This is a genomic window from Pseudomonas sp. m6p (assembly GCF_055760375.1).
On sequence record NZ_CM147084.1, the window covers coordinates 6,080,172 to 6,195,514 of the forward strand.

General features: G+C 61.2%; 99 protein-coding genes, 1 tRNA gene and 1 pseudogene (2 of these 101 cut by a window edge). 65 read left to right on the forward strand and 36 right to left on the reverse strand.

Annotation, left to right across the window (positions count from 1 at the left end; translation table 11 throughout):
- Positions 1-119, reverse strand: the beginning of a protein-coding gene (locus ACYZUM_RS27775) for a phage tail protein (protein WP_041070954.1). 469 nt of this gene lie to the left of the window's left edge; the window shows 119 of its 588 coding nt (coding positions 1-119); its start codon is at positions 117-119; the stop codon falls past the left edge of the window.
- A 242-nt stretch (positions 120-361) separates the two neighbouring features.
- Here ACYZUM_RS27775 and ACYZUM_RS27780 point away from each other — a divergent pair, with 242 nt between their 5' ends.
- The 7 genes and pseudogenes from ACYZUM_RS27780 to ACYZUM_RS27810 all read left to right on the forward strand — a co-directional run bounded on the left by ACYZUM_RS27780 (position 362) and on the right by ACYZUM_RS27810 (position 13,668).
- Positions 362-1,957, forward strand: coding sequence for a glycosyltransferase family 39 protein (locus ACYZUM_RS27780; RefSeq protein WP_108181310.1), 1,596 nt, complete (start codon positions 362-364; stop codon positions 1,955-1,957).
- Positions 1,958-2,095: 138 nt separating this feature from the next.
- A complete protein-coding gene (locus ACYZUM_RS27785) occupies positions 2,096-2,941 on the forward strand; it encodes a sulfotransferase family protein (protein ID WP_108181311.1) in 846 nt (281 codons plus the stop codon).
- A gap of 53 nt (positions 2,942-2,994) precedes the next feature.
- Positions 2,995-10,305 (forward strand): Ig-like domain-containing protein, encoded by a 7,311-nt coding sequence (locus ACYZUM_RS27790; RefSeq protein WP_108181312.1) that lies wholly within the window; start codon positions 2,995-2,997, stop codon positions 10,303-10,305.
- Positions 10,306-10,354: 49 nt separating this feature from the next.
- A complete protein-coding gene (locus ACYZUM_RS27795; RefSeq protein WP_041070966.1) occupies positions 10,355-11,872 on the forward strand; it encodes a TolC family protein in 1,518 nt (505 codons plus the stop codon).
- Positions 11,856-11,936 (forward strand): annotated as a pseudogene (locus tag ACYZUM_RS27800) (adenylyl-sulfate kinase); the annotation flags it as partial. The gene ACYZUM_RS27795 and the pseudogene ACYZUM_RS27800, both read left to right, overlap by 17 nt.
- Before the next feature lie 14 nt (positions 11,937-11,950).
- On the forward strand, positions 11,951-12,736 hold the full coding sequence (locus ACYZUM_RS27805) for an aspartyl/asparaginyl beta-hydroxylase domain-containing protein (protein WP_108181313.1): 786 nt from the start codon (positions 11,951-11,953) through the stop codon (positions 12,734-12,736).
- Positions 12,724-13,668: a sulfotransferase family protein gene (locus tag ACYZUM_RS27810; protein ID WP_108181314.1), complete on the forward strand. Its 945-nt coding sequence runs from the start codon at positions 12,724-12,726 to the stop codon at positions 13,666-13,668. Before ACYZUM_RS27805 ends, ACYZUM_RS27810 begins: the two co-directional genes overlap by 13 nt.
- Before the next feature lie 80 nt (positions 13,669-13,748).
- On the opposite strand, the gene ACYZUM_RS27815 is transcribed toward ACYZUM_RS27810, so the two are convergent.
- On the reverse strand, positions 13,749-14,507 hold the full coding sequence (locus ACYZUM_RS27815) for a slipin family protein (RefSeq protein WP_041070974.1): 759 nt from the start codon (positions 14,505-14,507) through the stop codon (positions 13,749-13,751).
- 2 nt (positions 14,508-14,509) lie between these two features.
- A complete protein-coding gene (locus ACYZUM_RS27820) occupies positions 14,510-15,061 on the reverse strand; it encodes an NfeD family protein (protein ID WP_065118211.1) in 552 nt (183 codons plus the stop codon).
- A gap of 154 nt (positions 15,062-15,215) precedes the next feature.
- Here ACYZUM_RS27820 and ACYZUM_RS27825 point away from each other — a divergent pair, with 154 nt between their 5' ends.
- The 14 genes from ACYZUM_RS27825 (at position 15,216) to pgaD (ending at position 30,699) form a co-directional block, all read left to right on the forward strand.
- Positions 15,216-15,677, forward strand: a complete 462-nt coding sequence (locus ACYZUM_RS27825) for an aminoacyl-tRNA deacylase (protein WP_108181315.1) — start codon at positions 15,216-15,218, stop codon at positions 15,675-15,677.
- 127 nt (positions 15,678-15,804) lie between these two features.
- Positions 15,805-16,050, forward strand: coding sequence for a DUF2789 domain-containing protein (locus tag ACYZUM_RS27830; protein ID WP_108181316.1), 246 nt, complete (start codon positions 15,805-15,807; stop codon positions 16,048-16,050).
- A gap of 86 nt (positions 16,051-16,136) precedes the next feature.
- Positions 16,137-16,382 (forward strand): hypothetical protein, encoded by a 246-nt coding sequence (locus ACYZUM_RS27835; protein ID WP_108181317.1) that lies wholly within the window; start codon positions 16,137-16,139, stop codon positions 16,380-16,382.
- Between the two features lie 122 nt (positions 16,383-16,504).
- A complete protein-coding gene (locus ACYZUM_RS27840) occupies positions 16,505-16,933 on the forward strand; it encodes a MarR family winged helix-turn-helix transcriptional regulator (protein ID WP_047290742.1) in 429 nt (142 codons plus the stop codon).
- Positions 16,930-18,993 carry an FUSC family protein gene (locus tag ACYZUM_RS27845; RefSeq protein ID WP_108181318.1) on the forward strand — a complete coding sequence of 688 codons (2,064 nt, stop codon included), beginning with the start codon at positions 16,930-16,932 and terminating at the stop codon, positions 18,991-18,993. Before ACYZUM_RS27840 ends, ACYZUM_RS27845 begins: the two co-directional genes overlap by 4 nt.
- Positions 18,990-19,199, forward strand: coding sequence for a DUF1656 domain-containing protein (locus ACYZUM_RS27850; RefSeq protein WP_007957657.1), 210 nt, complete (start codon positions 18,990-18,992; stop codon positions 19,197-19,199). Before ACYZUM_RS27845 ends, ACYZUM_RS27850 begins: the two co-directional genes overlap by 4 nt.
- Positions 19,196-20,083, forward strand: a complete 888-nt coding sequence (locus ACYZUM_RS27855) for an efflux RND transporter periplasmic adaptor subunit (protein ID WP_108181319.1) — start codon at positions 19,196-19,198, stop codon at positions 20,081-20,083. Before ACYZUM_RS27850 ends, ACYZUM_RS27855 begins: the two co-directional genes overlap by 4 nt.
- A complete protein-coding gene (locus ACYZUM_RS27860) occupies positions 20,080-21,522 on the forward strand; it encodes an efflux transporter outer membrane subunit (protein ID WP_108181320.1) in 1,443 nt (480 codons plus the stop codon). Before ACYZUM_RS27855 ends, ACYZUM_RS27860 begins: the two co-directional genes overlap by 4 nt.
- Positions 21,523-21,615: 93 nt before the next feature.
- Positions 21,616-22,251 (forward strand): hypothetical protein, encoded by a 636-nt coding sequence (locus ACYZUM_RS27865; RefSeq protein ID WP_047290746.1) that lies wholly within the window; start codon positions 21,616-21,618, stop codon positions 22,249-22,251.
- 316 nt (positions 22,252-22,567) lie between these two features.
- Complete coding sequence (locus ACYZUM_RS27870; RefSeq protein WP_108181321.1) at positions 22,568-24,073, forward strand: YdgA family protein; 1,506 nt, start codon at positions 22,568-22,570, stop codon at positions 24,071-24,073.
- A gap of 248 nt (positions 24,074-24,321) precedes the next feature.
- Complete coding sequence (gene pgaA, locus ACYZUM_RS27875; RefSeq protein ID WP_142580076.1) at positions 24,322-26,802, forward strand: poly-beta-1,6 N-acetyl-D-glucosamine export porin PgaA; 2,481 nt, start codon at positions 24,322-24,324, stop codon at positions 26,800-26,802.
- Between the two features lie 12 nt (positions 26,803-26,814).
- On the forward strand, positions 26,815-28,812 hold the full coding sequence (gene pgaB / locus ACYZUM_RS27880; protein WP_108181322.1) for a poly-beta-1,6-N-acetyl-D-glucosamine N-deacetylase PgaB: 1,998 nt from the start codon (positions 26,815-26,817) through the stop codon (positions 28,810-28,812).
- Position 28,813: 1 nt separating this feature from the next.
- Positions 28,814-30,169, forward strand: coding sequence for a poly-beta-1,6-N-acetyl-D-glucosamine synthase (pgaC, locus tag ACYZUM_RS27885; protein ID WP_083367373.1), 1,356 nt, complete (start codon positions 28,814-28,816; stop codon positions 30,167-30,169).
- Positions 30,166-30,699 carry a poly-beta-1,6-N-acetyl-D-glucosamine biosynthesis protein PgaD gene (pgaD, locus tag ACYZUM_RS27890; RefSeq protein ID WP_047290751.1) on the forward strand — a complete coding sequence of 178 codons (534 nt, stop codon included), beginning with the start codon at positions 30,166-30,168 and terminating at the stop codon, positions 30,697-30,699. The genes pgaC and pgaD overlap by 4 nt, the downstream gene beginning before the upstream one ends.
- Positions 30,700-30,857: 158 nt before the next feature.
- Here the strand turns inward: pgaD and ACYZUM_RS27895 are convergent, their stop codons facing one another.
- On the reverse strand, positions 30,858-32,381 hold the full coding sequence (locus tag ACYZUM_RS27895) for an FAD-dependent oxidoreductase (protein ID WP_108181323.1): 1,524 nt from the start codon (positions 32,379-32,381) through the stop codon (positions 30,858-30,860).
- 139 nt (positions 32,382-32,520) lie between these two features.
- On the opposite strand from ACYZUM_RS27895, the gene ACYZUM_RS27900 reads away from it, so the two are divergent.
- The 5 genes from ACYZUM_RS27900 to ACYZUM_RS27920 all read left to right on the forward strand — a co-directional run bounded on the left by ACYZUM_RS27900 (position 32,521) and on the right by ACYZUM_RS27920 (position 36,350).
- Positions 32,521-33,081: a YbhB/YbcL family Raf kinase inhibitor-like protein gene (locus tag ACYZUM_RS27900; RefSeq protein ID WP_041071019.1), complete on the forward strand. Its 561-nt coding sequence runs from the start codon at positions 32,521-32,523 to the stop codon at positions 33,079-33,081.
- An 89-nt stretch (positions 33,082-33,170) separates the two neighbouring features.
- Positions 33,171-34,856, forward strand: a complete 1,686-nt coding sequence (locus ACYZUM_RS27905) for a vWA domain-containing protein (protein WP_108181324.1) — start codon at positions 33,171-33,173, stop codon at positions 34,854-34,856.
- A 29-nt stretch (positions 34,857-34,885) separates the two neighbouring features.
- Positions 34,886-35,467 carry an RNA polymerase sigma factor gene (locus tag ACYZUM_RS27910; protein WP_262947783.1) on the forward strand — a complete coding sequence of 194 codons (582 nt, stop codon included), beginning with the start codon at positions 34,886-34,888 and terminating at the stop codon, positions 35,465-35,467.
- Positions 35,464-36,063 carry a hypothetical protein gene (locus ACYZUM_RS27915; protein WP_108181326.1) on the forward strand — a complete coding sequence of 200 codons (600 nt, stop codon included), beginning with the start codon at positions 35,464-35,466 and terminating at the stop codon, positions 36,061-36,063. Before ACYZUM_RS27910 ends, ACYZUM_RS27915 begins: the two co-directional genes overlap by 4 nt.
- A 56-nt stretch (positions 36,064-36,119) precedes the next feature.
- A complete protein-coding gene (locus ACYZUM_RS27920; protein ID WP_174377072.1) occupies positions 36,120-36,350 on the forward strand; it encodes a hypothetical protein in 231 nt (76 codons plus the stop codon).
- Positions 36,351-36,425: 75 nt separating this feature from the next.
- Here ACYZUM_RS27920 and ACYZUM_RS27925 read toward each other — a convergent pair.
- Positions 36,426-36,502: transfer RNA gene (locus ACYZUM_RS27925), tRNA-Arg, on the reverse strand.
- A 442-nt stretch (positions 36,503-36,944) separates the two neighbouring features.
- Here ACYZUM_RS27925 and gabD point away from each other — a divergent pair.
- From gabD to ACYZUM_RS27940, 3 genes are all read left to right on the forward strand, one after another.
- On the forward strand, positions 36,945-38,387 hold the full coding sequence (gabD, locus tag ACYZUM_RS27930) for an NADP-dependent succinate-semialdehyde dehydrogenase (RefSeq protein ID WP_007963502.1): 1,443 nt from the start codon (positions 36,945-36,947) through the stop codon (positions 38,385-38,387).
- 185 nt (positions 38,388-38,572) lie between these two features.
- Positions 38,573-39,853 (forward strand): 4-aminobutyrate--2-oxoglutarate transaminase, encoded by a 1,281-nt coding sequence (gene gabT / locus ACYZUM_RS27935; protein WP_108181327.1) that lies wholly within the window; start codon positions 38,573-38,575, stop codon positions 39,851-39,853.
- Positions 39,854-39,984: 131 nt separating this feature from the next.
- Positions 39,985-41,196 carry a response regulator gene (locus ACYZUM_RS27940; protein WP_086794828.1) on the forward strand — a complete coding sequence of 404 codons (1,212 nt, stop codon included), beginning with the start codon at positions 39,985-39,987 and terminating at the stop codon, positions 41,194-41,196.
- 132 nt (positions 41,197-41,328) lie between these two features.
- On the opposite strand, the gene ACYZUM_RS27945 is transcribed toward ACYZUM_RS27940, so the two are convergent.
- Both ACYZUM_RS27945 and desA read right to left on the reverse strand, forming a co-directional pair.
- Positions 41,329-42,318 (reverse strand): GGDEF domain-containing protein, encoded by a 990-nt coding sequence (locus ACYZUM_RS27945; RefSeq protein WP_108181328.1) that lies wholly within the window; start codon positions 42,316-42,318, stop codon positions 41,329-41,331.
- Positions 42,319-42,565: 247 nt separating this feature from the next.
- Positions 42,566-43,750 carry a delta-9 fatty acid desaturase DesA gene (gene desA, locus ACYZUM_RS27950; protein ID WP_108181329.1) on the reverse strand — a complete coding sequence of 395 codons (1,185 nt, stop codon included), beginning with the start codon at positions 43,748-43,750 and terminating at the stop codon, positions 42,566-42,568.
- Between the two features lie 147 nt (positions 43,751-43,897).
- On the opposite strand from desA, the gene dibA reads away from it, so the two are divergent.
- The 6 genes from dibA (at position 43,898) to ACYZUM_RS27980 (ending at position 50,397) form a co-directional block, all read left to right on the forward strand.
- Positions 43,898-45,817, forward strand: coding sequence for a phosphodiesterase DibA (gene dibA, locus ACYZUM_RS27955; protein WP_108181330.1), 1,920 nt, complete (start codon positions 43,898-43,900; stop codon positions 45,815-45,817).
- A 308-nt stretch (positions 45,818-46,125) separates the two neighbouring features.
- A complete protein-coding gene (gene oscA / locus ACYZUM_RS27960; RefSeq protein ID WP_039772974.1) occupies positions 46,126-46,308 on the forward strand; it encodes a sulfur starvation response protein OscA in 183 nt (60 codons plus the stop codon).
- 148 nt (positions 46,309-46,456) lie between these two features.
- Positions 46,457-47,470, forward strand: a complete 1,014-nt coding sequence (locus tag ACYZUM_RS27965) for a sulfate ABC transporter substrate-binding protein (protein ID WP_108181331.1) — start codon at positions 46,457-46,459, stop codon at positions 47,468-47,470.
- Between the two features lie 229 nt (positions 47,471-47,699).
- Complete coding sequence (cysT, locus tag ACYZUM_RS27970; RefSeq protein ID WP_007952818.1) at positions 47,700-48,518, forward strand: sulfate ABC transporter permease subunit CysT; 819 nt, start codon at positions 47,700-47,702, stop codon at positions 48,516-48,518.
- Between the two features lie 13 nt (positions 48,519-48,531).
- The gene (cysW, locus tag ACYZUM_RS27975) at positions 48,532-49,404 is read left to right on the forward strand and encodes a sulfate ABC transporter permease subunit CysW (protein WP_007952817.1); all 873 of its coding nucleotides are present in this window, start codon (positions 48,532-48,534) and stop codon (positions 49,402-49,404) included.
- Positions 49,405-49,407: 3 nt separating this feature from the next.
- The gene (locus ACYZUM_RS27980; RefSeq protein WP_047290764.1) at positions 49,408-50,397 is read left to right on the forward strand and encodes a sulfate/molybdate ABC transporter ATP-binding protein; all 990 of its coding nucleotides are present in this window, start codon (positions 49,408-49,410) and stop codon (positions 50,395-50,397) included.
- Between the two features lie 87 nt (positions 50,398-50,484).
- Here the strand turns inward: ACYZUM_RS27980 and ACYZUM_RS27985 are convergent, their stop codons facing one another.
- Positions 50,485-51,012, reverse strand: a complete 528-nt coding sequence (locus tag ACYZUM_RS27985; RefSeq protein ID WP_108181332.1) for an Mpo1 family 2-hydroxy fatty acid dioxygenase — start codon at positions 51,010-51,012, stop codon at positions 50,485-50,487.
- Positions 51,013-51,094: 82 nt separating this feature from the next.
- Between ACYZUM_RS27985 and ACYZUM_RS27990 the strand changes: the two genes are divergently transcribed.
- Positions 51,095-51,772 carry a Crp/Fnr family transcriptional regulator gene (locus ACYZUM_RS27990; protein ID WP_108181333.1) on the forward strand — a complete coding sequence of 226 codons (678 nt, stop codon included), beginning with the start codon at positions 51,095-51,097 and terminating at the stop codon, positions 51,770-51,772.
- Positions 51,773-51,937: 165 nt separating this feature from the next.
- Here ACYZUM_RS27990 and uraH read toward each other — a convergent pair whose 3' ends face one another.
- Positions 51,938-52,348, reverse strand: a complete 411-nt coding sequence (gene uraH / locus ACYZUM_RS27995) for a hydroxyisourate hydrolase (RefSeq protein ID WP_097086822.1) — start codon at positions 52,346-52,348, stop codon at positions 51,938-51,940.
- A gap of 11 nt (positions 52,349-52,359) precedes the next feature.
- Positions 52,360-52,845, reverse strand: coding sequence for a GlcG/HbpS family heme-binding protein (locus tag ACYZUM_RS28000; protein WP_108181334.1), 486 nt, complete (start codon positions 52,843-52,845; stop codon positions 52,360-52,362).
- 136 nt (positions 52,846-52,981) lie between these two features.
- On the opposite strand from ACYZUM_RS28000, the gene ACYZUM_RS28005 reads away from it, so the two are divergent.
- From ACYZUM_RS28005 to ACYZUM_RS28020, 4 genes are all read left to right on the forward strand, one after another.
- Positions 52,982-53,662 carry a heavy metal response regulator transcription factor gene (locus ACYZUM_RS28005; protein ID WP_047290769.1) on the forward strand — a complete coding sequence of 227 codons (681 nt, stop codon included), beginning with the start codon at positions 52,982-52,984 and terminating at the stop codon, positions 53,660-53,662.
- Positions 53,652-55,040 (forward strand): heavy metal sensor histidine kinase, encoded by a 1,389-nt coding sequence (locus ACYZUM_RS28010; protein WP_108181335.1) that lies wholly within the window; start codon positions 53,652-53,654, stop codon positions 55,038-55,040. Before ACYZUM_RS28005 ends, ACYZUM_RS28010 begins: the two co-directional genes overlap by 11 nt.
- A 113-nt stretch (positions 55,041-55,153) precedes the next feature.
- The gene (locus tag ACYZUM_RS28015) at positions 55,154-55,402 is read left to right on the forward strand and encodes a helix-turn-helix domain-containing protein (protein WP_108181336.1); all 249 of its coding nucleotides are present in this window, start codon (positions 55,154-55,156) and stop codon (positions 55,400-55,402) included.
- Positions 55,395-56,618 carry a type II toxin-antitoxin system HipA family toxin gene (locus ACYZUM_RS28020; RefSeq protein WP_108181337.1) on the forward strand — a complete coding sequence of 408 codons (1,224 nt, stop codon included), beginning with the start codon at positions 55,395-55,397 and terminating at the stop codon, positions 56,616-56,618. The genes ACYZUM_RS28015 and ACYZUM_RS28020 overlap by 8 nt, the downstream gene beginning before the upstream one ends.
- Before the next feature lie 3 nt (positions 56,619-56,621).
- On the opposite strand, the gene ACYZUM_RS28025 is transcribed toward ACYZUM_RS28020, so the two are convergent.
- Complete coding sequence (locus tag ACYZUM_RS28025; RefSeq protein ID WP_041071077.1) at positions 56,622-57,626, reverse strand: AraC family transcriptional regulator; 1,005 nt, start codon at positions 57,624-57,626, stop codon at positions 56,622-56,624.
- 100 nt (positions 57,627-57,726) lie between these two features.
- Between ACYZUM_RS28025 and ACYZUM_RS28030 the strand changes: the two genes are divergently transcribed.
- Positions 57,727-58,800 (forward strand): fatty acid desaturase, encoded by a 1,074-nt coding sequence (locus tag ACYZUM_RS28030; protein ID WP_108181338.1) that lies wholly within the window; start codon positions 57,727-57,729, stop codon positions 58,798-58,800.
- Positions 58,801-58,912: 112 nt separating this feature from the next.
- Here ACYZUM_RS28030 and ACYZUM_RS28035 read toward each other — a convergent pair whose 3' ends face one another.
- From ACYZUM_RS28035 to ACYZUM_RS28045, 3 genes are read right to left on the reverse strand one after another with little or no spacing between them, the layout of a single operon-like run.
- On the reverse strand, positions 58,913-60,523 hold the full coding sequence (locus tag ACYZUM_RS28035; RefSeq protein ID WP_108181339.1) for an arylsulfatase: 1,611 nt from the start codon (positions 60,521-60,523) through the stop codon (positions 58,913-58,915).
- A gap of 14 nt (positions 60,524-60,537) precedes the next feature.
- Positions 60,538-61,353 carry an ABC transporter ATP-binding protein gene (locus ACYZUM_RS28040; RefSeq protein WP_108181340.1) on the reverse strand — a complete coding sequence of 272 codons (816 nt, stop codon included), beginning with the start codon at positions 61,351-61,353 and terminating at the stop codon, positions 60,538-60,540.
- The gene (locus tag ACYZUM_RS28045) at positions 61,350-62,948 is read right to left on the reverse strand and encodes an ABC transporter permease (RefSeq protein WP_108181341.1); all 1,599 of its coding nucleotides are present in this window, start codon (positions 62,946-62,948) and stop codon (positions 61,350-61,352) included. The genes ACYZUM_RS28040 and ACYZUM_RS28045 overlap by 4 nt, the downstream gene beginning before the upstream one ends.
- Before the next feature lie 397 nt (positions 62,949-63,345).
- Between ACYZUM_RS28045 and ACYZUM_RS28050 the strand changes: the two genes are divergently transcribed.
- Positions 63,346-64,359, forward strand: coding sequence for an ABC transporter substrate-binding protein (locus ACYZUM_RS28050; protein ID WP_108181342.1), 1,014 nt, complete (start codon positions 63,346-63,348; stop codon positions 64,357-64,359).
- A gap of 77 nt (positions 64,360-64,436) precedes the next feature.
- On the opposite strand, the gene ACYZUM_RS28055 is transcribed toward ACYZUM_RS28050, so the two are convergent.
- Positions 64,437-65,357, reverse strand: a complete 921-nt coding sequence (locus ACYZUM_RS28055; protein WP_041071095.1) for a LysR family transcriptional regulator — start codon at positions 65,355-65,357, stop codon at positions 64,437-64,439.
- 181 nt (positions 65,358-65,538) lie between these two features.
- Between ACYZUM_RS28055 and ACYZUM_RS28060 the strand changes: the two genes are divergently transcribed.
- Positions 65,539-66,459 carry a TauD/TfdA dioxygenase family protein gene (locus ACYZUM_RS28060; protein ID WP_108181343.1) on the forward strand — a complete coding sequence of 307 codons (921 nt, stop codon included), beginning with the start codon at positions 65,539-65,541 and terminating at the stop codon, positions 66,457-66,459.
- A gap of 107 nt (positions 66,460-66,566) precedes the next feature.
- Here the strand turns inward: ACYZUM_RS28060 and ACYZUM_RS28065 are convergent, their stop codons facing one another.
- Both ACYZUM_RS28065 and ACYZUM_RS28070 read right to left on the reverse strand, forming a co-directional pair.
- A complete protein-coding gene (locus ACYZUM_RS28065; protein WP_108181344.1) occupies positions 66,567-68,183 on the reverse strand; it encodes an alkaline phosphatase family protein in 1,617 nt (538 codons plus the stop codon).
- A 213-nt stretch (positions 68,184-68,396) separates the two neighbouring features.
- Positions 68,397-69,341 carry a LysR family transcriptional regulator gene (locus ACYZUM_RS28070; RefSeq protein ID WP_108181345.1) on the reverse strand — a complete coding sequence of 315 codons (945 nt, stop codon included), beginning with the start codon at positions 69,339-69,341 and terminating at the stop codon, positions 68,397-68,399.
- A gap of 165 nt (positions 69,342-69,506) precedes the next feature.
- On the opposite strand from ACYZUM_RS28070, the gene ACYZUM_RS28075 reads away from it, so the two are divergent.
- From ACYZUM_RS28075 to ACYZUM_RS28135, 13 genes are all read left to right on the forward strand, one after another.
- Complete coding sequence (locus tag ACYZUM_RS28075; RefSeq protein ID WP_142580123.1) at positions 69,507-71,867, forward strand: TonB-dependent receptor; 2,361 nt, start codon at positions 69,507-69,509, stop codon at positions 71,865-71,867.
- Between the two features lie 23 nt (positions 71,868-71,890).
- A complete protein-coding gene (locus ACYZUM_RS28080) occupies positions 71,891-73,234 on the forward strand; it encodes an aryl-sulfate sulfotransferase (RefSeq protein WP_108181347.1) in 1,344 nt (447 codons plus the stop codon).
- A 181-nt stretch (positions 73,235-73,415) separates the two neighbouring features.
- Positions 73,416-73,742, forward strand: a complete 327-nt coding sequence (locus ACYZUM_RS28085; RefSeq protein WP_003220553.1) for a hypothetical protein — start codon at positions 73,416-73,418, stop codon at positions 73,740-73,742.
- Between the two features lie 377 nt (positions 73,743-74,119).
- Positions 74,120-74,935: an energy transducer TonB gene (locus ACYZUM_RS28090; protein ID WP_108181348.1), complete on the forward strand. Its 816-nt coding sequence runs from the start codon at positions 74,120-74,122 to the stop codon at positions 74,933-74,935.
- Between the two features lie 44 nt (positions 74,936-74,979).
- Positions 74,980-75,705 (forward strand): MotA/TolQ/ExbB proton channel family protein, encoded by a 726-nt coding sequence (locus tag ACYZUM_RS28095; RefSeq protein ID WP_041071117.1) that lies wholly within the window; start codon positions 74,980-74,982, stop codon positions 75,703-75,705.
- Position 75,706: 1 nt separating this feature from the next.
- The gene (locus ACYZUM_RS28100; RefSeq protein ID WP_003220570.1) at positions 75,707-76,108 is read left to right on the forward strand and encodes an ExbD/TolR family protein; all 402 of its coding nucleotides are present in this window, start codon (positions 75,707-75,709) and stop codon (positions 76,106-76,108) included.
- 271 nt (positions 76,109-76,379) lie between these two features.
- Positions 76,380-76,961, forward strand: a complete 582-nt coding sequence (locus ACYZUM_RS28105; RefSeq protein ID WP_108181349.1) for an alpha/beta hydrolase — start codon at positions 76,380-76,382, stop codon at positions 76,959-76,961.
- A 59-nt stretch (positions 76,962-77,020) separates the two neighbouring features.
- Positions 77,021-77,941 (forward strand): sigma 54-interacting transcriptional regulator, encoded by a 921-nt coding sequence (locus ACYZUM_RS28110; RefSeq protein WP_108181350.1) that lies wholly within the window; start codon positions 77,021-77,023, stop codon positions 77,939-77,941.
- 260 nt (positions 77,942-78,201) lie between these two features.
- On the forward strand, positions 78,202-78,999 hold the full coding sequence (locus ACYZUM_RS28115) for a MetQ/NlpA family ABC transporter substrate-binding protein (RefSeq protein ID WP_027611172.1): 798 nt from the start codon (positions 78,202-78,204) through the stop codon (positions 78,997-78,999).
- A 555-nt stretch (positions 79,000-79,554) separates the two neighbouring features.
- On the forward strand, positions 79,555-80,220 hold the full coding sequence (locus ACYZUM_RS28120) for an amino acid ABC transporter permease (protein ID WP_003220579.1): 666 nt from the start codon (positions 79,555-79,557) through the stop codon (positions 80,218-80,220).
- Entirely contained in the window at positions 80,201-80,860 is a 660-nt protein-coding gene (locus tag ACYZUM_RS28125) for an amino acid ABC transporter permease (RefSeq protein ID WP_108181351.1), read from the forward strand. Before ACYZUM_RS28120 ends, ACYZUM_RS28125 begins: the two co-directional genes overlap by 20 nt.
- Positions 80,857-81,639: an amino acid ABC transporter ATP-binding protein gene (locus tag ACYZUM_RS28130; protein ID WP_108181352.1), complete on the forward strand. Its 783-nt coding sequence runs from the start codon at positions 80,857-80,859 to the stop codon at positions 81,637-81,639. The genes ACYZUM_RS28125 and ACYZUM_RS28130 overlap by 4 nt, the downstream gene beginning before the upstream one ends.
- The gene (locus ACYZUM_RS28135; protein ID WP_108181353.1) at positions 81,636-82,508 is read left to right on the forward strand and encodes a transporter substrate-binding domain-containing protein; all 873 of its coding nucleotides are present in this window, start codon (positions 81,636-81,638) and stop codon (positions 82,506-82,508) included. The genes ACYZUM_RS28130 and ACYZUM_RS28135 overlap by 4 nt, the downstream gene beginning before the upstream one ends.
- Positions 82,509-82,627: 119 nt before the next feature.
- On the opposite strand, the gene ACYZUM_RS28140 is transcribed toward ACYZUM_RS28135, so the two are convergent.
- Positions 82,628-83,824, reverse strand: a complete 1,197-nt coding sequence (locus ACYZUM_RS28140; RefSeq protein WP_108181354.1) for an AAA family ATPase — start codon at positions 83,822-83,824, stop codon at positions 82,628-82,630.
- A gap of 202 nt (positions 83,825-84,026) precedes the next feature.
- Between ACYZUM_RS28140 and ACYZUM_RS28145 the strand changes: the two genes are divergently transcribed.
- The 3 genes from ACYZUM_RS28145 to ACYZUM_RS28155 are packed head-to-tail and all read left to right on the forward strand — an operon-like array spanning position 84,027 to position 89,241.
- Positions 84,027-85,130, forward strand: coding sequence for an efflux RND transporter periplasmic adaptor subunit (locus tag ACYZUM_RS28145; RefSeq protein WP_108181355.1), 1,104 nt, complete (start codon positions 84,027-84,029; stop codon positions 85,128-85,130).
- Positions 85,127-86,191 (forward strand): efflux RND transporter periplasmic adaptor subunit, encoded by a 1,065-nt coding sequence (locus ACYZUM_RS28150; RefSeq protein WP_108181356.1) that lies wholly within the window; start codon positions 85,127-85,129, stop codon positions 86,189-86,191. The genes ACYZUM_RS28145 and ACYZUM_RS28150 overlap by 4 nt, the downstream gene beginning before the upstream one ends.
- The gene (locus ACYZUM_RS28155; protein ID WP_041071156.1) at positions 86,188-89,241 is read left to right on the forward strand and encodes an efflux RND transporter permease subunit; all 3,054 of its coding nucleotides are present in this window, start codon (positions 86,188-86,190) and stop codon (positions 89,239-89,241) included. The genes ACYZUM_RS28150 and ACYZUM_RS28155 overlap by 4 nt, the downstream gene beginning before the upstream one ends.
- 84 nt (positions 89,242-89,325) lie before the next feature.
- Here the strand turns inward: ACYZUM_RS28155 and ACYZUM_RS28160 are convergent, their stop codons facing one another.
- The 12 genes from ACYZUM_RS28160 to ACYZUM_RS28215 form a co-directional block, all read right to left on the reverse strand.
- Positions 89,326-89,955, reverse strand: a complete 630-nt coding sequence (locus ACYZUM_RS28160) for a class I SAM-dependent methyltransferase (protein ID WP_086794015.1) — start codon at positions 89,953-89,955, stop codon at positions 89,326-89,328.
- 136 nt (positions 89,956-90,091) lie between these two features.
- Positions 90,092-90,736: a methionine ABC transporter permease gene (locus ACYZUM_RS28165; protein WP_027611182.1), complete on the reverse strand. Its 645-nt coding sequence runs from the start codon at positions 90,734-90,736 to the stop codon at positions 90,092-90,094.
- Positions 90,726-91,847, reverse strand: a complete 1,122-nt coding sequence (locus ACYZUM_RS28170; protein ID WP_108181357.1) for a methionine ABC transporter ATP-binding protein — start codon at positions 91,845-91,847, stop codon at positions 90,726-90,728. Before ACYZUM_RS28170 ends, ACYZUM_RS28165 begins: the two co-directional genes overlap by 11 nt.
- 2 nt (positions 91,848-91,849) lie before the next feature.
- Positions 91,850-92,659 carry a MetQ/NlpA family ABC transporter substrate-binding protein gene (locus tag ACYZUM_RS28175; protein ID WP_108181358.1) on the reverse strand — a complete coding sequence of 270 codons (810 nt, stop codon included), beginning with the start codon at positions 92,657-92,659 and terminating at the stop codon, positions 91,850-91,852.
- A gap of 126 nt (positions 92,660-92,785) precedes the next feature.
- Entirely contained in the window at positions 92,786-94,144 is a 1,359-nt protein-coding gene (locus tag ACYZUM_RS28180; RefSeq protein WP_108181359.1) for an LLM class flavin-dependent oxidoreductase, read from the reverse strand.
- Entirely contained in the window at positions 94,144-95,337 is a 1,194-nt protein-coding gene (locus ACYZUM_RS28185) for an SfnB family sulfur acquisition oxidoreductase (RefSeq protein WP_108181360.1), read from the reverse strand. Before ACYZUM_RS28185 ends, ACYZUM_RS28180 begins: the two co-directional genes overlap by 1 nt.
- A 36-nt stretch (positions 95,338-95,373) precedes the next feature.
- A complete protein-coding gene (locus ACYZUM_RS28190; RefSeq protein WP_108181361.1) occupies positions 95,374-96,615 on the reverse strand; it encodes an SfnB family sulfur acquisition oxidoreductase in 1,242 nt (413 codons plus the stop codon).
- A 393-nt stretch (positions 96,616-97,008) separates the two neighbouring features.
- The gene (locus tag ACYZUM_RS28195; protein ID WP_041071176.1) at positions 97,009-97,773 is read right to left on the reverse strand and encodes a hypothetical protein; all 765 of its coding nucleotides are present in this window, start codon (positions 97,771-97,773) and stop codon (positions 97,009-97,011) included.
- A gap of 469 nt (positions 97,774-98,242) precedes the next feature.
- Positions 98,243-98,992 carry an L-cystine ABC transporter ATP-binding protein TcyN gene (gene tcyN, locus ACYZUM_RS28200; RefSeq protein ID WP_108181362.1) on the reverse strand — a complete coding sequence of 250 codons (750 nt, stop codon included), beginning with the start codon at positions 98,990-98,992 and terminating at the stop codon, positions 98,243-98,245.
- Between the two features lie 3 nt (positions 98,993-98,995).
- A complete protein-coding gene (gene tcyL, locus ACYZUM_RS28205; RefSeq protein WP_003220607.1) occupies positions 98,996-99,661 on the reverse strand; it encodes a cystine ABC transporter permease in 666 nt (221 codons plus the stop codon).
- Entirely contained in the window at positions 99,661-100,461 is an 801-nt protein-coding gene (gene tcyJ / locus ACYZUM_RS28210) for a cystine ABC transporter substrate-binding protein (RefSeq protein WP_041071182.1), read from the reverse strand. The genes tcyL and tcyJ overlap by 1 nt, the downstream gene beginning before the upstream one ends.
- A gap of 332 nt (positions 100,462-100,793) precedes the next feature.
- Entirely contained in the window at positions 100,794-101,792 is a 999-nt protein-coding gene (locus ACYZUM_RS28215) for a D-cysteine desulfhydrase (RefSeq protein ID WP_108181363.1), read from the reverse strand.
- Between the two features lie 186 nt (positions 101,793-101,978).
- On the opposite strand from ACYZUM_RS28215, the gene epsC reads away from it, so the two are divergent.
- Entirely contained in the window at positions 101,979-102,905 is a 927-nt protein-coding gene (epsC, locus tag ACYZUM_RS28220; protein ID WP_041071188.1) for a serine O-acetyltransferase EpsC, read from the forward strand.
- Between the two features lie 402 nt (positions 102,906-103,307).
- Entirely contained in the window at positions 103,308-105,269 is a 1,962-nt protein-coding gene (gene betT / locus ACYZUM_RS28225) for a choline transporter BetT (RefSeq protein ID WP_222019461.1), read from the forward strand.
- A 24-nt stretch (positions 105,270-105,293) separates the two neighbouring features.
- On the opposite strand, the gene ACYZUM_RS28230 is transcribed toward betT, so the two are convergent.
- Positions 105,294-105,554, reverse strand: coding sequence for a hypothetical protein (locus ACYZUM_RS28230; protein WP_108181365.1), 261 nt, complete (start codon positions 105,552-105,554; stop codon positions 105,294-105,296).
- A 500-nt stretch (positions 105,555-106,054) separates the two neighbouring features.
- Here ACYZUM_RS28230 and ACYZUM_RS28235 point away from each other — a divergent pair, with 500 nt between their 5' ends.
- Positions 106,055-106,456, forward strand: coding sequence for a type II toxin-antitoxin system HicB family antitoxin (locus ACYZUM_RS28235; RefSeq protein ID WP_047291023.1), 402 nt, complete (start codon positions 106,055-106,057; stop codon positions 106,454-106,456).
- Positions 106,457-106,549: 93 nt separating this feature from the next.
- On the opposite strand, the gene ACYZUM_RS28240 is transcribed toward ACYZUM_RS28235, so the two are convergent.
- Positions 106,550-107,587 (reverse strand): LacI family DNA-binding transcriptional regulator, encoded by a 1,038-nt coding sequence (locus ACYZUM_RS28240; protein ID WP_108181366.1) that lies wholly within the window; start codon positions 107,585-107,587, stop codon positions 106,550-106,552.
- A gap of 205 nt (positions 107,588-107,792) precedes the next feature.
- On the opposite strand from ACYZUM_RS28240, the gene ACYZUM_RS28245 reads away from it, so the two are divergent.
- The 3 genes from ACYZUM_RS28245 to mgrA all read left to right on the forward strand — a co-directional run bounded on the left by ACYZUM_RS28245 (position 107,793) and on the right by mgrA (position 112,551).
- A complete protein-coding gene (locus ACYZUM_RS28245; RefSeq protein WP_108181367.1) occupies positions 107,793-110,018 on the forward strand; it encodes a TonB-dependent receptor in 2,226 nt (741 codons plus the stop codon).
- Between the two features lies 1 nt (position 110,019).
- Positions 110,020-111,339 carry an LLM class flavin-dependent oxidoreductase gene (locus ACYZUM_RS28250; protein WP_108181368.1) on the forward strand — a complete coding sequence of 440 codons (1,320 nt, stop codon included), beginning with the start codon at positions 110,020-110,022 and terminating at the stop codon, positions 111,337-111,339.
- A 174-nt stretch (positions 111,340-111,513) separates the two neighbouring features.
- Positions 111,514-112,551 (forward strand): L-glyceraldehyde 3-phosphate reductase, encoded by a 1,038-nt coding sequence (gene mgrA / locus ACYZUM_RS28255; RefSeq protein WP_108181369.1) that lies wholly within the window; start codon positions 111,514-111,516, stop codon positions 112,549-112,551.
- A gap of 92 nt (positions 112,552-112,643) precedes the next feature.
- Here the strand turns inward: mgrA and tauD are convergent, their stop codons facing one another.
- From tauD to tauA, 4 genes are all read right to left on the reverse strand, one after another.
- Complete coding sequence (gene tauD, locus ACYZUM_RS28260; RefSeq protein WP_108181370.1) at positions 112,644-113,483, reverse strand: taurine dioxygenase; 840 nt, start codon at positions 113,481-113,483, stop codon at positions 112,644-112,646.
- A gap of 137 nt (positions 113,484-113,620) precedes the next feature.
- Positions 113,621-114,454 (reverse strand): taurine ABC transporter permease TauC, encoded by an 834-nt coding sequence (gene tauC, locus ACYZUM_RS28265; RefSeq protein ID WP_108181371.1) that lies wholly within the window; start codon positions 114,452-114,454, stop codon positions 113,621-113,623.
- Complete coding sequence (gene tauB, locus ACYZUM_RS28270; protein WP_108181372.1) at positions 114,451-115,245, reverse strand: taurine ABC transporter ATP-binding subunit; 795 nt, start codon at positions 115,243-115,245, stop codon at positions 114,451-114,453. Before tauB ends, tauC begins: the two co-directional genes overlap by 4 nt.
- A gap of 16 nt (positions 115,246-115,261) precedes the next feature.
- On the reverse strand, positions 115,262-115,343 hold the end of the coding sequence (tauA, locus tag ACYZUM_RS28275) for a taurine ABC transporter substrate-binding protein (protein ID WP_108181373.1). Its footprint extends 896 nt past the window's final position; the window shows 82 of its 978 coding nt (coding positions 897-978); the start codon falls outside the window, past its right edge; the stop codon is at positions 115,262-115,264.

A 115,343-nucleotide genomic window follows, 5' to 3' on the forward strand; every position in this document is an offset into this window, starting at 1 on the left:
AGCAAGGCGAACAATGCCTGGTATTGCGAGATGCTCAGGATTTGTCCGTTGCACAAGGCCCAGCCACTGGGGGCGAAGTTGAAGGCGAACGGTTGAATCGTACCCATAAAGACTTCCATGGTTCCTCATCCTTCTGTTATGTGGTCGGCGCGCCGCGCGGTAGCCTTGGTTGCAGGGCAGGCGCAAATGCTGTGCTGATGCCGTCTGTTGGCGCGGGCAGGTGACGCCAAGCCGTAGCGTAGACCCGGATCAGCGGACTTGCCGGACGTCGTCATGGCCGCGCGTCGACTTCGCCTCTGGCCTACAGTGTGCGCAATGAGTGATGCTGGTTGTGACTCGGTAAATCTGTAAGGGAAGGTTGATGGAAGCGCGTCGCGAGACTCCGCTGGGGGATACCCAGGACCCGTTTGCCGCACCGAATGCCGGTGTCCGGCGTCTATGGCGCTGGGCTCGCCAGCAGTGGCTGATACCGATTCTGTTGTTGGCGACGGTGGTGCGTTTTTATGACCTGACCGCTGCCGCGATCTGGGGCGACGAAGGCTCAAGCCTGCTGCTGGCGCGCTATTCGCTGACCGGCATTTGGGAGCACGCGGCGTTCGACGTGCATCCGCCGTTGTATTTCATGCTGCTGCATGGCTGGATCGGGTTGTTCGGTGAAGGCATCCTGTCGATTCGCAGCCTCAGCGCCGTGGCTGGCATCGCCACGGTCGGGCTGGGTGTCTGCCTGGTCGATCGCCTGGCCACCCGCCGCGCCGCGATCATTGCCGGGGTGCTGTTGGCGTTGCTGCCGACGGCGGTGCGCTACAGCCAGGAAGTGCGCATGTACTCGCTGCTCGGCTTGCTCTTGATCGGTTCCACACTGGCGCTGATCTGCTGGGTCAGGCGCTCGCAGCGCCGGCGGTATCTGCTGATCTATGCATTGCTGATGAGCGCGGCGTTGTACACCCACTACTTTGCAGTGCTGGCCGCGCTGAGCCATTGGCTGTATCTGGGGCTTATTCGCCTGCTGCCGGGTTATCGCCTGCGGCATATCCAGCGCAAGGACTGGTGGCTCGCCAATCTGGCCATCGTCGTGCTCTACCTGCCGTGGTTGCCGAACCTGCTTGATCTGACGCAACACATGGAAGAACTCAAGGTCGGTGGCGATGTGGGCTGGGAAGATCCGGTGACCCTGTCCTCACTGCCGTCGATGATCTGGCTCTGGTTGATCCAGGACGACGGCGAGCATCTGCCGATGTTGCTGTTCTGCGGGGTACCGCTGGCCTTGCTGGCGCTGGCGGGCGTGGCTGTGGCCCGCGACCGCAGCGTGAACCATGGCAGCGTCTTGCTGGCGCTTTACACCGGTATGCCGTTGTTGCTGGTGTTCGCGGTGTCCTTCATCAGCCCGGTGTTCATCGAGCGTTACCTGACAGCCTATGCGCTGGGGTTGCCGATGCTGGCGGCGCTGGCCATTGACCGGTTGTACCGCCGCGCTCGTGTGCTGGCGGTGGCGATCCTGGTGTCATGGGTCGGGGTTGAGTTGGTGGGGGTGAACACCAACGCCACGGTCGACCCGCACGATCAGTTCAACGTCATGGTCGATTACATCAACCGGCATTTCGTCAGCGGTGACCGGATCGTCACCAGCGACATGCTCTGGTACCTCAGTTACGTCTACTACAACCGCACTGACGCTCAGGTGCGTCTGTATACCCCACCCGCCGCCGATGGTCGTTCGACGCGCCCGAATCACTACGGTTTTGGCACCCTGGTGTCCGAGGAAGTCTATCTGGATCGACTCGGTGACCTGCCCAAGGGCAGTGCTCGCGTCTGGTTGATCGGCGATCTGGACGTGGACGTGCCTGATCCATTCCGACCCTTGCCGACGACCTGGCAGCTGCGTGATCAGACCCATGCCGGTGGCGCAAATGCGCGACTTTTTTCGTTGACCACTGATAACGGAACGACGGAGAAATGACTTAAACGCTTCACCATTTTTTTCGCGATTAAAACGGCCTTTAATAGTCCGTTTTGCTCTATTTTGATATCAAAACACTACTAGTCGAAAGGGTATTGTTGGACTACGCTCGTCGGACAAAAGGACTTACAAAGTAGGGTGAAGGGATTGCAGCAGTTCCACTTTATCTCCGGCTTGCCGCGCTCAGGTTCCACCCTGCTTTCTGCGATTCTTCTGCAGAACCCGCGCTTTCATGCCGGCATGACCAGCCCGGTCGGCGCGCTGTTCTCCGGTGTCCTTGAACAATGCAGCGCCGGCAGCGAATTCGGCGCGGTGATCGACACCGAAATGCGCCGCCGCCTGCTGCGCGGACTGTTCGATGCCTACTACGCCGACAAGGCTGACAAACCGGTGGTGTTCGACACCAACCGGCAGTGGAGTTCGCGCCTGCCGGCGATCAGCGATCTGTTCCCCAAAGCCAAAGTCATTGCCTGCGTGCGCAACGTCGCCTGGGTGATGGACAGCCTGGAACGGTTGTACCGCGCCAATCCTTATGAAAACACCAAGCTGTTCGGCGATGCTGTCGAGCGCAACACCGTCTACAGCCGCTGCGAAACCCTGGCCCAGCGCAATCGTCTGGTCGGTTTTGCCTGGGCGGCACTCAAGGAAGCCTATTACGGCGAGCACGCCGATTCGCTGCTGATCGTCGATTACGACTTGTTGACCCAGGCCCCGGAGCGGGTGCTGCGGCTGGTCTATGACTTCATTGGCGAGCCCTGGTTCGAGCACGATTTCGAACACCTGGCCTATGACGCACCGGCGTTCGACCAGGCGCTGGGTGTGGCCGGCCTGCACAAGGTCAAACCCAAGGTTGCCCTGCAGTCCCGGCGCACGATTCTGCCGCCGGACCTGTTCAAGCAATACGCCGATCTGTCCTTTTGGCTCGATGGCTCAGCCAGCGCTGCCAATGTGATTCGTATGAAGTCCGACGCCGCGATCAGTTGATCGCGGCGTTTTTCATTGATGCGTTTACAACTGTTCGAGTCCGGGTGAGCAACATGTGGTGGAGCAAGCAAAAGTCGCGGGTAACCGAAGGCCAACGGACGCTGGCTGCGCCGCTGATCATGTCGCTGGAACCGCGCATGCTGTTCGACGGTGCCGTCGCAGCCACGGTCGCTGACACCGCCGCCCAGGCCGACAGTCATCCCGCCGCCGACGCGGCCAAGGCACCGACGGCCGATCATCCGGTGGCCAGCAAAGACACCCACGGCCAGGCCGATGCCACGCCGGCTGCCAGTCCTGTCGCGGTACCTGGCCAGAGCGTGGTGTTCGTCGATGCCCGGGTCAAGGATGCCGACAGCCTGCTCAAAGGCGTCGCCCCCGGCGCGCAAGTGGTCAAGCTCGATGCAAGCAAGGACGGCTTGCAGCAGATCGCCGATTATCTCGACCAGCATTCGGGCGTCAGCTCGGTGCAGATCATCGCTCACGGCAACGCCGGTGACCTGTGGCTCGGCAACAGCTATCTGTCGGCCGACAACGTCGCGCAACGCAGTGCGCTGCTGGCGGACATCGGCAAGGACATGAACGTTGGCGGCGACATCCTCATTTACGGCTGCTACACCGCCGAGGGCGACCGAGGCCTGAGCTTCGTTGACTCGCTGGCACAATTGACCGGCCGCGATGTAGCCGCCTCGAACAACCGCACCGGTGTGGGCGGCGACTGGGATCTGGAAATCGCCACGGGCAAGATCGAGAGCGCCAACGTGCTGTCGACCCTGTCGATGAGCGAGTATCAGTGGGGCCTCGCCACGTGGACCGCCACCAACAACGCGAACACCGGGGTCGGCTCGCTGCGCGCAGCGCTGGCGTCGGCGCAGAACGGCGACATCGTGACCTTCGGCACCAGCATGACGGTACAGCTCACCTCTGAGCTGCTGATCAACAAGAACATCACCGTCGATGGCGACCTGAACAACGACGGCGTCGCGGACGTCACCCTCGATGGCCAGTACAAGACCCGAGTGGTAGAAATCACCTCCGGCAACACCGTGACCCTCGATGGTCTGGTGATTACCCGGGGTCTGGTCTCTGGCAACGGCGGCAATGGCGGCTACGGGGCAACCGGCGCCATGGGCGGCGGGATTTTCAACGCCGGTATTCTCACGCTGAACAACGTTTCGGTAACGGGTAACGCGGCGGCCGGCGGTGGTGGTGGCGGCGGTGTCACGGGTGCCAACTACGGCGGCGGTGGTGGCGGTGGCGGCGGCCTTGGTGGTCAGGGCGGCGGCCATGGCGGTACGGCCGGGCCGGGCACCGGAACGTTGGGCGGCCAGGCCGGCAGCGGTGGCGTGGGTGGCTATGGCGGAGGCTACGATGCAACGCACATGGGCGGGCGCGGCGGCTCCACCGTCGGCGGTGCCGGTGGCGTGGGTGTGTCCTATTACAGCAACGGCGGCAATGGCGGCACAGCCAACAACGGCACGATTTCCATCGGCGGCGGCGGTGGCGGCTCCGGTTGGGACAAGGTTGGCGGCGTCGGTGGCAACGCGGCCGGCGGGATTTACAACGCCTCGACCGGTACGTTGAAAATCGTCGGCACCTCGGTCATCAGCAACAACATCGGCGCGGGCGGCGGTGGCGGCGGCGGTAGCGGCCAGGGCAGCAACAACCTGAACGGTGGCGACGGCGGACGGGGTGTCGGTGCGATCTGGAACCAGGGCGGCACGGTCCTGATCACCGCCGCCAACTTCAGCGCAATCAGCGGTAACGCGGCTGGCAGCGGCTCCGGTGGTACAGAGCTGGGCGGCGGCGTGACAGGCTCTGTACCGTTGGCTTTCGCGGCGATCTACAACAATGGCGGCACACTTAATACCGCTTATGTGGAACCGCCGACCGCAACCATCGTGATGGCGGACACGGCGTTGAAAATCGGCGAAACCTCGCTGGTGACCATCACCTTCAGCCGGGCAGTCACCGGTTTCACCAACGCCGACCTTACCATTGCCAACGGTACGCTGACAGCGGTCAGCAGCAGCGACGGCGGCCTGACCTGGACCGCGACTTTCACGCCGACCAACAACATTACCGACAGCACCAACCTGATCACCCTCGACAACACCGGGGTGACCGCGATCAGCGACGGCGTGGCGGGCGTCGGCACGACCAGTTCCGTCAACTATGCGATCGACACCGCGCGGCCGACCGTGACCATCGTGATGGCCGACACGGCGTTGAAGATCGGCGACACGTCGCTGGTGACCTTTACCTTCAGCGAAGCGGTCACCGGTTTCACCAACGCCGATCTGACCATCGCCAACGGCACATTGTCGGCAGTCAGCAGCAGCGACGGTGGCATCACCTGGACCGGAACGTTCACCCCGACGGCCAGCATTACCGACACCACCAACCTGATCACTCTGGACAACACCGGTATCGCCGACCTGGCCGGCAACGCCGGCAGCGGCACGACTGATTCGGCCAACTACGTGATCGATACCGTGCGGCCAACCGCGACCATTGTCGTGGCCGACAGCAATCTGGCAGCGGGTGAAACCTCGCTGGTGACCATCACCTTCAGCGAAGCGGTCAGCGGCTTCACCACCGCCGACCTGACGGTGGCCAACGGCACCCTGAGCGGCCTGAGCAGCAGTGACGGCGGCATCACCTGGACCGCCACGCTCACGCCGACCAACAGCATCACCGACACCACCAACCTGATCACCCTGGATAACACCGGGGTCGTCGATCTGGCTGGCAATGCCGGCACTGGTACCACCAATTCCAACAACTACGCCATCGACACCGCGCGTCCCACCGCGACCATCGTGGTGGCCGACAACAACCTGCGGATCGGTGAAACCTCGCTGGTGACCATCACCTTCAGCGAAGCCGTGACCGGCTTCACCAACGCCGACCTGAGCATTGCCAACGGCACCTTGACGGCGGTCAGCAGCAGCGACGGCGGCATTACCTGGACGGCGACCTTCACGCCGACCGCCAGCATCACCGACGCGACCAACCTGATCACCCTGAACAACACCGGCATCGCGGATCTGAACGGCAACGCCGGCAGCGGGACCACCGACTCCAACAACTACGCCATCGATACCGTGCGCCCGACCGCGACCATCGTGGTGGCCGACAACAACCTGCGGATCGGTGAAACCTCGCTGGTGACCATCACGTTCAGCGAAGCGGTGACCGGTTTCACCAACGCCGACCTGACCATCGCCAACGGTACGCTGAGTGCGGTGAGCAGCAGCGACGGCGGCATCACCTGGACCGCGACGTTCACGCCGAGTGCCAGCGTCACCGACACCACCAACCTGATTACCCTGGACAACACCGGTATCGCCGACCTGGCGGGCAATGCCGGCAGCGGCACCACCGACTCCAACAACTACGCCATCGACACCCAGCGCCCGACCGCCACCATCGTGGTTGCCGACAGCACCCTCACGGCCGGCGAAACGACGCTGGTGACTTTCACCTTCAGTGAAGCGGTGACCGGTTTCAGCAACGCCGACATTGTGATTGCCAACGGCACCCTGACGGCGGTGAGCAGCAGCGATGGCGGCATCACCTGGACGGCGACGTTCACGCCGAACGTGGGCGTCAACGACGCGACCAACCTGATCATGCTGGCCAACACCGGCATCGCGGACCTCGCGGGTAACGCCGGTAGCGGCACCACCAACTCCAACAATTACACCATCGACACCGTGGTGCCGACCGCGACCATCATCGTGTCCGACCCCAGCCTGAAAATCGGCGAGTCCTCGCTGGTGACCATCACTTTCAGCGAAGCGGTGACCGGTTTCACCAATGCCGACCTGACCATCGCCAACGGCACGTTGAGCGCGGTCAGCAGCAGCGACGGCGGCATCACCTGGACGGCCACGTTCACGCCGACTACCAACATCACCGACGCCACCAACCTGATCACCCTGGATAACAGCGGTGTGCAGAACCTGTCGGGCAATGCCGGCAGCGGCACCACCGATTCCAACAATTACTCGATCGACACCCAGCGTCCGACGGCCACCATTGTGGTCGCCGACACAGCCCTGGGCGTCGGTCAGACTACGTTGGTGACCATCACCTTCAGCGAAGCGGTGAGCGGTTTCACCAACGCCGACCTGACCATCGCCAACGGCACGTTGTCGGCAGTCAGCAGCAGCGACGGCGGCATCACCTGGACAGCGACCTTCACCCCGGCGGCAGGGATTACCGACACCAGCAATGTGATCACCCTGGACAACACCGGGATCGCCGACCTCGCCGGCAACACCGGCAGCGGCACCACCGATTCCAACAACTATGCGGTCGACAGTCAGCGTCCGACGGCGACCATTGTCATGGCCGACAGCGACCTGCGTCCCGGTGAAACCGCGTTGGTGACCATCACCTTCAGCGAGGCGGTGACCGGATTCGACAATGCCGACCTGAGCGTCGCCAACGGCACCTTGAGCAATGTCGCGTCGAGCGACGGCGGCATCACCTGGACGGCGACGTTCACGCCGAACGTGGGCGTCAACGATGCGACCAACCTGATTGTCCTGAACAACACCGGCATCGCCGACCTGGCCGGCAACAGCGGGACCGGTACCACCAGCTCGCCGAACTACACCATCGACACCGTGCTGCCGACTGCGACCATCATCATTGCCGACAACGCGCTGAAAATCGGTGATACCTCGCTGGTGACTATCACCTTCAGCGAAGCGGTGAGCGGTTTCACCAACGCCGACCTGACGATTGCCAACGGCACGTTGTCAGCAGTCAGCAGCAGCGATGGCGGCATCACCTGGACGGCCACGTTCACGCCGACTACCAACATCACCGACGCCACCAACCTGATCACCCTGGATAACAGCGGTGTGCAGAACCTGTCGGGCAATGCCGGCAGCGGCACCACCGATTCCAACAATTACTCGATCGACACCCAGCGTCCGACGGCCACCATTGTGGTCGCCGACACAGCCCTGGGCGTCGGTCAGACTACGTTGGTGACCATCACCTTCAGCGAAGCGGTGAGCGGTTTCACCAACGCCGACCTGACCATCGCCAACGGCACGTTGTCGGCAGTCAGCAGCAGCGACGGCGGCATCACCTGGACAGCGACCTTCACCCCGGCGGCAGGGATTACCGACACCAGCAATGTGATCACCCTGGACAACACCGGGATCGCCGACCTCGCCGGCAACACCGGCAGCGGCACCACCGATTCCAACAACTATGCGGTCGACAGTCAGCGTCCGACGGCGACCATTGTCATGGCCGACAGCGACCTGCGTCCCGGTGAAACCGCGTTGGTGACCATCACCTTCAGCGAGGCGGTGACCGGATTCGACAATGCCGACCTGAGCGTCGCCAACGGCACCCTGAGCAATGTCGCGTCGAGCGACGGCGGCATCACCTGGACGGCCACGTTCACGCCGAACATTGGTGTCACCGATCTCACCAACCTGATTGTCCTGAACAACACCGGTATTACCGACCTGGCCGGCAACACCGGCACCGGCACCACCAACTCGGCCAACTATCAGGTGCAGACTCAGGTGCCGACCGCCACCATCGTGGTTGCCGACACTTCGCTCAAGGCCGGGGAAACCTCGCTGGTGACCATCACCTTCAGCGAAGCGGTGAGCGGTTTCGACAACAGCGACCTGACCATCGCCAATGGCACGTTGAGCAATGTCAGCAGCAGCGACGGCGGTGTCACCTGGACGGCGACCTTCACCCCGACCGCCAATGTCACTGACGCGACCAACCTGATCAGCCTGAACAATGCCGGAGTGACCAACGTCTCAGGCAACAGCGGTATCGGCATTACCGATTCCAACAACTTCGCCATCGACACCGCGCTGCCGACCGCCACCATCGTGGTCGCCGACAACCGCCTGGGCATCGGCGAAACCACCACCGTGACCATCACCTTCAGCGAGGCGGTGAGCGGTTTCGATCTGTCGGACATCAGCGTCGCCAATGGTGCGCTGTCGAACCTGGCCAGCAGCGACGGCGGCATCACCTGGACGGCGACTTTCACCCCGACAGCCGGCGTCAACGACGCGACCAACCTGATCCTGATCGACACCGCCGGCGTCCAGGATCTGGCCGGCAATGCTGGGGCGAGCATCGCCATCTCCAACAACTACATCCTCGATGCGACCCGGCCGACGGTGAACATCGTGGTTGCCAATCCGCATCTGGGCATCGGCCAGACCACCACGGTGACCTTCACCTTCAGCGAGGTGGTGAACAATTTCGACCTGTCCGACCTGAGCGTGACCAACGGCGACCTGAGCAACCTGAGCAGCAGCGATGGCGGCAAGACCTGGACCGCGACTTTCACGCCGACCGCGAACGTGACCGACCCGAGCAACTTCATCGCGCTGGACACCAGCAACGTCACCGACCTGGCGGGCAACGCCGGCAGCACCGTGGCGGTGTCGAACAACTACGCCCTCGACAGTGAGCGCCCGACCGCCACGGTCGTGGTTGCCAACCCGAATCTGGGTGTCGGCCAGACTTCGCAGGTGATCATCACCTTCAACGAAGCGGTCAGCGGTTTCGAGCTGGCGGACCTCAGCGTGGCCAATGGCACCTTGTCCAACCTGAGCAGCAGCGACGGTGGCAAGACCTGGACCGCGACCCTGACGCCGACCGCCAACGTCAACAGCGCCAGCAATGCAATCAGCATCAACACGGCCGGGGTCAGTGACCTGTCGGGCAACAGCGGCAGCGGGATCAGTCAGTCCGGGAACTACGTGATCAATACGGTGTCGGTGGTCGTACCGCCGGTGACACCGACCTCGCCGTTGGTGGTGGTGCCGCCGGATCCGGAGTTCCGCAGCAGCGACCCCGTCGTGCCACCACCGGCGCCGAACGTCCCGCTGCAACCGCTCATCTTCACACCGCCCACCGGCGACCTCGGCTCACCGCTGACCTTCGCGCCGTTGTTCGAACAACGGGTGATCGGCAACGGCATCCGTCCGCTGGGTGACATTTTCATCAACCACGGCGCCCTGAGCCCGAGCTTCATCGCCCAGGTTTTCACCAGCAGCGACAGCGGCGGCGACGGTTCCGGCCATGGCTTCCTCGGGTTTGGCGGCGGCGATGGCGGGGTGTTCGGCAGCAGCACGCTGTCGAGCCTGTTCCATCAGGACAGCGCCGCAGAGCGCGATTCGCTGAATGCCTTCGACCGTCATTCGATCACGGGCGGCGATATTGCCCAGGGCCTGCGCGGTGTGTTCGGCGCGCCGACCCTGGGCCAGCAACTGCAACAGATCAAGGACAGCGAGCAGCACCGGGTCGACAACCTGGCGGCGGCTCTGCAACAGGTCGGTATCAGCGAAATGCAGGCCTGATAACACACACAACAACTCAATATGCGCAGCACCCAGGGGCGATGCAGGGATGAAGAAAAGTCAAAAATTGTTCGGCGCCAGCCTGCTGGCGCTGGCAATCAGCGGATGTGCAGTCACCAGTGAACCGATCGAACGCAGTGTCAGCGAACAACGGGCCAAAGCCGACCTGCAAAGCATGTACAAGGGTCAGGAACCGCTGAGCGGTCCGCTGACCCTGCACCAGGCCATGGCCCGCGCGGTGAAATACAACCTCGAAGGCCGCTTGAAAATCATGGAGGAAGCGCTGGCCAAGCGGCAGCTCGACCTCGCCAGCTTCGACATGCTGCCACGCATGGCGCTGGATGCCGGTTACGTCGGACGCAACAATGTCAGCGCCTCCAGCAGCCAGAGCGTACGCACCGGCACCCAGTCCCTGGAACCGTCGACCTCCCAGGACCGCGACCGCAACGTCGCCGACCTGACCATGGTCTGGAACGTCCTCGATTTCGGCGTCAGCTACATCAACGCCAAGCAACAGGGCGACCAGCGCCTGATCGTTCAGGAACGCCGGCGCAAAGTGATCAACACCATCGTTCAGGACGTGCGCTCGGCTTATTGGCGGGCGATGGCGGCCGAACGTCTGCTCAAACAGATCGACAGCCTGATGGCCCGGGTCGACACCGCCCGGCGCAACAGCGAAAGCATGAGCGAGCAGCGCATCGGTGATCCGGTGCAGTCCCTCGGTTACCAGCGTTCGTTGATCGAAGCGACCCGGCAACTGGAAGAGCAACGCCGGGCGTTGTCGCTGGCGAAAACCGAACTGGCGACCCTGATCAATCTGCCGCTGGGCACCAACCTGACGCTGGCCACTGACGACGGTTATCAGATCCCGGAACTCAAGGTCGATATTTCCAGACTGGAGCAGGAAGCCCTGACCAGCCGTCCGGAACTGCGCGAGCAGGACTACCAGACCCGGATCAGTGCTGCTGAAACCCGCAAGGCGATGTTGCGCATGTTGCCGGGCCTGGAGTTTTCCGCCGGCGGACACTACGACAGCAACTCGTTTCTGGTGAACGATCGCTGGGCCGACTATGGGGTGAAAGTCACCTGGAACCTGTTCAATGTGATCTCCGCCCCGGCAGCCATCGATGTGGCCAAGGCTGGCGAAGAAGTCGCCACCGCACGCCGTCAGGCGATGTCGATCGCGGTGCTGGCGCAGCTGTATGTGGCCAATGCCAACTATCAAGAGGCGCTGCGTCAGTTCAAGACCAACCAGCAACTGTCGGACATCGACGGGCAGATCGTCGGTCAGTTGCGCAATCGGCACCAGGCCGCCGGCATCGGCGAGCTGGAATTGATTCAGGGTGAATTGAACAACCTGCAAGCGGATCTGCGCCGTGACCTGTCGTATGCCGATCTGCGCAATGCCTATGGGCAGATCTTCGCCAGCGCCGGCCTCGATCCGCTTCCGGATCAAGTGCAATCCACCGCGGTGCAGTCGATCGCCACGGCCCTGGCCAACCGCGAATCGGCCTGGGCGTCGGGGGATATCTCGGTGCCGGTGGTGGCCCATGCCGGCGCCAAATAATCTGCAGGCGCCCGTCGCCAGCATTAGCCGCAGGCAACGCGAGGCCCGCAACGGCCATCGCGGTGCTTTACCCAAGGCATGAGCCGCCCGGTCTGTTCGCGTCTACCGGTGGCGGTGGACCTGCCGCTGCTGTTGCAGGCGCTGCAGGCGATTGCCGAAGAGGCATGGCGCGGCCACTTCAACACGGACTACTTCACGGGCGACTGGAGCGGCGTGGCGCTGATTTCGGCTGCCGATGCACTGAGTGAGTTAGCCCCAGGACGCGGTTTGCCGCTGCAGCGCACGCCGTGGTTGCGTGATGAACGCTGGCAGCGGGGGCTGCGCGAGCTGGCGCTGGATATCGTCAGCGCACGCTTGCTGCGACTGGGGCCCGGCGGGCGAATTCATGAGCACCGTGATTACGATCTGGAGGGTCCGGAAGCCGATCTGCGCCTGCACATTCCGTTGCTCAGCCCGCCCGCCGCAGACTTCTGGCTCGAGGGGCAGCGTGTGCCGATGACGGCGGGGGAGTGCTGGTTTCTCGATCTTGCTCGTGCGCATCGGGTGGATAACTTCGATACGTCGGCACGGATTCATCTGGTGCTCGATTGCCGCCCCGGCGCCTGGCTTGCGCAGAAAATCGTCGAAGGTGTGAACGACACCCCCGCAACGCAACGGCCAGACTCGGCGTTGCAGCAATTCCAGCGATGGGTGGCGGGCGATGCCACGTTGGCGGCGACGTTGCAGGACATGACGGACCCCGAATTATTCATCGAGCGTACTCTTGAGCTGGCCGCCGAACACGGCTTGCCGTTCTCCCGGGAAGAGTTGCGTGCGGCGATGCGCCAAGGACGTCGGCAATGGAACGCGCAATGGAGCGGCTGAATTTCGACGGCTGGCTGCCGATCCGGGTATGGCCGGTTGCGGGGCTTTGGCAGGTCGATTGGTGCTGGTTCGGGGATAGACCTTTGCAGCAGCCGTTTTTTCGCGATGCGGTCGAGGACGCGTTGCGTTTGCCGTTCAATCAGGTCTTTCGGCGCCAGACGCCGCTGTCGGCGCTGACGCAGTGGCACAGGCAAAGCCCGGGGCTGGCCCCGAGTGCCTTTATCCTGCACGCCTCGCGTTGCGGTTCGACATTGATCAGCCAGATGCTCGCGTGGCTCGATGACCACATCGTAGTCTCGGAGCCACCGCCGCTTGATGCGCTTTTGCGAGGTGAGCTACCCGAAACCGAGCGGCGGGCAGCGATCAGTGGACTGCTCTCGGCCTACGGTCAACGTCGACGCGGTATCGAGCAGCGACTGGTGATCAAGCTCGATGCCTGGAACATCGGCGAATGGCCGTTGTTGCAGGCATGCTTTCCCGACACGCCGTGGCTGTTCGTGTATCGCGATCCGCTGGAAATCGCCGTATCGCACGTGCGTCGTCCGGGGATGCACATGGTGCCGGGGATGCTTGGTGATTGTGTGCTCGACGATGGTTTGCCATTTACCGGCAGTGAAGACTTCATTGCACGACGACTTGGACACTTGCTGGCGTCGGCGTATCTGCACTGCCGCGAGGGTGACGGACTGCTGGTGAACTACAGCGAGTTGCCCGAGGCCATGGCCGGACGATTGGCGAAGTTTTTTCGTTTGAATGTCGAGCAGCGGCAGCAGGTGTTGGCGGCGACGATGCAGCATGCCAAGCAGCCGTCCCAGCGCTTTGTTGCCGATGGCGAAGACAAGCGTCGCGAGGCTTCGCCGTGGTTGCGCGAACGGGTTCGGCAATGTGCCCAGGATGCCTTTCTGAATCTTGAATTGCTACGCAACGCATGAAAGATCGCAGCCTTCGGCAGCTCCTGCAGGGTGTACGCATAACCGATGCAGGAGCTGCCGCAGGCTGCGATCTTTTGCTGTCAGGTTTTTCCCGACAGATCCGCCATCCCCTTGAGCAGCTCGATGGGTAGGGGAAAGACAATCGTCGAACTCTTGTCACCCGCAATCGAACTCAAGGTCTGCATGTAGCGTAACTGCATGGCGCCGGGTTGGCGGCCGAGCATTTCGGCGGCCTGCATGAGTTTTTCCGAGGCTTGCAGTTCGCCTTCGGCGTGGATCACCTTGGCCCGGCGTTCACGTTCGGCTTCGGCCTGTTTGGCGATGGCACGGACCATCGATTCGTTGAGGTCGACGTGCTTGATCTCGACGTTGGCGACCTTGATGCCCCAGGCGTCGGTCTGGGCGTCGAGCACTTGCTGGATATCGATATTCAGTTGCTCGCGTTCGGCCAGCAGTTCATCCAGCTCATGTTTGCCGAGCACCGCGCGCAGGGTGGTCTGCGCCAGTTGGCTGGTGGCCGAAAGAAAGTCTTCGACCTGAATGATCGCCTTCTGCGGGTCAAGCACGCGGAAGTACAGCACCGCATTGACCTTCACCGAGACGTTGTCGCGGGTGATCACATCCTGGGGCGGCACGTCGAGCACCACGGTGCGCAGATCGACCCGGACCATTTGTTGCACCACCGGTATCAACAGGATCAGCCCCGGCCCTTTGACCTGCCAGAAGCGCCCGAGCTGGAACACCACGCCGCGCTCGTACTCACGCAGGATGCGGAAGGTCGACCCGGCGAGGGCGATCACCAACAGCAGCAGTGCAACAAAACCGATTTGCAGACCCATGATCACTCTCCGTGTCGCACCGCGTCAGTCGCGGCGACTTTCAGCAATAAGCCCTTGCGCCCTACCACGCGCACCGATTGCCCGGTGTGCAAGGGTGTGGCGCTGTGCACTTGCCAGTGTTCACCCTGCAAATGCACCCAGCCGTTGTGGGCGTTTTCCGCTTGCACGGTGGTCACCGCCGTCACGCTGCCGACCAGCCCGGCATCGCCGCTGACGGCGTGGCGCGGGCGGGTTTTCAAGGCGCGGATGATCAACGCGATCAGCAGCAGAGCGCTGAGCAGGCCGAGGCCGATGATCATCGGTACCGGCACCTCGGCGTTGCTCAGGATCAGCGCGCCGATGACGAACATGATGATCCCGCCAAGGCCGATGACCCCGTAGTTGGGCAGCGCGGCTTCGGCGATCAGAAAGGCAATGCCAAGAGAGATCAGCCACAGGCCGACCGGATTGACCGCCGTCAGCGGGACGTCAGCCGCGAGGGCCGGGCCGCTGGTCAGCAGTATCAGAAAAAACAGACAACATCGGCTGTTCACGTGACCCTCCGGGAGAGTCATGGGGGTGTTTCCTTAAGTCTAGTTGAGCCTGGCGCTGAATGAATTCTGCTCAATGAGCAGATGTGTCCAGTGAGCGGATTTCCCTTCGCCTGAGCCTCGCCGAACTAGACTCAGCAGAACAGGCACAACGTTCCGCGTGACACCGAGGTGCAGCATGCGTATGGCAAAAAAAGTGCAAAGCAGCCTGAACCGGGCGCATTGCGAATATGACATCGTGGCCCACCGCCACTCCGCCAGCAGTCTGGAAACCGCACGGGTTTCCGGGGTGCCCGCCGAGCGCGTGGCCAAGTCGGTGATTCTCGACGACCACCAGGGGCATTACCTGATGGCCGTGCTGCCGGCCAGCCGGCACCTGGATTTGAGCAAAGTGCGCAGCCGCGGCGAATGGCAGATCACCCGGGAAAGCAACCTGGCGCACATCTTCGATGACTGCGAACGCGGTGCGGTGCCGCCGCTGGGTGATTCCTACGGCCTGGACATGGTCATCGACCCGCTGCTGACCCGGCAGAAAGACATCTACCTGGAAGCCGGCAACCACAACTACCTGCTGCACATGAGCATGCCCGAGTTTCTGAAAATGGTGCCGCATGCCGAGGTGCGGGAGTTGAGTCAGTAGGTTCTGTAGCGCTTTCGCGGACGCCTTCGCGAGCAAGCTCGCTCCCACAGGTTGAACGCGTTCTCCTGTGGGAGCGAGCCTGCTCGCGAATAATCTCTCACCCACCGCATTCTTGAAGGAGCTCCCCATGGAGCAGCCCACCCACAGCCTGCCGTCCCTGTTCAAGCAACTGGGCCTGGACAGCGACCCGACCAGCATTGACCAATTCATCGCCACCCATTCACCGCTCAAACCCGAGCTGCACCTGGCGGATGCGTTTTTCTGGAGCAAAAGTCAGGCGGATTTCTTGCGAAGCGAGATTCTTGATGATGCGGATTGGGCGGAGGTGGTGGATCAGTTGGATGTGTTGTTGCGCAAGGGGCGGGTTTTGTAGGACTGAGTAAAACCTTATTACAGAATGTCCACAGGATCCCTATCGATGTTGGAGTAGCTTGCCAATTCAACAACCCGGAGCCGTCAATGCAATCATTTTTGCCAGTCAGAACTATTGATGTTGACGCGCTTGGAGACTGTATTGAGGCAGTGATCGAAAGCATCTCCAACGGGCCTGTCGAGCTTCGGGAGCACGACACAACAGTGGCTGTGCTGGTCTCGTCAGAAATTTATGAAGCGATCCTGGATACGCTGGATGATTTCGATTTGGTGTCAATCACACATTCGCGCAGGAACGAAGCAGGGGTAGCCATCGAGTTGGATGAACTATAGAAATTCTCTGCAGAGAAGATTTGTTTCAAAACTTGACTGAAATTCCCCGCCAATGCGATATTGATAGTTAGCAAACTAACAGTGTGCATTTTCCCGTGCCGAATTCCCTCGACGCTCTCCAGATGAACATCAGCAGTGCCATGGTGGTGGCCGCCAGGCATTGGCGGAAGATCTGCCAGACCACGCTGGTCAACTATGGAATCTCCGAAGCCTGCGCCGTGCCGTTGTTGATGATCGGGCGGTTGGGCGAGGGCGTGCGTCAGGTGCAAGTGGCGCAGGCGGCCGGGATGGAAAGTCCGTCGCTGGTACGCCTGCTCGACCAGTTGTGCCACGCCGGCTATGTCTGCCGCACCGAAGATGCGCAGGATCGCCGGGCCAAGTGCCTGAGCCTGACCGACACCGGCCGTGAACTGGTGCAAGCGGTGGAAAGTGAACTGGTACGTCTGCGTCATGAAGTGCTCGAAGGCATCGACCAGAGTGATCTGGAGGCTACGCTTCGAGTACTGCGAGCTTTTGAGGCGGCGAATCCGCCTGTGGTGATCAATTCTTGAACGGTTTTTTCTCCGGCATTCCTCCGGCCCGCGACTGGTTCTACGGGGTCCGCACCTTTGCAGCGTCGATGATCGCGCTGTACATCGCCTTGCTCATGCAAATGCCGCGTCCGTATTGGGCGATGGCCACGGTGTACATCGTCTCCAGCCCGTTTCTCGGCCCGACCAGTTCCAAGGCGCTGTACCGCGCCATCGGCACCTTTCTCGGGGCGGCGGCGGCGGTGCTGTTCGTGCCGATGTTCGTGCAGAGTCCATATGTGCTGGTGGTGGTGATTGCCTTGTGGACGGGGATTTTGCTGTTCCTGTCGCTGCATCTGCGCACCGCCAATAACTACGCGCTGATGCTGGCCGGTTACACATTGCCGCTGATTGCCTTGCCGACCGTGGATAATCCGCTGGCGGTGTGGGACGTGGCGGAAGCGCGCACCGAAGAGATTTTTCTCGGCATCGCCGTGGCGGCGGTGGTCGGCGCGATGTTCTGGCCGCGGCGTCTGGCGCCGGTGTTCAACGACGCGGTGGGTAAATGGTTCGCCGACGCCACCACCTACAGCCTGAAGTTTCTCAGTCGCGACGTGCAGCCTGAACAGATCGCCACGCTGCGCATGGCCATGGTCGCCAATTTCAACAGCCTCGAATTGATGATCGGCCAGTTGCCCCACGAAGGCGCTCGACCGCAAACCGTGCGCAACACCAAGGAACTGCGCGGGCGGATGATCCACCTGCTGCCGGTGATCGACGCGCTGGAAGATTCGCTCTACGCGCTTGAACGGCGCACACCGGAACTGGTGGAAAAGTTTGCCCCGCTGTTGACCGCGACCCAGCAATGGCTCGGCCATAACGACGCTGATCTGGCGCGTTGGCAGGCGCTCAAGGATCAACTCCAGGCCCTGCAGCCAAACTGCGAGGCCTTGGAAGATCGCAAGCAATTGCTGTTCTCCAACGCGATTTATCGCCTCGGCGAATTCATCGATCTGTGGCAGGACTGCCGCAGTTTGCAGGACGCGATTCTCTGCGAGCGCCAGGATAGCTGGCGTGCGGTTTACCGGCACTGGCGCCTCGGGCGGCTGACGCCGTTTCTCGACCGCGGGATGATGCTGTATTCGGTGGCCTCGACCATTCTGGCGATCATCGTCGCCTCGGTGCTGTGGATCCTGCTGGGTTGGCCGGACGGCGGCAGTGCGGTGATTCTGGCAGCGGTGGCGTGCAGTTTCTTCGCCTCGATGGACGACCCGGCGCCGCAGATCTACCGGTTCTTTTTCTGGACCGGGATGTCGGTACTGTTCGCCAGTCTCTATCTGTTCCTGATTCTGCCGAACCTGCACGATTTCCCGATGCTGGTACTGGCGTTTGCGGTTCCGTTCATTTGCGTCGGCACCCTGACGGTGCAGCCGCGTTTCTACCTCGGCATGCTCCTGACGCTGGTCAACACCTCGTCGTTCATCAGCATTCAGGGCGCGTATGACGCGGACTTTTTCGCCTTTGTGAACTCCAACCTGGCCGGCCCGATGGGTTTGCTGTTCGCGTTCATCTGGACCCTGATCGCCCGCCCGTTTGGCGTCGAGCTGGCCGCCAAACGTCTGACCCGTTTCAGCTGGAAGGACATCGTGCACATGACCGAGCCGGCCAACCTTGCCGAACATCGGCAGTTGGGCGTGCAGTTGCTCGACCGTCTGATGCAGCACTTGCCGCGTCTGGCCATGACCGGCCAGGACACCGGGATTGCCATGCGTGAAGTGCGCGTCGGCCTCAACCTGCTCGATCTGCTGGCCTACACCCCGCGGGTGGAAGGCGCGCCGAATGCCCTGCTGCAACAAGTGGTGGCCGAGGTCGGTGAGTATTTTCGCGCTTGCCTCAAGGCCGGCGAACGCTTGCCGGCACCGAGTCCCTTATTGATGACCATGGATCGCGCCCGCCGCGCCCTCAAAGGCCACGGCGACGAAGAAACCCGGCTAAACCTGTTGCATGCCCTGAGCGGTTTGCGTCTGGCGCTGTTGCCCGGCGTGGAATTTGTCAGCACCGGCGATGCCGAAGAACCGCTGCCCGATGGAGCGCCCCTATGATTGGTGATCTGGATATCAGCGGCATTTTCCTGCCGACCCTGCTGGTGTTGATGGGCATCACCTATGTGTTGTTTGTGCTGGTGCATGGCGTGCTCACGCGCCTGCACTTTTACCGTCTGGTCTGGCACCGGGCATTGTTCAACGTGGCCCTCTACGCCGTGATGCTGTACGGCGTGGACTCACTCAGTCGATACCTGATGACATGAAAAAACCGTTTCTGACTATCGGTCGCGTGGTCCTGACCCTGCTGATCGTGACTTTCGCCGTCGTCCTCGTCTGGCGCATGGTGATGTATTACATGTTTGCGCCGTGGACCCGTGACGGCCACATTCGCGCTGACATTATTCAGATCGCCCCGGACGTGTCCGGGCTGATCCAGCAGGTCGAGGTCAAGGACAACCAGTTGATCAAACGCGGCCAGGTGCTGTTCAGCATCGACCAGGACCGCTTCAAACTGGCCCTGCGTCAGGCTAGAGCGGCGGTCGCCGATCGCGAAGAAACCCTGGCCCAGGCGCAGCGTGAAGCCAAGCGTAACCGTGGTCTGGGTAATCTGGTGCCGGCCGAACAGCTGGAAGAAAGCCAGTCGAAAGTTGCCCGCGCGCAATCGGCGCTGGCCGAAGCGCTGGTGACGGTGGACAGCGCGCAGCTCAATCTGGATCGCTCGGTGATCCGCAGCCCGGTGGACGGTTACGTCAACGACCGTGCGCCGCGTGTGCAGGAATTCGTCACAGCCGGGCGTCCGGTGTTGTCGGTGGTCGACAGCAACTCTTTCCATATCGACGGCTACTTCGAAGAAACCAAACTCGATGGCATTCATGTCGGGCAGTCGGTGGATATCCGTGTGATCGGCGACAAGGCCAGGCTGCGCGGGCATGTCGAAAGCATCGTCGCCGGTATCGAAGACCGCGACCGCACCAGCGGCAACAACCTGCTGCCGAACGTCAACCCGGCGTTCAGCTGGGTGCGCCTGGCACAACGGATTCCAGTGCGCATCGCCTTTGACGAGGTGCCGGAAGACTTCCGCATGATCGCCGGGCGGACCGCGACCGTGTCGATCATCGACGACAAAACGCAGGAGCCCGCGCAATGAACAGGGCCCTGTTGATCGCCGGGTTGGGCCTGATGCTCTCGGCCTGTCAGATGGTCGGGCCGGACTATCACCTGCCCGCTGACGCGGCGGTGCAGCGCAAGGATTTTCAGGGCGAACTGGCGGTGGACGGCAAACCAGTGGTGTCGGCGCCGGTGCCGGCGGACTGGTGGCGGCTGTATCAAGACCCGCGTCTGGATCAACTGGTACAGCAAGCCATGGCTTCCAATACGGATTTGCGCGTGGCGGCGGCCAACCTGTCGCGGGCGCGGGCTCAGGTCGATGAAGCGGAAGCGGCCGGCGGCTGGAGCGGCGGCGTGAAGATGGGCGCGCAGCGCTTGCAGGAATCCGGACAAGCATTCCTGCTGCCGGAAAAAGTCCCGGTGGCCAACGTCGCTGACATCGGTATCAGCGCGTCTTACCAGTTCGATCTGTGGGGCACGCTGCAACGCGGCATCGAAGCGGCGAAAGCCAACGCCGATGCCACGCAAGCGGCGGCCGACACCGCGCGCATCACCCTGGTGGCGGACGTGGTCCGTGCCTACACCCAAGTGTGCGCCGCCAACGAAGAACGGGAAATCGCTCAGCATTCCCTCGACCTGCAATCGCAGAGCACCACGCTGATCCAGCGCTTGCGCGATGCCGGGCGTGGTGACGAGACCCAGGTCACTCGTTCGCAAACCCAATTCAAATCCTTGCGGGCTGACCTGCCGCGCTACGAAGCGGCGCGTCAGGCCGGATTGTTCCGCCTGTCGATGCTGCTGGCCAAACCGCTCGACCAGTTGCCTGCCGGCACCGCGACCTGTGCCGAACTGCCGAAAATCGCCCAACAGTTGCCGGTGGGCGACGGTGCGGCGCTGCTCAAGCGTCGTCCCGATGTGCGGCAAGCCGAGCGTCGTCTGGCCGCCGCGACCGCCGGCATCGGCATTGCAACCGGTGAGCTGTACCCGGACATCAGCATCGGCGCGACCATCGGCACCGTCGGCATCGTTTCCGATCTTGGCGATCCATCGACCAACCGCTGGGGCTTTGGCCCGTCGCTGAGCTGGAAGGTGCCGACCAACGGCGCCCGCGCACGGATCCGTGAGGCCGAAGCCAACACTCAGGGCGCACTGGCGCATTTTGACGGCGTGGTACTCAACGCCATCCGCGAAACCCAGACCGGTCTGGCCCAGTACAGCGCACTGCTGCAGCGTCGCGATGCCTTGGCCGATGCCGAGCAGTCGGCGAAACTGGCGGCGGACCAGACCCACCGCTTCTTCCAGGCCGGGCGCGAGTCGTTCCTCGCCGACCTGCAGGCGACCCGCACTTACACCGACGTCACTGCGCAACTGGCCGCCGCCAACACCCAGGTTGCCATGAGCCAGATCGATTTGTTCCTCGCCCTCGGTGGTGGTTGGGAAAGCGGACGAACGCAAGCCTCAAGCACCAGCAAACCCTGAAGCCGTTGCTATGCTTTGAAGTGTTGAAAGGGTGCCCCGTGCAACGCACCCTTTCAGCGCACATTGCTAGCGCTGGTCTAGGGGAAACCAATAATGAAAAACCCTTACGCTCTCGGCTTCTGGTGCGCCCTGGTAGCGCTGGTGCTGCTATCGGCCACCTATTTCTACGGCATCATGCTGGCCCATCAGATCGACAAGGCCATGGTCTTCCTCGACAGCGCCACGGCGTTGATCGCGGTGATGGCCATCGTCGTCGTGGCGTGGGCCTCGGTCCAGGTGCAGCGGGTCAAGAAACGCCAGTTGGAACAGGGCAAGACCCTGGTGCTGATCTGGGACACCAAAGTCGCCCTGCGCCGGGTCGAAACCGTGTTTGATCGCTACTTCTGGGGCAGCTACTGGCAACCGGGACGCACCTTCGCCGAAGTCATGGGCGAACTGACCGGCACCCCGCTGGAAAAAAGCCTCGAAGCCCTGAAAAAACAGTGCCTGGAACTCGACAAGCAGATTGCCGATGAAGGCTGGCACTGGCTCAACAATGCCCGCGAACTGTCGGATGTCGCCACGGCCATGGCCCGGGAGCGCTATCAGCTGGATTTCTGCGATCCCCGGGCCGATGGGCCGGGCGGGGCGGTGATTGATCGCGACTTTGAAGTGCTGGTGTATACCTGGACGGCGCGGTTGAAGAGCTTTGATCATCAGCTCGATGAGATCGAGGTTCAGTATTCCTGATCTTCTGGGAGTCCTCTGGCCCCATCGCTGGCAAGCCAGCTCCCACAGTTTTTGTGGTGTTCTCGGATTTTGTGAACACAACCAGTCCTGTGGGAGCTGGCTTGCCAGCGATAGCGTCCTCAACAACACTGCAACTCTCCCCGCCTGTCAGCTGTCCACACTCCCCATAGACACTCTTTAACCTTTAAACATTGGGCCGCCTCGCGCTGCCAGTGCTAATCTCCACCGCTAATTTCAGCGGAGTCGAGCCGCGACCCGGTCACGGGTTCAGGGAAGACGACCACACTTTCAGCCACGGACATTGATCAGGTCATTCATGAATAAATCAGCAGGCGTGCTTCTCGGGATTGTTGTTGCCATCGGTGCGATCAGCGCCGGCGGGGCCTGGTATACCGGGACCAAGATTGAAGGCGTACTGAACAACGCCGTCAGCAACGCCAACAAAGAGCTGCAGACCGCGATGGCCGGCTCCAATGGCAGCGCGTCGCTGGAGCTGGTGTCGCTGGAGCGCCACACCTTCACCAGCACCGCGCACTACCGCCTCAAGGGCGAAGGCGAGATGTTCGGTGACCAGCCGGTCGAGCTGCTGTTCGTCGATCACATCGAACACGGCCCGCTGCCGTTCTCGCGCCTGGTGTCGCTGAAGTGGCTGCCGGTCATGGCCACCAGCAATTACGAGCTGGAAAAGAGCCCGGCCACCGAAAAATGGTTTGCCGCCACCAAGGGCGCCGCGCCGCTCAAAGGTGTGACCAACCTCGGCTACGACGAATCCACCACCAGCAGCCTCGAGTTGCTACCGCTGGAAACCGCGCTGGACGAGCAGTCGAGCCTGAAATTCTCCGGCCTGACCATGAACATCTCCGCCAGTGCCCAGGCGCAGAAGGTCAAGGCTGACGGCTACATGGACAGCCTGAAACTGGTCACCGTGTCGCAGGATCAGGCACCGGTGCAGGTCGAACTCAACGGTCTGACCCTGGCCAGCAACCTTACCAAGAGCAGCTACGGCTACTACACCGGGGAAAACACCCTGGAGCTGACCAACAGCAAAACCACTTTCGGTCCCAAGCAGTCGGTACTCGGCGTGAAGAACTTCGAAATGAAGAACCTCACCGAAGAGAGCGGCAGCAATGCCTCGGGCCGCGCTGACTACAAGGTGGGTGAAGTCACCCTCAACGACAAGAAAATCGGTTCGGCCAACATGGCCATGAGCCTGAAGAACCTCGACATCCCGTCGACCATGTCGCTGATGCAGATCTACCAGACCAAATTGCAGCCGTACGAGAAGGAAGCGGCGGCCGCTGCCGAAGCCGGCCTGCCGGCACCGGAGCTGAACCTGACCGAAGCCGAGTCGGCACAGGTCAAGGCTGACCTGCAGAAACTGCTGGCCGCCAGTCCACAGATCGCGCTGGAAAACCTGTCGCTGAAAACCGCCAACGGTGAAAGTCGCGCCAGTCTGGTGATTGATCTGACCAAACCGCAATCGATGGATCTGCCGCCGGATCAACTGGGCAAGCAATTGATCGCGCTGCTGGACCTGAATATTCAGGTGTCCAAGCCGATGCTGATCGACCTGCTCAGCGTGCAGGCGCAGCTCGACGGTCAGACTGACGCCAAAGCCATCGTCGATCAGGCCAGCGCCGGTGCCGACATGTTCTCCGGCATGGCAGTCGGTTCGCAATTGGCGACCGTCGACGGCACCAATGTCGTGACCAAGCTGCATTACGCCGCCAACCAGGTGGAATTCAACGGCCAGAAAATGACCGTCGAGCAGTTCGTCGGCTTCCTGATGAGCAAGTTCGCTGGCGTCACGCAAGTGCAGTAATCCTGCGCTCTAAATAGCAACGCCCGGCCTCTGGATTCGCGGACGCCGGGCGTTTTGCTGTCTGGCGTTCGGGTTTTGCACTGAACCGGCGGCACGATTCTGAACAATTATTGTGTTCTGAATATTCGACTACGCTTGCATGCAAGACTGCCTGACTAAGCTTGGCTGGGTCTTTATTGGCTCAGCCTCCGTTACGAATGGGCAAGGGGGGCATTGCGACCCGGCTGGCCATGTAAGGATGCTGACGAATGCCGCGTATTGATGTGCCTGTTCTACATCGTGGTTTACGCCCGTTGTTTCGTGTTGCGCTGTGCAGCCAGTTGCTCTGGCCGGCACTGGCGTTTGCCGATACGCCCTATGATCAGATGGTGCGTGATGCCCGTGCCGGGCAGACCACGCCTGCGCTGAACGTGCTGCGCCAGGTGCCACCGGGGCAGTCGACCACTGGCCAGATCAGCGATCACCTGCAGATCGCCAGTTGGGCCGGCCTCGATGCCGAAGTGGTGCAGGTCTATGAAACCCAGGGCCGTGACCGGGTGCTGCCGGTGCAGGCACTGACCGCCACCGCACGGGCCTATCGCAACCTCAAGCGTTGGGATCAGGCGACTCAGGTCTACAACAAGGCGCTGGCGCTGGAGCCGGACAACGCTGACCTGCAATTGGGGCTGGCCCTGACTCAGGCTGACGCGGGCAAACCCGACGAAGCCGTGACCCGCGCCAAGGCGCTGGTCGCCGCCAAACCCGACGATCCTTCGCGCCGCCTCGCACTGGGCTATGCCCTGACCCGCGCCGGCAAGCAGTACGACGCGTTGTTTGAATACGATCAAGCGTTTATCCGTGCCGGCAGCAAGCCGGAAGTCGCCCGCGAATACGTGGTCGCCCTGCAAAAGGCGCGGCTGCCGGAACCGGCGCTGCGTCTGGCCAATCAACGTCCGGGGCTGATCGACCCGGTCACCTTGCGTCGACTCGAAGGTGATCTGGCCGCCGAACGCGTGCGTCTGGCCGAACTCGCCACCCGCAGTGAAAAAGAACGCTACGTGATCGCCGACCGCGCGCTGGCCGATTACGACAAACTGCTCGCCACCTGGACCCCGGATGCCAGCGCCCATGATGACGTGATTCGCTGGCGCATCGACCGCATGGGCGCACTCAAGGCCCGGGCGCGCACCGCAGACGTGATCAATGAATACCAGAAGCTGCAAAGCGAAGGCGTGAAGATTCCGACCTACGCCTTGCGCTGGGTGGCGGCGTCGTATCTGGATCAGCGCCAGCCAGAAGTCTCTACCGACCTGTATCGCCAGGTGCTGTCGGCCCCGGACGCCGATGTCGGTGATCGCCTCGAAGACACCACCGCGTTGTACTACTCGTTGCTGGAAAGCGACCGCGCCGATGAAGCGCGCAAAGTCGCCGAGGATCTGGCCAAGGCCCAGAAACCGCGCGTCGAACTCAAGGGCTTGCCGATCGGCAACCCCAATGATGAGTGGATGGACGCCCAGCAACTCGCGGCGCAGGCCGGCACCTACGGCTCCGACCTGCCGCACGGCGAAGAGCGCCTGCAGACACTGGTCGATCAGGCCCCGGGCAACATCGGCCTGCGCCTGGCGCAGGCCGATCTGTACCTGGCTCGGCAATGGCCACGCCGCGCGGAAAATCAGCTCAAGGAAACCGAGAGCATGGTCCCGCGCGACATGGGCCTGGAACTGGCTCAGGCGCGCACCGCGATGACCCTGCAGGAATGGCGGCAAATGGATGCGCTGACCGATGACGTGGTCGCGCGTTTTCCCGACAACCGTCAGGTGCAACGAGCGGCCCGCGAGCGCGAAGTGCACGACATGTCCGAACTGCGCGTCGAAGCCTATGGCGGCAAGGCCAACGGAGGCGGCGGCAGTGGTGCGGGCGCGGTCAGTGGCAGCCGCGATTTCGGCATCCAGAGCACTCTGTACAGCCCGCCGATCGATGAAGACTGGCGGGTGTTCGTCGGCGCCGGTTATGCCACCGGCGACTTCGCCGAAGGCACGGGCACCGACCGCTTCCAGCGTGTCGGTCTGGAGCGCCGTACCCGCGACATGAGCCTGGAAGCCGAGGTCTCCAACCACGATTACGGTTACGGCGCCAAGCAGGGCGCGCGCATCGCGATTGCCCGCGACATCAACGATCACTGGCAGTACGGCGGCAGCTTCGCCTATCTGTCGGCCGAGACGCCGTTGCGGGCGCTCAACAGCGACATCAAGGCCAACGGCGGCAACGCGTTCATTCGCTGGCGCGCCAACGAAAGTCGCGAGTGGCGGCTGTCGGTCAGCCCGTCGCACTTCAGCGACGGCAACAACCGCGTCGAAGCCTTGCTCACCGGGCGCGAGGGCGTCTACAGCGCGCCGAACGTGCAGGTCGATGCCGGTCTGGAAGTCGGTACCAGTCACAACTCCAAGTCCGAGGATGTGCCGTACTTCAACCCGAAGGCGGACTTCAGCGTGATGCCGACGGTCAACGTCAACCATGTGCTCTACCACCGTTACGAAACCTCGTGGAGCCAGCAGTTTCAGGCCGGGGCGGGCACCTACAGCCAGCGTGACCACGGCACCGGCGGCATGGCGATGCTCGGCTACGGCCAGCGTTATGCCTGGAACGACGTGTTCGAGGTGGGCGGTTTGTTCAGTGTGATCAACCGGCCCTACGACGGTGATCGGGAGACCGATCTGCGTCTGCTCGTCGACCTCACTTTCCGCTTCTAGAAGAGTTTGAAGATGCCTTTGATGACGCGTTTCATCCTTCTGCTGGGAGTGCTGCTGATCAGCGCCTGCGCCCAGCAAGCCCCGGCCTTCGCGCCACCGTCGCAACGTCCGGTGGCGGCCAATGAAAAACCCTGGCCGAAAAACCATGTGCTGGGCATTGCCTATCACGATATCGAAGACCGCGACCCCGATCAGGCGGTGGTGGCGGTGCGCACCGAGCGCATGATCGAGCAGCTCGCGTGGCTGCGGGAGAACGGCTACCAACCGGTCACCGTCGATCAGATCATGGCGGCGCGCAAGGGCGGCCCGGAACTGCCGGCCAAAGCGATCCTGCTCAGCTTCGACGATGGTTATTCAAGCTTCTACACCCGCGTGCTGCCGGTGCTGCGCGCCTACAACTGGCACGCTCTGCTGGCGCCGGTCGGCGTGTGGATCGACACGCCGCTCAATCAACCGGTGGATTTTGCCGGCGCCCCCCGCGCACGTTCGGACTTTCTGACCTGGGATCAGGTGCGGGAAATCTCGCAGTCAGGGCTGGTGGAAATCGCCGCGCACACCGACGCCAGCCACAAAGGCATCCTCGCCAACCCGCAAGGCAACATGCAGCCGGCGGCGGCCACCCGACGCTACGATCCGCTCACCAAGCGCTATGAGTCCGAAGAGCAGTTCCGCGCTCGAATCAGCAATGACGTGGCGACCATCTCGGAAAAAATCCGCAAAGTCACCGGCAAGAAACCGCGCATCTGGGTATGGCCGTACGGCACGGCGGACGGCACTTCGCTAACAGTGGTCGGCGAGCAGGGCTACGAAATGGCCCTGACCCTGGACGACGGTCTCGACGCCCTCGACAACCTGATGAGCAGTCCGCGCTTCCTGGTGGCCTCGGATCCTGACGGCGAGCATTTCGCCAACAGCATCGTCGGCGTGCAATCGGATTTCGCCATGCGTGTGGTGCACGTTGATCTGGACAACGTTTACGACCCAGACCCGGGGCAACAGGAAATCAACCTCGGCAAGCTGATCCAGCGCATGGCCGACATGGGTGCCAACACCGTGTTCCTGCAGGCTTTCGCCGATCCGAAGGGCGACGGACTGGTGCACTCGCTGTACTTCCCCAACCGTCACCTGCCGGTGCGCGCCGACATCTTCGATCGCGTTGCCTGGCAACTGCGCACTCGGGCGCACGTGAAAGTCTTCGCGTGGATGCCGGTGCTGAGTTTCGGCCTCGATGCGAAGCTGCCGCGTGTTACGCGCTGGGATCCGAAGACCGGCAGCACCTCGGTCGATCCGGGCCAGTATCAGCGCCTGTCGCCGTTCGATCCGCAAGTACGGCGGATCATCGGTGAAATCTACGAAGACGTGGCGCGCCTGACGTCGGTGGATGGCATTCTGTACCACGACGACGCGGTGCTCTCGGACTTCGAAGACGCCAGCCCCGAGGCCCTGAAGGCGTATGCCGCGCACGGCTTGCCGGGGTCCATTGCGGCGCTTCGCGATGATCCGGCTGCGATGCAGCGCTGGACGCGGTTCAAGAGCAAATACCTGATCGACTTCACCAATGAGCTGACCGCTAAGGTCCGCGCGATCCGTGGCCCGCAGGTGCTGACCGCACGCAACATCTTCGCCGAGCCGGTACTCAATCCTGAGAGCGAAGCCTGGTTTGCGCAGAACCTCGACGACTTCCTCGTGACCTACGACTGGACGGCGCCGATGGCCATGCCGCTGATGGAAAAACAGACCCAGGCGCAATCCGGCCCGTGGCTTGAAGAGCTGGTGGCGAAGATCAAACAGCGCCCCGGTGCACTGGATCGCACGGTGTTCGAGCTGCAGGCCCGCGACTGGACGAAAAAGGATCAGGCCGACATCGACGGTGCGCAACTGGCGGACTGGATGGGCCGGCTCAAGCGTCAGGGGGCGACCAGTTTCGGTTACTACCCGGACAACTTCCTCGACAACCTGCCGGACCTGAAAACCGTAAGGCCTGCGCTCTCCAACAAATGGAACCCATGACATGCTGGATAGACTGTTAGCCCTGCTTGTTCTGGCGCTCGTCCTCGGCGTGCCGCTGGGGTTGATCTTCCTGGTCACCGGGCAGTTCCTGATGGACTTCGTGTTCTTCTACCCGTTGTTCATGTCCGGCCTGTGGATCGCCGGTGGCCTGTATTTCTGGCTGCACTGGGAGCGTCACTGGCCATGGCAGGACGACACGCTGCCGCCGCCACTGGAAGGCGAGCCACTGATCTCGATCCTGATCCCTTGCTACAACGAAGGCGAAAACGCCGCCGATACCATTCACGCGGCGCTGGCCCAGCATTACCCGAACATCGAAGTCATCGCGATCAACGACGGTTCCAAGGACAACACCGCCGAAGTGCTCGACCGGCTCGCCCAGGAAGACCCACGCCTGCGGGTGCTGCATCTGGCGGAAAACCAGGGCAAGGCCGTGGCCCTGCGCATGGGCGCCATTGCCGCGCGCAGCGAATATCTGGTGTGCATCGACGGTGACGCGCTGCTGGCACCGAACACGGCGGCCTATCTGGTGGCGCCGATGCTCGACAACGCGCGCCTCGGCGCAGTGACCGGCAACCCGCGTATCCGTACACGTTCGACATTGGTCGGGCGGGTGCAGGTCGGCGAGTTCTCGTCGATCATCGGTCTGATCAAGCGCACGCAACGGGTGTTCGGGCGGATCTTCACCGTGTCCGGGGTGATCGTCGCGTTCCGCCGTACCGCGTTGAACCGGGTCGGCTACTGGAGCCCGGACATGATCACCGAAGACATCGACATCAGCTGGAAGCTGCAACTCGATCACTGGAGCATCTTTTACGAGCCGCGCGCGCTGTGCTGGATCCTGATGCCGGAAACCCTGCGTGGTCTGTGGAAGCAGCGCCTGCGCTGGGCCCAGGGCGGTGCCGAGGTGCTGTTCAAGAACATTCGCGGCATCTGGCAGTACCGCCATCGTTACCTGTGGCCGCTGCTGTTCGAGTATTGCCTTTCGACTGGTTGGGCCTTCACCTTTCTGCTGTCGGTAATTTTCTGGGCCGTTGGCAAGTTCGTCGTCATGCCGGAGTCGATTGCCGTGCATCACCTGATGCCCCCGGCGTTCACTGGATTGCTGCTGGCCTTCGTCTGTCTGGTGCAGTTCGCCGTCAGCATCATTATCGACCGGCGCTATGAGCCGGGTCTGGGCCGAACCATGTTCTGGGTGGTCTGGTATCCGATCGCTTTCTGGCTGGTCAGTCTGCTCACCACCTTGGTCAGCTTCCCCAAGGTCTTGTTTGGCCAACATCAGAAGCGTGCGCGCTGGGTCAGTCCTGATCGGGGCATCAAACCGGTCGGCGACGACGAAGAGGAGGTCATCAAATGAAAATCATCCGGACCCGCCAGCGACCGTTCCTGGTCGTGATCGACGTGATTCTCACCGTGCTGGCCTGGGTCGGCCTGCTGTTCCTGCTGATACGCGGGCTGTGGCCGCTGATCGAAACCCACGCCGGTGGGCCACGCATCGACAACTCGGCATTCGAGGCCCTGGGTACGTTGCAGATCTACCTGTGGGTGGCGCTGGTCAACGCGGTGATCCTGATTGGTTGGGCGCGTTATCAACAGCGCAAAAGCCGAAGCTTCGCCCAGCGTCGATTACCGGCGCCGGTGGTCGATGATGAAGGGCTGAGCAAGAGCTTCCGCCTGTGCGATGAGCGCTTGCAGAAACTGCGCACGCCGGGGGTGATGACCATCCACAACGATCAGGAAGGTGACATCAGCCATGTGGTGCTGAACTTTCGGCCGCTGGAACCGGCGGAATTGCCGCCACCGCTGGCGCCGCTGGAGCATCCGCGGGTGATCTTTCTGCACGCCGAGGATGACGATAATCGCGACCCGGTAAATCGCCCCACCTGAAAGATGCCCCCCTGTAGGAGCTGCCGAAGGCTGCGATCTTTTGATCTTTAAAATCAAGATCAAAAGATCGCAGCCTTCGGCAGCTCCAACATTGTTCAGCATTCAGCATTCAGCATTCAGCATTCAGCATTCAGCATTCAGCATTCAGCATTCAGCATTCAGTAGCGAATCAGCTCCCAAGCTTCCTCCATCGCCAGTGGTTGTTTCATCCGCTCCGCGAGCATCGCCATGGCCCGCTCCTCCTCGCAGGCAACCGCGGCGACCACCACGCCGTTGTGGCCGAACAGGCCGATGAACGGCGGATGCTCGGGTTCGCCCTTGAACTCGATTTCATCCCACTGACTGGCGTGGCCCAGGTAGTCGTAGTTCCTGCCGAAGTGCCAGGTCCAGAAAAACGGCACATCCAGATAATGCTCATCGGCGCCCAACATGTTGGCGGCAGCGATGCGTGCGTGCTGCTGGGCCAGGCGCCAGTGCTCGATGCGTTGCGGCTGGCCGCTCAGGGGGAACGTGGCGATATCGCCAATTGCCCACAGCCCGTCGCAAACACGCAGGCCGGCGTCGACTCGCAGTGACTGGTCTTTCTCCCTCGGCAGCGACGCAAAAGCCTCGGTGGCCGGATGCACGCCGACCCCCGCCAGCACCAGATCCGCCGAGACGCGCAAACCGTTGTCCAGCAGCACCGCTTCGACTTTGCCGTCGCCAATGATTTCCCGGACTTCGTGATCGGTGATGAATTTCACCCCGTGTTGTTCATGCAGCGCACGGATCGCTTTACCCACGGTTGTGCCGAATTGCGCGGCAAACGGAATGGCGTGGCGGGCGCTGACCGTTACGTCGAGCCCGAGCTGGCGCAGGGCCGAGGCGCATTCCAGGGCGATAAAGCTGTCGCCGATGATCAGCGCCCGCTGTTCGGGTTTGGCCGTGCGCATGATCTGTTCAGCCTGGGCTTTCGAACGCAGGACGAACACCTGCGGCAGATCAGCGCCGGGCAGTTGCAGCGGATTGGGCTCGCCGCCGGTGGCGAGTACCGCGGCGTCGTAACCATGGGTCTGGCCATCCTTCAAATGCAGGGTTTTCGTTGTTGCGTCGAGGGCCGAAATTTCGCCTTGCCGGCGTTCGATGCGCTGCTCCTTATAAAAGCTTTCATCGCGCAGCGGCGGGGTTTCCTGCGCCGACATTTCGCCGGCGAGGACAAATTTGCTCAGCACCGTGCGGTCGTAACCGGCTTCCGCTTCGCGGTCGAGCATGATGATCCGGCCACCGAAACCTTTCTCCCGCAGTGCCGCCGCACATGCCGTGCCCGCTGCACCTGCGCCGACAATCACGAAGGTGCGCGAATCATCGGCCGGCGGCGTGTGCCCATCCGGTAGCGGTTGATCATCGACCCAGACCTCATCGCCACGTAACTCCAGCGGATAACGCTTGAGGCTGTCGAGGGCCGGCGGCTCGCACAGCGCACCGTCTTCGACACGAAACGCGGCTTTGTGCCACGGGCAGATCAGGCGTCCGTTGCACAACGCGCCGTCAGCCAATGGCGCGCCGGCGTGTGGGCATTCGCCCTGAAACGCGCGCAGTTGGCCGTTAGCGCGCAACAGGACAATCTTGCGCTCGCCGATTTCGACTTGCAGGCCACGGTCTTCGGGGACATCGGCGACACGGGCGACACGGTGCAGGCTCATTGTCGTGCTCCTGACAGGCATTTCTCTTACGAGTTTGCGCCGCAGTGCGAGGTTCAGCCAATTGCCACTGCCACGGCACGAACGGTACGGCTATAGTTTGCAGGCCGACGAAGGCCCAACTGCACAAGGTACTCCCGGAATGACCCGATTGACCTCTCTCAACCCTTGGCTGGCGGCCGTTGCCGTCGCCCTTTGCGTGCAGTTTCCGGCGCAGGCGGCCGAGCGCTTTACCCTCGATATCCCCGGTGTCTCGGACAATCGCCTGTTCACCTCGGCCGCCGCGAGCGATGCGGCCGGTTGCGGTGGCAAGAACCAGTCCCCGGCACTGGCCTGGAACGCCGGGCCTGCCGGCACCCAGAGCTACGCGATCGTCATGCACGACCCGGACGGCCAGAAAGGGGCTGGCGTCGATCACTGGATTCATTACGGCATCAAAGCCACCACCCGGCAGATCCCGGCCGGTGTCGGCGCCAAATCCAGTCTCGAAGGCGTAGGCGGCACCAACAGCAAAGGCACCACCCATTACATCGGGCCATGCCCACCGGTTGGCGACAGCGCACACCACTACATCATTCAGATCTACGCCCTGGATCTGGCTCCGGATGCCTTGCCCGCCGGCCTGACCCGCGCCGAGCTGATGGACAAGATCAAAGGCCACGTACTGCGTAACAGCAGCGTGGTGCGGCGTTATCACCGCTAAAAAATTTTTTTGGCGGGGTTTAACCCGATCTGAAGGGGCTGCCCGTCTCAGTGGATGAATGGATCACTTTCATCCCGAGGTCAGCCCCCATGTCCCGCTCCCTGCCTTTTCTGCGACCCGTTGCTGTCGGTATATTGTTGACCGTCGCCGGTTGCGGCGTGTCTTCCAATCCCGAATCGGCTGTTGTCCCGGCGCCGGCCCAGCCACAGGCGTCGATTCAGCATGAAGCGCTCAGCGTCGATGGCGCCATGGCCAAGCGCAGTGCGCGACCGGCGCCAATGGCGAGTTTCGCGGCGATGCCGGCCCCGGAAAGTTATCCACAAGGCTATCGCGACGAGCAGCGCGAGCAATATCAGGCGCTGGCCGATAATCCGATCCATAGCGTGGCCGAATCTCCGGTCTCGACCTTCAGCGCCGACGTCGATACCGGTGCCTACGCTAACGTCCGGCGTCTGCTCAATCAGGGACGCCTGCCTCCGGAAGGTGCGGTGCGGCTGGAAGAGATGGTCAATTACTTTCCCTACAACTATGCGCTGCCCAGCGATGGCTCGCCCTTCGGCGTGACTACCGAACTGGCCGCCACCCCGTGGAATCCGCACACGCGCCTGCTGCGCATCGGCATCAAGGCCTCCGACCGGGCCGTGGCGGAACTGGCCCCGGCCAATCTGGTGTTTCTGGTGGACGTGTCCGGTTCGATGGATCGCCGCGAAGGCCTGCCGCTGGTCAAAAGCACGCTGAAACTGTTGGTTGATCAGTTGCGCGAGCAGGATCGGGTGTCGCTGGTGGTGTATGCCGGCGAATCCCGGGTGGTGCTGGAGCCAACGTCTGGCCGGGAAAAAGCCAAAATTCGCACAGCCATCGAGCAATTGACCGCTGGCGGCTCAACTGCAGGTGCGTCGGGCATCGAACTGGCCTATCAAATGGCGCAGCAGGCATTTCTCCCCAAAGGCATCAACCGCATCCTGCTGGCCACTGATGGTGACTTCAACGTCGGCATCAGCGACTTCGACAGCCTCAAGCAAATGGCTGTGGATAAACGCAAAACCGGGATTTCCCTGACCACCCTGGGTTTCGGTGTGGATAACTACAATGAACACTTGATGGAACAGTTGGCCGACGCTGGCGACGGCAACTACGCCTATATCGATAACCTGCGCGAGGCGCGCAAGGTGTTGGTGGATCAGCTCGGTTCGACCCTTGCCGTGGTGGCGAAAAACGTCAAATTGCAGGTGGAGTTCAACCCGGCGCAGGTCAGTGAATATCGCCTGCTCGGCTACGAAAACCGTGCGCTAAAGCGTGAGGATTTCAGCAACGACAAGGTCGATGCCGGTGAAGTTGGCGCAGGACACACGGTGACCGCGCTGTATGAAATTGTTCCGGCAGGTGAGCAGGGCTGGCTGGAACCGCTGCGCTACGGTAAATCGCAAGCGGCGGTTTCGGCGAAAAACGGGGAATTGGCGATGCTGCGTGTCCGTTATCAACAGCCAGAAGGTGGGACAAGTCTGCTGATCGAGCGGCCGATTGCCAATCAGCTCGCACCGGCCAGTGAGGATCTGCGTTTCGCGGCGGCAGTGGCAGCGTTCTCCCAGCAGCTCAAGGACGCTCGCTACACCGGCGACTTCAGCCTGAAAGACACCGAGGCACTGGCCCGTGGCGCTCGCGGCGATGACCGTTTCGGTCTGCGCAACGAGTTCGTACAACTGGTGGAACTGGCGCAAAGCCTGCGCAGCTCAACCGCATCGAATGCGATGCCCACTGAGCGACGGATTGAATAGTGAGTCGTCTGAAAGGCTTCATCAGTCAGCTGTTTGCTTCACCAGACAGCCCGGCCGCCAGCAGCGATGAAACGCTGCTGGCGCGTTATCGCGAAGGCGACGGCGCGGCGTTCGAGATTTTGTACGGCCGTCATCGGCAAAGTCTGTATCGCTTTCTGCTCGGGTTGAGCGGCAAACCGGAACTGGCTGACGAGGTGTTTCAAGACACTTGGCTGAGCCTGATCCGCAGCACCAGTCAGCCACAAGGACGGGCGACGTTTCGTACGTGGCTGTTCCAGATTGCGCGCAATCGGCTGATTGATCACTGGCGTAAACACGGCGCATATCAGCCGCTGCACGACAGTTACGACGAACAGCTGCACGCGGTCGGTGACGAGACCCACGATCCCGAGCAACTGCTGAAGCTCAGCCGCGACAGCCAGCGCCTGGAAAGCGCCCTGCAAACCCTGCCCGCCGAGCAGCGCGAAGTGTTTCTGCTGCGCGCCCACGGTGACCTCGACCTGGCGCAAATCGCCAGCCTCACCGAAACATCGCTGGAAACCGTCAAGAGCCGCTTGCGCTACGCCCAGCAAAAACTGCGTCGGCTGCTGGCCGAGGAGGTACTGACATGACTGACGCCCGCCAGACACCCGAAGAGCAACTGCTCAAACATTATCGCGAGCAACACACCGGCGAGCCGTCAGAACAGCTCGATGCGCTGATTCTCGCCGCTGCGCGCCGCGCAGCTCCGGCGCCCAAGCCCAGCCTGTGGCAACGCTGGCTGCAGGCCTGCCAGAAACCGCGCTGGCAGGTCGCATTCGCCAGCCTGGTCGGTGTGGCACTGATGCTGTCGCTGGTGCAACGTGCGCCCGAGCCGCCAGCGCAATTCGACTTCACCCCGGCCGCCAAACCGGCTGCGCCAATGGCACGCAAGCAAGCAGCGGAAGCGCAGTCACTGGCCGCCCCGCCCGCTGCGGCCATGCCCGCACCGGCACCGATGATGGAAATGGCCGAGCCGATGCAAAGCGACGCGATCAGCGCCGACGAAGCCAGACTCAGCAAACGCGCCGCCGCCCCGGCCAACGGCCTGGATGAGCAACTGCGCGAAGTCCTGCGCCTGCGCGAGGCCGGCCAGTCGCAAGCCGCGGATGCGCTGTACAACAATCTGCACAAACGCTACCCCGAGGTGAACCTCGACCTGCGACTTGAGCGCATACGCCAGAACTGACCGCTTGTTCACCCAGCCATTTGGCATTGCCCGGCAAAAACGCGCACTATCGAGCCATGGCTGAAGCGCTGGAGAACAAAGTGGCAGCAAAAATCGACCGCATCGCCCAACTCCTCAACTGCCCGCAGAAGGGCGAGGAGATGCGGCGCGCGATTACCGAGGCGCGCAAGGAGTTCCTGCTGAACCAGTCGGAAGATGACGTCGTGGAAGAAGACGAGGTTTTTGAGGAGGCTGGGGAAGAGGAGGAAGATGACGATTACGATGAGTTTGACTGGACGACGGAGTGACCGTCGTTGCATCAAACACCGCGCCCACAAAAAAGCCCCGGACCATCACAGTCCGGGGCTTTTCGTTTCAATTCATGGCGCACCAGGCGGGATTCGAACCCACGACCCCTGCCTTCGGAGGGCAGTACTCTATCCAGCTGAGCTACTGGTGCAGCGGGCGACATCATACCTAGGTCGGCTCGGGGCGTCCATGCCGGGTTTTGGCGGGTTTTGTCAGTGCGCGTGTCGGTGGAAACGCTGCATTCCTTAAAGCTGTAACGTCCTGCAAAACCCTCGCTTGGCGCTTTTTCCCGGCTGATCTATGGTTTGGCTGCGGCCGGGGCTTTTTGCGCGTTGATCTGAAAAATCCAGCAAACGCAGGGTTTTTGTTCTTTTTTTCGAACGACCTATTGTCCTTTAACCCCTTTGCTCCTACGATCCGTTTGAGATTTCAAACGCTCTTTGACGGGGTGTGGAAGCGCAGGTGCGGTGAATAACGCACGATCACTGCGCCTCACCCGGTCGATGATTTCCCTGACGGCAGCCTTGCGAGGCGCCTTTCTACAATCATAATTTTGCTCCGCGCAGGCCGCGGTGCTGTTAAGGAAAGCCGACATGCAGCTTAAAGATACCCAGTTGTTCCGCCAGCAAGCCTTCATTGATGGCGCTTGGGTCGATGCGGACAACGGTCAGACGATCAAGGTCAACAACCCGGCCACCGGCGAAATTCTCGGCACCGTGCCGAAGATGGGCGCCGCCGAAACCCGCCGTGCCATCGAAGCCGCTGACAAAGCGCTGCCGGCCTGGCGTGCACTGACCGCCAAAGAGCGTGCCGGAAAGCTGCGTCGCTGGTTCGAACTGATGATCGAGAACCAGGACGACCTCGCGCGCCTGATGACTCTTGAGCAGGGCAAGCCGCTGGCCGAAGCCAAGGGCGAAATCGTTTACGCCGCGTCGTTCATCGAGTGGTTCGCCGAAGAAGCCAAGCGCATTTACGGTGATGTGATTCCGGGCCACCAGCCGGACAAGCGCCTGATCGTGATCAAGCAACCAATTGGCGTGACCGCCGCGATCACCCCGTGGAACTTCCCGGCGGCGATGATCACCCGTAAGGCCGGCCCTGCGCTGGCTGCTGGTTGCACCATGGTGCTCAAGCCGGCTTCGCAAACCCCATTCTCCGCCTTCGCCCTGGCTGAACTGGCGCAGCGCGCCGGCATCCCTAAAGGCGTGTTCAGCGTGGTCTCCGGCAGCGCTGGCGACATCGGCAGCGAGCTGACCAGCAACCCGATCGTGCGCAAGCTGTCCTTCACCGGCTCGACCGAAATCGGCCGTCAGCTGATGTCCGAATGCGCCAAGGACATCAAGAAAGTCTCGCTGGAACTGGGCGGCAACGCGCCGTTCATCGTGTTCGACGACGCGGACCTGGATAAGGCCGTCGAAGGCGCGATCATTTCCAAATACCGCAACAATGGCCAGACCTGCGTCTGCGCCAACCGTCTGTACATTCAGGATTCGGTCTACGACGCGTTCGCCGAGAAGCTGAAAGTGGCGGTGGCCAAGCTGAAGATCGGCAACGGTCTGGAAGAAGGCACCACCACTGGCCCGCTGATCGACGAAAAAGCCGTGGCCAAGGTGCAAGAGCACATCGCTGACGCCGTGGCCAAAGGCGCCACCGTGCTGGCCGGTGGCAAGCCGATGGAAGGCAACTTCTTCGAGCCGACCATCCTGACCAACGTGCCGAAAGACGCGGCTGTGGCCAAGGAAGAAACCTTCGGCCCGCTGGCGCCGCTGTTCCGCTTCAAAGACGAAGCCGAAGTGATCGCGATGTCCAACGACACCGAGTTCGGTCTGGCGTCGTACTTCTACGCTCGTGACCTCGGTCGTGTGTTCCGTGTGGCTGAAGCGCTGGAATATGGCATGGTCGGCGTCAACACCGGGTTGATCTCCAACGAAGTCGCGCCGTTCGGCGGCATCAAGGCGTCGGGCCTGGGCCGTGAAGGCTCCAAGTACGGCATCGAGGATTACCTGGAAATCAAATACCTCTGCCTGGGCATCTAAGCCGGGAAAGGGATCGCTGCAAACGCAAAGGGCACGAGAGCGCTGTCCCTTTGCGTCGTTTCAAACCGGAATTTTCTCTGCGGCCAGGAACGCCGTGGCAGTCGATCATCGCATGCTGCCACCGCCGATTCCTCCCGCTTTATCCTTGAACCACGCCGCCCGATGAGCGGTGAATGAGGACTGTAATGAGCAAGACTAACGCTGAACTGATGGCCCGTCGTACCGCAGCTGTTCCACGTGGTGTTGGCCAGATTCACCCGATCTTCGCCGAATCGGCGAAGAACGCTACCGTGACTGACGTTGAAGGTCGTGAGTTCATCGACTTCGCCGGCGGTATCGCGGTACTGAACACCGGCCACGTGCACCCGAAAATCATCGCCGCGGTGACCGAACAGCTGAACAAGCTGACCCACACCTGTTTCCAGGTGCTGGCCTACGAACCGTACGTAGAGCTGTGTGAAAAGATCAACGCCAAGGTGCCTGGTGATTTCGCCAAGAAAACCCTGCTGGTGACCACCGGTTCCGAAGCCGTGGAAAACGCCGTGAAGATCGCCCGTGCCGCCACTGGCCGTGCCGGCGTGATCGCCTTCACCGGTGCCTACCACGGTCGCACCATGATGACCCTGGGCCTGACCGGTAAGGTCGTGCCTTACTCGGCCGGCATGGGCCTGATGCCAGGCGGCATCTTCCGCGCGCTGTACCCGAACGAGCTGCACGGTGTGAGCATCGACGATTCGATCGCGTCCATCGAACGCATCTTCAAGAACGACGCCGAGCCGAAAGACATCGCCGCGATCATCATCGAGCCGGTGCAGGGTGAAGGTGGTTTCTACGTCGCGCCGAAAGAGTTCATGAAGCGTCTGCGCGCCCTGTGCGACCAGCACGGCATCCTGCTGATCGCTGACGAAGTGCAGACCGGCGCTGGCCGTACCGGCACCTTCTTCGCCATGGAACAGATGGGCGTTGCTGCCGACCTGACCACTTTCGCCAAATCCATCGCTGGCGGCTTCCCGCTGGCCGGTGTCTGCGGCAAGGCCGAATACATGGACGCCATCGCTCCAGGCGGCCTGGGCGGCACCTACGCCGGTAGCCCGATCGCTTGCGCTGCGGCCCTGGCCGTGATGGAAGTGTTCGAAGAAGAGCACCTGCTGGACCGTTGCAAGGCTGTCGGCGAGCGTCTGGTCACCGGCCTGAAGGCCATCCAGGCCAAATACCCGGCAGTGATCGGCGAAGTGCGTGCGCTGGGCGCGATGATCGCGATCGAGCTGTTCGAAAACGGCGACAGCCACAAGCCGAACGCTGCCGCAGTGGCATCGGTGGTGGCCAAGGCACGTGACAAGGGGCTGATCCTGCTGTCTTGCGGCACCTACGGCAACGTGCTGCGCGTTCTCGTACCGCTGACCTCGCCGGACGAGCAACTGGACAAAGGCCTGGCGATCATCGAAGAGTGCTTCTCGGAGCTGTAATGCCGGGCACTGTGTGATCGGATCGAGAAAAAACCCGCTTCGGCGGGTTTTTTTATGCCTCAGAAACCCTTTTGCGCTGTATCGAAGGGCCAGCATTGGCTAAGGTTCAGGCATTGCAAGGGAGAGCGCGCATGACCGCCGTTGATTTACCCGCCGTACCCCGAGTGCTGATTGCCGAGGCCGATCCGTGGTCTCGTGACCTGCTTAAACAAGTGTTGCTCAACGTGCGCTGTGATGCGCGGCTGGACTTGTGTGCCGATGGCCAGCAAGCCATGTCGTTACTCAGCGAAGTGCCTTATGACCTGGCCATCGTCGATTGGGAGTTGCCCGGTATCGATGGCTTGAGCGTGCTGCGCAGCGTGCGCCAGCGCAAACGCAATCCGCCGCTGCCGTTCATTCTGATGAGCAGTCGCAACGACAGCGCCAGTGTGCGCGAAGCCATCCCGTTGGCCCCGACGGCCTACCTGACCAAACCGCTGAACATGGAAAGCCTGACCGAGCGGCTGCAGGGTTTGCTGTTGAATGCGGGTGAAGAGGTGTTCTGCGAGGTGCCGACGCTGGCGCCGGGCATGACCTTGTCGGTGTTCCTCGAGCGGCGCCGCGAGCAGGCCGATGGCGCGCCGTTGATGACCGATGTGCAGGTGGCGGTCAAACGCAGCCTCAACCCCAATGGCCTCGACCTGAAACTGCTGGAAGAAGAGATCCGTACCGATCCGCAGATTACCGCCGTGCTGATCGCCGCCGCCAACAGCGCGGCGCAGCATCATGGCGCGGCGGTACAGACCCTGGGGCAGGCGCTGCATCGCCTCGGGACCGGGCAGAGCATGAACCTGATTCTCGGCCTGGCGCTCAAGCGCAGCGCCAAACTCAGTGACCCGTGCCTGGCGGATTACGCCGAGCGCTATTGGGGCTTGTCGCTGCACACCGCCGAATACGCCCGCACCCTGGCGCGCCTGCTCGACCTGGATCAGGAGCGCTGCTATTGCGCCGGCATGCTGCATCGCCTTGGCGATCTGGCGCTGTTGCGCTGTTTACAGGAGTGGAAGCAGGCTGGTGGTGAGCTGGATGAGTGGGAGGAAGTCGGTGACGCGCTGGCAGAATTCGGCGCGGCCTACGGTTCGGCGTTGCGCACGCGCTGGCGCCTGCCGCTGGAGCTGCGCGAGTTGATTGCGTCGGTCTACCAGCTCGGAGGCGGGGTGTATTCCCGTGAGGCGCTGGTGATGAACATGGCGGCGCAAATGGCCCGCCTGACCGAACATGAGGGCGTTGAGGAACTGGCAAAGAGTCGCACGGCGCGGCTGCTGAAGATCGGGCTGCCGGAATTGATGCGGATGCGTAAATAACCGGATTCACGAGCATCCCCCCTGTAGGAGCTGCGGCACGCTGCGATCTTTTGATCTTGTCTTTTAAAACAAAATCAAAAGATCGCAGCGTGCCGCAGCTCCTACAAGGGAAGGTGAATCGGAGGATGGATTTCAGCTTGAGATAATCCGGTTCTTGCCCTGACGCTTGGCCTCATACATCGCCGCATCCGCCCGGGCGAACAGGCTGTCGAGGCTTTCGTCTTCATCCCTGAGGCTGGTCAGTCCCTGGCTGACGGTGATGCCGAAGGTCTGGCCTTCGACATTGAAGACCATCCGCTGAATCTCCTGCTGCAGCCGCTCGGCCACTTGCATCGCCATGTCCGGTGCACAACCGGGGAACACCGCAGCGAACTCCTCGCCGCCAATCCGCCCGAACAGATCACCCCGACGTAACGAGGTACGCCCGCATTCGGCGATGCGTTGCAGCACGTTGTCGCCTTCCGGGTGGCCGTAGCTGTCGTTGATCTGCTTGAAGTCATCAATGTCCAGCAGCAGGAAGGCCAGTGGCGAACCGTGCAGGCGCGCGTCGTCGAACTCGCGGTTGGCGCATTCGAAGAAGTGGCGACGGTTGCTGCTTTGGGTCAGTACGTCGGTGGTGGCCAGCCGATGCAGTTCGGTTTCCATGCGTTTTTTGTCGGTGATGTCTTCGGCGATGCCGACGATGATCACCGGTTGCCCGGGCTCGTCCTGACGGTTGATGAAGCACTTGTCGCTGAGCCAGCGAACCTGGCCGTCGGCGGCGATGATCCGGTATTCGCGGTCTTCCACCGCGCCTTTGTGCAGCACTTCGGCCAGGCTGCGCTCGGCATAGTCGAGGTCGTCGGGGTAGATGCTGTCGCGCCATTGGTTGTAGTCAGCCAGCAACAGTCCTGCGGAACGACCGAAAATCCGCTCGTAGGCAGGGCTGACATAGAGCACCTGACGGGTTTCCCAATTGAACGCCCAGAGCACCGCGTTGACGCTCACCAGCAATGAACTGAACAGTTGTTCGCGCTCGCTCAGCCGGGCGACTTCGCCTTGGGCGTGCATCAGCGCCATCAGGGTTTGCGCGGCCTCGGGCCACTGCGCAAGGGATGAGTCTTGTTGATTGTTGTTGACCATCGGCACATTTCTCAAAGGGCGTGCCGCGATTTCGACAACGGCCACAGTACAGCCCGCCGGGATGGCGAAGTGTCTTTGAGATAGGGCTTTCGGTGCTAAGTTCCGCGCTTTTGTGGCGAGGAGGCTTGCTCCCGCCGGGCGGTAGAGATGACGCGTTTCAGCAATGAGAACGCGTCGTCAGATTTGCGCTGGCTCCGCTACCGATCGGGGATGAATCCCCTCACCACAGGGGATTCATTCACGGCGGTCAGGCTGTGGCGGGGCGCAGCGAGTAGGTTTTCAGCTGGTCGGCGAATTCACGCAGGGACTGGATGCCGCTGGCTTCGGCCTCGTGCACCCATTCCTTGATGGCGGCGAGCATGTCGTGGCCATTGGCGCTGGTCTTGACCCAGATCTGCTGCAGGGCCAGGCGTTTTTCGTAAATGACCTTCAGCGCCTGGCTGTGCTCGAGCATGTTCTGGATGCGCAAGTGATGACGGTCTTCCAGCAGGCTGGTTTCCCGCGACAGCAGGCGTTTGGCGCGATGGAATTGATGGCGTACCGAATGATCGACCTTGTCCAGCTCCTGCTTGACCAGTGGGCCGATCACCAATTTGCGGTATTGGGCCATGATCTGGAAGCGGTTGTTGAGGATCGCCATGGCGGTGTCCATGTCCAGATGGCCCTTGCCTTCGACGCGGTGGGCAATCGGCGCCACACGCTGGACCTTGGCCAGTCTGAAGAAGCTGAAGACTTTGATCCACGCCCAGCCGAGGTCGAATTCCCACTTCTTCACCGACAGCTTGGCCGAGTTGGGGTAGGTGTGATGGTTGTTGTGCAGCTCTTCACCACCGATCAGGATGCCCCACGGCACCAGATTGGTCGCCGCGTCGCGGCATTCGAAGTTGCGGTAGCCGATGGCATGGCCCAGGCCGTTGACCACGCCGGCGGCCCAGACCGGGATCCACATCATCTGGATCGCCCAGATGGTAATGCCGATGGTGCCGAACAGCAGCAGATCGAGGACGCCCATGATCGCCACACCCAGCAGCGGATAGCGGCTGTAGAGATTGCGCTCGATCCAGTCTTCCGGGCAGTTCTTGCCGTAGATGCGCAGGGTCTCCGGATTCTCGGCTTCGGCGCGATACAGCTCGGCGCCTTTGCGCAGCACGGTGGACAGACCCTTGATCACCGGGCTGTGCGGGTCATCTTCGGTTTCGCACTTGGCGTGGTGTTTGCGGTGGATGGCAGTCCACTCGCGGGTGTTCTGCGCCGTGGTCAGCCACAGCCAGAAGCGGAAAAAGTGTTTCAGGCCGGCATTCAGCTCAAGTGAGCGATGGGCCGAGTAACGGTGCAGATAGACCGTGACGGCGACAATTGTCACGTGGGTCATCAGCAGGGTGACCGCGACCAGAGACCAGGCCGACAAGCCAAGAAAACCTTCGTACCACATAGGCTATAGGGCCCTCGATAAAGATAAAAACAGCCGTTGCATTATCACCAAGCACACAGATAAAACCAGTCGCCCTTTCAGATAAGAGTCGCTGGATGTTTCTTGACCTATAATTCCAACCTTTTTTGTAGGGACATGGACAGCCGAATGCCTGCCACTTACCGCGATGCCCTGCGTGCAGCGCTGCTTTACCTGTTGCTTGCTGTTGTCTGGCTGCAGGGCACTGGTTACTTATTGAACAGTTTCTTTGATGAGTCTGTCGATCTGCAGCGATGGCAACTGATCAACGGTTACGTCTGGGCTGCCGTCAGCGCGGGCCTGATTTTCCTCGCGCGGGCCAGATTGTGCGAATTTCTCGGTATCGGTGCGCGGTTACGCGAGCGGCAGGCCGACCGTGAACGCCTGCGCCAGGCTGCTGCGGTATTCGACTGCACCCGCGAGGGCGTGCTGGTGACCAACCGCGAGGGCCTGATCGTGCACGTCAACCGTGCGTTCATGGAAATCACTGGCTATCAGTACGAGGAAGTTCTCGGCCATCAGCCGAGCCTGTTCAAGTCCGGTCACCATCCGCCGGGCTTCTATCAGGCGATGTTCGCCACGTTGGAGAGCGAGGGCGAATGGAGCGGGGAGATCTGGAACCGGCGCAAGAGCGGCGAGATTTACCCGCAGTGGCAGACCATTCGCGTGATTCACGATGATCAGGGCCACCTCAGCCACTACGTGGCGGTGTTTTCCGACATCAGTGCGATCAAGGATTCTGAACACGAACTCAAGCACCTCGCCCACCACGACCCGCTGACCGACCTGCCCAATCGCCTGTTGTTCAGCGACCGCGCCGAGCAGGCGCTGGCGTCGGCGCAGATCCACAAGCGCGGCTGCGCCTTGCTGATGATCGATCTGGACCACTTCAAGATGATCAACGACAGCCTCGGCCATAACGTCGGTGATCGCCTGCTCAAAGTCGTGGCGGCACGCCTGCAGGAACTGTTCGGCCCCGGGATTACCCTGGCGCGGCTAGGTGGTGACGAATTCGCGGTACTGGCGGAGAGTTGTCCGCAACTGGTTCAAGCCGCGGCGCTGGCCCAGCGCATTCTCGATGCGCTCAAGGAGCCGTTCGGCATCGACCGGCATGAGCTGTTCATCAACGCCAGCATCGGCATCAGCCTGTTCCCCAGCGACGCGTTGAGTGCCGATCAATTGTTGCGCAATGCCGACGCCGCACTGTTCAAGGCCAAGAGCAGCGGGCGCAACGGTTACGCGTTGTACACCGAAGAGCTGACCGCGCACGCGCAGCAACGGGTCGAGATCGCTTTCGAGCTGCGCCGTGCGCTGGAGCAACAGGAACTGCGGGTCTACTACCAGCCGGTTCACGATTTGCGCAGCAGTCGCCTGATTGGTGTCGAAGCGCTGGTGCGTTGGCAGCATCCGCAGCGCGGGCTGGTGTCGCCGGCGGAATTCATTCCGATTGCCGAGCGCACCGGGATGATTGCTGAAATCGACGCCTGGGTGATGCGCCAGGCGTGTTCGCAGATGTGCCAATGGCAGCAGGCCGGGGTCGTACTGTCGTTCGTCGCGGTGAACGTGTCGTCGCGCTTGTTTGCCCGGCGTGAGCTATATCAGCAGGTGGCGCAGGTGCTGCACGAGACCGGTCTGGATCCGGCCTTTCTGGAACTGGAAGTCACCGAGAGCGCGGTGATGGATGATCCGGAAGTGGCGCTGGAGCAGATGCATCATTTGCGTGAACTGGGGATTCGCCTGGCCATTGACGATTTCGGTACCGGCTACTCATCACTGTTGCGGCTCAAGCGCCTGCCGGTGCAGAAGCTCAAGATCGATCAGGGTTTTGTCGCCGGGTTGCCCTGGGACGAGGACGACGCCGCGATCGTCCGGGTGATCATCGCGCTGGCCCGGAGCATGGGCATGCAGGTGCACGCCGAGGGGATCGAGCAGGCCGAGCAGGCGGCGTTTCTGCTGGAGCAGGCCTGTGACCTGGGACAGGGCTACTGGTTTGGGCGGCCAGTGCCGGCGGGGGAGATTGATTGGGCCAAAGCCCCTGTTATCGGTTAACAGTCCTGCTCTGGCTGACACCAAACCTGTGGCGAGGGGATTTATCCCCGATGGGTCGCGCAGCGGCCCTGAAAAACAGGGGCTGCTACGCAGTCCATCGGGGATGAATCCCCTCGCCACAGGGTTTCATACAGGCTTCAAACTAAGTGAACACCGCGCAAACCCTTGGCCCGTCAGATAATGTTTTCTAGTTATATAAACATTCTTAAATAGTCTTTTTAAGAATATCTGCGCCTCTCTTATATTGCTCCCACGCCGAACGCAGTGCCGCCCACTGCCAGGCATATCCCATTCAAAGGAGCAGCACCATGAGCGCATCCCTTCGCAGCGTTGACGGTCAGGACGAAAGCACCATCTTGCGGGAAATCCAGAGCGCCCTGCGCGATCTGCGTTTCGGCGCGGTGGAGATCACTGTGCACAACGCCCAGGTCGTGCAGATCGAACGCAAAGAGAAATTCCGTCTGCAGCAGCCGGGTAACAAACCGAGCTGATATGAAGATCAAAAGATCGCAGCCTGCGGCATGCTCCTACAGGGGGCTGTGTGTAGGAGCTGCCGCAGGCTGCGATCTTTGAACCGGCACCCCGATTTCCGAAATACATAAGAAAAAGCCACCACCAAGAATTCCAGGAGCTTTCACCATGTCGTCGATTCGCCGTTACGCTTTGGCCGCCCTGGCCAGCGCCGTGTTTGCCGGTTCTGCAGTTGCCAAGGATTACGAATTGCTCAATGTGTCGTACGACCCGACGCGCGAGCTGTACCAGGACTACAACGCCGAATTCATCAAGTTCTGGCAGAAAGATCACGCCGGCGACACCGTGAAAATCCAGCAATCCCATGGCGGATCTGGCAAGCAGGGCCGTGCGGTGATCGACGGTTTGCGCGCCGACGTGGTGACCCTGGCACTGGCCGGCGACATCGACGAAATCGCCAAGCTCGGCAAGACCCTGCCGGCCGACTGGCAGAAGCGCCTGCCCGAGGCGAGCACTCCATATACCTCGACCATCGTGTTCCTGGTGCGCAAGGGCAACCCGAAAGGCATCAAGGACTGGGGCGATCTGGTCAAGAATGACGTTTCGGTGATCACCCCGAACCCGAAAACCTCCGGCGGTGCGCGCTGGAACTTCCTCGCCGCGTGGGCCTACGGCCTGAAAGCCAACGGCGGCAGCGAAGAAAAAGCCAAAGAGTATGTGCAGACCCTGTTCAAGCACGTTCCGGTACTGGACACCGGCGCTCGTGGCTCGACCATCACCTTCGTCAACAACGGTCAGGGTGACGTGTTGCTGGCCTGGGAAAACGAAGCGTTCCTGGCGTTGAAAGAAGACGGCGGCGCTGACAAGTTCGACATCGTCGTGCCGTCGCTGTCGATTCTGGCCGAGCCACCGGTGGCGGTGGTCGACAAGAACGCCGAGAAAAAGGGCAACGAACAGATTGCCGAAGCTTACTTGAAGCACCTGTACAGCCCGGCCGGTCAGGAGATCGCCGCGAAGAACTTCTACCGTCCACGCGACAAGGACGTGGCGGCGAAGTACGCCCAGCAGTTCCCGAAACTGGAACTGGTGACCATCGACAAGGACTTCGGCGGCTGGAAATCCGCACAACCGAAGTTCTTCAACGACGGTGGCGTGTTCGACCAGATCTATCAGGCGCAGTAATCTGACCCACAATGAGCCTGAAGTTCAGGCACTTGAGATGTGGGAGTGAGCCTTTGTGGTGAGGGGATTCATCCCCGATGGGTTGCGCAGCAGCCCCAATGCCGACCTTTGCGGTGAATCAAATCTACCGCGAACTCTGGTTTTGCGACTGCTTCGCAGTCGGTCGGGGATAAATCCCCTCACCACAGGGCTCGCTCCCACATTGATGCGTTTTTAACCAAGGACTTTTATGTCGCGTCGTATCTCCCCCGTCATACCCGGCTTCGGGCTGACGCTGGGTTACACCTTGGTGTACCTCAGCCTGATTGTGCTTATCCCGCTGGCGGCGATGTTCGTCCACGCCGCCCAACTCACCTGGGATCAGTTCTGGACGATCATCTCCGCACCGCGCGTGCTGGCTGCTCTGAAGCTGAGCTTCGGCACCGCGCTGTGTGCCGCGATCATCAACGGCATCATCGGCACGCTGCTGGCCTGGGTGCTGGTGCGCTACACCTTCCCGGGGCGCAAGGTCATCGACGCGATGATCGACCTGCCGTTCGCCCTGCCGACGGCGGTGGCCGGTATCGCCCTGACCGCGCTGTACACCCCGACCGGTCTGGTCGGACAGTTCGCCGCCGACCTCGGTTTCAAGATCGCCTACACCCCGTTGGGCATTACCCTGGCGCTGACTTTCGTCACGCTGCCGTTCGTGGTGCGCACGGTGCAACCGGTGCTGGCTGACATTCCCCGTGAAGTCGAAGAAGCCGCCGCCTGCCTTGGCGCGAAACCGTTGCAGGTGTTCCGCCATATCCTCCTGCCAGCGCTGTTGCCAGCGTGGCTGACCGGATTTGCCCTGGCCTTTGCCCGGGGTGTCGGCGAGTACGGTTCGGTGATTTTCATCGCCGGCAACATGCCGATGAAAACCGAAATCCTGCCGCTGCTGATCATGGTCAAACTCGACCAGTACGATTACACCGGTGCCACGTCCATCGGCGTGCTGATGCTGGTGGTTTCCTTCGTCCTGTTGCTGCTGATCAACCTGTTGCAGCGGCGCATCGAAACCCCATAAGGAGGCGCGAACCATGTCCCAATCGTCTATTGCGGCCGCGTCCTCGGCCAACGCTGCGCGGCGTGGCAGTGCCACTTCGCGCAGAATCCTGATCGGCCTTGGCTGGCTGATCTTTTTCCTGTTTCTGGTATTGCCGCTGTTCATCGTGGTGTCGCAGGGTTTGAAGAACGGCCTCGGCGCATTCTTCACCGCGATCTTTGAACCGGACGCCTTGTCGGCGCTGAAACTCACGGTGATCGCGGTGCTGATTTCGGTGCCGCTGAACCTGGTGTTCGGCGTCAGCGCCGCGTGGTGCGTGAGCAAATATTCGTTCCGTGGCAAGAGCATGCTGGTGACGCTGATCGACCTGCCGTTCTCGGTGTCGCCGGTGATCGCAGGTCTGGTCTACGTGCTGATGTTCGGTGCGCAGGGCCTGTTCGGGCCGTGGCTGCAGGATCACGACATCCAGATCGTCTTCGCCCTGCCGGGCATTGTGCTGGCGACGATTTTCGTCACCGTGCCGTTCGTGGCTCGTGAGCTGATCCCGCTGATGCAGGAACAGGGCACGCAGGAAGAGGAGGCCGCGCGCCTGCTTGGCGCCAACGGCTGGCAGATGTTCTGGCACGTCACCGTCCCCAACATCAAATGGGGCCTGATCTATGGCGTGGTGCTGTGTACTGCGCGCGCCATGGGTGAGTTCGGTGCGGTGTCGGTGGTTTCCGGGCACATTCGCGGGGTGACCAACACCTTGCCGCTGCACGTCGAGATCCTCTACAACGAATACAACCACGTGGCCGCGTTCGCCGTGGCGAGCCTGTTGCTGATCCTGGCGCTCTTCATCCTGCTGCTCAAGCAGTGGAGCGAAAACCGTATCAACCGCCTGCGCGCCAGCGCCGCGGAGGAATAATTCATGTCGATCGAAGTGCGTAACGTCAGCAAGAATTTCAATGCGTTCAAGGCGCTGGACAACATCAGCCTGGACATTCAGAGCGGTGAACTGGTGGCGCTGCTCGGCCCGTCCGGCTGCGGCAAGACCACGCTGCTGCGGATCATCGCCGGCCTGGAAACCCCGGATCAGGGCAACATCGTCTTTCACGGCGAAGACGTCTCCGGCCACGACGTGCGTGATCGCAACGTCGGTTTCGTGTTCCAGCACTACGCGCTGTTCCGGCACATGACGGTATTCGACAACGTCGCGTTCGGCCTGCGCATGAAACCGAAAAACCAGCGCCCGAGCGAAAGCCAGATCGCGACCAAGGTCCACGAACTGCTGAACATGGTGCAACTGGACTGGTTGGCCGATCGCTACCCGGAGCAACTGTCCGGCGGCCAGCGTCAGCGTATCGCTTTGGCGCGCGCGTTGGCGGTGGAACCGAAAGTGCTGCTGCTCGACGAGCCGTTCGGCGCCCTCGACGCCAAGGTGCGCAAAGAGCTGCGCCGCTGGCTGGCGCGCCTGCACGAAGACATCAACCTGACCTCGGTATTCGTGACCCACGACCAGGAAGAAGCGATGGAAGTCGCCGACCGCATCGTGGTGATGAACAAGGGCGTGATCGAGCAGATCGGCTCACCGGGCGACGTCTACGAAAACCCGGCCAGCGACTTCGTTTATCACTTCCTCGGCGACTCCAACCGCTTGCTGCTCAGCGACGACAACCATGTGCTGTTCCGTCCGCACGAAGTGTCGTTGTCCAAACATGAGCTGGAAGATCACCACGCCGCTGAAGTGCGTGATATTCGCCCATTGGGCGCGACCACGCGGGTGACGTTGAAGGTAGAAGGGCAGACGGATCTGATCGAGGCGGAAGTGGTGAAGGACCACGACAGCCTGATCGGACTGGCCAAGGGTGAAACCCTGTTCTTCAAGCCGAAGGTCTGGCAGAAAGTCGCCAGCCTCTAAAGTCAAAAGATCGCAGCCTTCGGCAGCTCCTACAGGGACATGCATTCCAATGTAGGAGCTGCCGCAGGCTGCGATCTTTCAAGCGGCCTAAGCCGCCGCTTTGCGATTCGGATTGACCCGCACCACCCCCGCCCGCGCCTCGATCTGCGCTTTCAACTCATGGCGCATTCCCAGCAGGAACGCCACTTCGGCCACGACAAACAGCGGCCCGACAATCAACCCGCTGACATCATCGACAAACGCCGGTTTGCGCCCCTCGTAGTGGTGCCCGACAAACTGGATCACCCAGCCAATCACAAACATCGCCAGCCCGCTGCTGAGCCAGACCATCGTGCTCTGCTGCGCCAATGCATGTCCGGCCCAGACCGACAGGCCCATCAGCACCGTCATCAACACGCCGAGTTTCACTTCCAGGCACAGATAAAACCATGCCGAGGCCAGCGCCAAGAGCACCGCCGGAGAGATCCACAAGCCGCCCAGTGACCACGCTGGTCGCGACAATAAAACGGCCACCGCCACCACGATCAGCGGAATGCCGATAAAGTGGCTGGCGATGTTGCGCGGGTCGCGGTGGTAGGCGGCGTATTGACTGAGATGGTCGACGAGGCTTTTCATTGTTGTTCCTCCTGTAGGGTGCGTGCAGCATGCCTCGGGTTCGGCGTTCGCTCTGTCAGGCAGGCGACAATTGGGAGTGATCATGGATAAGCGTTCACGGCTGCTGACCGGGCAATGGTTCAGTCATCTGCCGGCATCCTTTCAGGATAGTCTGCTGGCGGCGGCTCGGGAGCGGCGGCTGACGGCGGGGCAGCGCTTGTTCCAGCGCGGTGATCCGCCCTGCGGCTTGTACGCGGTGCTCGACGGCGCGATCCGTATCGGCGCGGTGAGCGAGCAGGGCAAGGAGGCGTTGCTGAGCCTGGTGGAGGCGCCGCACTGGTTCGGCGAAATCTGCCTGTTCGACGGTCAGCCACGCACTCACGATGCGTATGCAGTCGGGCCGTGCACGCTGCTGAATATCCCGCAGGCCACGCTGCTGAAAATCCTCGATGAACACCCGGTGTACTGGCGCCATCTGGCATTGCTGATGAGCCACAAACTGCGCCTGACCTTCATCAATCTCGAACAGTTGAGCCTGCTGCCGGCCCCGGCTCGCCTGGCGCATCGCTTGCTGATGATCGCCGAGGGCTACGGTGAAATCGATGCGCCACGCCGGGTCCTGCAACTGCCGCAGGAGCAGCTGGCGTCGATGCTGTCGCTGTCACGCCAGACCACCAACCAGATCCTCAAGGATTTGCAGGGGCAGGGGATTATCGGGTTGGGGTATGGCGAGATCGAGATTCTCGATGCCAAGCGATTGCGGGCTCTCGCCACGATCTGAAAACTCACACCATTCCACTGTGGGAGCTGGCTTGCCAGCGATTGCGGTGTATCAGTCGACATGCATGCTTGCTGAACTGATGCCATCGCTGGCAAGCCAGCTCCCACAGGGTTCTCAACTATCCATGATCTTTGAGGCAAACCACAGAACCTGCAGGAGTGTGGCTTACGAGCCGCGATAGGTCGAGAAACCGTAAGGGCTGAGCAGCAGCGGGATGTGGTAGTGCTGGTCAGTCTGCTTCACCTGGAAAATCACCGGGATCTCCGGGAAAAACGTCTCGCGCTTGTTCTTCTCGAAATACTCGCCGGTCTTGAATACCACTCGGTATTCGCCCGCCTCGAAAGGCTGTTTGGCCGGGAACAGTTCGGCGATGCGCCCCTGTTCGTTGGTGGTGCCCTGAGCCAGTGGCTGCCAGTTCTGGCCAACGTGTTTTTCCAGCGTCACATTGACGCCCGGCGAGGGCAGACCGTTTTCCAGGTTGAGCACGTGCACGCTCAGTGGATTGCCGGCGGCCAGCGCCAGGCTGGAGAAGGCACTCAGGCCGAGTGCGGCGAAGGTCATGCGCAGGGTGGTCATGGTCAGTCTCCTTATTGGGAACGGGTAAGGGTCAGGCCGGCCTTTTCGGCGGCCTTGATGGCACAGTTTTCGTCCTGCTCGCCGCCGCCGGAACCGGCCACGCCCATGGCGCCGACCAACTCATTGCCGGCGAACAACGGAATCCCGCCGCCGAGCAATAACAGCTCGTCGAGGGTGTTGAGATTGGCGGTTTCCGGGTTGCTGCGGGCGCGCTCGGCGAACAGCCGGGTCGGGGTTTTCGTCGACAGCGCGGTATAAGCCTTGCGCTGGCTGGCCGCGGTGTTGTGCGGACCGATGCCGTCGCCGCGCAGGGTCACCAGCACGTTGCCGCCACGGTCGAGCACCGATACCGTCGCGGTGCAATGGCTCAGTGCTGTGTCGGCCAGCAGGCGTGCGGTGTTCAGGTCGAGGTCAGCGTGGCGCGGCAGTTCAGGGGCGGCGAAAACGCTGGCGCTGAGGCCGAGGACGAGGCTGGCTGCAAGGTATTTGACGGTCATGGACAGGCTCCGAAAGCGAAGGACATCACCTTAGCCGCCGCTCTTCGTCAGAACTCCGTCAGTCGGATTACAAGTTTGTAATGGGCAACGCCGTCGAAGGCGCCTAGCCTGTGTGCCTGATCAATCGAGGTGTGCCATGCGTTTGCTGGTTGTAGAAGATGAAGCCAAGACTGCGAATTTCCTGGCCAAGGGCCTGGGCGAATCGGGGTTTGCCGTGGACGTAGCGCTCAATGGCCTTGATGGACGCTATTTCATTGAGCAGCAGGCATACGACCTGATCATCCTCGATGTGATGCTGCCGGGCCTCAATGGCTGGCAACTGCTGCAACTGATCCGCCAGCGCGGCGCCACCCCAGTGTTGTTCCTGACCGCCAAGGATGCCATCGAAGACCGCGTACGCGGCCTCGAACTCGGCGCCGACGACTATCTGCTCAAACCCTTCGCCTTCGCCGAATTGCTCGCGCGGGTGCGTACGCTGCTGCGGCGCGGGCCATTGCGCGAGGCCGAGTCCTACAGCATCGCCGATCTGGAAATCGACGTGCTGCGGCGTCGAGTCAGTCGCGGCGGCCAGCGCATTGCCCTGACCAACAAGGAATTCGCCCTGCTGCAACTGCTCGCCAGCCGTCAGGGCGAAGTGTTGTCACGCACGCTGATCGCCTCGCAGGTGTGGAACCTCAATTTCGACAGCGACACCAACATGGTCGAAGTCGCGGTGCGCCGCCTGCGGGCGAAAGTCGATGACCCGTACATGCCGAAACTGATCCACACCGTGCGTGGCGTCGGCTATCAGCTGGAGGCGCCCGACGATGCGGTCTAGGTCGATCGCCTGGCGTCTGGCGCTGGCGTTCGCCGTGGTCTGCGCGTTGGTGTTGAGTGCGATTGGCGTGTTTCTCTACCGCTCGCTCGCCTCGGAGATCGCCTATCGGGATGATCTGGCGTTGCTTGGCCGCCTGGAGCAAGTGCGCGCCTTACTTGCCGACAGCGACAGCCTTGGCGCCTTGCAGGCGCGGCCACGGTTGTACCAGAACATGCTCGGTAATCTCGACAGCCTGTTGCTGGTGCGGCGTGCCGATGGCTCGAACGTGATCGCGATCAACCCTCGTCAGCGCGAGCTGCCGACGTTAAGCGCAATCGCGCGCGAGCAAACACCGCAGCGTCGCGATGTGCTGACCTGGCAGGCGCCGGACGGCGCCGAGCTGGCGCTGTTGTCCGGTGAAGCCCAAGGGCCGAACGGCGAGCCGCTGACGGTGATCGCCGGCAAGGTGCTCACTGAACGGGAACAGATGCTCGCCAGTTATCGCTTGCGCCTGTACCTGGCCGTCGGGCTCGGTGCGTTGCTGGCGTTCGCGCTGGGGCTGGTGCTGCTGCGCCGTGGCCTGCAACCGTTGCGCCAGTTAAGCGCGGCGGTGCGCGGCATCGATCTGCGCAGCCTCGATCAGCGTCTGCCCGCCAGCGGCACTCCCGCCGAACTGCTCGAACCGGTACAGGCGCTCAATGGCATGCTCGCGCGGCTGGACGACAGCGTGCAGCGGCTGTCGCAGTTTTCTGCCGATCTGGCCCACGAGATCCGCACCCCGCTGCACACCTTGCTCGCCAGCAACGGCCAGGCGCTGAACCACCCGCGCAGCACGGCGGAGTATCAGGAGCTGCTGGCGTCGAACATGGAAGAGTTCGAACGCCTCAAACGCATGGCCGAGAACCTGATGTTCCTCGCCCGCGCCGAACAGGCGGAGCGTGCGCTCGACTTGCAAACACTGGATCTGCACAGCCTCGGCAGCGAGCTGTGCGATTACTTCGAAGCCCTGGCCGATGATCGCCAGTTGCGCCTGGAAAACCAGCTGCACGGCGAACTGTTGGCCGACCAGCAACTGCTGCAACGCGCCCTGGGTAATCTGCTGGCCAACGCGGTGCGTCACGCTGATGAAGGCACACTGATCAGCCTGCGCCGCCGTGATGAGGCGGGTGTGTGTTGGTTGCAGGTACACAACCACGGCCCGGTGATTGCGCCAGAACATCTGGGCAAACTGTTCGACCGCTTCTATCGCGTCGACCCTTCACGGGCGCAGCCTGGAGATTCGGGTGGGCTGGGGCTGGCGATTGTGCAGTCGATCATGCAGTTGCATGGCGGGCGGGTGCGGGTGAGCAGTGATGCGAGTGGCACAGTGTTCGAGTTGGGGGTTGTCCTGACCCAATGATGCGCCGTGCAAGTACTCTGAAACTCAGCTAAAGTCTGGCGATTAGTGCATCGCATTTGATGCAATTTGTATATTTATCTATAAATGCATCGTAAATAGTGCAGGTTTGCGCAATGGAACAGATCGGCGAACTGATTAGAAACTTGCGCAAGGCGCGCAAACTCTCCCAGCAGGCACTGGCTCAACAATATGGCATGAGCCGCGCCACTATCTCAGGGATCGAAAACAATACGGTGTCCGAAATCGGACTGCGCAAGGTTGAGGCAATTCTTAATGGCTTCGGTTACGAGCTGGTTGCCATTCCCCGCCAGTCCAATCGCCCAACTCTCGACACTCTGCAAAAAGTGAATTTCCATGACTGAAACGCCGGACAGGTTGCAAATCCGTGTTGGTGAACAGGTGGTTGGGACGCTGGGGCGCGGGCAAATTCGCGACGACAGCGTGTTCAGTTACCGCGAAGACGCTAGCGCGGACAATGCGGTATCGCTGACGATGCCCACTCGCCTGGACAGCTATGGCTGGAAACACGGCATTCACCCCGTCTTCGAGATGAACTTGCCCGAAGGCGCGCTGCGTGAGGAATTGATGCGGCGCTTCAGTAAAGCAGTGCGTGGCTTCGATGATTTTGCTTTGTTGGCTATTGTCGGCCCCCATCAGCTCGGCCGTCTGGCAATTGCCAGCGCACCGGCGACTGATCAGCCTCCGGCAACATCCCTCAGCGATCTGCTGGTACACGATGGCGCTCAGGGGCTGTTCGAAGATCTCTTACAGACCTACGGTCAGTATTCCGGAGTGTCAGGCGTGCAGCCCAAAGTGCTGGTGCGTGACAGCGCCGCCGCTATCGATCGCCTGACTCATCGGGGGGCGACTCATCTGGTCAAGGCCTTTCGCGCCGAAGAGTATCCGCAGCTGGCAACCAATGAATATTTCTGTATGCGGGCGGCGCGGCACTGCGGTCTCGAAGTGCCAAAATTCGAGCTCAGCGAGCGCGGCAAATTTCTGGTGATCGAGCGTTTTGACCTGAGCGATTCGGGGTACCTCGGGTTCGAAGATTTCTGTGTACTGAACGGGTGGTCGTCGAAAGCCAAATATGACGGTTCCTATGAAGGTGCTGCGCGGCAGATCAAGGCATTCGTTTCGCCGCAGTTGCTGAGCTCTGCGCTGGAGGCGTTTTTCAAGATTGTCGCGTTGTCTGCGGGGCTGAAAAACGGTGATGCGCATCTGAAGAATTTCGGCGTGCTTTACGAAGATTGTGCAGAGCAGTCATCCGTCAGGCTCGCGCCGGCTTACGACATCATCACGACTTCGGTTTATATCCGGAGCGACAGCATGGCGCTGCTGCTAGGCGGCTCGAAAGCCTGGCCCAAGTACAAGATGTTGGTGCGGTTCGGTCGTACGGCTTGCAACCTGACAGAGGCGCGTTGCAGCGAATTACTGCAACAAGTGGCTCATGGCCTGCAGATGGCGATGGAGGAAATGGTCGAATACAGTCGCAAGCATCCCGAGTTTGCCGAAGTGGGCGAGGCGATGATCGAACAGTGGACATCCGGCCTGCAACGCAGCTTGATCAAGGGCTGATGTTCAGCGCAACTGATCGCGAAACTGCCCCGGCGTCATTCCCGTCCAGCGTTTGAACGCGCGGCTGAAGCTGCTGGTGTCGGCAAACCCCAGCAGGTAACTGACTTCACTCAACGAACATTGCGGATCGCGCAGGTGCAGCAGCGCAAGGTTTTCGCGGCTCTCGTTGAGCAGCGTGTCGAAGCGACAGCCCTCGTCCGCCAGATGCCGTTGCAGGCTGCGCAGGCTCAGGTGCAAGGCCTGGGCGATGCGTTCGGCGCTGGGTTCGCCTTCGGGCAGTTGCTCTTCGATGGCGTCGCGCACCTTGCGCTCCCAGGTCAGCGGTTGGAGCTGGGCCAGGGTGCGCTTGAGCACCGCTTCGTTGTGTTCGGCGAGTTCCGGGTTGGCGTCATCGAGGTGGCTGTCGAAGTCGGTAAGGGAGAACTCCAGGCGATCTTCGGCGCAGGAGAAATGCACCGGGGCGCGGAACACTTTGTGCCACTGATGTGCATCGGACGGTTCCGGGCGGCGCAGGTAGACCGCCAGCGGCGCGTAATCGCGACCGAGGCGATTGCGGCAGGTGCGCACGTAGATCGCGGCAAACGCATCGATGGCTTCGAAGGCCGGCGCCGGATTGCCTGACGGAATTTTCAGACGAAACAGATAACGGTCGTCGCTGCGGCTCAGCTCCAGTTCCAGCGCATCGCTGACCACCGGGTGATAACGCACGATGCGCTCGAACACCTCACGCAGGCTGCCGCTGGCCACCAGCGCATAACCGAGCGCATGGAACGTGGTCGGGCTGACGAACCGCGACACTCGCAGACCGATCGCCGGATCCCCGCTGAACTGCACCGCCAGTTGCCACAGGCGCGTGGTGCCGGACAACGGATAGCGCGCGTTCGGGTCGTCCATCAACTGCGGATCGAGCCCGGCCTGTTGGCACAGGCCGAGACTGTCCAGCCCCAGCGCATCGAGTTGCTTGCGCAAGGCACGGGTCCAGCTGGCGAGCGAGGTCGGTTCCTTCATGCTGATTGGCGCTTCCGGTCAACAGGTTGGCGTTCACGGCTACCATCAATAAAGCGTTCGCAGGGCAGGATGCGAACATCAATAAACAGAGGATGGAAGCATGGACCGTACTTCTGCAAGTCCCCAGCGACACAATGCTGCCCAGCGATCAGCGCATATTCGCGAAGTGGTGCTGGCCAAAGGCGTCGAACTGCGTGAGCGCTACCCGATCCTGCAGCATCAGGATGCCCTTGGTGCGGGGATTCTGGCTTTTGCCCTGGCCGGGATGATTGGTTCGGCGACGCTGTACATCACTGGCCATATGGCGTGGTGGGTGTGCCTGTTGCTCAACGCGTTTTTCGCCTCCCTGACCCACGAGCTGGAACACGACCTGATCCACAGCATGTATTTCCGCAAACAACGCGTGCCGCACAACCTGATGATGGGCCTGGTGTGGCTGGCGCGGCCGAGCACGATCAATCCGTGGATCCGCCGCCATCTGCACCTCAATCACCACAAGGTTTCCGGTACCGAAACCGATATGGAAGAGCGTGCAATCACCAACGGCGAACCATGGGGTTTTGCGCGGCTGCTGATGGTCGGCGACAACGTTATGTCGGCGTTCATCCGCATGCTGCGGGCCAGGACTTGGGCACACAAAATCAACATCATCAAACGTACATTGAAGGTTTACGCGCCGCTGGCGCTGGTGCATTGGGGCGCGTGGTACGTGTTTCTCGGCTTCCACGCGGCAAATGGCGTGGCTTACCTCATGGGTTCGCCGATTGAATGGTCGGCAACCACGTTGTCAGTGATGCAGGTGATCGACATCGCGGCAGTGGTGATCATCGGCCCGAACGTGCTGCGCACCTTTTGCCTGCACTTCATCAGCTCGAACATGCATTACTACGGCGACATCGAGGCGGGCAACGTGCTGCAGCAATGCCAGGTGTTGAACCCGTGGTGGTTGTGGCCGCTGCAGGCGTTCTGCTTCAACTTTGGCAGCAGCCATGGGATTCATCATTTTGTGGTGAAGGAACCGTTTTACATCCGGCAGATGACCGTGCCGGTGGCGCATAAGGTGATGCGTGAGATGGGGGTGCGATTCAATGATTTCGGCACGTTTGGTCGGGCGAACCGGTTTGTTCGCAGGGATGAGGTGATGCAGGAAGAGGTGCGTGCTGCCCGGGCTTGATGGGTGAGTGTGAAGGCCTATTCGCGAGCAGGCTCGCTCCCACACTGGATCGTATTCGCAAATCCAGATTGTGGGAGCGAGCCTGCTCGCGAAAGCGATCTATCAGTCAACATCAGTCCGGCTGAAACGGCGAAGTACTGAGAATCACCCCAGTCTCCTCCACATATTTCTGCCAATGCCCGATCAGGGTGCTGAGCTTGTCCGGCTGACTCGACGCCAGATCATGAATCTCCCCCGGATCACTGCTCAAGTCATACAGCTGCCAGGTCGCCGGCCCCACCGGCCCGGGGATCCACACCGCCTTCCACGACCCTTGGCGAATCGCCCGGCGGCCAAACAATTCCCAGCCGGTGACGGTGTGCTCGTCATGCACCTGCGCCGTCTCGCCAGACAAAAAGCCCAGCCATGATTTGCCGCGCAGCGGCGCCACCGGTTTGCCGTGCCATTGTTTGCCCGGATGGCGCACGCCGGCCAGATCGAGAATCGTCGGGGTGATGTCCATCACCGTGCCATAGCCGTGGCTGATCTGCCCTTTGATCGGCAGTTGCGGATAGTGCAGCAGCGCCGGTACGCGAATCCCGCCTTCGGTGGTGAACGCCTTGAACAGCCGTGACGGCGCCGTCGCCACCTGCGCCCAGCTCGGCCCGTACCAGACGTAGGAATTGGCGCGGCCGATGTTGTCGAGGCTGTTGTCGTAATGCTGATTGAGGTAAGTCAGCAGTTCCGGGCCGAACTTGGGGAACGCCTCCAGCAGTGCGCCCTCGGCACCGTTGTCGGACATGAACAGGATGAAGGTGTTATCGAGTTGGCCCTGCTGGCGCAGGTAATCGACCACCCGGCCGATGTTCCAGTCCATGCGCTCGACCATCGCCGCGTAAACCTCCATGGCCCGCGCGGAAATCTGTCGTTGCTCAGCGCTCAGCGCAGCCCATTGCGCATTCAATTGAATCAGCGGATGCGGCTCGACATCCGGCTCGATCAGGCCCAGCGCCTTGAGTTTTTCCAGGCGTTCCAGACGCAGGACTTCGGGACCGGCGTCATAGCGACCACGGTATTTTTCGACAATGTCAGCCGGTGCCTGCAACGGCCAGTGTGGTGCGGAGAATGGCAGATAAGCGAAGAATGGCCGGCTCTGATCGCGCTCCTTGAGATACTGCAGCAGCTTGTCGCCAAAGGCGTCCGACGAGTAGAAATCCTTGGGTAACTCGTCGACAAAGGTTTCGTCTTCGATGTACAGCGCTGGCGTCGATTTCAGCAGGCCCGGGGTGTGTTCGTCGTAGGTCGGTTCAAAACCGTAATGGTTGGCCGCCCCCGGCAGCAGCGAAAAAGAACGCTCGAAACCACGGGCCTGCGGCGCCAGTTCAGCGGTCAGGCCGAGGTGCCATTTGCCGCTCATCAGGGTTTGATAGCCGGCCTCGCGCAGCAGCTCGGGCAGGGCGACCACACGGTCATTCAAGTATCCCTCATAACCCGGTTTGCCGATCAACTCCGGGGTCAGCGCTTCCGCCATGGTGCCGATGCCGGCGATGTGGTGGTCGGTGCCGGTCAGCAGCATCGAGCGGGTTGGCGAGCAGGTTGGCGCGGTGTGGAAATCGGTCAGGCGCAGGCCGTTATTGGCCAGCGCATCAAGGTTCGGCGTGGCGATTTCGCCGCCGAAAGCGCCGATATCGGAGAAGCCGAGATCGTCGGCCAGAATCACCAGAAAGTTGGGGCGTTGCGGCATCGATACAGCTCCTCTCAATAGGCAATGAACGACAGCGGCAGATCGCGGATCTGCACCGGCAGGCTCGGTTGGTAATGGTCGTCACTGGTCAGTTCGTGCAGCAGCTCTTCACGCAACTGATGGAAGTCGAAACTGCTGCGCTGACGTGGATGCGGCAAGGCGATGTCGACCACCTGCTTGATCCGTCCCGGACGCGGCTCCATCACCACCACACGGTCGGCGAGGAAGATTGCTTCCTCGACATCGTGGGTGACCAGAATCGTGGTGATTTTCGCCCGGTCGCGGATCGCCAGCAGTTCGTCCTGCATCTGCTGACGGGTCAACGCATCAAGGGCACCGAACGGTTCGTCGAGCAGCAGAATCCGTGGGCTGGCGACCAGTCCACGAGCAATCGCCACGCGCTGGGCCATGCCGCCGGAGAGCTGGTGCGGATAGGCCCGGGTGAAATCGCGCAGGCCGACCAGCTCGATGAAATCGTTGATGCGTTGCTGCTTTTCGGCGGTGCTCAGCGGCTCGTTGACCAGGCCCAGACCGATGTTGTCGGCCACCGTCAGCCACGGGAACAAACGGTGCTCCTGAAACACGATGCCGCGCTCGCCGCCAATGCTGCTGACGGCTTTGCCATCGACGCTGATCTGCCCGCGAAACTGCGTATCCAGACCCACCAGCAAGCGCAGCAAGGTGGATTTGCCGCAACCGCTGGACCCGACGATGGCGACGAATTCGCCCTCGGCGATGTCGAGGTTGAATTCGCGAATCGCCTCCAGTTCGAAACCGTCGACGTCGAAGGATTTGCCTACGTGGGTGAAGCTGACAATCGGTGCGTTCATGCGTGTCTCCAGCGAGTGGCGCGAATTTCCAGGCGTTGGCCGATGAGGTTGAGCAGGGCGCCGGTGAGGCCGACCAGCAGCATTCCGGCCATGATCAGGTCCATGCGCAGCAGTTGTTGGGCGCCGATCATCTGGCTGCCGATGCCGCCGTTGGACGGCATGAAGTATTCGGCACCGATGGTACCGAGCCAGGCGTAGATCAAACTCAGGCGCAGCCCGGCAAAAATCCCCGGCGCCGCGCCCGGCAGCACCAGACGACGCAGGCGCTGGCCGAGGCTCAGGCGCAGCACCTGCGCGGCCTCGTTGAGTTGTGGCGAGAGGTTGGCGACGCTGCGCTGAGTGGCGATGAACAACGGAAAGAACGCGGCGAGGGCAACGAACACCCACTTCGCCAATTCACCCAATCCGAACCACGCGGTGAGCAGCGGCACCCAGGCGAAAATCGCGATCTGGCGGATGGCGGCGAGGGTCGGGCCGAGCAGTCGTTCGCTGGTGCGTGAAAGCCCCAGCAGCAAGCCGAGGGCGAAACCGAGTCCGCCGCCCAGTAGCAAGCCGCCAAGGGTACGACCGAGACTCAAGGCCATGCCGCTGATCAGCGTGCCGTCGAGCAAGCCGTTTTTTGTTGTTTCCAGCACCGCGAGCGGGCTGACCAGAATGTTCGCATCGACCCACTGCTGATCGATCGCCACTTGCCACAAACCGATCAGGCTCAGCGGCAACAGCCACGGTTGCAGCCGCTGCCAGCCTTCATAGCGCGGGCCACTGCGGATTTCTGCGGTGGCCGGGTGCGGCCAGTGCACCAGTTTTCGGTCGAGAAAGCCGATGCCGCGATCCATCGCCACGCCGAGCACACCGATGACCACGATGCACACGAACACGATGTCGAGCATGAACAGTTGCCGTGCCCAGACCATCAGGTAACCGATGCCTTCGCTGGACGCCAACAGCTCCACCGCCAGCAAGGACGTCCAGCCAGCGGCCAGGGCCAGGCGTACGCCGGCCATGAACGCTGGCAGTGCGGCGGGCAGCACCAGACGCCGGATCAGCAAATACGACGGCAGGCGCAGTACGGCGGCGGCTTCGCGCAGTTTCGGTTGCGCATCACGAACGCCGACCAGGGTGTGCAGGGTCACCGGCACCACGATGGCCTTGATCAGCACCACCAGTTTCAGCACTTCGCCGATGCCGAAAAACACCATGAACAGCGGAATCCACGCCAGCGTCGGCACCTGTGCCAGACCGGCGAAGGTCGGAAACACCAACCGTTCGAGACGCCGGCTGAAACCCAGTGCGGCACCCAGCACCGCACCCGCGCAGATACCGGCCAGCAAGCCCCAGAGCAGCCGTTGCAGGCTGATCCACAAATGACTCCACAATTCGCCCTGGGACAGCTCGACGGCGCTGTTCCACACCAGCGATGGCGCCGGCAGAATCTGTTCGCTCATCCATTGATTGCGCGCGGCCAGCCACCACAGAGCGAACAGGCTGATCGGCAGCAACCAGGGCAACAGGCGTTGGTTGAGGCTTGGCCACGCCCGATGACGTTTCAGGGGCGGCGCGGGCAGCGGCAGGCTGAGCAGGGAATCACGGGCCATGGGTGACCTCCGTTGTCGGGTTGGATCGGGAGCAGGATCAAAAGATCGCAGCCTTCGGCAGCTCCTAGAGTGGGATGCGTTGGTGAATTCGCTCCTGTAGGAGCTGCCGAAGGCTGCGATCTCTAGCGGTATTAGCTATAAACCAATTGTTATAAGCGATATAAAAAATATTAAATTTGGAGATAAGCAGCGCCATTTAAGGCTTCCAGCGCATTGCGCATCCAATGCATTCGAAGAATATTTTCGATGCTGTTAATGCATACACCGCTGCAGCCCGCGCTGTTGCTTGCTTAGCGTTAATGGCTATAAAAATGTGCATTTATAGTATTTAAGCGAAGGTCACGCTTCGGCCTACTTTCGGCTCCTCAACGCCCGTCGTGATCAAGGAGCTACATCCATGAACCTTCCCTTCAAACGAGTTTTCAGTCTGTTTGCCATTCCGGCACTGGCGGGCCTGCTGGCGTTTACCGCGCAGGCCAACGAGCTCAAGGAAATCAGGATCGCTGTGCCTGACCTGAGCGCCGGCACCCAGCACAGCGGCGGCGGTGTGGTGGATGTGCTGCGTGATCGGCAGATCTTCGAAAAAGCCTTCGCCGATCAGGGCATCAAGATTCAATGGAGCTTCTTCAAGGGCGCCGGGCCGGTGATCAATGAGGCGTTTGCCAACGGTCAGGTCGATCTGGCGTATCTGGGCGACCTGGCGGCAATCATCGGCAAGTCCAACGGCCTCGACACACGTTTGCTCAGCGCCAGTGCGCGCGGGGTGAAGCAATATCTGGGCGTGGTGCCGGGTTCGGGGATCAAGACTTTGCAGGATCTCAAGGGCAAGCGCGTGGCGATCTTCCGTGGCACCGCCACGCAGTTGTCGTTTGATGCGGCGCTGGCCAGTCAGGGCCTGAGCGAAAAGGATCTGAAGGTGATCAACCTCGACTTCAATGCAGCGGTCGCGGCATTGGCGGCTAAACAGATCGACGCATCGTGGGGCAGTTCCGGGCTGACGGCCCTGCACGCCAAGGGGCTGGCGGAATTGCCGCTGAACACCAAGGATCTGGGCGGGGCCGGCAGTGTACAGTCAGTGCTGGTGGGCACCGGCAAGTTTGTCGACGGGCACCCGGAGGTCGTGGCAAAGCTGCTCAAGGCGCAGCAACAAGCCGTGGATTGGCTGACTCAGGACAATAACAAGGCTGCCTACGTGCAACTGGTGTCGGGGCTGGCGAGTTATCCACCGCTGATCCTGACCCAGGACCTGCAGGATCAGAAACTCAGCGAAGTGTTCCCGTCGACGCTGGACCCGGTGTTCCTCGGCAAATTGCAGGACTCGGTGGATCTGGCGGCGCAGCAGAAACTGATCCGCAAACCGTTCAAGGTCAGCGATTGGGTGGTGCCTGAGTTGGCTGCGGCCAAGCTTTAAAATCACAAGATCGCAGCCTTCGGCAGCTCCTACAGGGGAATGCGTTCTCTGTAAGAGAGGCTGCGATCCTTTGATCTTCAAACCGCGACGCTGACTTCCTGCTTATCCACCGCCACCAACGTCTCGATCATCGCTCTTGCTGCGGGCGACAGGCGAAACCCGGTACGACTGACAATCCCGCAGCGCGCATTCATGCTCTCCAGATTCTGCGGCAGGTTGCGCCAGTGCAGCAGCGCCAGTGAACCTTGGGCAATGTCTTCGACGAACGCCTCTTCCGTGCCCACGCCAATCGCATTGGATTGCAGCACCACTTTCACCAGCGCCGGGAAATGCTCGGTCTCGATGGTCGGCGAAAAATCGATCCGGCCGCTGAGGTTCGCCAGCAGTTTGCGAATCCCTGGCGGGATCAGCGTGGTCGCCAGCGGGTAGTCGAACATGTCGTTGGTCGACAGGCTTTCCTTGGCCAGCAGCGGGTGCCCGGGCCGGCAGAAAAACACCCCGCGCTTGGGCGTCAGGGCCTGGGTCTGGAAGTTTGGATCGGCCTCGAAATGGCGGATGTCGGCGATGAAGAATTCGATCTCTTCGCGGCTCAGCGCGCGGCTGAGCTTTTCCCAGTTATCCACCTGAAAACAGGTGCGTACTTTCGGGTGCGCGTTGATGAATTGCGCCACCGCATCCGGGACCAGTTTCACCGCTGGCGCCGGGCCGCAACCAAAGTGCAGCTCCCCGGCATCAAGCTTGGTCATTTGCGTCACTTCGGCGCTGAGCAACGCCGCGCCCTGCACCAGGGTCAGGGCGTGTTGCAGCACCACCTGGCCTTCGGGGGTGGGGCGCAGATCCTTGTTGCCGCGATCCACCAGCACGCAGCCGAATTCTTGCTCCAGCCCTTGAATGCTGCGGCTGAACGCCGGTTGAGTGATGCCCATCGCGTCCGCCGCACGGACAAAACTGCGGTGTTCGTTGAGGGCGATGAAGTAGCGCAACTGGCGAAGATCCATATGCTTTCCTGGCATCCTAAAAATAGCTCGAAGGCATTTGCGACGAGGGTTGCTTGAGGTTTTAAATGCAAGCTCTTATTCCGTCAACGAAGCATGTGAATATCTATTAGATGCAAATGGAATATAGATAGAGCCATGTTTCGCTGTCGCCCAACCGCAAGCAGTCGATGAGGGTCTACCCATGAGCAATGCCGCACTCGCTGTAAAACCCGCTGTCCACGCGCTGGAAATCCATCCGGTGGCCGGCCGTATCGGCGCCGAGATTCGTGGCGTGCACTTGTCCGGTGAGCTGGATGCCGCCACGGTCGAAGCCATTCAGCAGGCGCTGATCCAGTACAAGGTGGTGTTCTTCCGCGAGCAGACTCAACTCGACGATCAGCGCCAGGAAGCCTTCGCCCATCTGCTCGGCGAGCCCGTGGCGCATCCGACTGTACCGGTGCGCGAGGGCACGCGTTATCTGCTGGAGCTGGACGGCGCCGAGGGCCAGCGCGCCAACTCCTGGCACACCGACGTGACCTTCGTCGACGCCTACCCGAAAGCCTCGATCCTGCGCTCGGTGGTGGCCCCGGCCTTCGGTGGCGACACCTTGTGGGCTAACACCGCGACCGCCTACAACGAACTGCCGACCGAGCTGCGCGAGCTGGCGGACAAACTGGTCGCCGTGCACAGCAACGAATACGACTACGCCGGGGCCAAGCCAGACGTGTCGCCGGAGAAGCTCGAGCGCTATCGCAAGATCTTTACCTCGACGGTCTACGAGACCGAGCACCCGGTGGTGCGTGTGCATCCGATCAGCGGCGAGAAGAGCTTGTTGCTGGGGCACTTCGTCAAACGCATCAAGGGTTATTCGCAAGCCGATTCGGCGCACCTGTTCGGCTTGTTGCAGAGCCATGTGATTCGTCAGGAAAACACCGTGCGCTGGCGCTGGAAAGCGGGCGATGTGGCGATCTGGGACAACCGGTCGACGCAGCATTATGCGATTGATGATTACGGCACTCAGGATCGCATCGTGCGGCGAGTGACGCTCAAGGGTGAAGTGCCGGTTGGGGCTTCGGGGCAACGTAGTCAGACCATTAAAGGCGCGGATATCGTCGGCGTTTGATAAGGCTCCATCGCTGGCAAGCCAGCTCCCACAGAGATTGGTGTCGGACACAAAGGATGTGAACAACGCAAAACCTTTGGGAGCTGGCTTGCCAGCGATGCTTTTAACTACCACACACCGATTTGCACCACCTTCTCGCTCTCCGGCTCGCCATAGCGAAACCGCTGCCCGCGCAGATCGATCTCCTGATGACTGATCGTGGTCCGCCGCTTCAACCCGCGCACCCATTCAAACAGGTACCCCGCATGCTCCTCGCGCACCGCCGAGTACGCCGGGTCGTCACCCAAATCGCGCAACTCCTGCGGATCATTCAGCAGGTCAAACAGCTGCGGCCGGAAGCCGTCGTACGCCAGGTATTTCCAGCGCTCGCTGCGCACCATGGTCATGCGGCAACGGTCGATCGGTTGGCCAAGTCGCTCGCGTGCCGGAGCTTGAAAGGCGTAGTCGTATTCGCTGATGGCGTAGCGGCGCCACTCGGGATTTTCGCCGTGCAACAGCGGGATCAGCGAGCGGCCTTCCAGCCGATGCTCGGCGCCCGGCAATCCCAGAGCCTGGAGAAACGTCGGCAATGCATCGATTGTTTCCGCCAGCCGCTCATCCACCGTGCCCCGAGTGATGTCCGCCGCCGCACGCGGGTCGCGCACGATCAACGGCACGCCCACCGCTTGCTCGAGCAAAAACTCCTTCTCGCCCAGCCAATGGTCACCCAAAAAGTCGCCGTGATCGCTGGTGAACACGATCAACGTGTCATCCCAACGTCCGTTGCTCTGCAGATAATCGAACAGCCGACCGAGCTGATCATCCACTTGCTTGATCAGGCCCATGTAGGTCGGGATTACATTCAATCGTACTGAATCACGGGAGAAGTTGACACTTTCCTCATGCTGGCGAAACGCCGTGTATGCGGGGTGTTTGCTGGCTTCGGAGGGCGTCGCGCGGACCGCTTCGAGAATCGATTTCGTACTGTACAAGGCGTGGTATGGCGCAGGTACGATATAGGGCCAGTGCGGTTTGATGTAGGAGAGGTGTAAACACCAGGATTTCTCACCTTGCTCGGTGATGAAGTCGATGGCTCGATTTGTAGTGTAGACAGTCTCTGAGAACTGCTCGGGAATTCGCGCTGGCAAATGCGCATGACGCATGTGCCAGCCGCTGAGGATTTCGCCGTTCTCGCCTTCAGCAGCGTTGGCCCAGTCGTGCCAGGGGTTGTGCCCGTCGAAGCCTTGCTCGCGCAGGTAATGGGTGTAGGGCGCGGATTCGCGTTTGTCGGCGAACAAAGGGTCGTCGGGGAAGATCCCGTCGTGGCGAAAGTACGGCTCGAAACCGACTTCGTTGAGCACCTCGGCCTGTGCGCTGTCCGGGTTGATCGCCAGACGCTGCAGGGCATCGACATTGGCCGTGGCGTGCGTCTTGCCGACCAGCGCAGTGCGAATGCCGTGGGGGCGCAGGTAATCGCCGATGGTCAGTTCTTCCAGCGGCAACGGCACGGCGTTCCACGCGACCTGATGGCTGCTGACGTAGCGCCCGGTGTAGGCCGACATCCGCGATGGGCCGCAGATCGTGCCCTGGGTGTAGGCACGGCTGAAGCGCACGCCAGCGGCGGCCAGGCGATCGATGTTCGGCGTGTGCAGATGCGGATGACCGTAACAGGACAGGTAATCGCGGCGCAGTTGATCGCACATGATGTACAGCACGTTGCGCACGGAGTTTTGCGGGTTGGACATGGGGTTCACCGGTCAGAAAGACAGGCGAGGGTTGTCGCTTTCGGCGGGGGTGTTCGGCAAGTGCATTTGGGGAATGGGTTTTATGCAGTGGATGCATCGGTGACTGTTTCGGCACCATCGCTGGCAAGCCAGCTCCCACAGGATTTGCGCCAAGCCAAAATGATGTGAACACCCGGAACTTGTGGGAGCTGGCTTGCCAGCGATAGCGGTAGCTCAGACAGCTAAATTTTCGAGTGAACAAACCTCCTCATCCACCGCATCAATCGCCTTGATCTGCTCAATCATCGCCTCGGCCAACGGCGACAACCGATACCCCGCACGACTGACAATCCCGTAGCGCGTATACAGTTCCTCCAGATCATCCGCCAGGCCGTCGATCCGCAAACACACCAGCTCACCCTTGGCCTGATGCAACGCATCGGAATACGCGCCAACGATCCCGATGGCATCCGAACGCAGCACCACGCTGAGCAGGCTGGAACTGTTTTCGCATTCGACATTGGGGGTGAAATCCGGGCGACCGCTGAGGTCGACGATGACCTTGCGCAAGTTCGGCGGGCGGATGCTTACGGCCAGTGGATAACTCATCAGTTGCTCGGCCGAGACCCGTTCGAATGCCGCTAATGGATGCCCGGCGCGGCAGCAGAAATGCCATTTGCGCGGCCGCAAACGGTACGTCAGGTAATCCGGATCGGCTTCGAAGTGGCGAGTGTCGGCGACGAAGAACTCGAACTCTTCGCTGAGCAGGCGTTTGCTCAGGCTCTGCCAGTCATCGACCTGAAATTGCACTCGCGCTTTCGGGTAGCGCCCGATGAACGCGCCGATCGCGCGCGGGATCAATCCGGCTGCCGGCGCCGGGCCGCAACCGAAGCGCAATTCGCCCGCCTCCAGCCCATTGAACTGACTGATCTCGTTGGCCATCTGCTGCGCGCCGCTGACCATTCGCCGCGCATGTTCGAGCAGTACCTGACCCTGCTTGGTCGGCGGTAACTCCTTGCGCCCGCGATCGACCAACTGACAGCCGACGCTGTGCTCCAGCGCCTGAATGCTGCGGCTGAACGCCGACTGCGACAGGTTCACCGCCCGCGCGCCGGCGACGAAACTGCGTTGTTCGGCGAGGGCGATGAAGTGACGAAGTTGGCGCAAGTCGATATGCATTTTTCACATAAAAAATATCCGGGAAATGCATTGGATATGCATTAGGTCGACTCCTTATAAAGGCAATCTCTTATGCAGTAAATATTTGTAAATCCATAAATAAATAACTGAAAAGAATATGCAGCACTGAAGATGTCTGTGTGTTTTTTGACCAGGAGCCGCGCCATGAGTCCGTTGAACCTTGCGTCACCCCTAACGCCACGACGGCTCAAACGCCTGCCTCTGGCCCTGTTGCTGGCGGGGAGTGCCGGCTGGACTCAGGGTTACGCCGCCGACGCCGAAATACCGCCGCCGGCTCCCGCCGGCAAGCCCGCGGCCAACAGCTCGCAGCTGGAAACCGTGACCGTCACCACCCGCCGTCGCGAAGAAAGTTCGCAAGACGTGCCGACGCCGATGAGCGTGGTCAGCGGTCAGACGCTGGAGACGCAGCGGGTCTACCGGATTCAGGATTTGCAGCAACTGGTGCCGAGCGTCAACGTCGCCTACATGCACGCGCGCCAGTCCAGCGTGTCGATTCGTGGCCTGGGCAACAACCCGGCCAGCGACGGTCTGGAAGGCAGTGTCGGTCTGTACATCGACAACGTGTATCTGGGCCGTCCGGGGATGGCGGTGTTCGACCTGATGGACATCGAACAGCTCGAAGTCCTGCGCGGGCCGCAGGGCACGCTGTTCGGCAAGAACACCACCGCCGGGGTGATCAACATCAGTACCCGCGCGCCGACCTTTACCCCGGAACGCAGCATCGAAACCTCGGTTGGCGAGGACGGGTATTTCCAGACCAAGGGCACCATTTCCGGGCCGCTCAACGATGAGCTGGCCGGACGTTTTTCGGCCTATCGCACCCGCAGCGACGGTGACATCAAGAACGAATACAACGGTCATGACCTGAACGGTGGCTCGCGCGATGGCTTCCGCGCGCAGTTGCTGTTCAAGCCCAACGAAGACTTCAACCTGCGCTGGATCGGCGACTACAACGAAGAGGATTCCAGCGCCGGCCCCCGCGTGCTGTACAACACCGGGCCGACCATCAACGGCGTCAACCTCTACCAGTCGCGGGCCAATGCCGCCGGCGCGACGCTGGTCAACGGTTCGCACCGCAAGGTCAATCTGGACAACGATCAGCACGTTACCGTGCATCAGGGCGGCACGTCGGTGGAGGCCAACTGGACGCTGCCGAGCGATTTCACCCTGACCTCTATCAGCTCGTATCGCTTCTGGAATTTCACCCCGGCCAACGACGACGGTCTCAACGTCGCCGCGACTTACAACGCCGGGGTTTCTGTCGAAGATAAACAGTACTCGCAGGAATTTCGCCTCGCCTCGCCCAAGGGCGAGTTCTTCGACTACGTGGTGGGCGCGTACTACTTCGGCTCGGATCTGGACAACAAATCCTTTGCCTATTACGGCCCGCAGGCCGACATCTGGAACGGCACGCCCCGCGGCGCGCTGGCCAACGTCGGCAGCGTCGGCAACGGCCACATCAAGACCGACAGCTTCGCCCTGTTCGCCCAAGGCACCTGGCACCTCTCCGAACGCCTGGACTTCACTGCCGGCGTGCGTGGCACCTATGAAGAGAAGAACGCCTGGGTCACCCGCAATGCGCCGGTTGGTGGTGCCACGGTCAGCGGCGCAGCGGCCACCGCACGACGCGGACGCACGGGTGCCTACGACTCCGGCGATCTGAATCAGTACAGCTCCAGCCCGTCCGGACTGCTCAACCTCAGCTATGGCATCACCGATGACCTGCTCGGTTACGCCACGCTGTCCCACGGGGAAAAATCCGGTGGCGTGAACCTCGCGGTGGGTTCGGCGCCAACCGCCGGCGCCGACTCGTTGCTGATTGGCACCGAACGCGCCAACAACGCCGAACTCGGCTTCAAAAGCACGCTGTGGGACCGGCGTTTGCAGCTCAACGCCAACCTGTTCTGGACCCAAGTCAACGCCTACCAGACCAACGCCTACGATGACGTCAACCGCGTGCAATACCTGACCAACGCCGGTTCTGTGCGCTCGCGCGGCGTCGAATTCGAGAGCACGGTGATCCCGTTGCGCGGCCTGACCCTGAACTTCAACGGCTCGTACAACGACGTCAGCTACCTTTCGTACAAAGATGCACCGTGCCCGCCGGAAGTCAGCCAGGCACCGGGCGCACCGGCGTCCTGCGACCTCAGCGGCCACCAGGTGGTCGGCGCGTCGAAATGGATCGGCAACGCCAACGGCAAATACGAATGGAATCTGGCCAACGGTCTGCAACCCTACGTCACCGGCAGCTACGCATTCCGCTCCAAAGCGGTGGGCACGGTCGAGGATTCCGATTACGGGCAGATCCCGAGCTACGCCGTGGTCAACCTGTCCACCGGTCTGCGCGGCGATTTCAATCAGGGCCAGTGGGACGTTTCGCTGTGGCTGAAAAACGCCTTCGACAAGACCTACTACACGACCCTGTGGACCAGCGGCAACGGCGGTTATGAAGGCCTGCTCGGTACGCCGCGCACCCTCGGCGTTACCGGTCGCTACGACTTCTGATCCGTCATTCAAGGAGCTGCATCATGTTGCCAGGCAAAACCGCTTTAGCCCTGTTGTTATCCGGCGCAGTCTCAAGCACCGGGGTGTTCGCCGCCCCCAGCGTGTACCCGACCGGCGTCACCCGCTATGACCCGAACAAAGCATTCAACCAGTACGTGATCTTCAGTGGCGCCGACAAGCAGACCCATTTGATCGACATGAACGGCAACGAGGTGAAAACCTGGCCACAGGCGGGTTTCCCGTCGGCGATCATCGACCCGCAATTGGTCGGCGGCGCGCGCGGGCATGTGCTGTTGCAACTGAGTGACAAGGATCCGGGCAAGCTCGGCTCCGCCGGTAACGGTCTGGGCAATCAGAGCGTCGGCGAACTGGACTGGAGCGGCAAAGTCGTTTGGCAGTGGGGCGACAAGGCCCCTGGCGGCGCAGCACAGCAGCACCACGATCAGCGCCGGTTGAGCAACGGCAACACGGTGGTGCTGGCGAACAAGGTGCATAAGGTCAAAGGCTTCAAAGTGCCTGAGGTGATCGACGATGCGATCTATGAAGTCAGTCCTGACGGTGCGGTGAAATGGCAGTGGCTGGCCTCGGAGCACCTGAACGAATTCGGCTTCACCCCGGAGCAATTGAAACTGGTGCGCGCCAGCGATAATCCGGATTACTTGCACATCAACAACCTCAGCGTGGTCGGGCCGAACAAGTGGTTCGATGCCGGCGACAAGCGCTTCAATCCGGACAACCTGTTGCTCGATTCGCGCAACGCCAACTTCATCGCGATCATCGACAAACACAGCGGCAAAGTGGTATGGCGCCTCGGCCCGAACCTGCCGCTGATCAGCCCGAAAACCGCGCAGAAATTACCGCGCCCGGTGGATCAGTTTGTCGGTCAGCACGACGCGCACCTCATCCCCGCCGGGCTCCCCGGTGCGGGCAATCTGCTGGTGTTCGATAACCAGGGTTCGGCGGGCTATCCAAACGTCACCCTCGGGCTGATTTCCGGTTCGCGGGTGCTGGAAATCGACCCGCAGAAAAATCAAATCGTCTGGCAATACAGCGCAGCGAATTCGAAGCAGCCGGGTTGGGCCTTCTACAGTTCATTCATCAGCAGCGCGCGACGCTTGCCCAACGGCAATACGCTGATCGACGAAGGCATGAACGGGCGGTTTTTCCAGGTCACGGCCAGCGGTGAAAACGTCTGGGAATATGTCAGCCCGTATCTGGGCAAGGCGCCGGGCAGTGATGCAATCAGTAACTGGGTCTATCGCGCGTTGCCTGTGAGTTATGACTGGGTGCCGGCGGGAACGCCGCGTTCGGAGACGGCAGTTCTGGTGCCGGCCATCGGTGTGCAACAAACCCAAGTCAGCCGTTAGTTATTAAGGTTCTTCCGATTCGAAATAAGTTATGAACGACATGAATAGTGCCTATAGCAATATCGTTGATAAGTGCCGTGGACAATAAGTCAATGGACAACCATCCTGTGTGTCGTGAGTTTCCAGGAGGAAACTTGCTCTCATCGGAAGACACTTATCCAACGATAAAGGAAATCACGTTATGTCGAGCATTAATGGCAATTATGTAAACGCTAACGCTGGCGCCAAACTGACGATCACCGATGGTAACGATTCCAACGGCACCTTCAGCGGCAAGTTCAGCCAGAACGGCGTGAACTACGACATCGCCTACGGGCATTACCATTTCCAGAACAGTACCGGGCAGCCGACGATCATCACGTTCGCGGCGCTGAATGATGGCACTGGCTATCAGTCCTGGACGCTGTTCTCGCCGGACCACAACTATTCGAAAGTTCGTGCGGTGGGTTCGCGTACTAACTTTGATGGTGATGTTGTGGGGCTGGCAGGAGAGTTCATCAAGCAATAGTTGTTCGGTCAATTAAACAGGCCGGGGCGCGAAAGTGCTCCGGCCTTTTTGTTGGCGGAGTTTTATTGGCAACTATCGACTTTGTATTAGTTGTCCCTTGAAACCGGGTCAGGCGAATTTGATGCGTTGCATGAATACTTTCAATGCCTGAAAAGCATGCGTTTTGCAGCGTAACGCTGCAGCCCTTGTGGCGCGCGGCTTTGGCGGAATTGATCAACTCATATATTCCAGAAAGGCCTATGCATAACATTAAAGATTACTTTCGGAGATAAGCGACAAACCCAATGATTCACCCATCGACTCGCCGTGGGGGATTCAACAAACGGCGGATCGGCTGTTGTGTAGAAAACGCAAAAAAGACCGCAGGGAGTGAATCAATGGGCAATGTCCAGACCGCCGCCAGTGCACAAGAGGTGCTGTGGCGCCAGGCACCGAGTGGCGAATTGGTCGATCTCGGCCGGCCCCATCGTGTGCCGTTGGGGCAGTTGCGTTTGCAACGCGCGCCCAAGGGCATTCTGAGCCGTCGTGAAGCGATCCTGCTCAGCGTGCTGGCGCTGCTGGTGCATGGTGCGGTGATCTACTGGATCAATCAGCATCCGACACCGGCGTTGCCGATCGTGCCGCCGGAAATTCCGCCGATGACCATCGAGTTTTCGCGGCCGGCACCACCCGCGCCGCCCGTGGTTGAACCGCCGCCGCCCGCGCCGGTGGTCGAACCTCCGCCACCGGTTGAAGACGAGTTGGCGGTGAAGCCGCCACCGCCCAAACCGATCCCCAAACCCAAGCCGAAACCGGTGGTTAAACCGGTGCCGAAGCCAGCATCCAAAGCCGTGGAGCAACCACCGGCGCCGCCGCAATCGACCGCCCCGATCGCTGCGCCAGCGCCACCTGCACCACCGGCTCCGGCGCCCGTGACACCGGCTTCGGCCAATGCCGCGTATTTGAAGAACCCGGCGCCGGAGTATCCATCGCTGGCCCAGCGTCGCGGCTGGGAAGGCACGGTATTGCTACGGGTGCACGTGTTGGCCAACGGCAAGCCGGGCGAGATCCAGATTCAGAAAAGCAGTGGCCGGCAGCAGCTCGACGACGCAGCGCTCAACGCCGTCAAACAGTGGAGCTTCGTGCCGGCCAAACAGGGTGATGTCGCCCAGGACGGCTGGGTCAGCGTGCCCATCGATTTCAAGATTCATTAAACCGAAACCTATTCGCGCTAAATGTTTACACGAGGGAACACATCATGACGTTACTGGCCTCTCCACTGGAATCCATCGAAAGTGCGGTGATCTGGCTGCTGGTGGTTTTTTCCGTTGCCACCTGGGGACTGGCGCTGCTCAAGGCTGTGCAGTTCGGTCGTCTGAAGGCGCAGGATCGCAAGTTTCATAAACGCTTCTGGGCGGCGTCGAGTCTCGACTCCGCCGCTGAGTTGAGCGAAACCCAACCCGGCGCTGCGGCCCGGGTGGCACAGGCCGGTTACGCGGCGATTCAGGTGGGTGAGGCGCCGCAGGCCAATGACCTGAGCCAGGCGATCAACCATCAGGATCGCCTCGAACGTGCCTTGCGCCAGCAGATCGTGCGCGAACGGCGTTCGCTGGAAACCGGTCTGGCGGTGGTCGCGAGTATTGGCAGCACCTCGCCGTTTATTGGTCTGTTCGGCACGGTGTGGGGAATCATGGAAGCGCTCAAAGGCATCAGCGCGGCAGGCTCGGCGAGCCTGGAAACAGTCGCCGGTCCGATCGGTGCGGCACTGGTTGCCACCGGTGTGGGGATCGCGGTCGCGGTGCCGGCGGTGCTGGTTTACAACTACTTTTTGCGGCGTCTGAAACTGACGGCGGCGGATCTGGATGACTTCGCCCACGACTTCTACAGCCTGGCGCAGAAGAGTGCGTTCCGCGTATTGATCCACCCGACTGCAAACAAGGTGTCGGCACCGGGCAACGCGACAAAAGTGAAGGAGGCGTCCTGATATGGCCTTCTCCACGCAAGACAGCGACGAGGTGCTGAGCGAGATCAACGTGACGCCGCTGGTGGATGTGATGCTGGTGCTGCTGGTGGTGTTTATCGTCACCGCACCGCTGCTGACCAATGCGATCCCGATCAACCTGCCGAAGACCGAAGCCGTGGCGCCGGTCGAGCAGAAAGACCCGCTGGTGGTGAGCATTGACGGTGCCGGCAAACTGTTTATCAACAAGGATGAAATCCAGCCGGACCTGCTGGAATTCAACCTCAAGTCGGCCAAGGCGAAAGACCCGGAAGTCCGCGTGCAACTGCAGGCCGACGACGGGGTGAACTACGGCGAAGTGGCGCGGGCCATGGCTTCGATCGAGCGAGCGGGGATTACCAAATTGTCGGTGATCACCGCGCGGTAACAGGATTTACGTTTTTCCGGGGCCGTCTCCTTGGCAGGGTGCGGCCCTTTTTTTATCTCGCAAAAACTACCCCTGTAGGAGCTGCCGAAGGCTGCGATCTTTTGATTTTGATTTTAAGAACAAGAGCAAAAGATCGCAGCCTTCGGCAGCTCCTGCACAAAACAATTGATATTTCTTTTGAGTCTTAATAAATAGCTTCTTATTCCTTAACGAATATAAATCCCGTCCCTATACTCGATCAGGAACAGACACGACGCAGGAGAGCTCCCCCATGCGCAACGAATCAATCCGTTACCTGATTGTGCCGGGCTGGCAAGGATCGCCAGAAGATCATTGGCAAACTCATTGGCAGAACAGCCTGCCCAACAGCGCCAGGGTGGAGCAGGCCGACTGGCTGACGCCGCGCCGTGAAGAATGGGTCGCGGCGCTGGCCGAAGCGATTGCCGCCGACAGCACGCCAGTGATCCTGATTGCTCACAGCCTGGGTTGCGTCACCGTTGCGCATTGGGCGGCTACCGCTCCCGTGCAATACCTGCGGCAGGTGCGCGGGGCGTTGCTGGTCGCACCGGCGGATGTCGAGCGCCCGACTTGCGCACCGGCGCTGCGTAACTTCGCACCGATCCCGACTGACCTGCTGCCTTTCCCCAGTCAGGTCGTCGCCTCCGACAACGACGCCGCGGTCAGCGCGCCACGTGCGCTGGAGCTGGCGCGCGATTGGGGCGCCGAGGCGGGGATTCTCGCCGGGGCCGGGCACATCAACGTCAAGTCCGGGCACCAGCGCTGGGAGCAGGGTTTCGCTTACCTCTATCGCCTGCAAAACCGCCTGGAACACCACGCGCGGCGTCGCGCTTGAGTGGTATTTTTTCTTTTTGATCGCCCCCGTCTCCCGGCGGTTGTGGGCGGGAGTCTGCCATGAGTTTTGAAGCGTTCGGTCAGCCGTTGCTGACCTTTCCCGATGCGGAAAAAAGCCCCCTGAGCATCCGCGCCAAGGCGCTGGTCTTCGTTGATCCACGTTCGCGGCAACTGCGTGAAGAGCTGGAGCACCTGGCACCGCGGACAATCTCGGTATTGATCCGTGGCGAGACCGGCACCGGTAAAGAGTTGCTCGCGCGCCACATCCACCGCGCCAGTGATCGCAGCGGTCTGTTCGTCTCGGTCAACTGCGGCGCGATCAGCCCGACCTATGCCGATGCCGAACTGTTCGGCTATGCCGCCGGCAGTTACACCGGTTCGGCCAGCAGTCGTGCCGGCTGGTTCGGTTCGGCCAACGGCGGCACGTTGTATCTGGACGAGATTGGCGACTTGCCGCTACCGATCCAGATCAAACTGCTCGCCGCCCTGGAAAATCATGAAGTCACCCGCGTCGGCGCCCATCAGCCAAGTCCGGTAGATGTGCGGCTGGTGGCAGCCACCAGCATCGATCTGGCGCAAGCGGTGGACGCCGGAAAATTCCACGAACGGCTCTATCACTACCTCAGCGAAGGTCAGCTGGAATTGCCGGCCCTGCGCGAGCGGATCGGCGACATCCTGTCGCTGGCCGAATACTTTCTTGGCATCTACAGCCAGCGCCTTGATCTGCCGGTGCCGTTGATCAGCGAAGCCGCGCAGCACCTGCTGGAACGCCACAGCTGGCCGGGCAACACCCGCGAGCTGGAAAACGTCATTCACTTCGCGCTGCTGGTCAGCACCGGCGATGAAATCCTCCCGGAGCACCTGAACCTGCCACAGACGCTGGTGCAGATCGAAAGCCAGATCAAACAAATCCTGGAAAATGGCACCGCCGCCGATCAGCAGGCGCTAAAGCAGTTACTGAACAACGCAGGCCTCGTGTAGGAGCTGCCGCAGGCTGCGATCCTTTGATCTTGCTTTCAGCGCTTTTAAACCATTGAAAATCAAAAGATCGCAGCCTGCGGCAGCGCCTGCATGTCTATCTCGCGTGTATGAACAAAATGGAATATCAACGTGAATAAACGTTATTGTCCGGGAATAAAAAATCCCGGTATTGTCCGCTTCACGCCAGAGATAGCACTTCACTGGCACACGTATTAATAGCCGTCGCCATTCGCGACCGTGATTCTCGATAAGGACACTGCATGAAAAAGGTTCTGTTGTTTACCGCATTGGCGGCTGCTCTGACTGCTTCCCTGGCCCAGGCCGGCGAGAAACTGGTGGTGGCGGCGACTCCGGTGCCGCACGCGGAAATTCTCGAGCTGATCAAACCGACCCTGGCCAAAGAAGGCGTGGATCTGGAAATCAAGGTCTTCACCGACTACGTGCAGCCGAACGTGCAGGTGGGCGAGAAGCGTCTGGATGCCAACTACTTCCAGACCAAGCCTTACCTGGACAGCTTCAATGCCGGCAAATACAAGGACGACAAGTCCAAGTACCTGGTGACCGTGCAAGGCGTGCACGTTGAACCGTTCGGTGGCTACTCGAGCAAGTACAAGAAACTGGCTGATCTGCCTGACGGCGCGACCATCGCCATCCCGAACGAAGGCAGCAACAGCGGCCGTGCCCTGATCCTGCTGCAGAAGGCGGGCCTGATCGAACTGAAAGATCCGAAAAACGCCTTGGCGACCCCTAAGGACATCGCCAAGAACCCGCACAACTTCAAGTTCAAGGAACTGGAATCGGCGCTGCTGCCACGTGTGCTGAAGGAAGTTGATCTGGACATGATCAACACCAACTACGCGCTGGAAGCCAAGCTGAACCCGACCAAGGATGCGCTGGTGATCGAAGGCGCTGACTCGCCTTACGTGAACTTCCTGGTCGCCCGTGAGGACAATAAGAACAGCGATGCTATCAAGAAACTGGCCGCTGCCCTGACCAGCCCTGAAGTCAAAGCGTTCATCGAGAAGAAGTACAACGGCGCGGTACTGCCGGCGTTCTGATCCGCCGCTTGAACCACCCCTTCAAGGTATGAAAACGCCGATGGCCAGTGAGGGTCATCGGCGTTTTTGTGTGTGCTCGATTTATGGGATCGCCACAGGATCTAAAGCCAGAATCAAAAGATCGCAGCCTGCGGCAGCTCCTACAGGGGAAAGCGATCTTTTGATCTTGATGTGTGGTAACTCAGGCCACCTGAGCTTTCAACGCCCGGCGCAACGCCACGAGCAATTTCACGATGTCCTGCGGATCCAGTCGCTGCGGCACTTTTACGTCCATGTTGTCTTCCTTGTAATGGTTTGGCCGGGGCAGTCTGGCCAAAAGCTGTTCGTCCTTGGAGGGCTTTCACACAAAAAAGATCCTTCCTACAGCGCAAGGGAAAATAGCCTTCTTATTCCTTCCCGGCAAACCCACAGGGTAGTTTTTTGGGTGATATCAATATGCTTTAACAGTATTTAAATTCTTGTTTTTATACCTATAAAGTCAGCACCTGCCGGACAGTTACCCGCTGTCCATGGACTGCATGACCGTCGCTTACCGAGCGACGTCCAGGATGCTTCATGACTTTCGATTACGCCTTTATCCTCAGTACCCTGCCGGCCTTTCTCAAGGCCGTGGGCGTGACGTTGCAAGTCGGGTTCATTGCCATCGGCACGTCGCTGCTGGTGGCGCTGCTCAACGCGACGATTCTGGTGTTCCGTACGCCTTACCTGCAACGCGCCGTCGGCCTGTATGTGGAGCTGGCGCGCAACACGCCGCTGCTGATTCAACTGTTCTTCGTCTACTTCGCCTTGCCGGCGCTGGGGATCAAGGTTTCCGGATTCACCGCGGCAATCATCACCATGACTTTCCTTGGCGGTGCCTACCTCACCGAAGTACTGCGCGCCGGGGTCGATGCGGTGCCGCAGGCGCAACTGGAATCGGGCCGCTCCATTGGTCTGTCCCACGGCCAGTTGCTGCGCTACGTAATCCTGCCGCAAGCGGGGATTCTCAGCCTGCCGTCGCTGTTCGCCAATTTCATTTTCCTGCTCAAGGAAACCACCGTGGTCTCGGCGGTGGCCGTGCCTGAAATCCTCTACACCACCAAAAGCTACATCGCGCTCTACTACAAAACCTACGAAATGCTCGCCGTGCTGACGCTGATCTGCGTGCTGTTGTTCTTGCCGCTGTCGCTGTTGCTCAGCCGTCTGGAAAGGAGGCTCCAGCATGGCCAGTTCGGGTCTTGAACTGCTCTGGGTGTCGTTGCCGCAACTGGCAAAAGGCGCCGGGCAAACCTTGTCGATTTCGTTCCTGAGCATCGCCATCAGCACCATTGGCGGGGTGCTCTACGGCGTACTGCGCACGCTCAACGTGGCGTGGCTGAACGCGATCCTGCGGATCTATCTGGAACTGTTCCGGGCGATTCCGGTGCTGGTCTGGCTGTACCTGCTGTTTTTCGGCTTGCCGATTTTCTTCGGCCTGAGCCTGCCGAGCTTCTGGTGCGCGGTGCTGGTGCTGTCGCTGTGGGGCGCCAGCGAGGTCGGCGAAGTGGCCCGTGGCGCGCTGCATTCGTTGCCGCGCGGGCAGCGTGAAGCGGGACTGTCGATCGGCCTGAATGCTGCGCAACTGTACGGCTACGTGTTGCTGCCGCAAGCGCTGAAGCGCATGACACCACCGACCATCAACGTCTACACGCGAATCATCAAGACCAGCTCGCTGGCGGTGCTGATTGGCGTGGTCGATGTGATCAAGGTCGGCCAGCAGATCATCGAGCGCACCTACGAATCGGTACTGATCTACGGCGCGCTGTTTCTGTTTTTCTTTTTCATCTGCTACCCGCTGTCGGCCGCCTCGCGCGTGCTGGAGCGGCGCTGGACGCAAGCATGAGCGCATTGATCGAGTTTCAGGGTTTCAACAAATTCTATGGCGAGCAGCAGGTGCTCAAGGGCATCGACCTGCGCGTGCGCAGCGGCGAAGTGATCGTCATTCTCGGCCCCAGCGGTTGTGGCAAAAGTACGTTGCTGCGTTGCCTCAACGGTCTGGAAGAAGCGCACAGCGGCAGCTTGAAATTTGTCGGTCGTGAACTGTTGGACAAGGCCACCGACTGGCGCGAAGTGCGCCAACAGATCGGCATGGTGTTCCAGAGTTATCACCTGTTTCCGCACATGAGCGTGCTCGACAATTTATTGCTTGGCCCGCTCAAGGTGCAAAAGCGTCAGCGCCGTGAAGCGCAGCAGCAAGCCGAAGCGCTGCTCGAACGCGTGGGCCTGGCGGACAAGCGCGATGCCTTCCCGCGCCAGCTCTCCGGCGGCCAGCAGCAACGCATCGCCATCGTCCGTTCGTTGTGCATGAACCCACGGGTCATGCTCTTCGATGAAGTCACCGCCGCCCTTGATCCGGAGATGGTCAAGGAAGTGCTGCAAGTGATTCAGGGCCTGGCCCGCGAGGGCATGACCCTGCTGATCGTCACCCACGAAATGGCCTTCGCCCGCGCGGTGGCCGACCGCATCGTGTTTATGGATGCCGGGCGCATCCTTGAACAGAACCCGCCCGAGATTTTCTTTACGAACCCGCAAACCGCACGCGCGCAGCAGTTCCTGGAGAAGTTCTCCTTCGTTGCAACACTGCCAAAAACGAATCCGACAAAGGAACTGGAACCGCTATGAAAACTGCCGCTTTTTTACTGCCTCTGCTCAGCCTTGCCTTGCTTGCCGGTTGCAGTAAAACCGAAGAACCGGCCAAGCCGAAAGTCGCCAGCGAAAGCGCCGCGCCAGCCGGTTATCTGGACAAGATCAAGGCCCGCGACAAACTGATCGTCGGCGTGTTCACCGACAAGCCACCGTTCGGTTTCGTCGATGAGGCCGGGCGCTACGTCGGTTTCGACACCGACATCGGTCGGCGTTTCGCCAAGGATCTGCTCGGTGACGAGAACAAAGTCGAGTTTGTTGCCGTGGAGCCGGCGAGCCGCATTCCGTTCCTGCAGAGCGACAAGGTCGACCTGATCCTCGCCAACATGACCGTGACTCCGGAGCGCAAGGAGGCGGTGGAATTCACCAACCCGAACCTCAAGGTTGCGGTGCAGGCATTGGTGCCGCAAAGCAGTGCGGTGAAAAACCTGGATGACCTGGCCACCCGCACCACCATCGTGACCACCGGGACTACCGCCGATATCTGGCTGACCAAGAACCATCCGGACTGGAAACTGCTGAAGTTCGAGAAAAACTCCGAGTCGTTGCAAGCCCTGGCCAATGGCCGTGGCGATGCCTACGCGCAGGACAATCTGGTGCTGTTCAGCTGGGCCAAACAGAACCCGGGCTACCGTGTGCTGGAGGAAAAACTCGGCGCCGAAGCACCGATTGCCCCGGCGGTGAAGAAGGGCAATGTCGAGCTCCGTGACTGGGTGAACAGCGAACTGGCGAAGCTGGGTGAAGAGAAGTACCTGCTCAAGCTGTACGACCAATACGTGCGCAAAGAGCTGAGCGATGACACCCGGCCTGAGAGTGTGATTGTCGAGGGTGGCAAGTGGCAGGGTTGATTGGCCGTTAAAACTGCGCTGACCTGAAGGTCCTCTTCGCGAGCAGGCTCGCTCCCACAGGGTACGCATTCCAACTGTGGGAGCGAGCCTGCTCGCGAAAGCGCCGGTTCAGGCGCGGCTCAATCCGGCCAGTTCCACGCCGGCTCATCCAGCACCCGCTGCCCGACAATTCCGGTCTGGCCGAAGGTTTTCTCCAGCACGATGCAGTTGCACTCCGGATCTTCCTGCAACGCTGAAATCAGCCGCCGCGCATGGGACACCACCCACACCTGACACTGTTCCGATGCGCGAATGATCAGGCGCGCCAGCGCCGGCAAAAGATCCGGGTGCAGGCTGGTTTCCGGTTCGTTGAGCACCATCAATGACGGTGGTCGTGGCGTCAGCAATGCGGCAATCAGCAACAGATAACGCAACGTCCCGTCCGACAGCTCCGCCGCCGACAAGGGTCGCAGCAACCCCTCCTGGAAAAACTCGATGGCAAAGCGTCCGCCGGCCAGCGGTGCGATGTTCAGCCGTGCGCCGGGAAACGCATCGCTGATCGCCGCCTGCAAGGCCTCGGGGTCGCCGATTTCATTGATGGTCTGCAACGCGGCTGCCAGATCGCGACCGTCGTGGTGCAGCACCGGCGTGCGCGTACCCAGTTGCGGTTGGCGCACCGGGGCGTCGGCGTCGCTGCGAAAGTGGTCGTAGAAGCGCCAGCGACGGATGAACTCGCGCATCTGGAACACCTCCGGCGAACTGCGCAGGCTGCCGATCTGATCGAACAGGCTGTCGAAATTCGGTGTGTGCTGCGCCAGCACGTCCCAGCTGCGCCCTTCGCGGGCGCGAATCATCGGGCCGTTGCGATCCACCAGCAGGCTGGCCGGACGATAGAGCGGGCCGGCCCAGATGCATTCGCGCTTGATCTGCGGATCGAGGCTGAAACGCGAGGGGCTGGGCTGAGTGTCTCCCGGCAACATGAAGTGGCCGTTGGAGTCGGGCAGGCCGAGGCTGATGGAGTAGCTGAAATCCTCGCCGGCAAACCCCAGGCGCAGCCGTTTGACGCCCTGACGCACGGTCGGCTCGACCGCCACTTCGCCGCTGCGCATGCGTCGGCTGATGGTTTCCGGCCCGGCCCAGAACGTCGAGTCCAGCCCGCCCTCGCGGGCCAGTGCATTGACCACGCCACCTTGAGCGGTCTCCGCCAGCAGGCGCAAGGCGCGGTAGAGATTGGACTTGCCGCTGCCGTTGGGGCCGGTGATCAGATTCAGCCGGCCCAGCGGAATCACCAGTTTGTTGATCGAGCGGTAATTGGCCACCGCGAGGGTCTTGAGCATGAAAATCCTTCTCTTGAGGCGACCATTGTAGGAGCTGCCGAAGGCTGCGATCTTTTGATCTTGCTTTTGTAAAGTCAAAAGATCGCAGCCTGCGGCAGCTCCTACAGGGGAAATAAAGAGATCACGCAGGCGAACGTTGAACCCTGTTCTAAGCTCACAGTCGTATCGTCACTTGCACGTTCGTACACAGGAAGGAGTCTGCATGGCGAGTCCCGGATTGAAAACAGTTGTCGTGCTGAGCCTGTTCACGTTGTTGACCGCTTGCGGCAAGAAAGAAGCCCCGGCGGAGTACCTGCCACGGGTCTTTGTGCAAGAGGTCAAACCCGCCGATTACGCGGCTGCCGTGACCCTGACCGGCGATGTGCAGGCCCGGGTGCAGACCGAACTGTCGTTCCGGGTCGGTGGCAAGATCATCCAGCGCATGGTCGATGTCGGCGACCGGGTCAGCGCCAGGCAAGTGCTGGCCAAACTCGATCCCAAGGATTTGCAGACCAACGTCGATTCCGCTCAGGCCCAGGTCATCGCCGAGCAGGCACGGGTCAAACAGAGCGCCGCAGCGTTCGTGCGTCAGCAGAAACTGTTGCCCAAGGGTTACACCAGCCAGAGCGAATTCGACTCCGCCCAAGCCGCCTTGCGCAGCAGCCAGAGCGCCTTGAGCGCGGCGCAGGCGCAACTAGCCAATGCCAAGGATCAACTCAGTTACACCTCGCTGATCGCTGACGCCCCCGGCATTATTACCGAGCGCCAGGCTGAAGTCGGCCAGGTGGTCCAGGCGACCGCGCCGATTTTCAAACTGGCCCGCGATGGCGATCGCGACGCGGTGTTCAACGTCTACGAATCGCTGCTGGCCGAACGTCCTGCCGATCGCTCGATTGTCGTCAGCCTGCTCGACAACCCCGCGATCAAGACCACCGGCACGGTGCGCGAAATCACCCCGGCGGTGTCGGCGCAGTCCGGCACGGTGCAAGTCAAAGTCACCCTCGACAGCCTGCCGCAGGGCATGCAGCTCGGCTCGGTGGTCAGCGCCACGGCCAAGGGCAGCGGCAAGTCGGCGGTGGAACTGCCATGGTCGGCGCTGACCAAAAACATCAGCGAGCCGGCCGTGTGGATGGTTGACGACAAGGGCGAGGCGCAGTTGCATAACGTCACTGTCAGCCGCTACCTGATCGGCAAGGTGATCATCAGCGACGGTCTCAAAGGCGGGGAAAAGGTCATTGTCGCGGGTGGGCAGTTGTTGCATCCGGGCATGAAAGTCGAGATCGCCGAAAACACCTACAAGGATCTGCAACCGGGAGCACAGCCATGAAGCGTCTGGGGCTGTTATCCATCAGTGTGTTGCTGGCCGCCTGCTCGAAAAGCGAGCCGCCTCCGGAGCCGGTACGGCCTGTGCTGTCGATCAAGGTAAAGGCGTTAAACGAGGAAACCCTCGGGCGTTTCGCCGGCAGCATTCAGGCGCGTTACGAGAGCAACACCGGTTTCCGTGTCGGTGGACGTATTGCCAGCCGTAACGTCGATGTCGGCACCGAGGTGCAAAAGGGTACGTTGCTCGCCACGCTCGACCCCTCCGATCAACAGAACCAGTTGCGCTCGGCCCAGGGCGATCTGGCCAAGGTGCAGGCGCAACTGATCAACGCCCAGGCCAACGCCCGGCGTCAGCAAGCGCTGTTTGATCGCGGGGTGGGCGCGCAGGCACAACTGGACATCGCCATCACCGATCTGAAAACCACCCAGGCCTCGCTCGATCAGGCCCGGGCGGCGGTCGATCAGAGCAAGGATCAGCTCGGCTACACCGAACTGCGTGCCGACCACAAAGCCGTGGTCACCGCATGGAATGCCGAAGCCGGCCAAGTGGTGACCGCCGGCCAGCAAGTGGTGACTCTGGCGCAACCGGACATCAAGGAAGCGGTGATCGACCTGCCGGACACACTGGTTGATCAGATCCCCGCCGACGTGGTGTTTCTGGTGGCCGGGCAACTCGACCCGAGCATCAATACCACCGCGACCATTCGCGAGATCGAACCGCAGGCTCAAAGCGCCACGCGCACCCGCCGCGCGCGGCTGACCCTGGCCAGCACCCCGGAGGGGTTTCGCCTCGGTACGGCGATCAGCGTGACCCTCAGTTCGGCGATCAAGCCGCGTATCGAGTTGCCTGCCAGTGCCCTGCAGGAAGCCGATGGCAAGACCCGCATCTGGGTGGTCGACACCTCCAGCAAAACCGTCGCACCCCGTGACGTCAGCGTGATCAGCCGTACCGACGGCACCGTGGTGCTGGCCGACGGCGTCAAATCCGGCGAGCGCGTGGTCAGCGCAGGTGTCAACAGTCTTAAACCCGGACAAGCCGTGAAACTCGACGAGGACAGTCAATGAAAGGCTCTTTCAATCTCTCCGAATGGGCCCTCAAGCATCAGTCGTTCGTCTGGTACCTGATGTTCGTCGCGTTGCTGATGGGGGTGTTCTCTTACTTCAATCTGGGGCGTGAAGAAGACCCTTCGTTCACCATCAAGACCATGGTCATCCAGACCAAATGGCCGGGCGCGACCCAGGAGGAAACCCTCAAGCAGGTCACCGACCGCATCGAGAAAAAACTCGAGGAGCTCGATTCACTCGACTACGTGAAAAGTTACACGCGCCCCGGTGAATCGACGGTCTACGTGTACCTGCGCGACACCACCAGCGCCAAGGACATTCCGGAAATCTGGTACCAGGTGCGCAAGAAGATCGATGACATTCGCGGACAGTTTCCCCAAGGGATTCAGGGGCCCGGATTCAACGATGAGTTCGGTGACGTCTACGGCTCGGTCTACGCGTTTACCGCCGACGGCCTGACCATGCGCCAGTTGCGCGACTACGTGGAACAGGCCCGCGCCGAGATCCGCAACGTGCCGGGTCTGGGCAAGATCGAGATGATCGGCCAGCAGGACGAAGTGATTTACCTGAACTTCTCCACCCGCAAGCTCGCGGCACTGGGCATCGATCAGCGTCAGGTGGTGCAGAGCCTGCAATCGCAGAACGCCGTGACTCCGGCGGGTGTGATCGAGGCCGGGCCTGAGCGTATCTCGGTGCGTACTTCAGGGCAGTTCGCGTCGGAGAAGGATCTGGCCGAGGTCAATCTCAAACTCAATGAGCGCTTCTATCGTCTGGCCGATATCGCCGACATCAGTCGCGGTTATGTTGACCCGGCCACGCCGGAATTCCGTTTCGACGGCAAGCCGGCAATCGGTCTGGCGATTGCCATGCAGAAGGGCGGCAACGTTCAGGAATTCGGCAAGGCGTTGCACCAGCGGATCGACCAGATCACCGCTGATCTGCCGGTTGGCGTCGGCGTCCATACGGTGTCCGATCAGGCCGTGGTGGTGGAAGAGGCGGTTGGTGGCTTCACCAGCGCGCTGTTCGAAGCGGTGATCATCGTGCTGGTGGTCAGCTTCATCAGTCTTGGCGTGCGCGCCGGGCTGGTGGTGGCGTGCTCGATTCCGCTGGTGCTGGCGATGGTGTTTGTGTTCATGGAATACAGCGGCATCACCATGCAGCGGATTTCCCTCGGCGCGCTGATCATCGCCCTCGGTCTGCTGGTGGACGACGCGATGATCACCGTGGAGATGATGGTCACGCGTCTGGAAATGGGCGAGACCAAGGAGCAGGCGGCTACGTTTGCCTACACCTCGACGGCGTTCCCGATGCTCACCGGTACGCTGGTGACCGTTGCCGGCTTCGTGCCGATCGGCCTCAACGCCAGCTCCGCCGGTGAGTACACCTTCACCCTGTTTGCGGTGATCGCGGTGGCCATGCTGGTGTCGTGGATCGTCGCGGTGCTGTTCGCACCGGTAATCGGCGTGCACATCCTCAGCACCAATGTGAAACCTCACGAGGGCGAGCCGGGACGCATTGGTCGGGCATTCAACCACGGTTTGCTGTGGTCGATGCGCAACCGCTGGTGGGCGATCGGCATCACCGTGTTGTGCTTTGTGCTGGCGGTGTTCTGCATGCGCTTTGTGCAAAATCAGTTCTTCCCGTCCTCCGATCGCCCGGAAATCCTCGTCGATCTGAACCTGCCGCAAAACGCCTCGATCGACGAAACCCGCAAGGCCGTGGACAAGCTCGAAGCCACGCTCAAGGGCGACCCGGACATCGTGCGCTGGAGCACTTACATCGGTCAGGGTGCGATCCGTTTCTACTTGCCGCTCGACCAGCAATTGCAGAACCCGTACTACGCGCAACTGGTGATCGTCAGCAAAGACTTCGAGGCCCGCGAAGCCCTCAGCCAACGCCTGCGTGAACGCTTGCACAAGGACTTCGTCGGCATCGGCAGTTACGTGCAGGCGCTGGAAATGGGCCCGCCGGTGGGACGCCCGATCCAGTACCGGGTCAGCGGCAAGGACATCGATCAGGTGCGCAAGCACGCTATTGATCTGGCGACCGAACTGGACAAGAACGAGCACATCGGCGAGATCATTTACGACTGGAACGAGCCGGGCAAAGTGCTGCGCATCGACATTGCCCAGGACAAGGCGCGTCAGCTCGGGCTGTCCTCGGAAGACGTGGCGAAGCTGATGAATAGCATCGTCAGCGGCTCGCCACTGACCCAGGTCGATGACGATATCTACCTGATCAACGTCGTCGGCCGCGCGGTGGATTCCGAACGCGGCACCCCGGAAACCCTGCAGAACCTGCAGATCGTCACACCCAACGGCACGTCGATTCCGCTATTGGCCTTTGCCACCGTGCGGTATGAGCTGGAGCAACCGCTGGTGTGGCGTCGTGACCGTCTGCCGACCATCACCATCAAGGCCTCGGTGCGCGACGAGATCCAGCCGACCGACCTGGTGAAACTGCTCAAGCCGTCGATTGATGCGTTCGCTGAAAAACTCCCGGTCGGCTACAAAGTCGCCACGGGCGGTACGGTCGAGGAAAGCGGCAAGGCCCAGGGACCGATCGCCAAGGTCCTGCCGTTGATGCTGTTTTTGATGGCGACCTTCCTGATGATCCAGTTGCACAGCGTGCAGAAGATGTTCCTGGTGGCAAGTGTCGCGCCGCTGGGTCTGATCGGTGTGGTGCTGGCGCTGGTGCCGACCGGTACGCCGATGGGCTTCGTGGCGATCCTGGGGATCCTCGCACTGATCGGTATCATCATCCGCAACTCGGTGATTCTGGTGACGCAGATCGATGAGTTCGAGCAGAAGGGCTATACGCCGTGGGATGCGGTGGTGGAAGCGACCGAGCACCGGCGTCGGCCGATCCTGCTGACGGCTGCGGCGGCGAGCATGGGCATGATTCCGATTGCCCGGGAAGTGTTCTGGGGGCCAATGGCCTACGCGATGATTGGCGGGATCGTGGTCGCGACGTTGCTGACCCTGCTGTTTCTGCCGGCGCTGTATGTGGCCTGGTACAAGATTCGCGAGCCGAAGAAAGAGACCGCATAAGGCAAAAGCAAAAGATCGCAGCCTGCGGCAGCGCCTACAGGAAATCCCATGTCGGCGCTGCTGCAGACTGCGATCTTTTGATCTTCAGCCAACCCGCCGCCAGACACTCGCCAGCCAAGGCTGCTGCTCGCGCGGCAATCCCGCCGGCCGGTAGTAATGCTCAAGCTCGACAAACCCCGCCGCCGTCAGCAACCCGCGCCACGCGTCCAAGTCGTGATATGAGCCGTAGCGTGGCCCATTCCAGCCCTCACGGTTATCCCCGCGCGGATTGGAACTGAACAACACCCCACCCGGCTTCAGCGTGCCATGCAACTGCTTGAGCACTCGCGGCAACTCCTGCAACGGCACATGAAACAGCACCGCATTGGCGAAGATGCCGTCGAAGCGCTCGGCCGGCAGATCGAGTTTCAGAAAGTCCTGCTGCCAGACCTCGCAACCGCTGTCCTCACGGGCCATGCGCGCAAATTCCTCTGAGCCATCAAGGCCGACCGCGACGTGGCCCATGCGGGTGAACGTCTGCAAATCACGGCCGGGGCCGCAGCCGAAATCGAGCAGGGTGAACGGCGCCGGACCCTGGATGTGGCGAAGCAAGGCGTCGATGTTCTGGCTGACATCGTGATCGCGGGTGCCTTCGCGGAAGTCTTCGGCCACCGAGTTGTAGTGGCCGAGGGTGGTGGCGGTGATCTGTTCCAGATCGGTGGGAGTCTGTTTCATGGGGCGGACTGTTTGGGGGAGTTGAGCAGACTATAAGCGCTTTCGCGCTTTAAAAGATCGCAGCCTTCGGCAGCTCCTACAGAAGATCGCATTCCCCTGTAGGAGCTGCCGAAGGCTGCGATCTTTTGATCTTGCTTCAGCGCTTGTTCAGACCTCTGGCGAGGCGATCGCCGCCCAACTGAATCACCGCCACCAACGCCACCAGCAACACAATCACCGTCAGCATGATCTGGCTGTCGAAACGTTGATAACCGTAGCGGTAAGCGATATCGCCCAAACCGCCGGCGCCAATCGCTCCGGCCATGGCTGACGAGTTGATCATCGTCACCAGCGTAATCGTGAACCCGCCGACGATCCCCGGCAGCGCTTCAGGCAACAGCACATGCCAGACGATGTGCCAGCGCCGGCAGCCCATGGCTTGCGCCGCCTCGATCAAGCCGTGATCGACCTCACGCAGACTCACTTCGGCAATCCGCGCAAAGAACGGCGTCGCGGCGATGGTCAGCGGCACCACCGCCGCCCACACACCGTACGTGGTGCCGACAATCAGCCGGGTGAACGGAATCAGCGCGACCATCAGAATCAGAAACGGGATCGAGCGGAACAGATTCACGAACGCGCCCAGCGCCCGGTTGAGCAGCGGCGCCTGATAGATCCCGCCCTTGTCGCTGGTGACCAGAATCACCGCCATCGGGATCCCCACCAGCAAGGCGATCAGCGACGACACGCCGACCATCAGGAAGGTGTCAATGAAACCCTGGAGCAAGCGATCAAACCACATAACCCGATACCTCCACTCGTTGCGCCCACTGCCCGGCGCGCTCGCGCAATTGTTCGGCACTCAAGGATGAGCCGCTGACCGCCAGCAACAGGTGTCCCAGCGCGTGGCCCTGAATCCGCTCGACGCCGCCCTGCAGCAACTTCACGCGTCCGCCGAGAGCGGCGAACAGCGCCGCCAGATCCGGCTCGTCGGCGGCGCCACCGGTGAACTGCAAACGCAATACCACCGCCGCGCCCGGGGAGGGCGGCTGGGCATGCAGACGGCTTTGCAGCTCTTCCGGCAGTGCGTGTTGCAGCGGCGCGAGCAAGGTCTGACTGACCTCGTGTTGCGGATTGCCGAATACCTCCCAGACCGGGCCTTGCTCGACGATCCGCCCGTGTTCCAGCACTACCACGCGGTCGCAGATTTCGCGGATCACCGCCATTTCATGGGTGATCAACACGATGGTCAGGCCGAGGCGCCGGTTGATCTCGCGCAGCAGGCCGAGGATCGACTGAGTGGTCTCGGGATCGAGCGCCGAAGTGGCTTCGTCGCACAGCAGAATGTCCGGGTCATGCACCAATGCGCGGGCGATGCCGACACGCTGTTTCTGCCCGCCGGAAAGCTGCGCCGGGTAAGCCTTGTGCTTGGCTTGCAGGCCGACCAGTTCGAGCAGCTCACGAACCTTCTGCTCGCGTTGCGCCTTCGGCACGCCCGCGACTTTCAGCGGCAGTTCGACGTTCTGCCACACGGTCTTGGCCGACATCAGGTTGAAGTGCTGGAAGATCATGCCGATGCGCCGCCGCAGCGTGACCAGCCGGTCTTCATCGAACTCGCCGATGTCGACCTGATCGATCAGCACCCGTCCCGCCGTCGGTTGTTCCAGACGATTGATCGTGCGGATCAGTGACGATTTGCCGGCGCCGCTGCGGCCGATGATGCCGAACACCTCGCCGCGCTGGATCGCCAGGTCGATGCCTTGCAGGGCCGCGATTGGGCCTTGTCGACCTTCGTAGGTTTTACCCAGGCCGATGAAGCGCACGTGGGCGCGATTCAGCTCGGGATGCAGTTCGGTTTTTTCAGCATGTTTTGGCTCTGGAATCTCCAGTCGCCGTTGGATCGCGGCGGTCATGTTCAGCTTTCCCAACCGGCCTGATACAGCTTGCCGTGAGCCTTGTCCAGCGCGGCGCGAACGGCCGGCGAGTGCTGGTAGATGTCGACGAATTTGATCAGGCGCGGGTCGTCCTTGCTCTTCGGCTGGATGACGAACTGGATCACGTATTCCTTGTGGTCGAGGCCGTCGAACAGCAGTGCGGAGCCGGCGTCGAAGGTCTTCGCCAGACGAATGTAGGCCGGGTAGCCCTGGACCAGATCGGCGTCATCGTAGGCGCGCACCAGTTGCACGGCTTCGACTTGCAGAATCTTGATCTTCTTCGGGTTGGCGACGATGTCGTCTTCGGTGGCCTTGTAGCCGACGCCAGGTTTGAGGGTGATCAGGCCAGCCTTGGCCAGCAGTTGCAGACCGCGACCGCTGTTGATCGGGTCGTTGGCGATGGCGACGCTGGCGCCTTCGGGCAACTCGTCGAAGCTTTTGTATTTTTTCGAGTAGAGGCCGACGTTGTTGATGATCCCCGGGGCGAACGGCACCAGGTCAAAACCGGAGGCCGCCTTGGCGTTTTCGAGGAACGGGATGTGCTGGAAGTAGTTCACGTCGATGTCGCCGGCGGCGAGGCTGACGTTCGGTGCGATCCAGTCGGTGAACTCCACCAGCTCGACTTTCAGGCCTTGTCTGGAGGCTTCCTCGACGGCGGCTTCCAGCGGAATCGCGAAGGCAGCGGTGGTGCCGATTTTCAGTGGTGCATCGGCGGCGAACACCGCCGAGCTGAACAGGCCGAAGGCCAGGGCCAGTGCTTTGACTGGGTGGGACAGAAGTTTCTTGGTCATGGTGATTTTTCCAGTCAGTGCATGAATTTTGTGGTGTCTGGTCGGGCCTCATCGCTGGCAAGCCAGCTCCCACAGGTTTTATGAACGCCACAGACCCTTGTGGGAGCTGGCTTGCCAGCGATGCTTTTAGCGGCGGTACGAAGATCCGGTATGTTGCTCAGGTAACTGCGCCCCTGCGTGAAACAGCTTTTCGCGCAGGCTGCCGCTGTCATACGCAGTCTTGTACGACCCGCGCCGCTGCAACTCCGGAATCACCAGCTCGATGAAATCGACATAGCTTTCCGGGGTCACGATGCGCGTCAGGTTGAAGCCGTCGAGACCGGTTTCAGCGATCCACGCTTCCAGTTCATCGGCCACTTGCTCAGACGAGCCGACCACGGTGATGTAGCGGCCACCGAGAGCGTGCTGGTCGAGCAATTTGCGGCGGGTCCAGTCGTTGTTCTGCAGGTTTTTGGTCGCGGACTGGATGGCGTTGCTCTTGACGTACTGGATCGGCTCGTCGATTTCGTATTGAGAAAAATCGATGCCGGTGGACGCCGAGAAGTGCGCCACACCGGCCTCGGCACTGGCATGACTCAAGTACTCGGCGTGCTTGGCCCACGCGGCTGCTTCGGTGGCGCCGACGATCACGTTGAGGCCCATGAACACCTTGATATCCTCAGGATTGCGCCCGGCCTCGACCGCGCTGGCGCGGACCTTGTCCACCTGCACCTTGGTCGACGGTTTGTTCTGGCCGCTGATGAACACGCACTCGGCGTGACGCCCGGCGAACAGCAATCCACGATCGGAACTGCCAGCCTGGAACAGCACAGGCGTGCGCTGCGGCGACGGCTCGCAGAGGTGATAACCCTCGACTTGATAGAATTCGCCGTGGTGCTCGACCTTGTGCACCTTCTCCGGCTGGGCGTAGATGCGCTGCACGCGGTCATTGAGTACCGCACCGTTTTCCCAACTGCCCTCCCAGAGTTTGTAGAGCACTTCGAGGTACTCGTCGGCCTGATCGTAGCGACGGTCATGCTCGACCTGTTCGCGCAGGCCCATGGCCTTGGCGGCGCTGTCGAGGTAACCGGTGACGATGTTCCAGCCGACCCGACCGCGGCTCAGATGATCGAGCGTGGACATGCGGCGGGCGAACAGATAGGGCGGTTCATAGGTGAGGTTGGCGGTGAGGCCGAAACCGAGATTTTTCGTCACCGCCGCCATGGCTGACACCAGCAGCAGCGGGTCGTTGACCGGCAACTGGATCGACTCTTTCAGCGTGACATCCACCGAGTTCTGGTAGACGTCGTACACGCCGACGATGTCGGCGATGAACAGCCCGTCAAACAGCCCGCGCTCCAGCAACTGCGCCAGTTCTGTCCAGTACTCGATGGTGTTGTAGCGCGTCGACGTGTCGCGTGGATGCGTCCACAGGCCGTGGTTGATGTGGCCGATGCAGTTCATGTTGAACGCGTTGAGCAGGATCTTCTTTTTCGCGCCGCTCATCAGATCGTTCCTCGCAGCGGAGGCTTTTCATCGTTGAGGTAGTAATTGCCCACCGCGTGATACTTCCAGCGCACCGGGTCATGCAGAGTGTGCACGCGAGCGTTGCGCCAGTGGCGGTCGAGGCCGTGCTCGATCAGCGTTGCCTGGCTGCCAGCCAGTTCGAACAGCGTGCTGCCGGCGGCAAGCGAGATTTCAGTGCTGATCGCCCGTGCTTCGGCGACGGCAATCGACGCGGCAGCGACGGTTTCGGTATTAGTCTCGGCCTGGGCCTTGTCGAGAAATTCGCCGGCGCGTTCAAGCAGCGCTTCGGTGGCGTGCAGGCGGATGCTCAAGTGGCCGAAACTCTTCAGGGTCAGCGGGTCTTCGGTGGCCTTGTCGGTGCCGGAGTCGATCCACGGACGCGTCTTGCTACGCACAAAATGCAGGGCATCTTCGTAAGCGGCGCGGGCGATGCCGGTGTCGATGGCAGCGTGGAGGATCTGCGCCAGCGGGCCGACCGTGGTCGGACGCTCGAAGGCGCTCTGGAACGGAATCACGTCGTCGGCGGCGACGTAGACGTCTTCGAACACCACCGAACCGCTGCCGGTGGTGCGCTGGCCGAAACCGCTCCAGTCGTCGATCACCGTCAGGCCTTGGCTGTCACGCGGGACGAAGGCCAGTTGCTGCACGCCATTTTCATCAACCACCGACGTCGGGATGCGCTGCGCGTAGATCGCGCCGGTCGCATAAAACTTGCGCCCGTTGATGCGGTAGCCGTCGCCGTCACGCTTGAGGCGGGTGACGCGGTCGTGGGCGGTTTTGGTACCGAGTTCCGCCAAGGCGTTGCCGAAGCGCTGGCCGGCCAGCACCTCGGCGTACAGCCGTTGTTTCTGCTCGTGGCTGCCGTTAACGCGCAGCACTTCGAGGGCGTAGAAATGGTTCTGCGGAATCTGCCCCAGAGAGCCGTCAGCCTGAGCGATCAGGGCGATGACTTTGGCCAGGGTCACGTTGGACACGCCGGCACCGCCGTATTCCTTGGGCACGCTGATGCCCCACAGGCCGGAGCGGGAAAACACGTCGAGTTCCGGCAGTGGCAGGCGGCGTTCACGGTCGCGCACGGCACTGTCGCGTTTGAAATCTTCGGCCAGATCGCTGGCGACGATCAGGGCTTGCTCATCGCTGGTGATGACCGCGACGGGGTGGGAAAAAGTCATGGTTCTCTCCAATGCCTTTGAGAAAGTGTGCGGTCGTCAGATCCAGGAATGGCGGGCCGGCAAAGTACCGTTCAGGCGATAGGCGCCGACCGCGTGATATTTCCAGCGCACCGGGTCGTGCAGGGTGTGTACGCGGGCGTTGCGCCAGTGGCGGTCGAGGTTGAATTCGGCGAGGGTCGCGCGGCTGCCGGCCAGTTCGAAAAGCTTTTCGCTGGCCAGCAGTGAAATCTCGGTGGTCAGCACTTTGGCCTCGGCCACGGCAATCGAGGCGCGGGCGGCGGACTCGGCGGTGAGCGGTGCGGCGTGCACCTGATCCAGCACTTGCCCGGCCTTGCGCAGCAATGCCTCGGCGGCGTGCAGTTCGATTTTCAGTTTGCCGATGTCGGCGATCACGTAGAGGTCATCGCTGGCGCGTTCCACCTTGGCGTCGATCCACGGCCGTGCGCGGGTTTTGACGAATTCGATGGCGTCGTCGATGGCACCTCGGGCGATACCAGCGTCGATGGCCGCTTGAATCAGCTGCGACACGGCACCTTGGGTATTCGGCTTCTCGTTGATCTTCCAGTTGTCGACGACCAGGCTCGACTCGACGCGCACGTTGTTCAGCACAATCGTGCCGCTGGCGGTGGTGCGCTGCCCGAAGCCCGACCAGTCATCAACGATGCGCAGGCCCGGGGTGCCACGGCGGACGAAGGCCAGCACTTGCTTGCCGTCGTCATTGAGCGCCTTGACCGCCACCCAGTGCGCGAACAGCGCGCCGGTGGAATAAAACTTCTGGCCGTTGAGCACATAGTCATCGCCGTCGGCGGTGATGCGCGCTTTCAATTCCAGGGTATTTTTGGTGCCGCGTTCAGGGCCGGCATTGCCGATGCGCCAGCCTTCCAGAACACTCTGGAACAGCTGTTGTTTCTGCGCCTCGGTGGCGCTGCCGAGCACCAGATTGATGATGCCGAACTGGTTCTGCGGGATCTGTCCCAGCGCCGGGTCGGCCGCGGAAATGATCGCGAACACCTCGGCCAACGTGACAAACGAAACCTGTGGGCCGCCGTATTCACGGGGGATGGCAATGCTGCCCAGACCGCTGCGGGTGAACTGTTCGATTTCCGACCACGGCAGCTTGCGCTGGCGGTCGCGCCTGGCGGCCTGCACGCGGGCGACTTGCGCCAGCTCATGGGCGGCCTTGATGGCTTGGGTGTCGTTGCGCAAGACCTGCGCGGGCAACAACAACGGGGCGATGTCCAGATCCGACTGGACGTTTGCATCGGCCAGACTGGACATCAGTGCCGCTCCCTGGCTGCACGCAATGCCCTGGCGATCTGCACTGGGGTGATTGTGTTCCGGACCATACTACCTACCTCACATCTCATGAAAAACGCCGCAAAAGTGCGGCGAACGAAAGAATGTCCGGTGGTCCGGTTCATATACCCTAAGCGTGTATAAATATTAAATAAACTAACTTTTAGGAATATGTATAGAAGGGGCGGTGGTCGGGTTGGTTAACAGTCTCTCAGCCGTGGCAATACAACCTGTGGTGAGGGGATTTATCCCCGACCGGCCGCGCAGCGGCCCTTTCTGAATCATAAAAAACGGGATTGCTTCGCAGTCCATCGGGGCGGTACGACTTCCCTGGATCCCCTCACTACAAAGCCCCATGAGTACAGGAATGCGGCATCAATCCTTGGTCGATTCAGCGGCCTTCAGATCCTGGCGCAGCGGCACCTTCAGATAAGGATTCACGCAACCGATCTTCAGCGTCCGTGGCGGTGCCCAGCGTGAGTTGTTGCCGACCCAGTCGATGACGCAGTAGGTTACGTCGAGGCGCAGATCCTCACCGCCCTCGACAATCACTGCCGGTGGCACCCAGACCTGAATCGGCAGGCCGACATCGGCAGCGGTGATTCGGGCCAGGTCCATGCGCACATCGCCCCAGCGCAAGGTGATGGCGTCGTCCTCGGCCATGTTCCGGTAGGGTTCGATGGTCAGGGGCACACCGCGTTTGATCTGATTGGGGTTCACGCCCTGGCGGCGGATGGTGTCGGGTACCGTGACCGGCGCCAGTTGCTGATTCTCGTCACCGCACAACGCCGAAGGCTGGCCGCCTGGGCAGTCGAGCTTGACTTGAACCCGGGTTGCCGCCGACAGCGCCGGTCCCTGCCCGATTTGCATGACCCGATAGTGAATCCGTGCGGTACCGCTGGCGATGAAGCTCTCCGGCACTCGCAGACTGACCGATGTGCCGAGGTCTTCACTGGTCAGGACGCGTGAGGCGACGTAGCAGTTGTTCCAGAACAGTTCGATCAGATCGCCGGCGTCCATACCGGGGTACGGCAGAACATCGATCAGCAGATGCGCGGCCGCGGCCAGGTTGACGGCGTTTTTCTGCGCGGCTGCCAGGTGTGGGGCTGCCAGTTCGGGGGTATGCGAAGTGCGGATCATCGGGCTCTCTCCTTGAAATCTTGCGGCGAATTCCGTTTCTTGAAAAAACAAAAGGCGTGATGAATCGGTTATGCAGCCTGAACTTTTGTTCAGACTCAGTGCGAATTGATTCAACTAGTGGGTGCCGGTTGACGACTAGATAAGAGTGTGCGGGAAAGAGTGTCAATAGAGTGTCTTAGTTAATCCGTGAATTACCGATTAATCAGAAGATTCCTACGTTGTGCAGTCACGCTGCCTAGCCGCAATGGCGAATGGAACTACGGTTTTTTGGCAGTTTTTATTGTTTTAGTGCAGGCGAGTTTGGATCGTTTCGCAGGCAAAGAGATGCGCAACGGATTAAGCCCAACGGCTGCAGAACATGTATGTATTGTTTTGACAGGTTTTAGAATGGAGGGGCTTAGATGTTAGTGTAGGCGGGAAAAGTATAACTTCCATCCATGGAAGTTAATGACTCCAGACAATAAGCTTCTCAGGCGTGATTCAGAAACTTGCTGAGAAACTGTTTGGTGCGCTCTTCTTTCGGGTTGGCAAACAAGGCTTTGGCTTCGCCTTGCTCGACGATCACGCCCTTGTCAAAAAACACCACACGGTTGGCCACATCGCGGGCGAACCCCATTTCGTGAGTGACGATGACCATGGTGCGTTTTTCTTCAGCCAGACCACGAATGGTCGCCAACACTTCGCCGACCAGTTCCGGGTCGAGCGCCGAGGTCGGTTCGTCGAACAGGATCACTTCCGGTTCCATCGCCAGCGCCCGGGCAATCGCCACGCGCTGTTGCTGACCGCCGGAGAGACGACGCGGATACGCATCTTCCTTGCCGGCCAGACCGACCTTGGCCAACAGCTTCATGCCCAGGGTAACGGCTTGTTCGCGCGGCATCTTCTTGACCACGATCGGCCCTTCGATGACGTTTTCCAGGGCGGTGCGGTGCGGGAACAGGTTGAAGTTCTGGAATACGAAACCTACGTGCTGGCGCAGGTTGCGCACCAGGCTTTGTTGCTGGCTCAGAGGACGGCGGGTATCGATCTCGATATCGCCGACCTTGATCCGGCCGCTGGTGGGCTCTTCAAGGAAATTCAGGCAGCGCAGGAACGTGGTTTTACCCGAACCGCTGGGGCCGATGATGGCCACGACCTCGCCTTCCTTTACTTCAAGATCGATGCCTTTGAGCACCTCTTGACCCTTGAACTGCTTTGTCAGTTTTTCCACGACAATCATGGGTCAGGACTCCTGGTCGTGCCGATTGGCCCGCTCTTCCAACTTGTTCTGCAGATGCGAGAGCACCGTGGCCAGAATCCAGTAGATCAGCGCGGCGGCAAGATACATGGTGAAGACTTCGAAAGTCCGGGCGGTAATCAGCTGTGCCTGGCGGAACAGTTCCGGCACCTGAATGGTGGCGGCCAGTGCCGTGTCCTTGACCAGTGAAATGAAGCTGTTGCCCAACGGCGGCAGCGCCGTGCGCATGGCCTGCGGCAGGATGGCCCGGCGCAGGGTTTGCGCACGGGTCATGCCGATGCTCGCAGCGGCCTCCCATTGACCACGTTCGATCGAACCGATCGCCGCGCGGAGGATTTCACAGGCGTAGGCGGCCATGTTCAGCGAGAAGCCGATCAGCGCCGCCGGCAGCGGATCCAGTTCCAGACCCAGTTGCGGCAAGCCGTAATAGATCACGAACAGTTGCACCAGCAACGGCGTGCCGCGGAAGAACGACACGTAGATGCGGGCAATCCAGCTCACCAGTTTGAAGCGCGACAGGCGCATCAAGGCCAGGCCGAAGCCCAGCAGCAAGCCGAAGAACATGCCGCCCAGGCTGAGGATAACCGTGTAGTACGCGCCCTTGAGCAGAAAGGGCGCGGAGTCCAGTGCGAGTTGGAAAGCTTCTTCCATTATTTGGTGACGTCAGCGTTGAAGTATTTCTTCGACAGCTTCTCAAGGGTACCGTCGGCACGCAGCTCGTCGAGGGCTTTGTTCACCGCAGCCAGCAGCTCAGGCTCGCCTTTGCGCAGGGCGATACCGGATTCCTGACGGGAGAACGCTTCACCGGCAGCCACGGTTTTCGGGGCTTTCTTGGCGTATTCCAGTGCGGCCAGACGGTCGATCAAAATGGCGTCGGTGCGGCCGTTGTTCAGGTCGGCGAACTTGGTCGGATCATCGTCGTAGGTGCGCACGTCAGCGCCCGGCACGTTGGCGCGAACCCATTGTTCGTAGTTGGTGCCCAGGCCGACACCGACTTTCTTGCCAGACAGGTCGGCAGCGGTCTTGATGTTCAACTTGGCTTCCTTGTCCTTCAGCACCAGCGCCTGGATCCCGGAAACGGTGTACGGCTCGGAGAAGTCATATTTCTTCTTGCGCTCGTCGGAGATGGTCACTTGGTTGACCACGACGTCCAGACGCTTGGATTCCAGCGCGGCGAGGATACCGTCCCACTTGGTCGGCTGAATCTTGGCTTTCACGCCGAGTTTCTGCGCCAGGGCTTCGGAGAGCTCGACTTCGAAACCGGACAGTTTGCCGTCGGCGTCAACGAAGCTGAACGGTGGGTAAGTGCCTTCCAGGCCGACGTTGATGACGCCTTTGTCCTTGATCTGTTGCAGCTGCTCACCGGCGGTTGCCTGGCCGATCAGGCCGGCGCTCAGTGCAAGGCCCAGCGAACCTACCAGCAGAGTGCGACGTAGTGCGGAAAAATTCATGACAAGCCCCTGTGTTTTCTTATGGAAGACGCTTAAGGAAAGTTGGCGAATCCGGGAGTTCAACGACTGCGTTATCGTGCCCTAAAGCAGCTTATGCGTCTTGCCCGAAATTCGCCTGCGGCGAGACTATAAGATGTCTGTTTTAGACTTGAAAATACTTAATGATCTTTCTGTTATTCCAATTTCGAATATATATGATCAATTGTGGCGAGGGGATTTATCCCCAATGGGGCGCGAAGCGGCCCTCTCTTCTGACTTGAAGAGCAGGGGACTGCTGCGCAGTCCAACGGGGATAAATCCCCTCACCACAGAAATTCTTGCAGCAGTGAGGATCAGCTTGTCAGCGAATCCCTGTAGGCAAACAACGCCGGCGCTCCACCGGTATGCAGGAAGATGATCGGGCCCTCGTCGAAACGCTGGCGGCCGATCCCGTCGAGCAGACCAGCCATGGCCTTGCCGGTATACACCGGGTCGAGCAACACCGCGTCCTGACTGGCCAACAGTTTCACCGCCGCCAGTGTCCCGGCATTCGGCTCGCCGTAACGCGGACCGAAGTATTCGTCCCACAACTCGACTTTGAAGTTCACTGGCAATTTCACGCCCAGCAGGTCCGCCGTACGTTCGGCCAGACCTTGCACTTTCGGGCGCTGATCTTCTTCGCTGCGCGATACCGTCACGCCGATCACCGGCAATTGCGGCAGCGCTTCGCTCAACGCCAGCGCCAGACCACTGTGGGTCCCGGCGCTGCCCGAGGCCAGCACCACGGCGGCGAATTCCAGGCCGGTGTCCTTGATCTGCTCGGCCAGTTCCAGACCGGCACGCACGTAGCCCAATGCACCGAGAGCATTGGAGCCACCGATCGGCACCAGATACGGTTTCTTGCCATTGCTGCGCAGGCGCACGGCGAGTGCGGCGAGTTGTTCGTCGGCGTTGTCGAGGTTGTCCACCAACTCGACCTTGGTGTCGAACAGATCGAGCAGCAGACGGTTGCCGTTGCCGGTGTAATTGCTGTCATCGGTGCCCAGCGGATTTTCCAGCAGCGCCACGCAACCCAGGCCGAGTCTGGCCGCCAGCGCGGCGGTCTGGCGTACGTGGTTCGATTGCAAGGCACCGGCGGTGATCAGCGTGTCGGCGCCTTGGGCGAGGGCGTCGGCGGCGAGGTATTCGAGTTTGCGCAGTTTGTTGCCGCCCATGGCCAGCGGCGTCAGGTCATCGCGTTTGATGTACACATCGCGGCCCAGCCAGGCGGACAGGCGTTCGAGTTTTTCCAGAGGCGTCGGTTGGCCGAGCAGGTCGAAACGGTTAAAGCGATCCAGCTGTTGTTTGATCATGAGCCCGTACTGGCGGAGGAAGATGACAGGACTATAGGCAGGCCGTTTTAACGGGGCAACCGTGAATTACTTATAGCCAAATGTGCTTAGGCCAGCACTATCGGTTCTTAATTCGTCCTTGTGGGCATGTCGTAAAGTAGTCGCCGTTGACGCGGCCAGACCGGCCGCCTGTGAGGAGTCTTTACCGTGAGTGAGCGTTCCAGCCATTGGCAATTGCAGACCATCGTCAGCCAACTGCGTACCGCGCGGGATCAGTGGCGTACCCAGAATGGCCGGGCCAGTGGCGAGCAGGGTGGTCGCGAGTTGCCGTCCCGCGCGGCGATGGCCGAGATTCTCGAGGCGCTGTGTGGTGCGTTGTTCCCGATGCGGCTGGGACCGGTGGATCTGCGTGAGGAAAGCGAAGACTTCTATGTCGGCCACACCCTCGATACCGCGTTGAATGCCTTGCTGGCGCAGGCGCGGCTGGAATTGCGGTATGTCGCCCGGCACAGCGCGCAAGGCGATGCTGATGTCGAAGCGCAGGCGATCCGCATCATTCAGGACTTCGCCCTGGCCTTGCCGGGCCTGCGCAGCCTGCTCGATACCGACGTGCTGGCGGCCTATCACGGTGACCCGGCGGCACGCAGCGTCGATGAGGTGCTGTTGTGCTATCCGGGGATTCTGGCGGTGATTCACCATCGTCTGGCGCACCATCTGTATCGCGCCGGGTTGCCGTTGCTGGCGCGGATCAGCGCGGAAATTGCGCACTCGGCCACCGGCATCGATATCCACCCGGGCGCGCAGATCGGCCGCAGTTTCTTCATCGACCACGGCACCGGTGTGGTGATCGGCGAGACCGCGATCATTGGCGAGCGGGTGCGGATTTATCAGGCCGTGACCTTGGGCGCCAAGCGCTTCCCGGCCGATGAAGACGGGCAGTTGCAGAAGGGGCATCCACGCCATCCGATTGTCGAGGATGACGTGGTGATTTATGCCGGAGCGACGATTCTGGGACGGATCACTATCGGCCAGGGGTCGACCATCGGCGGTAATGTGTGGCTGACGCGCAGCGTGCCGGCAGGGAGCAACCTGACTCAGGCCAATCTGCAGCATGATGACGGGACGCAGAAGTAAGTTCCTGAATCTGCGTTGCCGCGTCAGGCCTCTTCGCGAGCAGGCTCGCTCCCACACTGGAATGCGTGTCAAATGTGGGAGCGAGCCTGCTCGCGAATGGTTTTTTTGGTCAGACCGAGATAATGGCATTCAGCCAATTCTCCATTGAACGAATCCCCTCAAACCCGCGTCATACCCCTCCTTGGGCTACTGTAGGAAAACTACCGCCTGGCCCTGCGATTAGTCCTTACCACCCTATCCATGTTTAACTTGAACGTTCATTCAAGTTAAACCGGTGGTTCGCTGCCCGCTCACAACAGGAGGCTTGCCTTTGCTGAGTCCGATCATTTCAGCCACGTTTCAACCCCTCGAGGTGCACGTTTCATGAGTGCATCGTCTACCCCCGCCAGCGGTCTGGTGCGCATGAATCCGCCGGTGTTCTACTTCGCCGCGACGGTGATTCTGCTGTTTGGTCTGGTTGTCATCGCCATGCCGGAGCAGGCCGGCGCCTGGTTGCTGGCTGCGCAAAACTGGGCGGCCAATACGGTCGGCTGGTACTACATGCTTGCGATGACGCTGTATCTGGTCTTCGTGGTGGTCACCGCGTTATCGGGCTACGGCAAGATCAAACTCGGTGCCGACCACGACGAACCCGAGTTCAGTTACCTGTCCTGGGCCGGCATGCTGTTCGCCGCCGGGATCAGCATCACGCTGTTCTTCTTCTGCGTGTCCGAACCGCTGACCCACATGCTGCAACCGCCGCAAGGCGAGGCCGGCACTGCCGATGCAGCGCGGCAGGCGATGCAGATTCTGTTTCTGCATTGGGGCCTGCACGGCTGGGGCGTGTTCGCCTTCGTCGGCATGGCGCTGGCCTATTTCGCCTACCGGCATAACCTGCCGCTGGCCTTGCGTTCGGCGCTGTACCCGCTGATCGGCAAGCGCATCAACGGCCCCATCGGTTACGCGGTAGACGGCTTCGGCATTATCGCTACGGTGTTCGGCCTGGGTGCCGACATGGGTTTTGGTGTGCTGCACCTCAACTCGGGTCTGGACTACCTGTTCGGCATCGCCCACACCCAATGGATTCAGGTCGGCCTGATCACGCTGATGATGGGCGCGGCGATCATCGTCGCCGTCTCCGGTGTGGACAAGGGCGTGCGAGTGATGTCCGACATCAACATGTTGCTGGCCTGTGCGCTGCTGCTGTTCGTGTTGTTCGCCGGTCCCACCCAGCATCTGCTCAACACCCTGATCCAGAACCTCGGCGACTACCTCGGCGCGTTGCCGATGAAGAGTTTCGACCTCTACGCCTACGACAAACCAAGCGACTGGCTCGGCGGCTGGACCGTGTTCTACTGGGCCTGGTGGATCGCATGGTCGCCGTTCGTGGGCCTGTTCATCGCGCGGATTTCCCGTGGCCGCACCATCCGCGAATTCGTCTTCGGCGTGCTGCTGATTCCGCTCGGTTTCACCCTGGCGTGGATGTCGATCTTCGGCAACAGCGCCATCGATCAGGTGCTCAACCACGGTATGTCGGCGCTGGGCATGTCGGCCCTCGACAACCCGTCGATGAGTCTTTATCTGCTGCTGGAAACCTACCCGTGGAGCAAAACCGTCATCGCGGTGACGGTGTTCATCAGCTTCGTGTTCTTCGTCACTTCTGCCGACTCCGGCACCGTTGTGCTCTCGACGCTGTCGGCCAAGGGCGGCAACCCGGACGAAGACGGGCCGAAATGGCTGCGGGTGTTCTGGGGCGCGATGACCGCGTTGATCACCAGCGCGCTGCTGTTCTCCGGCAGCATCGATGCGCTGAAATCGGCGGTGGTGCTGACCTCGCTGCCGTTCTCGATGATTTTGCTGCTGATGATGTGGGGGCTGCACAAGGCGTTCTATCTGGAATCGCAGAAGCAGATCGCGCAATTGCATTCGCTGGCACCGGTCTCCGGTTCGCGGCGAGGCACGGGCGGCTGGCGCCAGCGTCTGAGTCAGGCGGTGCACTTCCCGTCGCGCGACGAGGTGTACCGCTTCATGGACACCACGGTGCGTCCGGCGATTGAGGAAGTGACGGCGGTCTTCGTCGAGAAGGGCTTGAACGTGGTCACCCAGCCGGATCCGGCGCACGACAACATCAGCCTGGAAATCGGCCACGGCGAGCAGCATCCGTTCATCTATCAGGTGCAGATGCGCGGCTATTTCACGCCGTCGTTTGCTCGGGGTGGCATGGGTTCCAAGCAGCTCAACAACCGCCGCTACTACCGCGCTGAAGTGCATTTGAGCGAGGGCAGTCAGGACTACGATCTGGTCGGCTACACCAAGGAACAGATCATCAACGACATCCTCGACCAGTACGAACGCCACATGCAGTTCCTGCATCTGGTGCGTTGATCGGCAACTGAGCGCCGGGACGTTTCACGGCTCGGCGCTCAGTACCATGAACAACACCATCGCCGCCATCGGCACTCCGAACACTGCGCTGCCCACCGCGATCTCCGAACCCAGCGGCTGCCCGGCATGCACCACCCCCACCGCACCATTGATCACCGTCAACGCCAGCCACAGCGCGGCGAAGCTGTAGGCCAGAGTCTGCCGGCTGAAGCCAATGCGCTCGCCTATGTAGAGCATCAGGGCGAGCAGGACCAGGCCGAAGAAGATGATGATGGCGGTGTGCATGGGTGTGCCTGCGGGTTATGCGGTGCTTGATCGGACGCCTTCGCGGGCAAGCCCGCTCCCACAGTGATCTCGGTCATTCAGAGATTTGTGTACAACCAAAATCCTGTGGGAGCGGGCTTGCCCGCGAAGGAGCCACCTCGGTGTCATTAAGAGCATAGCCAAGTCAGCCCGCATCAATACAAGCCAACCATTCTCGATCAGACACATTTCGCGACGCATTCAAATGTATCTGGACGGCAAGGCCCTTTCTCGCTGGCTCGCGCCTGCCGTTGGTCGAACCAACTACCGAGCGTTTGTTCACCCAGCTAATATTTCTCAGAGTGTGTATCGTGTGTATAAATCGGTTGCTTACGCCCTAAAGTGACCCGCTCTTGCTGTCGAACAGGGCGAAGGAAATGCGTAGTCGGGAAATGATCAGGATGATCGAGGAGGATGGTTGGTATCTGGTTGCAGTGAAGGGTAGTCACCATCAGGACACGTCAGACGAAGGATTCACGTTTATGAAATTCCCGGTCGTTTTGCACAAGGATGCCGACTCGGACTACGGAGTGATTGTCCCGGATGTACCGGGGTGCTTCTCCGCGGGGAGCACGGTAGCCGAAGCTTTTGAAAATACTCAGGAGGCTCTGGCCCTGCACTATGAGGGGCTGGTGGCTGATGGTGCACCGTTGCCTCGAGTTCGGGACATTGATGCACATCTCGACAACCCGGATTATGCGGGTGGAATCTGGGGTGTCGTCGACTTTGATATCACACCCTATTTCGGCAAGTCGGTACGCTTCAACGCCACGCTGCCCGAGCAACTGCTGGAGCGTATAGATCAAACAGTCCGACGTGATCAGCGCTACAGTTCCCGCTCCGGATTTCTGGCCGCCGCTGCGTTACGCGAATTGTCGGCATAACCTTTAGGAGCTGCCGCAGGCTGCGATCTTTCGCTTTTAAAAGCCAGAATCAAAAGATCGCAGCCTGCGGCCGCTCCTACAGAAGCATGTTCGTCAGGTGCTTTCGCGCTCGATCACATTGCACTGCAACAGGTTCAACCGCTGCACATCATCGCTCGGCAATACCCCAAGGCTTTCCAATACCCGCGTTGCCGCCAGCACGCCGATCTCCAGTGCCGGTGGCTTGATCGTGCTCAGGCTCGGCAACAGCATCTCGGCGAACGGGTAATCGCCGAAGCCGAGCACGGCGCAGTCTTCGGGAATTCTGAGGCCTGCGCGTTGCCCGGCGAGCAGGCCGCCGGCGGCGAGGTTGTCGTTGGCGAAGATGATCGCGTCGGGGCGGGGAGCGGCGTTCATCAGCGTTTCCATCGCTTGCTTGCCGGCTTCGAACGGCGCGCGGTCGGCGTCGGGTGCGAATACCCAAGGCTCAAGGCCGAACTCGCGCACGGTGGCGGCATAACCGTCGCGACGTTCGAGGGCACTGAGGTCACCGAGTGCGCTGTTCTGCACGAAAGCGATGCGGCGATAGCCTTTGTCATGCAGATAACGCGCAGCGCTCACGCCGACTTCATAGTGCGAAAAGCCAATCTGCATCGGCTCGCGATCCGGCTGGTAATCCCAGGTTTCGATCACCGGAATATCCGCCTCGGCGATCATCTTTTCCGTGCCCGAACTATGGAAATGACTGGTCAGCACCAACGCGGCCGGCGACCAGCCAAGAAATGCGCGCACGGCGTTTTCTTCCTGTTCGGTACTGAAGTAACTCGACGCCAGCAGCAGCTGATAACCGTGGCGGCTGAGGGTGTCGCTGAAGCCCTGAATGGTGTTGGCAAAAATCGGTCCGGAGATATTCGGAATCACCATGCCGACGATTTTCCCCCGCGCCGAGGCCAGGCCGCCGGCCACCAGATTCGGCACGTAACCCAGCTTGGCGACCACCGCCGCGATCCGCTCGCGGCGTTCCGGCGAGACGGTTTCCGGCTGATTGAAATAGCGCGACACGGTAATCGCCGAGACGCCAGCCTCGCGCGCCACTGCATTCAGGGTCACGCGTCCGGCGCCACGGCGTTTGCGGGGCTTTTCCTGGCTCAAGGCTCGATCCTTCTTAAAAACCAAAACGCATATAAAAGTAATTTTTTAGTATTGGACGCTCTATGCCGAGCTTGCCAATACTGGCGATGTTAGCGCTAACAAAGCGCATTGTCTGCTACTCGCTCGAGCGAATGCCCAAGACACCGATTCAGGCGCTGTCGTCGCAGAACGGCAGCGGTTCAGGGCCAATTTCGAGCGGGCAACCATGCACAACACTCCTGGGGCGACACACAAACTGGCGCAATCGATTCGCGCCGCTGGCTGGATCTTTACCGGGCTGGCGGCGTTGCCGCTGCCCACGGCTTTCGCCGCCGACAGCAGCGAACAAGAGCCGACCCTCAAGTCCGTCACGGTGACCGCTACCCGCCGCGAAGAGTCGCTGCAAAAAGTGCCGGTGGCAGTGTCGGTGATCGACGGCGAACAACTGGAGCGCGACAACCGTAACGGCGTGGCAAGCATCGTCCAGCAAGTGCCGTCGCTGAATTTCCGCACTGGGGCGTCGAACAAGGACACCTCGTTGTTTGTGCGGGGCGTCGGCACGATTTCCACCTCGCCCGGCGTCGAGCCAACGGTGGCCACGGTGATCGATGGCGTGGTCTATGCGCGTCCCGGTCAATCGACGCTCGACCTGCTGGATCTGGAGCGCGTCGAAGTGCTGCGTGGCCCGCAAGGCACGCTGTTCGGCAAGAACGCCTCGGCCGGTGTGCTCAACATCACCAGCAAGGCGCCGACCGACGAGACCCACGGTTACATCGATCAGTCGTACTACAGCGGCAACGAAAGCCGCACCCGTTTCGGCATTGGCGGCAGCCTGATTCCGGACACGCTCAAGGGGTCGATCAGCACCCTGTTCGGCACGTACGACGGCAACGTCGATAACCAGCACAACGGCCAGGAAGTCAACGGCTACAACCATCGCGGGGTGCGCGGCAAACTCGAATTCACCCCGAACGACGACGTCACCTTCACCTTGATTGCCGACTACATGCAGTCCCACGACGACGGCCCCAACGGCGTGGTCAGCAAGTCGCTGACCCCGGCCTTCGCCAACGCGCTGGGCCCGGTCTACGCCAGCAGCCACAACCGCGACATCAACACCGATACCCGCAGCCATGTCGAGGACACCAACAAGGGCCTGTCCGGCCAGCTCGACTGGCAACTGGGCGATTACACCCTGACGTCGATTACCGCGTGGCGTGGCTGGGACAATACGCAGTATCAGGACGGCGACCGTCTCGGTACGGTGACGGCGGCGTTCCCCGGCACGGCGGACAAGGGCGATCTGGCCTTCGATCAATATTCGCAAGAGCTGCGTTTGGCCTCGCCGAAGGGTGAATTCCTCGAGTACGTCGGCGGCCTGTTCTACATGCACGGCAAGGACGACGAGACCTATCAGCGCACGCTGACTACCACCACGCGTACCGACCGTGGCGTCGCCAATTACAGCACCACCAGCGACAGCTATGCGGTGTTCGGTGAGAGCACGCTGAACTTCACGTCCGACTTTCGCGGCATCGCCGGCCTGCGCTACACCCACGATGATCTGGAATACGAACACCGCCGCGTCTCGACCTCGGCGACCACGGTCAGCGGCATTCAACCGGCCACCAGCAGTTCCGGTTCGGTGGACGAGGACGGCTGGTCCGGTCGGCTCGGCGTGCAGTACGACCTCAGCGATGCAGTCACCACGTACCTGACCTATTCGCGCGGCTACAAAGGCCCGGCCTACAACGTGTTCTTCAACATGCAGCCGCGTGACACCGAAGCGCTGAAACCGGAGACCTCGAACACTTGGGAGGCGGGTATCAAGGCCACCGGCTGGAACAACCGGCTGACCACCAACCTCGCGGTGTTCCACAGCGATTACGACAACTACCAGGCGAATTTTTTCGACACGGTCGCCGGGCAAGTGGTGACGCGCCTGATCAACGCCGGCAGCGTCAGCACCGAAGGCGTCGAACTCGATTACGCCTTGCAGGCGACCCAGCAACTCAAGTTCTCCGGGGCGCTGGCTTACACCCGTGCGCGCATCGACCAGTTCAGCTGCCCGGTGGGCGCGGCGGCGTCGTGCAACGTCAATGGCAAACCGCTGCCGTTCAGTCCGGACTGGAAAAGCTACGTGCGCGCCGACTACAGCATCCCGCTGGACAACGGCCTCGATATCGAACTCGGCACCGACTACAGCTGGCAGAGCGAAGTGCAGTACGACATCAGCCAGAACGCCGACACCAAACAAGGCGCTTACGGCATCTGGAACGCCAGCGTCGCGCTCGCCGATTACAGCAACGGCTGGCGTGTGGCGCTGCTGGGCAAGAACCTCGCCGACAAGTCCTACTCACCGTTGCTGGCCAGCGGCGGCAGCTACATCTACCGCGCTGTGCCTCGGGATGACGAGCGTTACTTCGGCGTGCAACTGCGCAAGGATTTCTGAGATGAGCAGACAGCTGAAACTTGGCGCCTTTCTCATGGCCACCGGGCACCACGTCGCCGCGTGGCGTCACCCGCAGGTACCGGCCAATGCCGGCCTGGATTTCGCCCACTACAAGCGTCTGGCGCAGATTGCCGAGGCGGCGAAGTTCGACACGCTGTTCGTCGCCGACAGTGTGGCCGCGCCGACGCAGGACATCGCCAGCCACATGGCGCGCTCGGATCACTTCGAACCGCTGACCTTGCTCTCGGCCCTGAGCGCGGTGACCGATCGCATCGGCCTGATCGCCACGGCGACCACCAGCTACAACGAGCCGTACCACGTGGCGCGCAAATTCGCCTCGCTCGATCATCTGTCGGGCGGCCGCGCCGGGTGGAATCTGGTGACCTCGGACAACGCTGCCGAGGCACTGAACTTTGGTCGCGATGAGCACATCGGCCACGCCGAGCGCTACAGCCGCGCCCGGGAGTTTCATCAGGTGGTCAGCGGGCTGTGGGACAGTTGGGAGGATGATGCGTTTGTCCGCGACAAGGCCAGTGGCGCCTATTACGACCCGTCGAAGCTTCACGTGCTGGATCACGTCGGTGAACACTTTCGGGTGAAAGGCCCGCTGAACGTCGCACGCTCGCCACAGGGACAACCGGTGATCGTGCAGGCCGGCTCGTCCGAAACCGGGCGTGAGCTGGCGGCACAAACTGCTGAAGTGGTGTTCACCGCGCAGACTTCACTGGCTGGCGCGCAGGCGTTCTACGCCGACCTCAAGGGACGTCTGGCCAAGTACGGACGCAGTGCCGATTCGCTGAAAATCATGCCGGGGGTGTTTGTCGTCGTCGGCCAGACAGAAGCCGAAGCGCAGGAAAAATGTGAAACGTTTCAGCAATTGGTCGAACCGGAGGTTGGCGTCGCCTTGCTTGGGCGTATGCTGGGCAACTTCGACTTGTCGAAGTACCCGCTGGACGCACCGCTACCGGATTTTCCACTGACCGACAGCGGCCAGCAGAGCCGGCAGAAACTGCTCACTGAGCTGGCGGGGCGGGAGCATCTGACCCTCGCCGAATTGGGCCGCAGGATTGCCGGTGGACGTGGGCATTACAGCCTGGTGGGCACGCCGACGCAGATCGCCGACCGCTTGCAGGCGTGGTTCGAACAGGGCGCGGCGGATGGCTTCAACGTGCTGGTGCCGCATCTGCCGGGCGGATTGGAAGACTTCGCCCATGGCGTGGTGCCGGAACTGCAGCGGCGCGGGCTGTTCAGAACCGAGTACGAGGGCCGGACGTTGCGCGAGAATCTGGGGCTTGCCCGACCGCAAAACATATTTGTGTAAACACCCTGTGGTGAGGGGATTTATCCCCGATGGGTGGCGAAAGCCACCCCCAAATCTGTATTCAAATTCGCGATTTTTTTTGGGACGGCTACGCCGTCCATCGGGGATAAATCCCCTCACCACAAAGTTGAAATTCACCCTCAATTTGCTGTTAATCAAACAAGAGAGGATTCGATGACTTACACCGCTGCCGAAAACCGCTACGACTCCATCCCTTACCGCCGCGTCGGCCGCAGCGGTCTGGTGCTGCCGGCGCTGTCGCTGGGCCTGTGGCACAACTTCGGCGACAGCACGCCGATCGACACCCAGCGCGCCCTGCTGCGTACGGCGTTCGACCTGGGGATCAACCACTTCGACCTGGCCAACAACTACGGCCCGCCATACGGCAGCGCCGAGATCAACTTCGGTCGCCTGCTGCGCGAAGACTTCAAGCCGTACCGCGATGAGCTGATCATCTCCAGCAAGGCCGGTTGGGACATGTGGCCCGGCCCGTACGGTCAGGGCGGCGGCTCGCGCAAATACGTGCTGGCCAGCCTCGACCAGAGCCTGCAGCGCCTCGGTCTGGACTACGTGGATATCTTCTATTCGCACCGCTTCGACCCGGACACTCCGCTGGAAGAAACCGCCAGCGCTCTCGCCACCGCCGTGCAGCAGGGCAAGGCGTTGTACGTCGGCATCTCGTCGTACTCCGGGGTGAAAACCCGCGAGATCGCCGCGCTGCTCAAGGAATGGAAAGTGCCGCTGCTGATTCATCAGCCGGCGTACAACCTGCTCAATCGCTGGGTGGAAAAAGACCTGCTCGACACCACCGAAGAACTCGGCACTGGTGTGATCGCGTTCACGCCGTTGGCCCAAGGTCTGCTGACCGACAAATACCTCAATGGCGTGCCGGTGGATGCGCGGGTCAATCGTCCGGGCGGTGGTTCGCTGCAGGCTTCGCACCTGTCCGAGGCGAACATTGCGCACGTGCGTGCGTTGAACGAGATCGCCAAACGTCGTGGCCAGAGCCTGGCTCAGCTGGCATTGGCCTGGACCCTGCGTGATCCACGGGTGACCTCGGCGCTGATCGGTGCGAGCCGGCCGGAGCAGATCATCGAGAACGTCGGGGCGTTGAAGAATCTGAGCTTCAGTGCTGAGGAATTGGCGGAGATCGACCGGTTTGCCCAAGAGGGCGGGATCAATCTGTGGGAGAAGCCGTCGACCGCGGAGTAATGGGCAAAGCAAAAGATCGCAGCCTACGGCAACTCCTACAGGGAAATGCGAATCCCAATGTAGGAGCTGCCGCAGGCTGCGATCTTTTGATCTTAAAAGTAAGGCACATCCCCCAACACCGTCGCCCGCTGCATCACCCGTCGTGCCGGGCGGTAATCATCCACCGCGTAATGCTGGGTCACGCGGTTATCCCAGAATGCGATGTCGTCCTTCTGCCAGCGCCAGCGAATGGTGAATTCAGGCCGCGTTGCGTGGGCGAACAGGAATTTCAGAATCGCTTCGCTCTCGGTGTCCGACAGCTCGTTGATCTTCGAGGTAAAGCCTTCGTTGACGAACAACGAACGGCGTCCGCTCACTGGGTGAGTGCGGATCACCGGGTGTGACAACGGTGGATTCTTGCGTCGTGCCTCTTCCCACTGTGCCAGCGCTTCGGGCGTGTTGCCGTAGCGCTCCAGCGGAAACGAGCGGGTGAAATCGTGAGTTGCAGTCAACCCTTCGAGCAAGGTTTTCATCGGCGCCGACAGCGCTTCATAGGCGGCAATCCCGCTGGCCCACAACGTATCGCCGCCGAACTCCGGCAGCAGCTTGGCGCTGAGCACCGCGCCCATCGCCGGCGTTGGCAGGAAGGTCACGTCGGTGTGCCAGATCGCGTTGTCGCGCACGTCGGTGACCGCGGTGTCGAGGATCAACACTTCCGGCTGCTCCGGCACGTTCGGGTAGATCGGATGGATGTGCAGGTCGCCAAAGTACGCCGCGAAACGCGCCTGTTGTGGAGGCTCGATCGGCTGGTTGCGGAAGAACAGCACCTGATACTTGAGCAGCGCCTGCTCGATGGCATTGCGCTGTTCCAGGTTCAAAGGCTGGCTGACGTCGACGCCGCTGATCTGCGCGCCGAGGGCCGAGCTTAAGGGGGTGATGGTCAGGCTGCTCATGATGGTTCTCTTCAATTCCGGGTAACCGCGCCCCTGTAGGAGCTGCCGCAGGCTGCGATCTTTTGATTTGTTTTTTAAAAGCAGATCAAAAGATCGCAGCCTGCGGCAGCTCCTACGCGGGAGGATTCACAAATGCTTTAGTGGGTTTGGCCGTGCCACGGCACCAGTTTGCGCTGCAGGGCACGCAGGCCCATTTCCATGGCGAAGGCAATCAGGGCGATCACCAGAATCCCCAGCAGCACCACATCGGTGACCAGAAATTGCGCAGCCGATTGCACCATGAAGCCCAGACCGCTGGTGGCGGCGATCAGTTCGGCGGCGACCAGGGTCGACCAGCCAACGCCCAGACCAATGCGCACACCGGTGAGAATGTCCGGCAGGGCGCTGGGCAAAATCACGTGGCGAATCAACTGTGCGCGAGTGGCACCGAGCGACTGCGCAGCGCGCAATTTCGCCGGGTCAACAGTGCGCACGCCGGTCGCGGTGGCAATGGCGATCGGCGCGAAAATCGCCAGGTAGATCAGCAATACTTTCGACAACTCGCCGATACCGCACCAGATCACGATCAGCGGCAGATACGCCAGCGGCGGAATCGGCCGGTAGAACTCGATCAGCGGGTCAAGCACACCACGGGCAATACGGTTGGCGCCGATGGCGATGCCCACCGGCACTGCGGTCAGAATCGCGAAGCCGAGGCCCAGACCGATACGGCTCAGGCTCGCGCCCAGGTGCTGCCACAGAGTCGAATCCATATAACCGGTGGTCGCCAGCAACCAGCCCTTTTGCAGCACGGCGGACGGTGGTGGCAGGAACAGCGGTTCGATCAAACCGCTGGCGGTCACGGCCCACCAGATCACCAGCAAGGACAACAGGGTCAGCAGGCTGATCCACCGCGTACTGAGGTTGCGGCGCTGCGGAATCGCCACCGATGGGGTTTTCACTGCGGGGGCGGAAACGTCGTAACTGCTCATGCGCGCTCCTGCCGTTGCACGGCGCTGCGTTGCGAGAACACTCTGCTCAACACGTGCTCGCGGGTTTCGATAAAACGCGGGTCGGATTTGATCGCTCGCGCCGACTCACCGGCGGCGTAGCGCTGGCCGAAATCCAGATGCAGACGCTCGACGATCTGCCCCGGATTCGGCGCCAGCAGAATCAGGTCAGTGGCGAGGAATACCGCTTCTTCGATGTCGTGGGTAATCAGGAACACCGGTTTGGCGGTGCGCTGCCAGACTTGCAGCAACAGCTCCTGCATCTGCTCGCGGGTGAACGCATCGAGGGCGCCGAAGGGCTCGTCCATCAGCAGCACACGCGGGTCGGCGGCGAGGGCGCGGGCCAGGCCGACGCGCTGTTTCTGGCCGCCCGAGAGCTGCCAGATACGGCGGTGTTCAAAACCTGTGAGGTCGACCAGTGCAAGCATTTCCCGGGCGATTGTTTCGCGCTTGTCCTTGGCGACGCCGGCCAGCTCCAGACCGAACGCGACGTTGGCCAACACATCCTGCCAGGGCAGCAGGGCGTCATCCTGGAACACCACGCCGCGTTCGGCGCTCGGGCCTTTGACCGGCACGCCGTCGAGGGTGATACGCCCGGCGCTGGGTTCGACGAAGCCGGCAATCAGGTTCAACAGCGAGGTCTTGCCACTGCCGGACGGGCCGAGGGCGACCAGCAATTGCTGAGGCCCGAGGGTCAGGGAAATGTCCGCCAGCACCGGTTCCGGGCTGCCCGGGTACTGTGCGCTGATGCGCTCCAGCTGTAGCAAGGCCATCGCGGTCAACTCCCGATCAGTTAGTGATGTATTTGGCGCTGACGTACGGCGCGTAGTCCGGCAGTACGGCTTCGACTTTGCCTTGTTCCTTGAGGAAC

Bases quoted from the DNA above. Each gene is read 5' to 3' on its own strand.
- ACYZUM_RS27780 (WP_108181310.1), top strand. From the start codon at position 362: ATGGAAGCGCGTCGCGAGACTCCGCTGGGGGATACCCAGGACCCGTTT.
- ACYZUM_RS27790 (WP_108181312.1), top strand. From the start codon at position 2,995: ATGTGGTGGAGCAAGCAAAAGTCGCGGGTAACCGAAGGCCAACGGACG.
- ACYZUM_RS27795 (WP_041070966.1), top strand. From the start codon at position 10,355: ATGAAGAAAAGTCAAAAATTGTTCGGCGCCAGCCTGCTGGCGCTGGCA.
- ACYZUM_RS27805 (WP_108181313.1), top strand. From the start codon at position 11,951: ATGAGCCGCCCGGTCTGTTCGCGTCTACCGGTGGCGGTGGACCTGCCG.
- ACYZUM_RS27810 (WP_108181314.1), top strand. From the start codon at position 12,724: ATGGAGCGGCTGAATTTCGACGGCTGGCTGCCGATCCGGGTATGGCCG.
- ACYZUM_RS27815 (WP_041070974.1), bottom strand. From the start codon at position 14,507: ATGGGTCTGCAAATCGGTTTTGTTGCACTGCTGCTGTTGGTGATCGCC.
- ACYZUM_RS27820 (WP_065118211.1), bottom strand. From the start codon at position 15,061: ATGACTCTCCCGGAGGGTCACGTGAACAGCCGATGTTGTCTGTTTTTT.
- ACYZUM_RS27825 (WP_108181315.1), top strand. From the start codon at position 15,216: ATGCGTATGGCAAAAAAAGTGCAAAGCAGCCTGAACCGGGCGCATTGC.
- ACYZUM_RS27830 (WP_108181316.1), top strand. From the start codon at position 15,805: ATGGAGCAGCCCACCCACAGCCTGCCGTCCCTGTTCAAGCAACTGGGC.
- ACYZUM_RS27835 (WP_108181317.1), top strand. From the start codon at position 16,137: ATGCAATCATTTTTGCCAGTCAGAACTATTGATGTTGACGCGCTTGGA.
- ACYZUM_RS27840 (WP_047290742.1), top strand. From the start codon at position 16,505: ATGAACATCAGCAGTGCCATGGTGGTGGCCGCCAGGCATTGGCGGAAG.
- ACYZUM_RS27850 (WP_007957657.1), top strand. From the start codon at position 18,990: ATGATTGGTGATCTGGATATCAGCGGCATTTTCCTGCCGACCCTGCTG.
- ACYZUM_RS27855 (WP_108181319.1), top strand. From the start codon at position 19,196: ATGAAAAAACCGTTTCTGACTATCGGTCGCGTGGTCCTGACCCTGCTG.
- ACYZUM_RS27860 (WP_108181320.1), top strand. From the start codon at position 20,080: ATGAACAGGGCCCTGTTGATCGCCGGGTTGGGCCTGATGCTCTCGGCC.
- ACYZUM_RS27865 (WP_047290746.1), top strand. From the start codon at position 21,616: ATGAAAAACCCTTACGCTCTCGGCTTCTGGTGCGCCCTGGTAGCGCTG.
- ACYZUM_RS27870 (WP_108181321.1), top strand. From the start codon at position 22,568: ATGAATAAATCAGCAGGCGTGCTTCTCGGGATTGTTGTTGCCATCGGT.
- pgaA (WP_142580076.1), top strand. From the start codon at position 24,322: ATGCCGCGTATTGATGTGCCTGTTCTACATCGTGGTTTACGCCCGTTG.
- pgaB (WP_108181322.1), top strand. From the start codon at position 26,815: ATGCCTTTGATGACGCGTTTCATCCTTCTGCTGGGAGTGCTGCTGATC.
- pgaC (WP_083367373.1), top strand. From the start codon at position 28,814: ATGCTGGATAGACTGTTAGCCCTGCTTGTTCTGGCGCTCGTCCTCGGC.
- pgaD (WP_047290751.1), top strand. From the start codon at position 30,166: ATGAAAATCATCCGGACCCGCCAGCGACCGTTCCTGGTCGTGATCGAC.
- ACYZUM_RS27895 (WP_108181323.1), bottom strand. From the start codon at position 32,381: ATGAGCCTGCACCGTGTCGCCCGTGTCGCCGATGTCCCCGAAGACCGT.
- ACYZUM_RS27900 (WP_041071019.1), top strand. From the start codon at position 32,521: ATGACCCGATTGACCTCTCTCAACCCTTGGCTGGCGGCCGTTGCCGTC.
- ACYZUM_RS27905 (WP_108181324.1), top strand. From the start codon at position 33,171: ATGTCCCGCTCCCTGCCTTTTCTGCGACCCGTTGCTGTCGGTATATTG.
- ACYZUM_RS27915 (WP_108181326.1), top strand. From the start codon at position 35,464: ATGACTGACGCCCGCCAGACACCCGAAGAGCAACTGCTCAAACATTAT.
- ACYZUM_RS27920 (WP_174377072.1), top strand. From the start codon at position 36,120: ATGGCTGAAGCGCTGGAGAACAAAGTGGCAGCAAAAATCGACCGCATC.
- gabD (WP_007963502.1), top strand. From the start codon at position 36,945: ATGCAGCTTAAAGATACCCAGTTGTTCCGCCAGCAAGCCTTCATTGAT.
- gabT (WP_108181327.1), top strand. From the start codon at position 38,573: ATGAGCAAGACTAACGCTGAACTGATGGCCCGTCGTACCGCAGCTGTT.
- ACYZUM_RS27940 (WP_086794828.1), top strand. From the start codon at position 39,985: ATGACCGCCGTTGATTTACCCGCCGTACCCCGAGTGCTGATTGCCGAG.
- ACYZUM_RS27945 (WP_108181328.1), bottom strand. From the start codon at position 42,318: ATGGTCAACAACAATCAACAAGACTCATCCCTTGCGCAGTGGCCCGAG.
- desA (WP_108181329.1), bottom strand. From the start codon at position 43,750: ATGTGGTACGAAGGTTTTCTTGGCTTGTCGGCCTGGTCTCTGGTCGCG.
- dibA (WP_108181330.1), top strand. From the start codon at position 43,898: ATGCCTGCCACTTACCGCGATGCCCTGCGTGCAGCGCTGCTTTACCTG.
- oscA (WP_039772974.1), top strand. From the start codon at position 46,126: ATGAGCGCATCCCTTCGCAGCGTTGACGGTCAGGACGAAAGCACCATC.
- ACYZUM_RS27965 (WP_108181331.1), top strand. From the start codon at position 46,457: ATGTCGTCGATTCGCCGTTACGCTTTGGCCGCCCTGGCCAGCGCCGTG.
- cysT (WP_007952818.1), top strand. From the start codon at position 47,700: ATGTCGCGTCGTATCTCCCCCGTCATACCCGGCTTCGGGCTGACGCTG.
- cysW (WP_007952817.1), top strand. From the start codon at position 48,532: ATGTCCCAATCGTCTATTGCGGCCGCGTCCTCGGCCAACGCTGCGCGG.
- ACYZUM_RS27980 (WP_047290764.1), top strand. From the start codon at position 49,408: ATGTCGATCGAAGTGCGTAACGTCAGCAAGAATTTCAATGCGTTCAAG.
- ACYZUM_RS27985 (WP_108181332.1), bottom strand. From the start codon at position 51,012: ATGAAAAGCCTCGTCGACCATCTCAGTCAATACGCCGCCTACCACCGC.
- ACYZUM_RS27990 (WP_108181333.1), top strand. From the start codon at position 51,095: ATGGATAAGCGTTCACGGCTGCTGACCGGGCAATGGTTCAGTCATCTG.
- uraH (WP_097086822.1), bottom strand. From the start codon at position 52,348: ATGACCACCCTGCGCATGACCTTCGCCGCACTCGGCCTGAGTGCCTTC.
- ACYZUM_RS28000 (WP_108181334.1), bottom strand. From the start codon at position 52,845: ATGACCGTCAAATACCTTGCAGCCAGCCTCGTCCTCGGCCTCAGCGCC.
- ACYZUM_RS28005 (WP_047290769.1), top strand. From the start codon at position 52,982: ATGCGTTTGCTGGTTGTAGAAGATGAAGCCAAGACTGCGAATTTCCTG.
- ACYZUM_RS28010 (WP_108181335.1), top strand. From the start codon at position 53,652: ATGCGGTCTAGGTCGATCGCCTGGCGTCTGGCGCTGGCGTTCGCCGTG.
- ACYZUM_RS28015 (WP_108181336.1), top strand. From the start codon at position 55,154: ATGGAACAGATCGGCGAACTGATTAGAAACTTGCGCAAGGCGCGCAAA.
- ACYZUM_RS28020 (WP_108181337.1), top strand. From the start codon at position 55,395: ATGACTGAAACGCCGGACAGGTTGCAAATCCGTGTTGGTGAACAGGTG.
- ACYZUM_RS28025 (WP_041071077.1), bottom strand. From the start codon at position 57,626: ATGAAGGAACCGACCTCGCTCGCCAGCTGGACCCGTGCCTTGCGCAAG.
- ACYZUM_RS28030 (WP_108181338.1), top strand. From the start codon at position 57,727: ATGGACCGTACTTCTGCAAGTCCCCAGCGACACAATGCTGCCCAGCGA.
- ACYZUM_RS28035 (WP_108181339.1), bottom strand. From the start codon at position 60,523: ATGCCGCAACGCCCCAACTTTCTGGTGATTCTGGCCGACGATCTCGGC.
- ACYZUM_RS28040 (WP_108181340.1), bottom strand. From the start codon at position 61,353: ATGAACGCACCGATTGTCAGCTTCACCCACGTAGGCAAATCCTTCGAC.
- ACYZUM_RS28045 (WP_108181341.1), bottom strand. From the start codon at position 62,948: ATGGCCCGTGATTCCCTGCTCAGCCTGCCGCTGCCCGCGCCGCCCCTG.
- ACYZUM_RS28050 (WP_108181342.1), top strand. From the start codon at position 63,346: ATGAACCTTCCCTTCAAACGAGTTTTCAGTCTGTTTGCCATTCCGGCA.
- ACYZUM_RS28055 (WP_041071095.1), bottom strand. From the start codon at position 65,357: ATGGATCTTCGCCAGTTGCGCTACTTCATCGCCCTCAACGAACACCGC.
- ACYZUM_RS28060 (WP_108181343.1), top strand. From the start codon at position 65,539: ATGAGCAATGCCGCACTCGCTGTAAAACCCGCTGTCCACGCGCTGGAA.
- ACYZUM_RS28065 (WP_108181344.1), bottom strand. From the start codon at position 68,183: ATGTCCAACCCGCAAAACTCCGTGCGCAACGTGCTGTACATCATGTGC.
- ACYZUM_RS28070 (WP_108181345.1), bottom strand. From the start codon at position 69,341: ATGCATATCGACTTGCGCCAACTTCGTCACTTCATCGCCCTCGCCGAA.
- ACYZUM_RS28075 (WP_142580123.1), top strand. From the start codon at position 69,507: ATGAGTCCGTTGAACCTTGCGTCACCCCTAACGCCACGACGGCTCAAA.
- ACYZUM_RS28080 (WP_108181347.1), top strand. From the start codon at position 71,891: ATGTTGCCAGGCAAAACCGCTTTAGCCCTGTTGTTATCCGGCGCAGTC.
- ACYZUM_RS28085 (WP_003220553.1), top strand. From the start codon at position 73,416: ATGTCGAGCATTAATGGCAATTATGTAAACGCTAACGCTGGCGCCAAA.
- ACYZUM_RS28090 (WP_108181348.1), top strand. From the start codon at position 74,120: ATGGGCAATGTCCAGACCGCCGCCAGTGCACAAGAGGTGCTGTGGCGC.
- ACYZUM_RS28095 (WP_041071117.1), top strand. From the start codon at position 74,980: ATGACGTTACTGGCCTCTCCACTGGAATCCATCGAAAGTGCGGTGATC.
- ACYZUM_RS28100 (WP_003220570.1), top strand. From the start codon at position 75,707: ATGGCCTTCTCCACGCAAGACAGCGACGAGGTGCTGAGCGAGATCAAC.
- ACYZUM_RS28105 (WP_108181349.1), top strand. From the start codon at position 76,380: ATGCGCAACGAATCAATCCGTTACCTGATTGTGCCGGGCTGGCAAGGA.
- ACYZUM_RS28110 (WP_108181350.1), top strand. From the start codon at position 77,021: ATGAGTTTTGAAGCGTTCGGTCAGCCGTTGCTGACCTTTCCCGATGCG.
- ACYZUM_RS28115 (WP_027611172.1), top strand. From the start codon at position 78,202: ATGAAAAAGGTTCTGTTGTTTACCGCATTGGCGGCTGCTCTGACTGCT.
- ACYZUM_RS28120 (WP_003220579.1), top strand. From the start codon at position 79,555: ATGACTTTCGATTACGCCTTTATCCTCAGTACCCTGCCGGCCTTTCTC.
- ACYZUM_RS28125 (WP_108181351.1), top strand. From the start codon at position 80,201: ATGGCCAGTTCGGGTCTTGAACTGCTCTGGGTGTCGTTGCCGCAACTG.
- ACYZUM_RS28130 (WP_108181352.1), top strand. From the start codon at position 80,857: ATGAGCGCATTGATCGAGTTTCAGGGTTTCAACAAATTCTATGGCGAG.
- ACYZUM_RS28135 (WP_108181353.1), top strand. From the start codon at position 81,636: ATGAAAACTGCCGCTTTTTTACTGCCTCTGCTCAGCCTTGCCTTGCTT.
- ACYZUM_RS28140 (WP_108181354.1), bottom strand. From the start codon at position 83,824: ATGCTCAAGACCCTCGCGGTGGCCAATTACCGCTCGATCAACAAACTG.
- ACYZUM_RS28145 (WP_108181355.1), top strand. From the start codon at position 84,027: ATGGCGAGTCCCGGATTGAAAACAGTTGTCGTGCTGAGCCTGTTCACG.
- ACYZUM_RS28150 (WP_108181356.1), top strand. From the start codon at position 85,127: ATGAAGCGTCTGGGGCTGTTATCCATCAGTGTGTTGCTGGCCGCCTGC.
- ACYZUM_RS28155 (WP_041071156.1), top strand. From the start codon at position 86,188: ATGAAAGGCTCTTTCAATCTCTCCGAATGGGCCCTCAAGCATCAGTCG.
- ACYZUM_RS28160 (WP_086794015.1), bottom strand. From the start codon at position 89,955: ATGAAACAGACTCCCACCGATCTGGAACAGATCACCGCCACCACCCTC.
- ACYZUM_RS28165 (WP_027611182.1), bottom strand. From the start codon at position 90,736: ATGTGGTTTGATCGCTTGCTCCAGGGTTTCATTGACACCTTCCTGATG.
- ACYZUM_RS28170 (WP_108181357.1), bottom strand. From the start codon at position 91,847: ATGACCGCCGCGATCCAACGGCGACTGGAGATTCCAGAGCCAAAACAT.
- ACYZUM_RS28175 (WP_108181358.1), bottom strand. From the start codon at position 92,659: ATGACCAAGAAACTTCTGTCCCACCCAGTCAAAGCACTGGCCCTGGCC.
- ACYZUM_RS28180 (WP_108181359.1), bottom strand. From the start codon at position 94,144: ATGAGCGGCGCGAAAAAGAAGATCCTGCTCAACGCGTTCAACATGAAC.
- ACYZUM_RS28185 (WP_108181360.1), bottom strand. From the start codon at position 95,337: ATGACTTTTTCCCACCCCGTCGCGGTCATCACCAGCGATGAGCAAGCC.
- ACYZUM_RS28190 (WP_108181361.1), bottom strand. From the start codon at position 96,615: ATGTCCAGTCTGGCCGATGCAAACGTCCAGTCGGATCTGGACATCGCC.
- ACYZUM_RS28195 (WP_041071176.1), bottom strand. From the start codon at position 97,773: ATGATCCGCACTTCGCATACCCCCGAACTGGCAGCCCCACACCTGGCA.
- tcyN (WP_108181362.1), bottom strand. From the start codon at position 98,992: ATGATTGTCGTGGAAAAACTGACAAAGCAGTTCAAGGGTCAAGAGGTG.
- tcyL (WP_003220607.1), bottom strand. From the start codon at position 99,661: ATGGAAGAAGCTTTCCAACTCGCACTGGACTCCGCGCCCTTTCTGCTC.
- tcyJ (WP_041071182.1), bottom strand. From the start codon at position 100,461: ATGAATTTTTCCGCACTACGTCGCACTCTGCTGGTAGGTTCGCTGGGC.
- ACYZUM_RS28215 (WP_108181363.1), bottom strand. From the start codon at position 101,792: ATGATCAAACAACAGCTGGATCGCTTTAACCGTTTCGACCTGCTCGGC.
- betT (WP_222019461.1), top strand. From the start codon at position 103,308: ATGAATCCGCCGGTGTTCTACTTCGCCGCGACGGTGATTCTGCTGTTT.
- ACYZUM_RS28230 (WP_108181365.1), bottom strand. From the start codon at position 105,554: ATGCACACCGCCATCATCATCTTCTTCGGCCTGGTCCTGCTCGCCCTG.
- ACYZUM_RS28235 (WP_047291023.1), top strand. From the start codon at position 106,055: ATGAAATTCCCGGTCGTTTTGCACAAGGATGCCGACTCGGACTACGGA.
- ACYZUM_RS28245 (WP_108181367.1), top strand. From the start codon at position 107,793: ATGCACAACACTCCTGGGGCGACACACAAACTGGCGCAATCGATTCGC.
- ACYZUM_RS28250 (WP_108181368.1), top strand. From the start codon at position 110,020: ATGAGCAGACAGCTGAAACTTGGCGCCTTTCTCATGGCCACCGGGCAC.
- mgrA (WP_108181369.1), top strand. From the start codon at position 111,514: ATGACTTACACCGCTGCCGAAAACCGCTACGACTCCATCCCTTACCGC.
- tauD (WP_108181370.1), bottom strand. From the start codon at position 113,483: ATGAGCAGCCTGACCATCACCCCCTTAAGCTCGGCCCTCGGCGCGCAG.
- tauC (WP_108181371.1), bottom strand. From the start codon at position 114,454: ATGAGCAGTTACGACGTTTCCGCCCCCGCAGTGAAAACCCCATCGGTG.
- tauB (WP_108181372.1), bottom strand. From the start codon at position 115,245: ATGGCCTTGCTACAGCTGGAGCGCATCAGCGCACAGTACCCGGGCAGC.